This window comes from Parashewanella tropica (assembly GCF_004358445.1).
Lineage (GTDB): Bacteria > Pseudomonadota > Gammaproteobacteria > Enterobacterales > Shewanellaceae > Parashewanella > Parashewanella tropica.
The window spans coordinates 3,690,001-3,805,343 of the sequence record NZ_CP037951.1 but is presented as its reverse complement, the minus strand read 5'-3'; the positions used below and the strand labels follow the sequence as shown (position 1 = coordinate 3,805,343).

At 40.9% G+C, this 115,343-nt stretch carries 106 protein-coding genes and 1 rRNA gene (2 of these 107 only partly in view); 69 read left to right on the top strand and 38 right to left on the bottom strand.

Going from position 1 to position 115,343, the window contains the following annotated elements; all coding sequences use genetic code 11:
• Positions 1 to 726, top strand: partial view of a nucleotidyl transferase AbiEii/AbiGii toxin family protein gene (locus E2H97_RS16790; protein ID WP_133408201.1) — the 3' portion only. The gene continues 198 nt to the left of window position 1, outside the view; 726 of the gene's 924 nt are visible here — the last part of the coding sequence; the start codon falls outside the window, past its left edge; the stop codon is at positions 724 to 726.
• 28 nt (positions 727 to 754) lie between these two features.
• On the opposite strand, the gene E2H97_RS16785 is transcribed toward E2H97_RS16790, so the two are convergent.
• Both E2H97_RS16785 and E2H97_RS16780 read right to left on the bottom strand, forming a co-directional pair.
• A complete protein-coding gene (locus E2H97_RS16785; protein ID WP_133408200.1) occupies positions 755 to 991 on the bottom strand; it encodes a helix-turn-helix transcriptional regulator in 237 nt (78 codons plus the stop codon).
• 61 nt (positions 992 to 1,052) lie between these two features.
• Positions 1,053 to 1,256, bottom strand: a complete 204-nt coding sequence (locus tag E2H97_RS16780) for a helix-turn-helix domain-containing protein (protein ID WP_133408199.1) — start codon at positions 1,254 to 1,256, stop codon at positions 1,053 to 1,055.
• Between the two features lie 731 nt (positions 1,257 to 1,987).
• Between E2H97_RS16780 and E2H97_RS16775 the strand changes: the two genes are divergently transcribed.
• The 12 genes from E2H97_RS16775 to tnpA all read left to right on the top strand — a co-directional run bounded on the left by E2H97_RS16775 (position 1,988) and on the right by tnpA (position 14,502).
• Entirely contained in the window at positions 1,988 to 2,755 is a 768-nt protein-coding gene (locus E2H97_RS16775) for a helix-turn-helix domain-containing protein (RefSeq protein ID WP_133408198.1), read from the top strand.
• Between the two features lie 76 nt (positions 2,756 to 2,831).
• Positions 2,832 to 4,007: a LuxE/PaaK family acyltransferase gene (locus tag E2H97_RS16770; RefSeq protein WP_133408197.1), complete on the top strand. Its 1,176-nt coding sequence runs from the start codon at positions 2,832 to 2,834 to the stop codon at positions 4,005 to 4,007.
• A gap of 145 nt (positions 4,008 to 4,152) precedes the next feature.
• A complete protein-coding gene (locus E2H97_RS16765) occupies positions 4,153 to 4,521 on the top strand; it encodes an iron-sulfur cluster assembly scaffold protein (protein ID WP_133408196.1) in 369 nt (122 codons plus the stop codon).
• Position 4,522: 1 nt separating this feature from the next.
• Positions 4,523 to 5,698, top strand: a complete 1,176-nt coding sequence (locus E2H97_RS16760; protein WP_133408195.1) for a cysteine desulfurase family protein — start codon at positions 4,523 to 4,525, stop codon at positions 5,696 to 5,698.
• Between the two features lie 3 nt (positions 5,699 to 5,701).
• Positions 5,702 to 7,375 carry a fatty acyl-AMP ligase gene (locus E2H97_RS16755; protein WP_133408194.1) on the top strand — a complete coding sequence of 558 codons (1,674 nt, stop codon included), beginning with the start codon at positions 5,702 to 5,704 and terminating at the stop codon, positions 7,373 to 7,375.
• 124 nt (positions 7,376 to 7,499) lie between these two features.
• The gene (locus E2H97_RS16750) at positions 7,500 to 7,775 is read left to right on the top strand and encodes an acyl carrier protein (protein ID WP_133408193.1); all 276 of its coding nucleotides are present in this window, start codon (positions 7,500 to 7,502) and stop codon (positions 7,773 to 7,775) included.
• Positions 7,776 to 8,840, top strand: coding sequence for a flavin-containing monooxygenase (locus E2H97_RS16745; protein ID WP_133408192.1), 1,065 nt, complete (start codon positions 7,776 to 7,778; stop codon positions 8,838 to 8,840).
• The gene (locus tag E2H97_RS16740) at positions 8,837 to 11,173 is read left to right on the top strand and encodes an efflux RND transporter permease subunit (protein WP_170308342.1); all 2,337 of its coding nucleotides are present in this window, start codon (positions 8,837 to 8,839) and stop codon (positions 11,171 to 11,173) included. Before E2H97_RS16745 ends, E2H97_RS16740 begins: the two co-directional genes overlap by 4 nt.
• A gap of 12 nt (positions 11,174 to 11,185) precedes the next feature.
• A complete protein-coding gene (locus tag E2H97_RS16735) occupies positions 11,186 to 11,998 on the top strand; it encodes an outer membrane lipoprotein-sorting protein (protein WP_133408190.1) in 813 nt (270 codons plus the stop codon).
• Positions 11,999 to 12,000: 2 nt separating this feature from the next.
• Positions 12,001 to 13,239 (top strand): hypothetical protein, encoded by a 1,239-nt coding sequence (locus E2H97_RS16730; RefSeq protein ID WP_133408189.1) that lies wholly within the window; start codon positions 12,001 to 12,003, stop codon positions 13,237 to 13,239.
• Positions 13,240 to 13,275: 36 nt separating this feature from the next.
• Complete coding sequence (locus E2H97_RS16725; RefSeq protein ID WP_133408188.1) at positions 13,276 to 14,016, top strand: 4'-phosphopantetheinyl transferase family protein; 741 nt, start codon at positions 13,276 to 13,278, stop codon at positions 14,014 to 14,016.
• Between the two features lie 108 nt (positions 14,017 to 14,124).
• Positions 14,125 to 14,502 (top strand): IS200/IS605 family transposase, encoded by a 378-nt coding sequence (tnpA, locus tag E2H97_RS16720; protein ID WP_133408691.1) that lies wholly within the window; start codon positions 14,125 to 14,127, stop codon positions 14,500 to 14,502.
• Between the two features lie 381 nt (positions 14,503 to 14,883).
• Here the strand turns inward: tnpA and E2H97_RS19075 are convergent, their stop codons facing one another.
• A complete protein-coding gene (locus E2H97_RS19075) occupies positions 14,884 to 15,012 on the bottom strand; it encodes a hypothetical protein (protein ID WP_281279929.1) in 129 nt (42 codons plus the stop codon).
• On the opposite strand from E2H97_RS19075, the gene E2H97_RS16715 reads away from it, so the two are divergent.
• From E2H97_RS16715 to E2H97_RS16705, 3 genes are all read left to right on the top strand, one after another.
• Entirely contained in the window at positions 15,011 to 15,370 is a 360-nt protein-coding gene (locus E2H97_RS16715) for a hypothetical protein (RefSeq protein ID WP_133408187.1), read from the top strand. The two genes, E2H97_RS19075 and E2H97_RS16715, sit on opposite strands and share 2 nt — an antisense overlap.
• A 156-nt stretch (positions 15,371 to 15,526) precedes the next feature.
• Positions 15,527 to 16,735, top strand: coding sequence for an efflux RND transporter periplasmic adaptor subunit (locus tag E2H97_RS16710; protein ID WP_133408186.1), 1,209 nt, complete (start codon positions 15,527 to 15,529; stop codon positions 16,733 to 16,735).
• A 17-nt stretch (positions 16,736 to 16,752) separates the two neighbouring features.
• The gene (locus E2H97_RS16705; protein ID WP_133408185.1) at positions 16,753 to 19,875 is read left to right on the top strand and encodes an efflux RND transporter permease subunit; all 3,123 of its coding nucleotides are present in this window, start codon (positions 16,753 to 16,755) and stop codon (positions 19,873 to 19,875) included.
• 177 nt (positions 19,876 to 20,052) lie between these two features.
• Here E2H97_RS16705 and E2H97_RS16700 read toward each other — a convergent pair whose 3' ends face one another.
• Complete coding sequence (locus E2H97_RS16700; RefSeq protein WP_133408184.1) at positions 20,053 to 20,691, bottom strand: helix-turn-helix domain-containing protein; 639 nt, start codon at positions 20,689 to 20,691, stop codon at positions 20,053 to 20,055.
• A 279-nt stretch (positions 20,692 to 20,970) separates the two neighbouring features.
• On the opposite strand from E2H97_RS16700, the gene E2H97_RS16695 reads away from it, so the two are divergent.
• The 14 genes from E2H97_RS16695 (at position 20,971) to E2H97_RS16630 (ending at position 34,886) form a co-directional block, all read left to right on the top strand.
• Positions 20,971 to 21,330, top strand: coding sequence for a TrbC/VirB2 family protein (locus E2H97_RS16695; protein WP_246029020.1), 360 nt, complete (start codon positions 20,971 to 20,973; stop codon positions 21,328 to 21,330).
• 14 nt (positions 21,331 to 21,344) lie between these two features.
• Positions 21,345 to 21,665, top strand: a complete 321-nt coding sequence (locus tag E2H97_RS16690) for a VirB3 family type IV secretion system protein (protein ID WP_133408183.1) — start codon at positions 21,345 to 21,347, stop codon at positions 21,663 to 21,665.
• Positions 21,662 to 24,130 carry a VirB4 family type IV secretion/conjugal transfer ATPase gene (locus E2H97_RS16685; protein ID WP_133408182.1) on the top strand — a complete coding sequence of 823 codons (2,469 nt, stop codon included), beginning with the start codon at positions 21,662 to 21,664 and terminating at the stop codon, positions 24,128 to 24,130. The genes E2H97_RS16690 and E2H97_RS16685 overlap by 4 nt, the downstream gene beginning before the upstream one ends.
• A complete protein-coding gene (locus E2H97_RS16680) occupies positions 24,127 to 24,762 on the top strand; it encodes a type IV secretion system protein (protein WP_133408181.1) in 636 nt (211 codons plus the stop codon). Before E2H97_RS16685 ends, E2H97_RS16680 begins: the two co-directional genes overlap by 4 nt.
• Positions 24,763 to 24,809: 47 nt before the next feature.
• Positions 24,810 to 25,088: an EexN family lipoprotein gene (locus tag E2H97_RS16675; protein WP_133408180.1), complete on the top strand. Its 279-nt coding sequence runs from the start codon at positions 24,810 to 24,812 to the stop codon at positions 25,086 to 25,088.
• 5 nt (positions 25,089 to 25,093) lie between these two features.
• Complete coding sequence (locus E2H97_RS16670; protein ID WP_133408179.1) at positions 25,094 to 26,110, top strand: TrbL/VirB6 family protein; 1,017 nt, start codon at positions 25,094 to 25,096, stop codon at positions 26,108 to 26,110.
• 156 nt (positions 26,111 to 26,266) lie between these two features.
• A complete protein-coding gene (locus E2H97_RS16665) occupies positions 26,267 to 27,001 on the top strand; it encodes a VirB8 family type IV secretion system protein (RefSeq protein WP_133408178.1) in 735 nt (244 codons plus the stop codon).
• A 1-nt stretch (position 27,002) separates the two neighbouring features.
• On the top strand, positions 27,003 to 27,845 hold the full coding sequence (gene virB9 / locus E2H97_RS16660) for a P-type conjugative transfer protein VirB9 (protein WP_170308341.1): 843 nt from the start codon (positions 27,003 to 27,005) through the stop codon (positions 27,843 to 27,845).
• Complete coding sequence (virB10, locus tag E2H97_RS16655) at positions 27,838 to 28,977, top strand: type IV secretion system protein VirB10 (protein WP_170308340.1); 1,140 nt, start codon at positions 27,838 to 27,840, stop codon at positions 28,975 to 28,977. The genes virB9 and virB10 overlap by 8 nt, the downstream gene beginning before the upstream one ends.
• The gene (gene virB11 / locus E2H97_RS16650; protein WP_133408176.1) at positions 28,955 to 30,013 is read left to right on the top strand and encodes a P-type DNA transfer ATPase VirB11; all 1,059 of its coding nucleotides are present in this window, start codon (positions 28,955 to 28,957) and stop codon (positions 30,011 to 30,013) included. Before virB10 ends, virB11 begins: the two co-directional genes overlap by 23 nt.
• On the top strand, positions 30,010 to 31,866 hold the full coding sequence (locus E2H97_RS16645) for a type IV secretory system conjugative DNA transfer family protein (protein WP_133408175.1): 1,857 nt from the start codon (positions 30,010 to 30,012) through the stop codon (positions 31,864 to 31,866). Before virB11 ends, E2H97_RS16645 begins: the two co-directional genes overlap by 4 nt.
• Positions 31,859 to 33,736 (top strand): LPD7 domain-containing protein, encoded by a 1,878-nt coding sequence (locus E2H97_RS16640; protein ID WP_133408174.1) that lies wholly within the window; start codon positions 31,859 to 31,861, stop codon positions 33,734 to 33,736. Before E2H97_RS16645 ends, E2H97_RS16640 begins: the two co-directional genes overlap by 8 nt.
• Positions 33,714 to 33,887 carry a conjugal transfer protein TraD gene (locus E2H97_RS16635; RefSeq protein WP_133408173.1) on the top strand — a complete coding sequence of 58 codons (174 nt, stop codon included), beginning with the start codon at positions 33,714 to 33,716 and terminating at the stop codon, positions 33,885 to 33,887. The genes E2H97_RS16640 and E2H97_RS16635 overlap by 23 nt, the downstream gene beginning before the upstream one ends.
• Before the next feature lie 3 nt (positions 33,888 to 33,890).
• Positions 33,891 to 34,886: an ArdC family protein gene (locus E2H97_RS16630; protein ID WP_133408172.1), complete on the top strand. Its 996-nt coding sequence runs from the start codon at positions 33,891 to 33,893 to the stop codon at positions 34,884 to 34,886.
• A gap of 100 nt (positions 34,887 to 34,986) precedes the next feature.
• On the opposite strand, the gene E2H97_RS16625 is transcribed toward E2H97_RS16630, so the two are convergent.
• From E2H97_RS16625 to E2H97_RS16585, 9 genes are all read right to left on the bottom strand, one after another.
• Positions 34,987 to 35,598, bottom strand: coding sequence for a hypothetical protein (locus E2H97_RS16625; protein WP_133408171.1), 612 nt, complete (start codon positions 35,596 to 35,598; stop codon positions 34,987 to 34,989).
• 97 nt (positions 35,599 to 35,695) lie between these two features.
• Positions 35,696 to 36,199, bottom strand: a complete 504-nt coding sequence (gene def / locus E2H97_RS16620; protein ID WP_133408170.1) for a peptide deformylase — start codon at positions 36,197 to 36,199, stop codon at positions 35,696 to 35,698.
• An 80-nt stretch (positions 36,200 to 36,279) separates the two neighbouring features.
• Complete coding sequence (locus E2H97_RS16615; RefSeq protein ID WP_133408169.1) at positions 36,280 to 36,684, bottom strand: GNAT family N-acetyltransferase; 405 nt, start codon at positions 36,682 to 36,684, stop codon at positions 36,280 to 36,282.
• A 138-nt stretch (positions 36,685 to 36,822) separates the two neighbouring features.
• Entirely contained in the window at positions 36,823 to 37,164 is a 342-nt protein-coding gene (locus E2H97_RS16610) for a hypothetical protein (protein WP_133408168.1), read from the bottom strand.
• Between the two features lie 106 nt (positions 37,165 to 37,270).
• Positions 37,271 to 37,621: a hypothetical protein gene (locus tag E2H97_RS16605; protein ID WP_133408167.1), complete on the bottom strand. Its 351-nt coding sequence runs from the start codon at positions 37,619 to 37,621 to the stop codon at positions 37,271 to 37,273.
• Positions 37,622 to 37,756: 135 nt separating this feature from the next.
• Entirely contained in the window at positions 37,757 to 37,984 is a 228-nt protein-coding gene (locus tag E2H97_RS16600) for a hypothetical protein (RefSeq protein WP_133408166.1), read from the bottom strand.
• A 237-nt stretch (positions 37,985 to 38,221) separates the two neighbouring features.
• The gene (locus E2H97_RS16595) at positions 38,222 to 38,506 is read right to left on the bottom strand and encodes a hypothetical protein (RefSeq protein WP_133408165.1); all 285 of its coding nucleotides are present in this window, start codon (positions 38,504 to 38,506) and stop codon (positions 38,222 to 38,224) included.
• Positions 38,507 to 38,682: 176 nt separating this feature from the next.
• Positions 38,683 to 39,342, bottom strand: coding sequence for a relaxase/mobilization nuclease domain-containing protein (locus tag E2H97_RS16590; RefSeq protein ID WP_133408164.1), 660 nt, complete (start codon positions 39,340 to 39,342; stop codon positions 38,683 to 38,685).
• Positions 39,323 to 39,862 carry a plasmid mobilization protein gene (locus E2H97_RS16585; protein ID WP_218938223.1) on the bottom strand — a complete coding sequence of 180 codons (540 nt, stop codon included), beginning with the start codon at positions 39,860 to 39,862 and terminating at the stop codon, positions 39,323 to 39,325. Before E2H97_RS16585 ends, E2H97_RS16590 begins: the two co-directional genes overlap by 20 nt.
• Positions 39,863 to 40,238: 376 nt before the next feature.
• Between E2H97_RS16585 and E2H97_RS16580 the strand changes: the two genes are divergently transcribed.
• Genes E2H97_RS16580 through E2H97_RS16570 form a run of 3 tightly spaced genes read left to right on the top strand, consistent with a single transcriptional unit; the run spans position 40,239 to position 42,102 of the window.
• Entirely contained in the window at positions 40,239 to 40,955 is a 717-nt protein-coding gene (locus E2H97_RS16580; RefSeq protein ID WP_133408163.1) for a class I SAM-dependent methyltransferase, read from the top strand.
• Positions 40,952 to 41,416, top strand: a complete 465-nt coding sequence (locus E2H97_RS16575; RefSeq protein ID WP_133408162.1) for a hypothetical protein — start codon at positions 40,952 to 40,954, stop codon at positions 41,414 to 41,416. Before E2H97_RS16580 ends, E2H97_RS16575 begins: the two co-directional genes overlap by 4 nt.
• Entirely contained in the window at positions 41,395 to 42,102 is a 708-nt protein-coding gene (locus tag E2H97_RS16570; protein ID WP_218938222.1) for a queuosine precursor transporter, read from the top strand. The genes E2H97_RS16575 and E2H97_RS16570 overlap by 22 nt, the downstream gene beginning before the upstream one ends.
• 41 nt (positions 42,103 to 42,143) lie before the next feature.
• On the opposite strand, the gene E2H97_RS16565 is transcribed toward E2H97_RS16570, so the two are convergent.
• On the bottom strand, positions 42,144 to 43,319 hold the full coding sequence (locus E2H97_RS16565) for a hypothetical protein (RefSeq protein ID WP_133408161.1): 1,176 nt from the start codon (positions 43,317 to 43,319) through the stop codon (positions 42,144 to 42,146).
• Positions 43,320 to 43,543: 224 nt separating this feature from the next.
• Between E2H97_RS16565 and E2H97_RS16560 the strand changes: the two genes are divergently transcribed.
• Positions 43,544 to 44,041 carry a hypothetical protein gene (locus E2H97_RS16560; protein ID WP_133408160.1) on the top strand — a complete coding sequence of 166 codons (498 nt, stop codon included), beginning with the start codon at positions 43,544 to 43,546 and terminating at the stop codon, positions 44,039 to 44,041.
• An 11-nt stretch (positions 44,042 to 44,052) separates the two neighbouring features.
• Here E2H97_RS16560 and E2H97_RS16555 read toward each other — a convergent pair whose 3' ends face one another.
• The 3 genes from E2H97_RS16555 to E2H97_RS16545 are packed head-to-tail and all read right to left on the bottom strand — an operon-like array spanning position 44,053 to position 45,994.
• Complete coding sequence (locus E2H97_RS16555; RefSeq protein ID WP_133408159.1) at positions 44,053 to 44,556, bottom strand: FlhC family transcriptional regulator; 504 nt, start codon at positions 44,554 to 44,556, stop codon at positions 44,053 to 44,055.
• The gene (locus tag E2H97_RS16550; protein ID WP_133408158.1) at positions 44,553 to 45,149 is read right to left on the bottom strand and encodes a DUF6475 domain-containing protein; all 597 of its coding nucleotides are present in this window, start codon (positions 45,147 to 45,149) and stop codon (positions 44,553 to 44,555) included. Before E2H97_RS16550 ends, E2H97_RS16555 begins: the two co-directional genes overlap by 4 nt.
• 2 nt (positions 45,150 to 45,151) lie before the next feature.
• Positions 45,152 to 45,994, bottom strand: a complete 843-nt coding sequence (locus E2H97_RS16545; RefSeq protein WP_133408157.1) for a hypothetical protein — start codon at positions 45,992 to 45,994, stop codon at positions 45,152 to 45,154.
• A gap of 190 nt (positions 45,995 to 46,184) precedes the next feature.
• On the opposite strand from E2H97_RS16545, the gene E2H97_RS16540 reads away from it, so the two are divergent.
• Together E2H97_RS16540 and E2H97_RS16535 are read left to right on the top strand one after the other, a co-directional pair.
• On the top strand, positions 46,185 to 46,826 hold the full coding sequence (locus E2H97_RS16540) for a LexA family protein (protein ID WP_133408156.1): 642 nt from the start codon (positions 46,185 to 46,187) through the stop codon (positions 46,824 to 46,826).
• A gap of 11 nt (positions 46,827 to 46,837) precedes the next feature.
• The gene (locus tag E2H97_RS16535) at positions 46,838 to 47,389 is read left to right on the top strand and encodes a hypothetical protein (RefSeq protein ID WP_133408155.1); all 552 of its coding nucleotides are present in this window, start codon (positions 46,838 to 46,840) and stop codon (positions 47,387 to 47,389) included.
• Positions 47,390 to 47,443: 54 nt separating this feature from the next.
• Here E2H97_RS16535 and E2H97_RS16530 read toward each other — a convergent pair whose 3' ends face one another.
• The 4 genes from E2H97_RS16530 to E2H97_RS16515 all read right to left on the bottom strand — a co-directional run bounded on the left by E2H97_RS16530 (position 47,444) and on the right by E2H97_RS16515 (position 51,525).
• Positions 47,444 to 47,845: an NUDIX hydrolase gene (locus tag E2H97_RS16530; RefSeq protein WP_218938221.1), complete on the bottom strand. Its 402-nt coding sequence runs from the start codon at positions 47,843 to 47,845 to the stop codon at positions 47,444 to 47,446.
• 50 nt (positions 47,846 to 47,895) lie between these two features.
• Positions 47,896 to 49,113: a peptidase MA family metallohydrolase gene (locus tag E2H97_RS16525; protein ID WP_170308339.1), complete on the bottom strand. Its 1,218-nt coding sequence runs from the start codon at positions 49,111 to 49,113 to the stop codon at positions 47,896 to 47,898.
• 113 nt (positions 49,114 to 49,226) lie between these two features.
• On the bottom strand, positions 49,227 to 50,468 hold the full coding sequence (locus E2H97_RS16520; protein ID WP_133408685.1) for a tyrosine-type recombinase/integrase: 1,242 nt from the start codon (positions 50,466 to 50,468) through the stop codon (positions 49,227 to 49,229).
• 193 nt (positions 50,469 to 50,661) lie between these two features.
• Entirely contained in the window at positions 50,662 to 51,525 is an 864-nt protein-coding gene (locus E2H97_RS16515; RefSeq protein WP_133408153.1) for a YicC/YloC family endoribonuclease, read from the bottom strand.
• Positions 51,526 to 51,750: 225 nt separating this feature from the next.
• On the opposite strand from E2H97_RS16515, the gene rph reads away from it, so the two are divergent.
• Together rph and pyrE are read left to right on the top strand one after the other, a co-directional pair.
• Positions 51,751 to 52,464, top strand: a complete 714-nt coding sequence (gene rph, locus E2H97_RS16510) for a ribonuclease PH (RefSeq protein WP_133408152.1) — start codon at positions 51,751 to 51,753, stop codon at positions 52,462 to 52,464.
• Positions 52,465 to 52,526: 62 nt separating this feature from the next.
• A complete protein-coding gene (gene pyrE / locus E2H97_RS16505) occupies positions 52,527 to 53,168 on the top strand; it encodes an orotate phosphoribosyltransferase (RefSeq protein ID WP_133408151.1) in 642 nt (213 codons plus the stop codon).
• A gap of 2 nt (positions 53,169 to 53,170) precedes the next feature.
• Here the strand turns inward: pyrE and E2H97_RS16500 are convergent, their stop codons facing one another.
• The 4 genes from E2H97_RS16500 to E2H97_RS16485 all read right to left on the bottom strand — a co-directional run bounded on the left by E2H97_RS16500 (position 53,171) and on the right by E2H97_RS16485 (position 62,360).
• Entirely contained in the window at positions 53,171 to 57,298 is a 4,128-nt protein-coding gene (locus E2H97_RS16500) for a hypothetical protein (RefSeq protein WP_133408150.1), read from the bottom strand.
• A 203-nt stretch (positions 57,299 to 57,501) separates the two neighbouring features.
• Positions 57,502 to 58,173, bottom strand: coding sequence for a GTP cyclohydrolase I FolE (folE, locus tag E2H97_RS16495; protein WP_133408149.1), 672 nt, complete (start codon positions 58,171 to 58,173; stop codon positions 57,502 to 57,504).
• A 214-nt stretch (positions 58,174 to 58,387) separates the two neighbouring features.
• Complete coding sequence (locus E2H97_RS16490; protein ID WP_133408148.1) at positions 58,388 to 60,364, bottom strand: alpha/beta hydrolase family protein; 1,977 nt, start codon at positions 60,362 to 60,364, stop codon at positions 58,388 to 58,390.
• Between the two features lie 136 nt (positions 60,365 to 60,500).
• On the bottom strand, positions 60,501 to 62,360 hold the full coding sequence (locus E2H97_RS16485; protein WP_170308338.1) for a sulfatase-like hydrolase/transferase: 1,860 nt from the start codon (positions 62,358 to 62,360) through the stop codon (positions 60,501 to 60,503).
• A gap of 149 nt (positions 62,361 to 62,509) precedes the next feature.
• On the opposite strand from E2H97_RS16485, the gene E2H97_RS16480 reads away from it, so the two are divergent.
• The 5 genes from E2H97_RS16480 (at position 62,510) to E2H97_RS16460 (ending at position 69,762) form a co-directional block, all read left to right on the top strand.
• A complete protein-coding gene (locus E2H97_RS16480) occupies positions 62,510 to 63,904 on the top strand; it encodes a M20/M25/M40 family metallo-hydrolase (protein ID WP_133408146.1) in 1,395 nt (464 codons plus the stop codon).
• Between the two features lie 19 nt (positions 63,905 to 63,923).
• Positions 63,924 to 65,402, top strand: a complete 1,479-nt coding sequence (gene nhaC, locus E2H97_RS16475; RefSeq protein WP_133408145.1) for a Na+/H+ antiporter NhaC — start codon at positions 63,924 to 63,926, stop codon at positions 65,400 to 65,402.
• Between the two features lie 8 nt (positions 65,403 to 65,410).
• A complete protein-coding gene (locus tag E2H97_RS16470) occupies positions 65,411 to 66,586 on the top strand; it encodes a MalY/PatB family protein (protein ID WP_133408144.1) in 1,176 nt (391 codons plus the stop codon).
• Complete coding sequence (locus tag E2H97_RS16465) at positions 66,583 to 68,025, top strand: arylsulfatase (RefSeq protein WP_133408143.1); 1,443 nt, start codon at positions 66,583 to 66,585, stop codon at positions 68,023 to 68,025. Before E2H97_RS16470 ends, E2H97_RS16465 begins: the two co-directional genes overlap by 4 nt.
• 183 nt (positions 68,026 to 68,208) lie before the next feature.
• Positions 68,209 to 69,762, top strand: a complete 1,554-nt coding sequence (locus E2H97_RS16460; RefSeq protein ID WP_133408142.1) for a sulfatase family protein — start codon at positions 68,209 to 68,211, stop codon at positions 69,760 to 69,762.
• A 160-nt stretch (positions 69,763 to 69,922) separates the two neighbouring features.
• Here E2H97_RS16460 and lepB read toward each other — a convergent pair whose 3' ends face one another.
• Both lepB and E2H97_RS16450 read right to left on the bottom strand, forming a co-directional pair.
• Entirely contained in the window at positions 69,923 to 70,573 is a 651-nt protein-coding gene (lepB, locus tag E2H97_RS16455) for a signal peptidase I (protein ID WP_133408141.1), read from the bottom strand.
• A gap of 44 nt (positions 70,574 to 70,617) precedes the next feature.
• Positions 70,618 to 71,394 carry an SDR family NAD(P)-dependent oxidoreductase gene (locus E2H97_RS16450; RefSeq protein ID WP_133408140.1) on the bottom strand — a complete coding sequence of 259 codons (777 nt, stop codon included), beginning with the start codon at positions 71,392 to 71,394 and terminating at the stop codon, positions 70,618 to 70,620.
• 437 nt (positions 71,395 to 71,831) lie between these two features.
• Between E2H97_RS16450 and E2H97_RS16445 the strand changes: the two genes are divergently transcribed.
• Complete coding sequence (locus E2H97_RS16445) at positions 71,832 to 72,527, top strand: FadR/GntR family transcriptional regulator (protein ID WP_133408139.1); 696 nt, start codon at positions 71,832 to 71,834, stop codon at positions 72,525 to 72,527.
• A 101-nt stretch (positions 72,528 to 72,628) separates the two neighbouring features.
• On the opposite strand, the gene E2H97_RS16440 is transcribed toward E2H97_RS16445, so the two are convergent.
• The 5 genes from E2H97_RS16440 to E2H97_RS16420 form a co-directional block, all read right to left on the bottom strand.
• On the bottom strand, positions 72,629 to 73,777 hold the full coding sequence (locus tag E2H97_RS16440; RefSeq protein WP_133408138.1) for a zinc metalloprotease: 1,149 nt from the start codon (positions 73,775 to 73,777) through the stop codon (positions 72,629 to 72,631).
• A gap of 14 nt (positions 73,778 to 73,791) precedes the next feature.
• Positions 73,792 to 75,273 carry a sulfatase gene (locus tag E2H97_RS16435; RefSeq protein WP_133408137.1) on the bottom strand — a complete coding sequence of 494 codons (1,482 nt, stop codon included), beginning with the start codon at positions 75,271 to 75,273 and terminating at the stop codon, positions 73,792 to 73,794.
• A 2-nt stretch (positions 75,274 to 75,275) separates the two neighbouring features.
• Entirely contained in the window at positions 75,276 to 76,520 is a 1,245-nt protein-coding gene (locus E2H97_RS16430; protein ID WP_170308337.1) for an amidohydrolase family protein, read from the bottom strand.
• A gap of 16 nt (positions 76,521 to 76,536) precedes the next feature.
• Complete coding sequence (locus E2H97_RS16425; protein WP_133408135.1) at positions 76,537 to 77,922, bottom strand: amidohydrolase; 1,386 nt, start codon at positions 77,920 to 77,922, stop codon at positions 76,537 to 76,539.
• 65 nt (positions 77,923 to 77,987) lie between these two features.
• A complete protein-coding gene (locus E2H97_RS16420; protein ID WP_170308336.1) occupies positions 77,988 to 80,606 on the bottom strand; it encodes a TonB-dependent receptor in 2,619 nt (872 codons plus the stop codon).
• Between the two features lie 463 nt (positions 80,607 to 81,069).
• Between E2H97_RS16420 and E2H97_RS16415 the strand changes: the two genes are divergently transcribed.
• Positions 81,070 to 81,972 carry an MBL fold metallo-hydrolase gene (locus E2H97_RS16415; protein ID WP_133408133.1) on the top strand — a complete coding sequence of 301 codons (903 nt, stop codon included), beginning with the start codon at positions 81,070 to 81,072 and terminating at the stop codon, positions 81,970 to 81,972.
• A gap of 241 nt (positions 81,973 to 82,213) precedes the next feature.
• On the opposite strand, the gene slmA is transcribed toward E2H97_RS16415, so the two are convergent.
• The 3 genes from slmA to coaBC all read right to left on the bottom strand — a co-directional run bounded on the left by slmA (position 82,214) and on the right by coaBC (position 84,693).
• On the bottom strand, positions 82,214 to 82,807 hold the full coding sequence (gene slmA, locus E2H97_RS16410; RefSeq protein WP_133408132.1) for a nucleoid occlusion factor SlmA: 594 nt from the start codon (positions 82,805 to 82,807) through the stop codon (positions 82,214 to 82,216).
• A gap of 226 nt (positions 82,808 to 83,033) precedes the next feature.
• Entirely contained in the window at positions 83,034 to 83,492 is a 459-nt protein-coding gene (gene dut, locus E2H97_RS16405; RefSeq protein WP_133408131.1) for a dUTP diphosphatase, read from the bottom strand.
• A complete protein-coding gene (coaBC, locus tag E2H97_RS16400; protein WP_133408130.1) occupies positions 83,476 to 84,693 on the bottom strand; it encodes a bifunctional phosphopantothenoylcysteine decarboxylase/phosphopantothenate--cysteine ligase CoaBC in 1,218 nt (405 codons plus the stop codon). The genes dut and coaBC overlap by 17 nt, the downstream gene beginning before the upstream one ends.
• Before the next feature lie 201 nt (positions 84,694 to 84,894).
• Here coaBC and radC point away from each other — a divergent pair, with 201 nt between their 5' ends.
• The 4 genes from radC (at position 84,895) to E2H97_RS16380 (ending at position 86,794) form a co-directional block, all read left to right on the top strand.
• Positions 84,895 to 85,569: a RadC family protein gene (gene radC / locus E2H97_RS16395; protein WP_133408129.1), complete on the top strand. Its 675-nt coding sequence runs from the start codon at positions 84,895 to 84,897 to the stop codon at positions 85,567 to 85,569.
• A 159-nt stretch (positions 85,570 to 85,728) separates the two neighbouring features.
• Positions 85,729 to 85,965 carry a 50S ribosomal protein L28 gene (gene rpmB, locus E2H97_RS16390; protein WP_121839751.1) on the top strand — a complete coding sequence of 79 codons (237 nt, stop codon included), beginning with the start codon at positions 85,729 to 85,731 and terminating at the stop codon, positions 85,963 to 85,965.
• A 6-nt stretch (positions 85,966 to 85,971) separates the two neighbouring features.
• On the top strand, positions 85,972 to 86,145 hold the full coding sequence (rpmG, locus tag E2H97_RS16385; RefSeq protein WP_121839750.1) for a 50S ribosomal protein L33: 174 nt from the start codon (positions 85,972 to 85,974) through the stop codon (positions 86,143 to 86,145).
• A 106-nt stretch (positions 86,146 to 86,251) separates the two neighbouring features.
• Positions 86,252 to 86,794: a PH domain-containing protein gene (locus E2H97_RS16380; RefSeq protein WP_133408128.1), complete on the top strand. Its 543-nt coding sequence runs from the start codon at positions 86,252 to 86,254 to the stop codon at positions 86,792 to 86,794.
• Here the strand turns inward: E2H97_RS16380 and rarD are convergent.
• Positions 86,753 to 87,646: an EamA family transporter RarD gene (gene rarD / locus E2H97_RS16375; protein ID WP_133408127.1), complete on the bottom strand. Its 894-nt coding sequence runs from the start codon at positions 87,644 to 87,646 to the stop codon at positions 86,753 to 86,755. The two genes, E2H97_RS16380 and rarD, sit on opposite strands and share 42 nt — an antisense overlap.
• Positions 87,647 to 87,781: 135 nt before the next feature.
• On the opposite strand from rarD, the gene recQ reads away from it, so the two are divergent.
• Positions 87,782 to 89,614: a DNA helicase RecQ gene (gene recQ, locus E2H97_RS16370; protein WP_133408126.1), complete on the top strand. Its 1,833-nt coding sequence runs from the start codon at positions 87,782 to 87,784 to the stop codon at positions 89,612 to 89,614.
• Here the strand turns inward: recQ and E2H97_RS16365 are convergent.
• Positions 89,607 to 91,382, bottom strand: a complete 1,776-nt coding sequence (locus E2H97_RS16365; protein ID WP_133408125.1) for a tetratricopeptide repeat protein — start codon at positions 91,380 to 91,382, stop codon at positions 89,607 to 89,609. The two genes, recQ and E2H97_RS16365, sit on opposite strands and share 8 nt — an antisense overlap.
• 286 nt (positions 91,383 to 91,668) lie before the next feature.
• Here E2H97_RS16365 and E2H97_RS16360 point away from each other — a divergent pair, with 286 nt between their 5' ends.
• The 16 genes from E2H97_RS16360 to lpxC all read left to right on the top strand — a co-directional run bounded on the left by E2H97_RS16360 (position 91,669) and on the right by lpxC (position 110,228).
• A complete protein-coding gene (locus E2H97_RS16360) occupies positions 91,669 to 93,048 on the top strand; it encodes an outer membrane protein transport protein (RefSeq protein WP_133408124.1) in 1,380 nt (459 codons plus the stop codon).
• Between the two features lie 306 nt (positions 93,049 to 93,354).
• Positions 93,355 to 93,813: a division/cell wall cluster transcriptional repressor MraZ gene (gene mraZ / locus E2H97_RS16355; protein WP_133408684.1), complete on the top strand. Its 459-nt coding sequence runs from the start codon at positions 93,355 to 93,357 to the stop codon at positions 93,811 to 93,813.
• A gap of 14 nt (positions 93,814 to 93,827) precedes the next feature.
• Positions 93,828 to 94,769: a 16S rRNA (cytosine(1402)-N(4))-methyltransferase RsmH gene (rsmH, locus tag E2H97_RS16350; protein WP_133408123.1), complete on the top strand. Its 942-nt coding sequence runs from the start codon at positions 93,828 to 93,830 to the stop codon at positions 94,767 to 94,769.
• Between the two features lie 8 nt (positions 94,770 to 94,777).
• Positions 94,778 to 95,092, top strand: a complete 315-nt coding sequence (gene ftsL / locus E2H97_RS16345) for a cell division protein FtsL (RefSeq protein WP_133408122.1) — start codon at positions 94,778 to 94,780, stop codon at positions 95,090 to 95,092.
• Entirely contained in the window at positions 95,089 to 96,822 is a 1,734-nt protein-coding gene (locus tag E2H97_RS16340) for a penicillin-binding transpeptidase domain-containing protein (RefSeq protein WP_133408121.1), read from the top strand. The genes ftsL and E2H97_RS16340 overlap by 4 nt, the downstream gene beginning before the upstream one ends.
• The gene (murE, locus tag E2H97_RS16335) at positions 96,822 to 98,288 is read left to right on the top strand and encodes a UDP-N-acetylmuramoyl-L-alanyl-D-glutamate--2,6-diaminopimelate ligase (RefSeq protein ID WP_133408120.1); all 1,467 of its coding nucleotides are present in this window, start codon (positions 96,822 to 96,824) and stop codon (positions 98,286 to 98,288) included. The genes E2H97_RS16340 and murE overlap by 1 nt, the downstream gene beginning before the upstream one ends.
• Entirely contained in the window at positions 98,285 to 99,649 is a 1,365-nt protein-coding gene (locus E2H97_RS16330) for a UDP-N-acetylmuramoyl-tripeptide--D-alanyl-D-alanine ligase (RefSeq protein ID WP_133408119.1), read from the top strand. Before murE ends, E2H97_RS16330 begins: the two co-directional genes overlap by 4 nt.
• Positions 99,650 to 100,732: a phospho-N-acetylmuramoyl-pentapeptide-transferase gene (gene mraY, locus E2H97_RS16325; RefSeq protein ID WP_133408118.1), complete on the top strand. Its 1,083-nt coding sequence runs from the start codon at positions 99,650 to 99,652 to the stop codon at positions 100,730 to 100,732.
• 17 nt (positions 100,733 to 100,749) lie between these two features.
• The gene (gene murD, locus E2H97_RS16320; protein ID WP_133408117.1) at positions 100,750 to 102,072 is read left to right on the top strand and encodes a UDP-N-acetylmuramoyl-L-alanine--D-glutamate ligase; all 1,323 of its coding nucleotides are present in this window, start codon (positions 100,750 to 100,752) and stop codon (positions 102,070 to 102,072) included.
• Positions 102,059 to 103,276, top strand: coding sequence for a cell division protein FtsW (gene ftsW / locus E2H97_RS16315; RefSeq protein WP_133408116.1), 1,218 nt, complete (start codon positions 102,059 to 102,061; stop codon positions 103,274 to 103,276). The genes murD and ftsW overlap by 14 nt, the downstream gene beginning before the upstream one ends.
• A 5-nt stretch (positions 103,277 to 103,281) precedes the next feature.
• Positions 103,282 to 104,394: an undecaprenyldiphospho-muramoylpentapeptide beta-N-acetylglucosaminyltransferase gene (gene murG, locus E2H97_RS16310; protein WP_133408683.1), complete on the top strand. Its 1,113-nt coding sequence runs from the start codon at positions 103,282 to 103,284 to the stop codon at positions 104,392 to 104,394.
• Positions 104,391 to 105,845 (top strand): UDP-N-acetylmuramate--L-alanine ligase, encoded by a 1,455-nt coding sequence (gene murC, locus E2H97_RS16305; RefSeq protein WP_133408115.1) that lies wholly within the window; start codon positions 104,391 to 104,393, stop codon positions 105,843 to 105,845. Before murG ends, murC begins: the two co-directional genes overlap by 4 nt.
• A gap of 56 nt (positions 105,846 to 105,901) precedes the next feature.
• A complete protein-coding gene (locus tag E2H97_RS16300) occupies positions 105,902 to 106,672 on the top strand; it encodes a cell division protein FtsQ/DivIB (protein ID WP_246029019.1) in 771 nt (256 codons plus the stop codon).
• Between the two features lie 3 nt (positions 106,673 to 106,675).
• The gene (gene ftsA / locus E2H97_RS16295; protein ID WP_133408114.1) at positions 106,676 to 107,911 is read left to right on the top strand and encodes a cell division protein FtsA; all 1,236 of its coding nucleotides are present in this window, start codon (positions 106,676 to 106,678) and stop codon (positions 107,909 to 107,911) included.
• Positions 107,912 to 107,941: 30 nt separating this feature from the next.
• Entirely contained in the window at positions 107,942 to 109,132 is a 1,191-nt protein-coding gene (gene ftsZ, locus E2H97_RS16290) for a cell division protein FtsZ (protein WP_133408113.1), read from the top strand.
• A gap of 172 nt (positions 109,133 to 109,304) precedes the next feature.
• The gene (lpxC, locus tag E2H97_RS16285; protein WP_133408112.1) at positions 109,305 to 110,228 is read left to right on the top strand and encodes a UDP-3-O-acyl-N-acetylglucosamine deacetylase; all 924 of its coding nucleotides are present in this window, start codon (positions 109,305 to 109,307) and stop codon (positions 110,226 to 110,228) included.
• Between the two features lie 4 nt (positions 110,229 to 110,232).
• On the opposite strand, the gene E2H97_RS16280 is transcribed toward lpxC, so the two are convergent.
• Positions 110,233 to 110,685, bottom strand: a complete 453-nt coding sequence (locus E2H97_RS16280; protein ID WP_133408111.1) for a DUF721 domain-containing protein — start codon at positions 110,683 to 110,685, stop codon at positions 110,233 to 110,235.
• 23 nt (positions 110,686 to 110,708) lie between these two features.
• Between E2H97_RS16280 and E2H97_RS16275 the strand changes: the two genes are divergently transcribed.
• From E2H97_RS16275 to E2H97_RS16265, 3 genes are all read left to right on the top strand, one after another.
• Entirely contained in the window at positions 110,709 to 111,608 is a 900-nt protein-coding gene (locus tag E2H97_RS16275) for a M23 family metallopeptidase (protein WP_133408110.1), read from the top strand.
• A 58-nt stretch (positions 111,609 to 111,666) separates the two neighbouring features.
• Positions 111,667 to 114,393 (top strand): preprotein translocase subunit SecA, encoded by a 2,727-nt coding sequence (secA, locus tag E2H97_RS16270; protein ID WP_133408109.1) that lies wholly within the window; start codon positions 111,667 to 111,669, stop codon positions 114,391 to 114,393.
• 708 nt (positions 114,394 to 115,101) lie between these two features.
• Positions 115,102 to 115,343, top strand: a 16S ribosomal RNA gene (locus E2H97_RS16265) (it continues 1,298 nt past the right edge of the window).

Here is a 115,343-nt window from a genome sequence, read left to right as displayed (position 1 = left end):
AAAAATGCTCTTTCTAGGATCACAACAACCATTAATGAAGTACGAGATTTAACAGCAACTTTGCAAGATAACCGTGCTGATGAATTAAGGATTATTGTGAATGGTAATCAAGCACAGATCAAAATTGAGGTGTCACCCGTTGCAAGAGGGACATTACATCAACCAAAAGTAATGCCTGTTTCAGAGTTAGTTGAAGATGAATTTGGTTATGCTGAAATTGCAGTCGTTAGCCTTGCTGATTTATACGGTGGTAAACTTTGCGCTGCTATGGACAGGCAACACCCAAGGGATCTTTATGATGTGAATTTGCTGCTAAAAAATGAAGGTATATCAAGAGGTACTTTTGTTGGCTTTTTAACTTATGTGCTTGGACATCCAAGACCTATCAATGAAGTCATGGCACCGAACTGGAAAGACATCAAAGACGTTTATGATAAAGAATTCTCAGGTATGACGGTTGATGCAATAACCATCGAAGAGTTAAAAGTAACCAGAACTAAAATGCTTGCAGCGTTGAAAGTCAACTTCACAGAGACAGATCGAGATTTCTTGCTCTCATTCAAGCTGGGTGAGCCTAAGTGGGAATTATTTGATGAACCAGAAATACAACACTTACCTGCAGTTAAGTGGAAACTGCTAAACCTAATTGGACTGAAAAAAAGAAACTCTGAGAAACATCAAGAGCAATTAAATAAGCTCAATACAGCATTAGGGTCATGGTTATAAGTTAAACCATCAAATAGGCAACCAAATATCAAATTTGATGAAGCCAAATCAGCAAATCAGACAGCAACCAAGCCACAGCAGTGCCAAGATGCTTTTTTTCAGGTGTTTTATTTTGTTGCTCTAAGCGCCACCAAGTTGCACGAGAAACCGTTGTAATTTTTTGGCGTTCAGCCTCTCTTATAAGCCGTTCAGTAAGCCCGTAATTATCCAGTATTTCTGCACGTTGAGCTGCCGTAGGTGCTTCAAAATGTGGTACTTTAAACATATAGCCTCCTTAAATGAATGCTACTGAGTTTCGTTTATCTATCGGATTAGGATAATGACAATTATTTCCCTACTGAGTTGATAGGAGGCTTTGATATCGGCATTTGATTGATGAATTGTTGTAAATCAGCAGCCCGATACTTCACAAGCCGACCAATTTTCAAATACTTAATTTGGTGTCGACCAGTTGAACGCCAAGTGCATAACGTATTTTTACTGACGCCCAATAGCTGAGCAGCTTCACCTGAGGATAGCAATTTTTCCATTGTGAACACCCCGCATAATGATTCAGATGTAATAACCATATCCGCAAAAAAGTCCCATGAGAAGATCGGCAAGATGATAAAAAATTACATCTTTCTCGACATATCGGATTAGGACTACAGCCAAAAAAAGAAAAATAACAAAAAGACGGGGGTTACCTGAGCGCAAGCGTCCAACTCGAAGGTGTTGGACAAGAATACTGGTACTGCTACTGTTACTTTTACTGATACTTTTACAGCTACTATGTTTCGAAACCTGTTGTTACACCTAGTTATCCACAAGCAACAAGGGTTTCGAAACCCACAAAGCAACAACAAAGAATCTAGTAACAAATTGAAATAAAAGACAAAGCTAAAAATTACTTTAAATAAAAATTAATGAACTTTAGTTAATGTATGAAACTGCAACTGAAAATAATTTGAGAGGCATTAATTGCGAGAAATATGGACAAAAGTTAATTATCCTCACAAAAGCTCTATCACTCTTTTGCCCCATAGTCACTTAGTGCTTTAGCTCTATTTATTGTGTAGTACAACCTAAATTTTCAATCAAAACCTTTAAGCCACAATTTAAAGCCGAAGTCTTTAAGCTAAGAAGTTTGTGTCACCGTCGATAGGCTGTTCTAACTCATTGTTAATTTTGGAAGTGGTTGCATTTCAACCACTGTGCAAATAAATGTTATCATAAGTAAAAGATTATAATTAACATAATGATAGATTGATAAAGGACTTCAATGAACGAGATTGCATTTACAAAACTTGGACAAAATATTTGGATAAAGGGTCATATAATAATTTTTTATGGTACTTCTTTGGATGTGGAAATGCATAAGCATCATGCTATACAAATTGTTTGGTCAACTAAGGATTCACAATGTAAACTTTCGAATATAAAGCTGGCAGGAAGTTTCATTATTGATTCTCAAGTTGAACATCAATTGCAACTGAATAACGGATTGTTATTACTAGTTGAGCCACAAAGTATTTTAGGGGCGGCATTGAAACAAATACTAAACAACTCTGCAGCAATATCTATTAATGACAAAGTCGTAAGTTGTCCAGCCCCCCATGAGCATATTACGAATCTAATAACTACTCTAGCACCGCTTTTCGATATACTGAATTTACCTTTCAATTTATCAGTTGAAAACAGTAACATTAAAGACAAACGAATTCTAAGCCTTATACAAAGGTTGAACCTTTGTTTTTCGGGAAGATGCCAAAAGCCAGCTGACTTACGAGCAGCAGATATTGCATCTGAACTATCTCTATCTATGAGTCGGTTCTTACATTTATTTAAGAATGAGGTTGGTATTGCATGGCGACCTTATTTGAAGTGGCGGCGTTTAATTTGTGCTATTACTGCGATGGCAAAAGGGGCGAGAGCCACTGAAGCAGCTTATTATGCTGGTTTTTCTGATAGTGCACACTTAAGCAGAACATTCAGATCAATGTTTGGCCTTTCTATTAAGCAATTAAAAGCTACTATATCTGAAAGTTAGCAAGTTTGTTCAATTATTGATTTATTTATTATTTAAAATCACTGTTTCATTAGGATCGAGACAGTGATTATATAAAATGGAATTAAACTCATTATTGAAAAATTCAGGGTTAGACCCTGTTAAAGTAGCCCTTTCCTCTACCAAGCAACTATATGCAATGAGCGATAATAACTTATTAGAGTTTAAATCCTCATTAGTGATAGATTCATTTAAATTTCACTTTGAAAACAATGCTTTTTATCGCTCTGCGTGTGAAGAAAAAAATATTAGCCCTGAAGTAATTAAATCATCTTTAGATTTAATAAAAATTCCGTTAATCCCTATTCAATTGTTTAAGGCAAACGATAATCACAAGTTATTATCGAAAAATCTAAAAGATGTTGAATTAGAAATGCGTAGTACAGGAACATCTGGAATTCCTAGTGTTTCTCGCCGTTGTTCGGAAACAGTTGATAATGCGACTCTCGGTATTTATGCCATGTATCGTGAATTTTTTAGCGTTTCTAAAGGTGCAGGGCTTTATCTATGTCCCTCAAATGAAGAAATCCCTGAAATGGGAATGATCAAAGCACTCAATATGATGGCTGGACTATTAGATACCCACAGGTTTATGGTTAAAAGTGACAGTTTTGCGCCTGAAGATGCCTTAGAACAATTATCAATTTGGGAGAACAATTTTGATCGCCATATTATTGGTCCACCTTTCTTAATCAATCGTTTTATTCGCTTTTTAAAAGCGACAAATCAAAAACTTAAGCTAGATAAAAACACCTTAGTGATCACTCTAGGTGGTTGGAAGCGATTTAGTGGGGAGATGCTGTCTCGTAAAGAATTTAACAATGAATGTATAGAGTACTTCGGGATTGAGCAGCATCAAATCAGAGATATTTATGCTTTAGTTGAATCTAATGTGGTGGCCATCGATGATGAACACGGTATAAAACATGTTTCTCCATATATCCATTTTTCAGTTCGTGACCCTAAAAACTTAGACAAAGAAGTCGCTACAAATGAAGTCGGTCAACTTGCAATACTAGATCCACTTTCTCGTTCAACACCGGGTTTTATTCTGACGGAAGATTTAGTTCGCCTGCTACCTAAAGCGGATAATGATTTACGTAGTGGTCAACGAGTTGAGTATGTAATGCGTTTACCTGAATCTACAGAATTTGGCTGTTGTGCAGTAAACCTAGATAAGCAACTTGACGATATTGAAGAACAAAGGACTCACTCATGCCCTGTCATAGCATAGTTATTTCCTAATAAATAGACAAATAGATGCTCCCTAAAATTATGAGTGAATTACTGCCGATTACTAAACAATCGCTAGTTTGGAGCATCTATCTAAAGTATTAAGCGAGATACCACTTATATTTGCAAAGTACATAGGTAACAACATGTATAACGAAATTATTATTGATAATTTTTCCAATCCACAAAATGTCGGTGAACTATCAGCTGCTGACTTGGTGCTTGAAATTGGTAATCCAGTATGTGGTGATCGAATCAAGGTTTATCTAGATATTACTGACAATTTAATTAATAGAGCAGTATTTAAAGCCTGGGGATGTGCAACTTCTATAGCTACAGCAAATGTTTTTTGTTCTTCGATAGAAGGCCAAAACGGAGCCGAAATAGCACTCAGGCAGCCTGAAGACATTGAAGCCATGCTCGGTGAATTAGAACCATCGCAAAATCACTGTTTACAAATTTTAGAAGAGTTACATGAAAAATTAATGACTAAATTAAATTTAGGAGTTAGTTAAGATGAATTCGCAGGATCTCTCGGGCTATTTCGATTACAACGCAACTACACCAGTATCAAATGAAGTTGCAAATTCGATGATTGCAGCAATAACTCAATTTGCTAACCCTTCAAGTAATAATCGTCACTCTATAAAAAGCAAAGAAGCTATTTCAGAATCTCGAAAAAATGTTGCGAGTTTGCTCAGTACAGTTGCAAATAAAATCTTTTTCACGTCTGGTGGTTCAGAAGCAAACAATTGGGCGATTAAGGGAGTTTTGTTTAAACATATTTCTAAACCAGGGCATATTCTGACAACTGCAATTGAACATGCATCAGTGCTTGAAACTATAAAATATTTTGCTGAACATTTTGGTTTCGAAGTTACATATTTGAAACCAAACAAGGATGGTTCAGTTACCACGGAGGATTTTAGGAATGCTCTGAGAAAAGATACACAGCTTGTATCTGTAATGTACGCTAATAATGAAACAGGTGTTCTTCAACCTATTCCTGAAATAGCACAATTAGCTAAAGAACGTGGTATTCCAATTCACGTTGATGCTGTTCAACTTGTTGGCAAGCGTAAAATTAATGTTGAGAATTTAGAAATTGATTATTTATCACTTTCGGCACATAAATTTTATGGCCCAAAAGGCATTGGCTGCTTATGGATTCGTGATGTTAATTCAATTCCCCCCTTAATTCATGGTGGTGGGCAAGAATTATCAATGCGTTCAGGAACTGAAAACTTTGTTTCTATTATGGGGGCATCAAAAGCTGCTCAGGAAGCTTTATTAAATATTGAACAATGGGAACAGAATAATTGGTCATGTAAGCAATACATGGTGGAATTACTTAGAGCAGCGCCAATTGAAGTAAAGTTTAATGGAAAATTAGCCCAAGATGCAGCACTGTCGAATACATTAAGTATAACTATCAAAGGTGTTCGTGGTGAAGCTTTGGGAGCACGTATGGAGTTATTAAATAGTTATGTTATTTCTGTTGGTTCGGCCTGTAGTAATAATAGCAAGAAAAATATCTCTCATGTTTTAAAAGCTATGAATATCAAAGAGCATGATATTCAAAGTACTATTAGAGTGTCCTTTGGTCGTTTCACCTCTCTTCAAGATATAGAAAAATTCGTTACTGTCCTTGTTGCTGAAACTCAAAATCTTTTAGCTATAGGGGAGGGATAGATTATGTCTGGTAACTACCCATTATTAATGGATGCAATCAGGGAGCATGCTCGAAACCAACCAAATCACTTGGCGAGTATTTTTCAACCTCGTGATATAGACACAGCAGAATTTCTTAGTTACAAAGAGCTTTATTCTGCAGCTTATAAAAGAGCACAATTACTTCTGGCTTTAGGTTATCAAGGTAAACCTGTTGCACTACTTTACCCATCAGGCTTTGACTTCATAGTGAACTTTCTCGCTTGCTTGTTATCAGGCGTTATAGCTGTACCACTAAATGTAACCCGTAATTCACAGCAACTTGAACGAACCCTCGGTGTTATTGAAGATGCTATGATCAACGTGGTTTTGACAACAAATACTACAAAAACACTATTATCAGGACAGCTAGAACAAATCAGCTCCTCAAAACAAGATGTATTAACGTGGGTCACTGAACAAGATGAGACTAACAATATAAGCCATTTACCGCATATCAAACCAAATGATATTGCATTTATCCAGTATACATCAGGTTCAACAAGTGCTCCTAAAGGGGTTGTAATTAGCCATGAAAATATTGTTGATAACATGGAATCAATTCGACATGCATGTGGACACTCGAAAGGAGTCATAGCTGGAGGTTGGTTGCCTCAATTTCATGATATGGGGTTAGTTGGACATATGATGAATCCTTTATACATGGCTGGTACATATGTTTTTATGCCACCAATGAACTTCATTCAACGTCCGAGTCGTTGGTTACATTTGATTTCACACTATAAGATTTCGTGTTCAGCAGCCCCTAATTTCGGATATGAACATTGCGTCAAGTTCATTCGAGATAATGAGGATTTATCGAATATTGATCTAAGCTGTTGGAAAGTCGCACTGAATGGCTCAGAACCAGTTAATGAGCAAACAATGTTGGCTTTTTCTGATAAGTTTAAGAAATATGGTTTCGACCCAAATTCTTTTTTTCCTACTTACGGTATGGCTGAGACCACCCTATTAATATCTGGTGGGCCGCATCACTCTGGTGTAATGACAGTTACACTTGATAAAAATGAGTTATCACAAGGAAGGTGTATTACAGCAAAAAAAGGGACAAAAATTGTGAGTTGCGGTGCAATTGCACATAGCTTTGATGTGAAAATCGTTAATCCAGAAAGTATGGAACTGTGTAAAGATAATGAAGTCGGTGAAATTTGGGTCTCAGGTGCTTCAATTGCACATGGTTATCTTAATAACAAGGAAAAAACTAAATCTGATTTTCGAGCGAAGTTAAACCCCTTTAACGGTAAATACTATTTAAGAACAGGTGATTTAGGCTTCATCCTAACAGGTATGCTTTATGTTACTGGTCGCCTTAAAGAGATGATGATTATTAGAGGTCGAAACTTATACCCCTATGATATTGAGAGAACTTGTAACAATTATCTGCATGCCTCGGGAGGTAATGGTTCTTCAGTTTTTACCTATCAGCAAGATTCATGCACTAAGTTAGGGGCTATTGTTGAAATTAATAAACGAGCCTTAAGTACAACTTGTGAACAGGTGCTTATAAACGACTTGAGAGCTTTAATTAATGAACAACATGAAGTTTCAATAGATATATTGCGTGTAGTTAAGCCTGGAACGATTCCTAAAACGACTAGTGGTAAAGTAAAGCGCACCGCATGTATTGAACTCATTTAATTTCTTATAGTTTAACAGCCCTGCTGTTCTACCTCAAATAAGCAATATTACCCCTTCGATTTTGCTCAGTAAAGATAGCTTTCTGTGAAGATCGTTTATTTAAAAATAAATTAAGGAAAATTTTATGGAAAACACAATCTCAAAAGAAACACTTGTTGCTGAAATTTGCAAATATATGTCTTCTAGTGTTGACGGTTTTTCTCTAGATAAACACATCGATACATCATTTTCACGTTTAGGCTTAGACTCAGCAGGGCATGTACAGCTAACTGCCGTGATAGAAGACTGTATGCATATTGAAGTATCACCGACTTTGGCATTTGAATATCCAACTGTAAATGCCTTGGTTACATATTTAATGGGCATATACTTGCAGCAACCTGATAAGGTAGCTTCATAAATGAAAGTATTTGATACAATTATTATTGGCGCAGGTCAATGTGGGCTATACGCAGCAAAGCAACTGCATGACAAAAATCTTAATTACCTTGTATTAGAGCGGAATGTAGTAGGTCAAGTATGGTTAAATAGATTAGATGGTATGCGTCTGTTTACTTCCCGTCAATTTTGTAATTTACCAGGACTTCCTTTACCTGGTGATCCTGCAGAGTTTCCTAAAGTTTGCGAAATTGGTCGCTATTTAAAAATATATGCAAATCAATTTAACTTGAATATTCGTGAACTAGCGGATGTGATATCGCTAGTTAAAAAATCAAATATATTCATACTAGAATTAAGTTCTGGTGAACAGTTACATGCCAGAACAGTTGTCAATGCTACAGGATCAAATCAATCCGTAACAATTCCTAACATAAGCAAATTACTATCAGAAAAAGTATGTCAATTAACGTCTCAACTCTCTTCATTATCTATTGTTCCTAATGATTCTAACGTAGTAGTTGTCGGTGATGGAGCATCCGGGAGGCAAATTGCTGGCGGGCTTGCTCAACGTTGCCAAGTAACATTGTCTACAGGTACAAGCCGAGGGTTACTACCTAATAGAGTTTTAGGTAAAGACCTATTTTGGTGGTTGAAGAATTTAGGTATTCTTAATGCTAGTAATTCATCATTTATTGCGAAAATTCTAAAAAATCGCAACCCCATTCCTTGCGCTAACTTTAATAATAAAGAGTTAAAGACTCTTGGTGTTGACATCAAACCTAGATTGCTCTCATGTTCAAACGAAATAGTTACTTTTCTTGATGGAAGCACAAAAACCATTGATGTAGTGATTTGGGCTGTAGGTTATCAAGATAATACTCAGTGGTTAAAACTTCCACATTGTTCAGATGGCAACGGCTTTATTCATAACCAAGGAGAAACGCCTGAGCCTGGACTATTCATTATTGGACGTAAGTGGTTCAGTTGCCGAGGATCTGAGTTAATTTTGGGGGTTGAAAGAGATGTGAACCATGTAATTACGTTGTTAGAAAGTTATATGGAAAAGTGGAAAAAAATATTATGAAGCACAACATCAATATAGTTTGGATATTAACGTCCAGAACGAGTCGGCTATTATTGTCTGGAGTGATTATATTTACTATATTTTCAATTTTAGGTTTGAAAAACATTGAATTGTCCAGTGATTATAAAATATTTTTTGATAAAGGTAATACAGATCTACAAATATTAGAGACAATGGAAAGTACCTATAGTAAGACTGATAATATATTTATTATGATCAGGCCTAATCATGATGATATATATAATCTCAAAACAATAGGTTTAATTAGTGAACTTACAAATCGTTTGTGGAAAATACCACATGTATTACGAGTTGATTCCCTTACTAACTTTCCTTATAGCCAAGCTATCAATGATGAAATTTTCATTGAGGAGTTTATTTATGATCCGAAACAAATAACAACAGAGCATATTGAGTTCGTTAAAAAAACTGCAAACAAAGAAAAAGACTTAGTAGGTAACCTTATCACCCAAGATGGTCAATACTCAGCAGTAAATATTACCACATTACTACCAGGAAAAAACCACAAACAAGAAACTCTAGCGGTTAGCAGTGGTGTTGATGATGTGCTGAGCGATCTTAAAATTGACTATCCTGATCATAAATTTTATGTCACGGGTTTAGTAACAATGAACAGTGCTTTTTTTACCGCCGCTAAACGTGATTTTATTACACTCATACCATTAATGGTAGTCTTTGTATTAATAGCAGCAGGCATAATTCTCGGCTCATTTAAAGCCGCAAGCTGTATACTTATTGTGTTATTACTTTCACTGTTGGGAGCCTTAGGTCTAGCAGGTTGGCTTGGTATCAACCTTTCAGCACCATCAATTTCTGCACCAATAATAATGTTTACAGTCATTGTGGCATCGTGTATTCACATTATCAGCTATGTGAAGAAACGACTCCTATTGGGTGAAGCACAATCTAAGGCTGTATTGTTGTCATATCGACATAATGCCAAGCCCATTCTTGTCAGTCATCTAACAACGATTATTGGTTTTATTGCTATGAACACTAGCGATTCACCACCTTTTAGAGATCTGGGAAATATTGTTGCTTTTGGAGTTATGTTTTCGTTATTGCTTTCATTTACTCTACTGCCTGCATTACTCATGAAGCTGACTTTGTCCTCTAAAAAAAGCTATGTAATCAAAGTGTTTGATAATATGGGCTGGCTTTCTAATTTAGTTATTCGAAAACAAAAACAAATTCTCTATATTATTGTTCCCTGTACATTAGTACTAGCAAGCTTAAGCCTCTTAAACCAAGGCAATGATGACTTAATTAAGTACTTCGATAAAACAGTCGAATTTAGACTAGATTCAGAAGCCATTGATGAACAATTTTCAGGGCTATATAACATTGATTACTCGATTTCAAGTACTGAAAAAAACGGTGTATTTTCCTTTGAATACCTCAAATTTATTGAAGCTTTTGATGCTTGGCTTATGGATCAACCTGAAGTTGTTATCACTAGTAGTCTGCTCCATAGAATAAAACAGCTCAATCTCTTGATGAATGCAAATAACCCTGAATTTTATCGAATTCCAAATAATCCAACATTGGCAGCGCAACATTTTCTGCTATATGAAATGTCGTTGCCTTTTGGCAAAGGTGCAGATGATATGCTTAATTTTGATAAGTCAGCAATTAAACTAACAGCTCGATTACATAACAGCAGCTCGTTGGAAATGATCGCATTCGAAAATAAAGTCAAGGGTTGGCTTGAAGATAATAAACCTAAATATATCAATTATAGTTACTCAAGCCCATCACTTATATTTTCTCATATTGGTCAAAGCAATATTGTTAGCTTGCTTCAAGGAGCTTTTATCGCATTTCTTATTATATCAGTTGCTTTAACCTTAGTTTTTAGATCGTTTTACATTGGCTTGCTAACCCTTATACCGAACTTATTACCAGTAGGTATGGCTTTCGGTTTTTGGTATTGCATTCAAGGTCAAATATCAATGGGACTAGCTGGTGTATCGGCAATGGCTATTGGTATTATTGTTGATGATACAGTGCACTTTCTTTATCAATATATCAAAGGGTTGAAAAATGGGCTCTCACCTGAGCAAAGCGTTAAAAATACATTTGAGCACACCATGAGTGCTATTGTCATCAGCTCAGCTTTGTTAGTCGTTGGCTTTCTACTGTTATCTACTTCCTCATTTGAAAAGAACGCACAAATGGGATTACTGACCAGCGGCACCATTATTCTTGCACTGATTTTTGATCTGATCGTTCTACCAGTGCTAGCCATGCGATTTATTCGAAAGAGCTCTATTACACCGACTCAAAATAAATTTATAACCAACTTATATTAAAGAGAGAATTTGATGGAAACTAATAAATATAAATTAGCTTTACTATTTATTATAGCAGTGCTAGTTAGCGATTTGTCTCAGGCTGAGCAAAGCTCTAGGAAAAAAGGCTATGACATTGCGTTGGCAGTAGACAATCGAAATGCTGGATTTCAAGATAGCGTAGCGAAATTATCAATGATACTAGAAAATAGCCAGGGAAGAAAAACCGTTAGGGAACTGGAGATCAAAGTATTAGAAAATATTAGAAATGGAGATAAATCACTAATTAAATTTAATTTTCCTGCAGATATAAAAGGTACATCTCTGTTAACGCACCCATTCAAAAATCAAGCTGACGGGCAGTGGTTGTTTTTACCAGCGGTAAATCGAACAAAACGAATTTCTTCACGGAATAAGTCTGGCGCTTTTATGGGAAGTGAGTTTTCTTTTGAAGATATGACTAATAAAAATATCGAGGATTATACTTACAATTATATATCAACGGAAGCTTGTTTTGATTATGAAGCTAAAACAACAGCTGTCCAATGTGATATTATTGAGCGTTATCCTATCGACAAACATTCTGGTTATAGTAAACAAATCATGTGGGTAGATCAATTGGATAAAAAGATTTACAAAATTGAATACTACGATCGTAAGAACGTTTTACTAAAAGTTTTTAAGGCTCATAACTTTGTCTTATATAAGAATAGGTACTGGCGAGCAAATAAGGTAGTAATGCATAATGTACAAACAAATAAAGTAACTTCTCTTGAATATAAGTCTATTAAGTTCACCATAGGGTTGAATGATAGAGATTTTCACCGCAGTGCATTAAGGGATTGATAATGTTTACTAGCCTTTCGGGAAAGAATTTTAGAACAAGCATCAGATATTGGAAGATATTCATAATTTACATTACAACTTTAGGATTTTATACACCTTGTTTAGCTGAAGATATTTTAGATAATCTGGTTTTTGATCTAGCATCAACCACTCGTTATTATATAAACAAAAATGGTAAAAACCAAGTGGTTAACAATCAGTTTAGTTATGGCTATAAAGGTGAAATTAAATTAAATACTAAGTTCGATTTTTCACAATTCAAGGATATTAAATTCAGTAGTCAAGTATTCTATAATTGGAATAATAAAGATGAAGAACGGCGTTATATGGATATTCGAAAAGCAAATGTTTATTTTCACAAAGGGGAAAATAAGTTTGGTTTTGGTATCGATACTTTTTTCTGGGGGGCTTCTGAATCTATTAATTTGGTAAATGTACTAAATCAATCAGACATAAGCGAGAGTATTGATGGTAAAGTTAAATTAGGGCAGACTTTTATTTCTGTAAGCAATCAATTTTCTAATGGTGAGATCACTTTTATTTATTTGCCTAAATTTCGAGCCATTAACTTCCCACAAAGACCTTCTTATGGTTTGCCTATATCAAATAGTAACCTCTTCGAAAATAATAAAAAAGACGGAGGCTATGCAGCACGAGCATTATTTTATGTTGAAGACTATGAATTTGCTTTCTCTTATTTTAAAGGTACTAGGCGACAACCAATTTTGATTAGAAGCTCCATGTCTCCTGAACTTCTTACTCCATTCTACATACAAACAGAAAATTTACTTTTTGATGGTGTCTATTTAACCGAAAATTTCACTTTAAAAACTGAAGCTAAGATAGGAAAAGAATTAGGTGATGGTTTCACAGCTGCTAGTTTTGGAATTGAGTATCCTAGCTATCTTTTTTCTGATGTCATTGACGAAGTCATATTTATTGGGGAATATATCTTTGATGATAGAAAGATAACAGCAGAAACTCACGCACAAAATGACATTTTTGTTGGCACAAAGTTTGAGTTTGGAGATGCGAGCCAGAGTAGTCTTCGAATGTTATATAGCTATGACTTAGATTATAGAGGTCAGTATGCTGAGCTAAGTTACCAACATCGTTTTCTTGATTATTTTAGAGTTAAAGCAAAATTTGTGAAAGTACTTACCGCTTCATCAGAAGAGCGGCGTTTGCATGCATTAGTGGGGGAAGAGTTTGTAAAATTTAGCCTGCATTATGCATTTTAAATCGCTAAATATAATATATGGAAATTAATTTCGCCTATGAACTCATTTTTTACTTACTTTCACGATCAAGGTATTTTTTTTAGCAAAGTAGAAATGACCATCGAATATGAGCAAAACTTTTTAGACGAGCTATTAAGAAAACAGCTCTATATTCCTGCAAGTTTGGACACAGCTTTACTAAAACGAAAGTGTGAATTCGTTGCGGGTAGGTGGTGTGCTGTACAGGCCATGAAAAACCTTGGTATATCTGAAGTAATCCAGCCAGGTATAGGAATAAATAATGAGCCACTTTGGCCAGCTTCTATTTGTGGAAGTATTAGCCATACTAATAATGTCGCAACTGCAATAGTTACACTAAAAAATAATAATGTAATAGGCGTTGGTGTAGATAAAGAAGTTATATTCGATTCCAACCGTGCGAATTTTTTTTCAGAAAAGATTATGGCACCAAGTGAACTGATATTTAGTAAATGCTTTTCAAGTCACAACCTTTTTATCACTATGATATTTTCTGGTAAGGAAGCATTATATAAAGCAATATTCCCTCAAATAAAACGTGCTGTAAATTTTATGTTTGTCAAAGTCTGCAGGGTTGACGATAGAAATAAAATGCTAGAGCTTGAGTTTACCCAAAGATTAAATGATGAACTATATGCAGGTCGCAGAATAAAAGTATTGTATAGCTTTAATAATAATCAAGTTGAAACTTTTGTTTTTATTGAAAAATTAAAACCACGTCCAGTGGGCGTGGTAATCAGCGATAGGCTATGCCTGTAGCATCTAGCCATGTTAAGACTTTTCTTATTGTCCCCACAACAGAGAAAGGATCTACAACATGAGTAGATTTAAAAATTATCGCACGTTTTATGGCATTGCCAATATCATATTGTATGGGTTCCTAAGTATCGATATAGAATACTTAAGGGGCAGGTAGCACATGAAGTGTTCAATTGCATTCAGATATATTGTGGTAGGTTAGATTGCCAAGTAGTAGAGCTTAATGTTCAAGAGGAGCATGTACACCTTTTAGTAAAAGTACCACCTAAGTGCTCGGTATCAGACTTACTCGGAGCAGTGAAAGGTAGAACAGCGATAAGGATTTTTAAACAGTCCCCATACTTACGAAAGAAGCCTTATTGGGGTAATCACTTTTGGGCTCAGGGCTACTGTGTAGATACCGTAGGTATAGATGCAGAAATGATACGGAAGTATGTCAAATATCAGGAAAAGCTTGAAAAGCGACAAGAAGGTTTTGATTTTTAATTCGTAAACTATCGGGGACAACAGCTTGCCTTCTAGGGGGCGAAGGCAAAGCCATCCTCTAAGAAGGTGGATTCTTTAACTTGATCTAATGAAGTTTAATAGACCTAATTGTATAGATGGAATCGAAGCCCACCTTTTCGAGCAGGCTAATAAATAGGGCTCCTATTTAGCCGAAACATTTTTATGGGGGGAACAAGTGCGGGTTTGAAACATGAAACTCTGACTTAGAGTTTTTAAACTAAACAACTCTTGTCCAAAGTCGAGTTGCTAGTTATCAGTTCGAGTATGCCCCGAAACAATTTAGAGCTATTGCCTTTTAAATAACAAAGGTGCAGCCTTTTCACCAAAAAAAACTACAGTAAAAGTTAAGATGAAGATCCTTTAAATGAGTTCTGGCTCATAGAACAGCTCTTTTCTTATTCCTGTGTATTCTGTAATATCACGAGTGAATTCTATAGGGTGACTTGATTTGCTGCGGACATTAACCACGACATTGGTAACAACAATCATGCTACTGCAATTATTTGTGGTAAATGTTGGTGCGCATCAAATTCATGAGACTGAGCACCAAATCGAAGGTGACAGTCACGCCCATTTACAATTAGAAGTAACTAAAACGGTTGCAAATGATCAATGTAATATCGGTGATTGGGAACAGAGTTTGAACCAAGAGCAACATCAACACAGTAAAGTGATTGATTTGTGCTTAGATTGCCAGTGTCATGCAACTTATGTCACGTTGTTCCCGCCTTTTCAAGCAGATAAATCCATAACTCGTACAATTGATACCACTATGGTATCCATCAGTTATTTCCCACCAGATATTGCTCCTGCGTATCGCCCTCCCATATTGCCTCAACAGGTTTAAACAAATTCGCTGATAACGAATTGTCTTTGTTTTACAAAGAGACTTTTAGCTTCCCGGCATCCTGAATTCGTTATCGAATAAAACCTTTTGCAGATCACATATTACTTTGTGATCTGTCTATAAAGTTATGGTGAAGCCATAGCTTGAGGCAACACAATGAATAAAAATATTACTATAAAACACTCGATACTCAGCCTAGCTATTCTTGTGAATATTGGTATAGCTATTCCAACAAGTTATGCAGGGGATGGTCATAACCATGATGAGCCTGCTAAATCTGTTCTTAAGCAAAAACTTGATGACCATGCGGATGAAGACGGTCATTCAGAGGCATTACAATTAACTCCCGAGCAAATGGCGTTGGCGGGTATCAAGCTAGCCTCTATCAACAGTCCTGTATTAGGTCTAGATAATCTTGATGTTCAACACATGGCTACTGCGACCTTAGCCGTTAATCGTAATTTAACCGCAGTCATTGATCCTCAGTTGGATGTCTTAGTCCTACAAAGAAAAATCGTACCGGGTCAAGAAGTCAAAAAAGGGCAGATACTTTTGGTCTTGGGTGGTAAAGATGTTGCTCAAGCTCAGGCTGAATATATTAATGCTGCAAAAGAGTGGGATAGAGTAAAACGCTTAAGCAAAAATGCGGTCAGTGATAGCCAGCGTCAACAAACTTTGATTGATGCCCAGTTGAAAAAAGCCATTTTGCGTTCCATCAACATGACTGAAGCACAGATTGCGACTTTGAAACGTACTCCGGAATCTGTGGGAAGTTTTGAGTTATTGTCGCCATTAAATGGGCGAGTTCAGCAAGATATTAGTCGAGTCGGACAAATAAATCCTGCTGGTACACCACTGTTACAGCTTACTGATGAATCGAGTTTATGGGTGAAAGCAGAGCTAACGCCTGCTCAATCCAAAGATTTAACGGCTCAGCGCAAAGCGGTTGTCAAAATTGGTAATACCTTAGTGGAGGCCAAGTTGATTGGTCGTTCCCATGAGTTGGATAAAGCAACACGCACTGAAGAAGTGTTGTTTAGTATTGATAATTCATCACATAAATTACATGCAGGTGAGTTTGTTGAGTTGTACTTCTCAGCAGGTGATAAGTCGCAGCAAGGCATAGTCGTGCCTGATACCGCTCTCACTCGAGGCGGCGATGGAGACTGGCAGTTATTTCTCAAAGATAAAGATGGTTTTGAAGCCATTGAAGTTGACATTGCTGAGCGCCAAGGTGGTTTAAGCCGGATTGTGAGTCCTGAATTTACGCACTTGAAACAAAACAATGCACAAATCGTATTAGAAGGTGCGTTCTTTCTTGCTTCAGAAAAAGCGAAATCTGGCTTTGATATTCACAATCACTAAGTGCTGGGGTTATCACTATGCTACAAAAATTAATTGAGTTTGCTGTTGAGAAGCGGCTATTAGTGGCTTTGGCTTTGCTTTTTGCTATTGGCGGCAGTATTGCCATGCTACCCAAACTGAATCTTGACGCTTTTCCTGACGTTACTAATGTACAAGTAACGGTGAATACCGAAGCGGAAGGGTTAGCGGCAGAAGAAGTTGAAAAGCTGATCACTTATCCTGTTGAATCTGCTATGTATGCACTACCTGCGGTAACGGAAGTCAGATCCTTATCTCGTACAGGTTTATCTTTGGTGACAGTGGTTTTTAAAGAAGGCACAGACATCTACTTTGCAAGGCAGCAGGTTTTTGAACAATTACAGGCTGCGAAAGAAGCCATTCCTGACGGTGTGGGAACGCCTGAAATTGGTCCAAATACATCAGGGCTTGGGCAGATATATCAATACATATTACGTGCAGAACCTAGCTCTGGCATATCAGCCGCTGAATTAAGAAGTTTAAATGACTACTTAGTGAAGCTGATTTTAATGCCTGTTAGTGGTGTGACCGATGTTTTGTCATTTGGTGGTGAAGTTAGGCAATATCAAGTACAGGTGAACCCTAATAAATTACGTGCTTACGGTATTACCATGAGCCAAGTGACAGAGGCGCTAGAGAAAAACAATCGCAATGCTGGCGGTTGGTTTATGCCTCAAGGTCAAGAGCAACTTGTTGTCAGAGGCTACGGCTTTTTACCTGCAGGACAAGCAGGACTTGATGCGATAGCGCAAATACCGTTGATTGAACACAAGGGTACACCCGTTAAAGTCTCTGATATTGGAAAAGTAGCATACGGTAACGAAATCCGTGTTGGCGCAGTGACCATGACTAAGCGTGATCCGAAAGGTAACCCGAAAAACATGGGAGAAGTTGTTGCCGGTGTGGTATTAAAACGCCTAGGAGCCAATACCAAAGCTACGATTGATGATATCAAAGCTCGTGTTCCAATGATTGAGCAAGCATTACCAAAAGGTGTCACATTTCAGCCTTTTTATGATCAATCGGATCTAGTGGAAAAAGCGGTTACCACAGTAAAAGACGCTTTACTGTTAGCTTTTGTGTTTATTGTGGTGATTTTAGCGCTATTCCTCGTCAATATCAGGGCGACCATGTTGGTACTGCTGTCGATCCCAGTCTCAATTGGCTTAGCGTTAATGGTGATGTCTTACTATGGCTTATCAGCCAATTTGATGTCATTGGGTGGATTAGCCGTTGCGATTGGTATGCTAGTCGATGGCTCTGTGGTCATGGTTGAGAACATTTTCAAACACCTCACTCAACACAAACAAGAAAACAAAGCTTCTGTTTTGCAAATTTCTAAAGAAGTGCTCAATGCTGCAAAAGAAGTATGTAGTCCAATATTCTTTGCAACTGCCATTATTATTGTTGTGTTCGCACCATTGTTTGCACTGGAAGGCGTTGAAGGAAAGTTATTTCAGCCAATGGCGGTGAGTATTATCCTTGCGATGATTTCGGCTTTAGTGGTGGCTTTAGTTGTGGTGCCAGCGTTAGCCGTTTACCTGTTTAAATCTGGTGTAACGTTAAAACAATCGGTCGTTTTAATACCTCTAGAATCGCTTTACCGAAAAGTGCTGACAGTGGTAATGGCTAAGCCGAAGACGGTAATTTTACTGGCTGTAACAGTATTTACGGTTAGCATGACGCTATTGCCTAAGTTAGGCACTGAATTTGTACCTGAGCTGGAAGAAGGTACCATCAATTTAAGGGTGACGTTAGCGCCAACGGCAAGCTTACAATCATCCGTTGATGTAGCACCAAAAATTGAAAAGCTGTTATTAGCTTTTCCTGAGGTAAATTATGCGTTAAGCCGTGTCGGAGCTCCAGAGTTAGGTGGTGATCCTGAACCCGTGAGTAACATTGAAATCTACATCGGACTGAAACCTGTTGAGCAGTGGACGAGTGCGACAAATCGCTTTGAGCTGCAACGACTGATGGAGAAAAAACTCAGTGCCTTTCCTGGTTTATTGTTTACCTTCTCACAACCGATTGCTACCCGAGTGGATGAACTTTTATCGGGCGTAAAAGCACAGTTGGCAATCAAACTGTTTGGTCCTGATTTGAGTGTGTTGTCAAAAAAGGGTGAAGCGTTAAGTGAGTTGGTAGCAAAAATTCCCGGTGCCGTTGATGTGTCTTTAGAGCAAGTCAGTGGTGAAGCACAATTAGTGGTAAGACCGAATAGAGCCAAACTTGCACGCTACGGGATCAGTGTTGATGAAGTTATGTCGTTGATCAGTCAAGGTATCGGCGGCGTTAGCGCTGGGCAAGTCATTGATGGTAACGCCAGATATGACATTAACGTGCGCTTAGCCAAGCGATTTCGTTCAAGTCCTGATGCGATTCGCAACTTGATATTAACTGGAGTCAGCGGTGCAACAGTTCGTTTAGGCGAAGTCGCTGATGTCAATGTTGAAATGGCGCCTCCTAATATCCGACGTGATGATGTTCAGCGTAGAGTAGTGGTACAAGCCAATGTGTCAGGTCGAGATATGGGCTCAGTGGTCAAAGACATTTATGCAGCTGTGCCTGAAGCCAATTTACCTGCTGGGTATACTGTAGTTGTGGGTGGTCAGTATGAAAATCAGCAACGAGCACAACAAAAACTGATGTTGGTTGTGCCTGTGTCGATAGTCTTAATCGCTATGTTGTTGTTCTTCTCATTTGGCAGTGTTAAACAAGTTTTGCTTATCATGGCGAACGTACCATTGGCACTGATTGGCGGGGTCATGGCGTTGTACTTTACAGGCACTTATTTGTCGGTTCCAAGTTCCATTGGTTTTATTACCTTGTTTGGGGTTGCGGTGCTTAACGGTGTGGTATTAGTTGATTCGATTAATCAGCGTAGAGCCAGCGGCGAGCCATTATACGAATCAGTGTATGAAGGAACGGTTGGAAGATTACGCCCAGTGTTAATGACCGCATTAACCTCAGGGTTGGGTTTGATCCCAATATTGTTATCAAGTGGGATTGGCAGTGAAATTCAAAAGCCATTAGCGGTTGTAATTGTTGGCGGTTTATTCAGTTCAACAGCTTTGACTTTGTTGGTTTTACCAACGCTGTATCGTTGGGTATATAAAGACTAGCGTTGTAAAAATACTAAAAACAGGTTGGTTGCTCAGGCACTCAATCTGTTTTTAGCTAACTAAAGGCGTTATAAGTTTAGCTGCTTTATCAAGTTCTGTATGCATCTTAGTCTGCCCAAGTTAATTTTCTGAAATTACAAAAATTCTATCTCGCTTATGTCCACAAATGAGCTAGGACTACAAAAATCTAATCTCTGTAAGGGTAGCCACAATCTGGTTATCCTTTAACATCTGAATCTCATCCTGCATTTGTTCGTTTTGCAGCTTTACGGCAAAATTTCCTTTGTCATATTCCATGAGTAACTTAATCAGCAATTCTTCATTTATGTTGATCAAAGCAAAACATTTATCAAAAGGAGAATGTTCAGGATCAAATACCAACTTGGCGCTGTTCGAGATAAGGAAATCCAGTTCAAAATCGCCCTCTTTAGAATCAATAACAAAAGCTTTCGAACTCAATGATTCTTGAACAGGGAGGTATTGTTCAAAGTCAGTAAACTTACCTTCTAAGAAGTTGTTTATTTGTGACTTTCTGATCACAGGGATTTCTATAGAACCGCTCGATACCGATTCATTATGTTTATGACCGAAGATCAACCAGTCAACAGACACACCAAAATGTTCACCAATGCTTTTTAGCATCTTTCTTGATGGAATAGCCTTGCCATTTAACCAGTTACCAGCCCCTTTATGAGTTATCTCAAACAACTCTGATAACAAAGTTATTCTGCCCATATTTTTAGGGGGAAAATTATGTCTGTCTAATAGCTGGTTTAAGCGTTGGCTAAATTGGAGTTTACTGTCTGTAGTTGGCATCCGTCAGATCTTGTCTATCGTTGTTATGCTTCATTATTACACAATAAATACGAAATTCGACAAAAGCCCATTGTTGACGTAAGCCTAGTGACAGCTAACAACTTCCTAAATTAACAAAGATATATCAATTCACTTAGCTTAAATGCCATTTTGCTATGGTTTATTCCAAATAATAAATTTACAAAATTATTCCTATTTGACATATTTTGAAACCTATTAAGGAATTTTTTAATACTAAAGGATGCTCTGTTTCTTTCATTCTCTACAGGAGAAATAGCTATGAAAACAGGCTCAAAATTAAATTATATTCAACTTCTGCCTTGCCCTTTGAAATCTAATGCTGAATGCAATCAACCGTTATCATCTTCTATCTTAGCTAATTGTTTATTTATTACCGTCTTGATGCTCATTCCAGAACTCGCCTTTGCCGATCCCATTTCAGAAGGCGTGGATTGGGTGATGCAGTTGCTTACCAATGGTATTGCTCGCAGTGCTGCAATAATTGGGATTGCCATTTTGGGTTATCTGGCATGGTTTGGGCGTATCACTGGTGAGACTTGCGGTAAGTATATTGCCGGCATTGTTCTAGTTTTTGGTGGCTCAACAATCGTCGATTTAATCATTTCAGCTGTTAAGTAGAGGGGAGAGTTACTATGTCTTCTACTAACTTCTGTGATCCCTTATTTGTGGCTGTCACTCGTCCTGCGATGAAGTGGGGTGTGACTTTGGATGGCATTATCATTGCTGCGTCAGTAGTCACAGTGCTAATGATTGCCACTAAAAACCCCTTTGCTTTACTGCTGTATTTTCTTTTGCATGCACTTATGTATTCGTTGTGTTTGCGTGATCCCATGACGTTTCGTTTGCTCAAGTTATGGATGAACACCAAGGCTAAATCCGTATGCTGGCGATGCTTGGGTTATGCCACAGCCTGTCCTGTTGTGAACACCCGAAATAAAGAGAGAATACTATGAGTGCTTTCGCGATAGAAAAGCTCACTGAAAAATGGCAACAAGAAAACTCCGTTGATGAGTTTATCCCTTATCAAACGCATGTGGACGAACATACGATTAAAGCCCATAGCGGTGATTACTTGCAGATCATTAAGTTACAAGGTGTGGCGCATGAGTCGGCTGATCCTGAGCAAGTAAATCTGTTGAAAGAGCAATTCAATTTGATGCTACGTAACATCAGCAGCCCTCATGTGTGTTTATGGACACATCTTATTCGTCGTGAATCCAAGATTGTTCCAAAAGGCGAGTTTAAAGCCGATTTCGATAAACAGTTAAATCAGAAATATATCGACAAAATCTGCCAAAGCCAGTTGATGGTCAATGAGCTTTACCTAACTGTCATTTATCGTGATGCCAATGTGCCGCTTAAATCAAAGTTAAAAGTAAAGTCTCCAACTATTGAACAGTTACTTGCCGAGCAAAAACAAGCGATATCAGCGTTAAATGATGTCGTTAGTACGGTTTTATCATCACTTGAAAGCTATCAACCTCAGCGCTTAAGGATCTACACCAAGAACGTTATAGACAAAGGCAAAGTATTCTATAGCGAGTTACTCACACTCTTAGACTACCTGATCAATGGCGAGTGGCAACCCAGAGCTATTACCACTGCTGATATGTCAAAGTCATTACCTAGAGCTAGACCACTTTTTTCTGATAACACTTTTGCTCTAAAAGGCATTACGCAAACCCGTTTGGGCGCGTGTTTGAGTATTAAGGAATACCCTGAACACACCGAAGCGGGTTTGCTTAATGCACTTTTATCAGCACCGTTTGAACTGGTGTTAACCCAAAGCTTTCAGTTTTTATCAAAGCCTGTGGCCACCGAGATTTTACTGCGCCAACAAAAAAGGCTGATCGCCACAGGGGATTTTGCCCATTCTCAAGTGGATGCCATTGATATTGGGTTGGATGATTTAACCGCCGGGCGCATGGTTTATGGTGAACATCATTTGGTGCTTACTGTGTTAACAGACACAACAGAAGCCCTTGACAAACACCTTTCAGCACTAAAATCTGAGCTGGCCGACCAAGCCATTATTCTCACTAGAGATGATTTATCGATTCAGTCAGCGTTTTACTCGCAGCTGCCAGCCAACAGTCGCTATCGTCCTCGCCCAGCCCGAATATCTTCTCGTAATTTTGCTGGATTTTGCAGTTTTCATAACTATCCATCAGGACAAGTTTACGGTAATCAATGGGGCGATGCCGTCACAATATTACAAACGGCTTCTGGTAGTCCCTATTACTTTAATTTCCATGAGTCTAATACGCATAGCCCAGTCCTTCAGGCTCATGAAAATCGTGAAACGGGTAAGGATGACAAGCTTAAGGATGAGCATCACGCTCTAGGTAATACCTTAATAATTGGCGCTTCTGGCTCTGGTAAAACGGTACTGCAAGGCTTTTTGATTTCTCAAAGTAAAAAGTATCAGCCAACGCAAATCATCTTTGATAAAGATCGTGGTTTAGAGATCTACGTTCGTGCCACTCAAGGTTTGTATCTACCGCTGCAAATGGGTAAGTCCACAGGTTTTAATCCGTTTCAGCTTGAACCCACAGCCGACAATATTCTTTTCATCACGGCTTTGATTTCAAAGCTTTGCGGTGGCCAGTTACCGCACCAACATCAACAAGAACTAGCTGATGCGGTGAAAGGGGTAATGAGTTTACCTAAGCCACAACGCCGTTTAAGTCGCTGTTTGGAATTTTTTGATCCCGTTGACCCAAATGGCTGTAGCTCAAGATTACAAAAGTGGTGCCGTAGTGGTGAACTCGCCTGGGTTTTAGATAATGAAGTCGATGAGCTATCTATCACTAATCAAATCTTATTCGGCTTTGATGTCACTGATTTTTTGGACATTGAAGAAATCCGCACACCGATTGTCATGTATCTGTTTTATCGCATCGAAAAGCTCATTGATGGTCGCAAGCTGCAAATCTTTATGGATGAATTTTGGAAGCTATTGGCTGACGAATACTTTGAAGATTTGGCTCAAAACAAACAGAAAGTCATTCGTAAACAAAACGGCATTATGGTGTATGGCACTCAATCGGTTAAGGATGTACTTAACTTTCCAATTGCTCACACTTTGATTGAGCAATGTGCCACCTTGATATTAATGCCCAATCCTAAAGCTCGACGTGATGATTACATTGATGGGCTTCATCTCACCGAACGTGAATTTGAACTTATTAGCGCTGAACTGGAACCCAATTCTCGCCAATTCATCATTAAACAAGGTCATGAAAGTGTTGTCGCTAAATTAGACCTAAACGGCTTTGGTGATGAACTGGCGGTTATTTCAGGTACAACCGATAAAGTGAACTTGATGTATCGGATTGTGGAAACCGCTGGCAGTGATCCCAAAGACTGGCTCCCTGAATACTTCAATGCCTTGCATGAGCAACGAGGTGAAGCATGAAACGCCTTTCTTTAATGATAGCGCTACTGATGACACTATCACTGCCATTACCCAGCTTGGCTTTTCCAGTGATTGATATTGCTAATCTGCATCAAAAAATCATTGAAATACGTCACTTATTGGAAGAAATCGACACGCTCAAACAACAGCTTGATACCGCAAAGCGCCAGCTCAGTAGCATTAACGGTATTACAGGGATGAGCGATGCCATTGATTCTGTTTACGATGTGGCGGTCAAAGTCGACCCCAATCTGACCCTTAAACAACAAGGCTTACACAACAGCGAATGGCTCAAGCTTGGTGGTGACAGCGCAAGTTTGTTTGATGACATCAATCGCTATCGTGGTCGTTGGTTAGGACAAACCCAATTATCACTGCAAGAAACCCAAGTGAGATACGACCAACTTACTAGGCTTATCAACAAGATCACTCAAGCACCAAAACAAAAAGACATTCAAGATTTACAAGCCCGTATTCAAGCGGAAAACGCCATGCTTGCTAATGAACAAGCCAAATTGCAGCTAATGAAAGCTCAAGCACAAGCCAGTGATGCGTTAGCACAACAGCGTATTACTCAAATGGCCATTGAATCGGCTGGTGAATTACACCCGATTAATGTGAATTGGAACTAACCTACCAAGGACGGCAGAACCCATTAAATCTACAATGAGGACTCTGCATGAAAGCCATCAATCTTATTCTTGTTTCACTAACAATCAGCCTAGTGGCTGGATGTTCAAAAATGAGCAATCACCATAGTCAGCAAAACCAAGCTCATGATGTGGCTTGGTTTAAACAGCATCAGAAAATCTTGATGCAAACCTTAACCCAATGCAGTAACAATCCAGCTAAGTATCGCAATCATCCTGAATGCATTAACGCTCAACAAGCGGCAAATGACATTGTGGCTGGTGATCCTGTACCGCTACCAGCTGATATGGCTCACCCAAAAGAGTGATCAAAATGGCGGCTACCAGTAATCTGTATCGCAGTATTTTCAGCTTGGTGGATCAAGCCTTACACAACTATGTGCAGCAAGGTTCGGCAAGGCTTATTCAATATCTTATCCCTGTATTCACTAGCATGATGATCTTGTGGGTAGTGATTTGGGGCTACTCAATGATGTTTGGACGTAGTCAGGAGCCATTACAAGAGGGATTTTTTCGCATCATTCGGATTGGGTTTATTTTGACTTTGGGCTTAACCGTTGGTCATTACAATCAAACCGTAGTCCGGTTTTTAAGTGAAACGCCACAGTTTTTAGCCGCTGTTGTATCAGGCACTAAAACTCAAAATGCGGCGCAGCTGTTAGATCACCTGTTCGGCCAAATTCTCATCCTTGCCGATAATGCATGGCGACAAGGTGGCGTCATGAACGGCAACTTTGGCATGTATATTTTGGCAATGGGGATTTTAACCATCGGTGGTTGCCTGACTTTATTAGTGGCGTTCTTTATTTTACTGAGCAAAGTCATGGTCAGTGTGCTGCTAGCAATCGGTCCAGCTTTCTTTGTTCTGCTTCTGTTTCAAGCCACTCAACGCTTTTTTGAAAGCTGGCTGGGCATGGTACTCAACTTCGGCTTCATCTTGTTACTTGGAGTCTCGTCAGGGCAATTGATGACAACGGTGGCCTCCAAGTATCTGTCACAAATCTCTCTCAACCATGCTGCTCTAACCACCCTCAGCGACAGCTCCATGTTGTGCATTGTGATGGGGTTGTGCATTTTAGTGATGAAGCAAATTCCCGCAATGGCTTCAGCCCTAGGTGGCGGGGTAGCGATTGCTGCTCATGGGGCGATTTCGAATAGTTTTCATGCCATGCGACCTACCACCTTACGTCATCAATACCGCACTCTCAGAAGAGATTTGAACTACACAGGTCAAGCGTTATCTGCACCAATTAAGCCTGTTGGTTCGGGTTATCGTGCCTACCAACAACGCTTTGGTGGCAACAGTATTTCAGGAGATAGTGAACAATGAAAAAGCTAATTTCAGTATGCTTCATCCTATTACTCACACACTGCTCCAGTATGCCCAAACCACCGCATTGCAAAGACGATGGTAAAGGACTAATACCTGTGAACACTCAGCCTATTGTTATCAAGCCACTTTTTATTAAACCAAATGGGGTACGTCATGGCTGAACTTGAGCAGCATTTGACTGATAAGCAGCTTCTTCAGAAATACTTTGCTGATGCCAGAGGTTGGGATGCTGAGCTGAATGTCAAAATCAAACAATCCGAGCAACGAGCTTGGAAATGCTGTTTATTACTGGCTTTACTTGCCACGCTTTTGGCTATCAGCCTCATTACCTTAATGCCGCTGAAATCCATCGAACCTTTTGTGATTCGAGTCGATAACAACACAGGCTTTGTGGACGTGGTTTCAACCTTGACCAGTAATGGGCAAGTGAAACAAAAGGCGCAAGAAGTATTAGATAAATATTTCTTAGCTCAATATCTACGTCATCGAGAAGGCTACCAGTGGCAAACCCGCAGCTATGACAGAAAGCTTATCGGCCTAATGTCCGATGAAAATATTCAGCAAGATTACGGTTTACAAACTGATCCCAAATCTAACTCAAATGCGCCAATCAACCTTTATGGTCAATCAGCGCAAGTGCTTATTAAAGTGAATGCCATCAGTTTTATTGGACACGACAAGAATAATGGAGAGCAAACCACTACGGCGTTAGTGCGTTATACCAAGCAAGTTAAACAAGTCGGTGAAGATCATTCGCTAACCCATTGGGTCGCCACCATCACATTCACTTATCGCAATGCGCCAATGTCGGTATCTGACAGACAATTAAACCCTCTTGGTTTTCAAGTGCTGAGTTATCGCAATGATCAAGCCACGGGAGGGGATTAAGATGAATCGACTCTCTTGGATAAATTGGTTGTTTGCCTTACTGGTTATTAGTAAAACGGCATTGGCACTGGAAACGCCCCACATTGGCCATTTTGATAGACGAGTGCGCCATATCAATTTCAATCCTCAGCAAGTGGTGAAGTTAGTTGGTCACTATGGTTTTGCCACCGATATTGCCTTTGCCAGTGGTGAAGCCATTAAGCAAATTGCGATGGGCGACAGTGCTGCATGGAGTGTAACGCCAGTAGACAATCACATTTTTATCAAACCTAAAGCCCAACAAGCCATCACCAATATGACAGTGCTGACTAATCGCCATGTCTATCAATTTGAGTTAAATGCGTCACAGCTTAAAAACACTAACCAAGCGACAAGCCGCAATATGATGTTTACGGTGGATTTTATCTATCCTGATGATCTTAAAAATCAGCTACACCAACACAATCAACAGCAGTTACTTGACGATGAACTTAATCGTCACACCACGCCACAGGTGAATAACCAAAACTATTTCTATAAAGGTGATAAAGCCTTACTTCCTGTAACGGTCTTTGATGATGGTCGCTTTACTTATCTCAAATTCAATCAAAAACAAGACCTACCAGCGGTGTATACCGTGAATAGTGACAACAGCGAAAGTCTAGTTAACAGTCATATCAACCCTGATTTTCCGGACACTATAGTGATCAGGCGAGTGGTACGAAGACTGGTTCTAAGACAAGGCCAATTAGTTCTGTGTTTGTTTAACCAATCCTTTGATTCAGAACAGTCAGAAAGCTATCAAAAAACACAAATCCCAAAGGTGAAGAGAATTGCGAAAAGACGGGAGGTAAAGCATGACTGAACCGTCGTCAAATCCAGTTGAAGAACTGTCATCTAATCCAGTTCCAGAGCTAGGCAATCGAGTGCAAAACAATTCATGGCTCACCAAAGCTGTGATGGTTGTGATTGCAGGTTTAATGATTGTGTTGTTAGTCGCCATCAATGGCGGCTTCAGTCATGCTAAATCTGATAGCAACTCAGCCCAACATCATTACACCATTGCCGACCATTTGGGGGCGCCTCCTGAGCCAGATAAGCGCTTAATTCCCACTAAAGCAACAACATCAAACACAGATAAAGGCTCAATCATTCACACTGGGCAATTAGACGAACCAAACTCACCTCAATTCGGTCATTTAGCTCGTTTTAGCGGTCAAAAGAAAACTCTCACGCCACTACAACGTAAACAGTTAGACGGTTTATTGGTGCTCAATAACAGCTCACAAGAGGCAGTTTCAAAAAACACTCAACAGGAAGAATCATTACCTGACCTGAACCAAGCGCAGCCCAATAGTCACTCTCTCAACCAGCAGCTGCAGGCCACCAAGATTCAGGGCAGCATCGCAAGCCGTGTCATTGATCCTAACTTGTTTATCACCAAAGGCGCATTTCTTGATTGCATATTAGAAACCGCCATTAGTAGTGATGTCGCAGGAATGACTCGCTGCCAGTTAAGTCGTGATATTTACTCTACCAATGGCAAGGTGCTGTTATTGGAAAAAGGCAGTCATATTGTCGGTGAATATCAAGCCGGGTTAGAGCAAGGACAAGCTCGAATATTTGTGTTGTGGAATCGCATCGAAACACCAACAGGTGTGATTTTAGATTTAGCCTCACCGGGAACTGACAGTCTTGGTCGCAGCGGTCACAGTGGTTATATAGATGGTCATTTTGGCCAGCGTTTTGGCAGTGCCATGTTACTCAGTCTGATTGGTGATGTCGGTACTTATTACGCCAATAAATCCAAAGGCAATACCAATACAATCCAATTTGGTGACACCATTGGCGGCACTAAAAATTTCGCTTCTATTGCCCTTCAAGACTCGATTCATATCAAACCAACTTTGTATAAAAACCAAGGGGAACACATCAATGTGTTTGTGGCCAGAGACTTAGATTTTAGGGGCGTTTATGAGCTTACTCTTAGCCGCTAATCAAAGCCCGCGTTCTGATGTCAACATCGAAGATTGTCGTTCGTTGGCTTTGCTGGAACACTTGAAATTGCTGAATATTTACTTGATGCAGCCCAGTATTACCGAAATTGTCATTAATCAACCTAAGCAGGTCTTAACCGAATCCAACAAAGGCTGGGAAAAACATAAATCCAATACCATCACACTGGAATATTGCCAACGCTTAAGCAAACTCATTGCCACCTATTCAGGACAAAAGTTGGATGCTTCACATCCCATTTTATCGGCCACACTGCCTCATGGTGAGCGAGTCCAAATCGCCATACCACCTGTGACCTTAATCGGCAAAATCAGCCTGACTATTCGCAAACCATCAAGTGTGGTGTTTAGTTTGGATGATTACCACCAACAAGGCTATTTCAACCCTCAACATTCTGAAGTGGATAACCAACAACAAAGCGAACAACAGCTGATTGAGCTTAAGCAAAACGGCGATATTGCCGCTTTCCTAAAACTTGCTATCAAGCTTCGAAAAAACATCATCGTTTCTGGTGCGACAGGCTCAGGAAAAACTACATTTCTACGCTCATTGCTACAACAAGTCCCAGATTCAGAGCGATTGATATCTATAGAAAATGTCGATGAATTACAACTCTATAACACTCACTCCAATACCGTCAGTTTGTTCTATTCCGCTGGTAATCAAGGCATTGCCAATATCACTCAAAAGCACCTATTAGAAGCCAGCTTACGAATGAAACCCGACCGAGTGTTTGTCGCAGAGTTAATTCGTGGTGATGAAGCTTTTTACTTTCTTCGAAATATCAATTCAGGGCATCCGGGCAGTATCACCACCATGCACGCAGGAAGCCCTAAGTTAGCGATGGAACAACTGATGTTACTACTCAAAGAAAGCCAAGCTGGTTCGTCATTATCCAGAGAAGACATTAAACAACTTCTGCATTTATGTGTAGATGTAATTATGCAGCTGCAAGTGGTCAACGGCAGGCGTTTTGTAAGTGAAGTGTTCTTTAACCCAAAGGGCATGGAGGCATGATGAACAAGCGTGGCTGGATTATTTTATCAAGCATCATTGGCGTGTTAGTCGCCAGTCTATGGCTCTGTGGTGCTTTGTTCTTATGGTTCGCCAACCTCGATGCAAAGCAGTCCAGTCCGATAACTATTTTCAAATACGCTTACTACTTCGGCCATCAAAAAATCACTCAGTTTTATCTCACTTTATCCGTTACCATTGGCTTTGCGCCTGTAATTGCCTTTGTTGCTAAGAAGCTCAAAACAAAAAAGCAGCCAATTTACGGTGATGCAAAATTTGCCGACACTAAACAAATCAAGCAGGCTGGCCTACTAGTTAAATCTGGCATCGTCGTCGGCAAAAAACGCTTTGGGTTGTCCGAGCAATACCTACAGTTTGCAGGTCAACAACATGTATTAATGTCTGCGCCAACTCGCAGCGGTAAAGGTGTAGGCGTGGTTATTCCCAACTTGCTTAGCTGGCAAGATTCAGTGGTGGTGTTGGATATCAAGCAAGAAAACTGGCACATCAGCGCAGGTTTTCGAAAGGAGCACGGCCAACATTGTTTTCTGCTTAACCTTGCCCCAAGAAACTACCAAAGCCACCGCTGGAATCCACTGTATTACATTTCCAATGATCCAAGCTTTCGCATTAACGATATTCAGAAAATTGGGCAAATGCTGTTTCCCAATATCGATAATGAAGCTCCAGTTTGGCAAGCCTCAGCTCGTTCATTATGGTTAGGCTTGGTCTTGTACCTAATTGAATCGCCACCTTTACCTGTGACTATGGGAGAAATGTTAAGACTGCTTACTCAAGGCGATGAATATCTGGCTCAGCAATTAGAGTTGAGATTAGATTCCAATGTAAGTCTATCCAGCCAATGCCTATTAGCCCTGAAAGAATATCTTGATACACCAGAGCGTACTCGTGGCTCTGTGCGTAAAAGTTTCACTTCGGCTTTAGAGCTGTTTTATAACCCTGTGATTGATGCGGTAACTGCATGTAATGACTTTGATTTACGCCAAATACGCCAACAAAAAATGTCGATTTATGTCGGTGTGACACCCGATGATTTAAGTCGTTTATCACCACTCATCAACTTGTTCTTTCAACAACTCATTGACCTCAACACCAGAGAGCTGCCAGAGCAAAATCCACAGCTGAAATACCAAGTGCTATTGCTACTCGATGAGTTTGCTGCCATTGGCAAAGTTGGCATATTAAGCAAAGGGATAAGTTATGTCGCAGGTTATGGACTAAGACTGCTCACCATCATTCAATCGCCTGCTCAGCTTAGAGAAATTTACGGTCACGATAGCGCTGAAACCTTGATGGATAACCATGCGCTGCAAATCGTGTTTGCACCGAAAAATCCCAAAGTGGCCAGAGAAATCTCCGATAGCCTTGGCACATCCACCATCAACAATCGCAGTCGTAGCCGACAGTTATCAGGCAAAGGCGGAAAAAGTGAAAGTGTGAGTGATCACGGTAGAGCCTTAATGTTGCCACAAGAGCTAATGCAAATGGGCGCTGATAACGCCATCTTACTTCTCGAAAATTGCCCACCCGTAAAATGCCAAAAACTACGTTGGTATCAAGACAAACAGCTAACTGTTCGGGGTAATCATCCTGATAAAAATCATTATTCAATACCAGACATCCCAAAAGTTACACCCAAGCAACACTCAATCACTATCACTCAAATTCGCTGCGCTGAGGATGGCGATGCGGCAAGTATTGAGCGATCTGAACCTGTCAATAGTCTTGCAGAGCAACCGAGCCAAACAGAACTCAAACCTATATCTCAAAAAATACCAATGAGCGACTTGGTTACTGATTTCAAAAATGTAGTGGGAGATGAAAACTATGAGTAATGAGCAATTGAAGCACAAAACCTATCTGGCTGTGGGTTATGAAGATAGAGCGCAAGCCCAACAAGAAATTGGCAGACTCAACAATGGTGTTGCTGCCATTAGCTTTGATGGTGAACAAGGCTTGTGGTATGCCAAAGCTGGAACTGAAAAACGCAAAGTAGAACCTTGGCTGCCCGATCCCAACATGATGAAACAGCACAGCGATACCGATCCCCTGCTTGAATTTAATAATGTGCTGGAAACAGCAGGCTTCTTACTGAAAGAGCCACCAATAATGGATGGGCAAATTCATCGAGTGGCGACACAAGACGATAAACGTGGTCAGAAAAGTGGTGTCTATGCGGTGTTTAATGATAGCCACCCAGTTGGCTGGTATCAAGATCACCGCAATCACAGCGAACCGCAAAAATGGCATGCCAGCTTTGAACAAGCCGATCCAACCGCACGTCTCCATCAAAAAGCGCATATGACCAATATTCGTTATCAACGAGAACAAAGCTTAAATCAAAAGCAGCAACACCACGCTAAACGCTGCGCTCAGCTGTATCGACAGCTACCCACGGCAAACTCTGGTCAAGGCTATCTGAGTCGCAAAGGCGTACAAACTTATCCCGGTGTATGTCAGGACAAGAAAGGCCGCTTGGTGATCCCGCTTTATGATACTGAACAAAATATCCATAGCCTTCAGCGGATCAGCTCTAATGGCTTTAAGTGCCTTAAAAAAGGCGCACAAAAATCAGGACACTTCTTTGTGGTGGGCGATAGACCGCTAAACACTAATGAGCCAATTTTGTATGCCGAAGGTTATTCGACAGCAGCCAGTATTGCCGAAGCCACAGGTCGCAGCGTAGTGATGACGGTAGATGCGGGCAATATGCCCAAGGTCGCTGAAAATATCAGTGCTAAGTATCCCAATGCTAAACATCTGTTCCTTGCTGACAATGACCATAAAAATCAAATCAATAAAGGCATACAAAAAGCCAGAGAGTCAGCCAACTTAGTCGGTGGGCATTGGCTAACACCTAAGTTTTCTACAGAGCAGATCCAACATGGATTAACCGACTTTAATGACTTACATATGAGTAACAGCGTATTCAGAGTGAAAAAGCAAATCGAAGGCTATATTGAACGCTGTTGGCCAGAACTAAAGTACCAAAAGCCAGAACGATTACAGCCACCGCTTAATAGCATTATGCCTGTCAGCTCCACACTCAAAACCATAACTACAATGCAGCATAAACCTCAGCATGGACAAATAAAAACACCAGAAACTGAATTGGAGACAAAGCCAGACAATCCGACACGGCCTCCGAAACCAAACAAGGAACAACCTGAGCAAGGAGCATCAAAAATGCCGATGCCCAAGCATCTGTATATGCGCTATACCTCTGCTAACGGCAAAAGCTATTTCCCAAATCGAAACTCAGCAGCACTGGCCTTTATCGACAAAGGCACCAAGTTACAAACACGGCTTGAACATAGCAAAATTATTATGGATTTATTGGCCATTGCCGAACATCGAGGTTGGCAACAAATCAAGCTGAGAGGCAGTCAGAACTTCAAACGTGAAGCATGGCTACAAGCAAAAATCAGAGGCATGGAAGTCACAGGCTACAAACCAAAACCATTGGATTATCAACGCTTGGCACAGCAAGGGATCAATATAGACAAGCAATCTCAACAGACTCAATCGGTAAAGCTCCAAGCTCAGCCAACCACTTCACCACCAAAGCAACAAGCTACCACACAAGCCAAACCACAATCCGCATTAGAGCGATTTAAGCAGAGGTTTACCCCACAAAACTCAATTGCCAAATCCCGTTTTGCACCACATAAGGAAAACCACTATGAACACCAACTCGAACACTAAACTCGATGAAAAATTAACTCTGCTCAACACACCACAAAACATTGTAGAAGTCACGGCAGTGGAAGCCGAAGAACTGGGGGCATTTAAGGAAGATGCGCTATCTGAACAAGACGCATGGGAAGCCACCGAAGTTGATACTGATGAGGATTAAACCATGCCGACGAACCCAAAGACCAAAATCCCTTATCATGAACAAATCGCCAACAAGCTTATTGAGCAGCTAAAACAAGGCACTGCACCTTGGCAATTACCTTGGAAGCCGGGCGAACCAAGAATGCCTCACAATCCAGTTAGTGGCACTAAGTACAAAGGTTCCAATGCGATATGGTTAGCCATGCAAGGCAGAGAAGATCCAAGGTGGATGACCTTCAAACAAGCGAATAGCTTAGATGCCAAAGTAATAAAAGGGCAGCATGGAACCATAGTTCAATATTGGAAGCTATTCGACAAGGTAGACAAAACCGACTGTAACGGCAAAAAGATCTTAGGGGTAGATGGAAAGCCTTTGAAAGAAACTATCAAGCTAGAAAAACCCAAAGTCATCAGTGCAGTTGTCTTTAATGCCACACAAATTGAAGGCTTACCAGAGCTTGAAATCAAAACAGAACCCGACTGGCAACGGCATGAACGGGCAGAGAAAATCATGAATAATCTTGGTGCTATTCTTCATCATGATCAGCACGACAATGCCTACTACAGTCCATCAACCGACAGCATACATATGCCAAGAAGAGCACAGTTTGATACTGCTGATAAATATTATTCATGTCTGCTTCATGAGGGAGCGCACGCCAGCGGCGCCAGCCACAGACTCAATCGAGATATGACAGGTCGCTTCGGTGACGAATCCTACGCCAAAGAAGAACTCAGAGCCGAAATCGCCTCGTTGATGATCGGAGATGAACTTCAAATAGGCCATGACTTTGGGCAACATGCGGCCTATGTGGATGCATGGATTAAGGTTTTACAGGATGATCCTAAAGAAATTCTGAGGGCATCAAGGGATGCTGAAAAAATCCAGCAGTTTGTAATGGGATTGGAATTTGAGAAACAAGTGAACAATACTGCAAAAATATGCAATGAGAGATCTAAAAATCAACAAATATCATTTATAAATACCACAGAGACAGAATCCATAGAACTCTACTAGAGATTCTGCATGCCGAAATTTTGTTCAAAACACAAGGTCATTTCTTGGATATTCTCACATATATCTCGCTCGACAACCTAACAACGCATTGATTACTTTGTTAACAACGAGATAGATGAGGCCTAATCTCAGACTCTAATCCGTCAATAGCAGCATTTATCTTATTAGTTAATTCATTATCTTTGGATTTGCTATCTGATACGGAAGCTCTTACTTTGTTTGCAAAATCACGATCTTGAAAATGTTCTCCACCTGAATATTTATCATTAATAACAGCTTCAATGTCAACTTGAAGGTTTCGTACACATTTACGAAGCTTTAATGCTTTATCTTTTATTTCTGTTCCCCAAAGTGCTTCAGCTTCTAAAACTGCAGTATCAAATTTTTGAACAGCTTCACCAACAGGCTCCCATCTTTTAGAGTAAACATAGCTCCAAGCCTGTCCTTCTTCGTAGTCAGAATGCTTATCGAATGAACCTTTATAATTTTCTGGAAATTCAGAAGCTAAAATAAACGGAGAACGGCAGTAGCTAAGTTCATCTCGTAATTTATATATAGATTTTATAAGCTCTCTTGCAACTTCAAAATTAGCTTTACCACGCAATTCTTTTTGCCACTTTTCAAGCCCTGTATAAGCAACATACGCCGTAGTTACAGCTGCAACAGCCAGACAAATATCTTTAATAATTGAAAATGCTTCAATTGCACTCATAGTTTCTCCAAGCTGTTAATAGGAAAAGATAAATGCTTCACAATACCTACCAAGCTAACATCCATACAGTTCATACCATTGTCCATGTTTGTAACTCTTAACGCTGGGTTTTAAGATACTTTTTAACCTTTTTCATTGCGACTTGACGCTTAAGTGGTGAAAGATAATCAATGAATAAATTACCAGCCAAGTGATCGATTTCGTGTTGCATCACAATTGCAAGAAAGTCATTACTTTCAACGGTTATTTCCTCACCTTCACGATTTAACGCAGAGACTTTAACAGAGGTAAAGCGCTCGACATCAGCATAGTAATCAGGCACAGAAAGACAGCCTTCTTGTCCTAAAGCCTTATTTGTACCACTTATAACCTCTGGATTAACCAGAATTAAGGGCGCGTCTCGATTTTCTGAAATATCGATAATAACAACAGCTTCTTTACGGCCAACTTGTGTAGACGCTAAACCAATACCGTTATCCGTAGCATAAAGGGTATCTAACATATCATCGATCAATGTTTGAATACTTTCGATGTTTTGAACTTTTTCAGCTTTTATTTTGAGTCTTGGATCTGGGGCTGTGAGAATTTCTAAAACTGCCATGTTTTCCTTTTTATATATTTCACAACGGTTCATTGAACAGCTGTACTACGCCTATGCATACTTATTGAGTATGCGTTTGATTACGCCAATTTTTTATACATACCATGACCAGCAGGAGCAGTATGTTGGTAGCCAAGCTTTGTATAGAATTCAGGTTTATCGCCTATTAACGAGACATATGAACCTTCTAGGGCTACTGATTGCAAATAACTTTCTAGCTTACCCATTATCATGCGACCCAAACCATTTCCCTGAAACTTGGGATGTACAGCAATATCTACTATTTGAAAAAAGCATGCACCATCACCAATAACACGCCCCATTCCGATTAATTCCTGATTGACGCTTCGAATACATACTGAATATAACGAATTAGGTAACCCAATCGTAGCGGCTGTAATTGATTTCGGAGATAACCCAGCTGCAATTCTGAGGTTATTGTATTCTTCCGGAGCTGGATTTGTTTCACTAAGTTCATAATTCACTTATAGCTTCCTTGTAGTAAATTGTGCAGAACACCGCATTTAAGTAACAAATATTCACAGGGCTCTCGTCAGGGAGCTAGCAGAGAAACTGCAAATTTCCTCTAATAAAAGCCCTTTTGATAACCTTTGAATAACGGCTTAAGAATGACTGAGCATCGTTACGCTAACTAATGCAGGAACCAAAAATGGAACGGCATGACACAACATTGCGGGGTGTTTTTTTATTACATTTTTAGTTGGAATAAAAAAATACGGATCAAGCTTAGAAATTGAATGGTAAACAGGAGCTAAAACAGGCTTAACCCATACATGGAAATAATACCCTGCAATTGCAATAAACTGGACTTCCAAAAGCATTAGGAATAACTCTAAACCAATTGCGTCAATGTATAATACTAACGGTACAGCTTCAGGGTTTATTAGCAAAAAAGAAAAAACTACCAGTGTTACGATTTTCCAGTATACCTTTTTTAAATTCATGAACCTTCCTTGAGAGGTTTATGCCTGTCTTAACAGGCAAATAATTTTGGCTAAAATATGGGGCGCAGCGATATAAGCAATACACCATTAGCCCTTATTGAAGAGCTTATATGCGTTTTCTACGTTTCTTTTTGTAATGTTCAAGAGATTCGTTAGAAATACAATCGGTGACTTTACCTGATTGGATCTGTTTTAACTCAAAAGTTTGACCAGCCTGAACACCTAAACGCCTTTTCCACCATTTTACTTCAGAAAGCATTCGCTTTGCTTTGGCTCGTTGATTATCAGCATTTAGTGATTGAGCAGTCAGAGAACATTGTGGTGGATTAATCCCTTGTTTCTTGCAATATTCGAGTGCTTCTTTTAAGCCATTCGCTGAAATGATGTCAGAGCATTTTTGTGCATGAAGTTCAGCATATGATTCAGCTTGTTCAATTTGTAATTCTAAATTCACCATACTGTTCTCTATTTATAGAAGATATAGACCGCTTAACAGGCAATGGTTTATGGCTATGATTTGGAACACAGCGACAACAGCCAGCGAACACTTGACCAGTTAAAGCACTTTTTATACTTACACTTGTGACTTAATTTACCCATTTTCACTAAGTAAATGTTGCAAAATAATTGGCTTAAGATCACTTAATAATTGTGAATTTTCGTTGCTAGAAACATTTAATGAAATCCAGCCGTCTGTTCCCATGATTTGTAGCGACTTATAAGAAATAAATTCACTATTAACAAGGTGAGCAGACAAATGACCAGAGATACGGAAAATACCTAATTCAGTATTGATACGGCTAATATTAAATAATTCCACAGTTCCTCTTGTAAATATAACAACCCGAGTTAACAGGCAAATAGTTGAAGGCTAGAATTCGAGTCAATGCTAAGTCAATCACAATTGCCACAAAAGCATATTAAGAAAATATGACTCAAATAAAAGAAGACTAGATGTTATTTCCTACACAATGGTGCGACAGTGTCGCACCATTTGTTACTGTTAAAATGATGCAGTCTTTTTCTGCAGTAATCGATTGATGAAGCTACCGCTTTTCTATGTAGTTTGCATTAGCTCTGATGCTTTACGATCTATTATTTCACATATCTCGGCAGACTTAGAGAACTCACTAGCAAGCCATTTTGATGGAAAAAATCTGTGATTTTTGTAGATCGCTGTAGGAGTTGCATCGTAACAAGCACATAGATAAACCTCATCCTCTGAGATTCCTGAAAGCACACCTGGAACGAAAACCGTTCCATCGTCTTCAATAGCAAAAGCCCTAGCCCATTCAGGAAGTTTTCTACCTTCTTGTTCCATTACGAACCATTCAAGTTTCATATACCCACCTATAGTTGAATAATATTTCTGAAAGTCCCTAATATGGATATCGTTTCCTATCAAACTAATATTATTAAACGACAATCGATAAAAAATGGCAACTGATTGTCTTTAATGGAAATTATTAGTTATTACTGCAAGTGATTAACCATCCAAAATGATTTGTCATTTTATTATTAACCAACTTCATACTCTTCTTTATTATTTTGTGATTGGATTTGGTGATAACGGCTTGTTCTTTGTAGGCTCGACTTTACTATAGGTGCCGTAGCTTCAGCAGCTACGCCTTGCCTTTCCATCTCCTTCGCAAACCGTTCCCTCCATATCTGCGGCAACCCCTTTCGAACATGCAACCGTTTACCATCAAAACCGAGATTCTTAACTGTTAGGTGAACGTGTGGGCTATCTGTATCGGTGTGCAGTGCCATAACGTATTGGTGATTGTGGGAGAAAGTCTTTTTGGCAAATTCTCTTACGGCTTTTTTCACAGCTTTAGGTTCGGTGCCATCGGGCATGGATAGAACGATGTGAGTGCTGTGTCTTGTTCGTCTTTGATGGTTGGTTTGTGGTTCTTCCCAGTCTTGAGCAAGAAGGTGGAGTGACTGCTTATCTTGATAAATCTGACCACATTCATCTTCAATTTCTAGCTTTCCGTTACGGCTGATGTAATCAAAGTGGCTTTGGGTATGATCGGCTGTGTAGCAATGACCGCTGATTTTCACCATGACTTCAGGAGGCTTCTTACTGTAGCGAGAAAGTGATTTTATTCGGTTGGCTTTGTACCTGACATGATCAGATAACAGCCCTGATATTTGATCATGCAGTAAACGGCTCATCGGTGATACTCCATCGCTGGCAGTTTTTGTTGAGTAAATCATTCACCTTTTGCTTGTGCTGGTTTAATCGGTTTTCCAGCATTTTAATCATCTCTTTGGTGATCTTGTCACTTTCTCTGAACTCAATATTAAGCACTCTAGCAATTTGATTTAGATTGCGGCCAATAGCTGCAAGCTGGCGGTTGGACTCTCGTAATACATTGATTTCATCATTACTCAGCACTGGTTCTCTATAAAGGCTGGAAAGTACCGTGGCTCTCGCCCAATTACTTTGATTAGGGTAGCCTTCCATTTTGGCTTTGTAGGCAATTTTATTGAGGTTTTCACTGGTGAAGCGGATGGTAATACGGTTGGTTCTGACTTCTTGAAATCCACTGTTAATACTGTCGTTGGGAGCAACACGATTGATCATCATACGAAGCATATCAGATTGGCTTATCCCACAAGATTGACAAAAACCTTGCCAGTTAATTTTTTCATCGTCTGTGAGTCGAGTTTTGACAACATGTTCTTTCATCATTACCGCCTTGATGAATGATTAGGCATAGTTTTTTATTTCATGTTTGCGGTTATATTTCCAGCACTTTTTTAAGCTAAAAATGCAAAATAGCGATTTGGTACCAAACGCAGACACTTTTGGTACCAAATGACATCAGTTTGCGAATCCTGCACTAGTTAATAGAGAACACTCTTATATGTCGAAGTTTACCGTAAAATTAACTTTGGCTAGGCTCTCCAACAGTAAAAGTCAGGTGAAGACCTGAGTAAATGATAATAATTCTGAATGATAATTGAATAGCAATGAGATTATTTTGCACTCAAATTTAATGTTGATTAATTTCTGTTGTCATAAATAGATTTTAATTCTTTTATTATCAACAGAGTAAAGGAGTGGAATGATGTCTGAAGAAATGCCGCTTTTTGTACCAACACTCAACAAGCAAGGTTATGCTGCGCCCTACCTTGATCCATTCTCATTAAAGTTCACTGAATATGCAGAAGGCCAGTTTTTAGAAATTGGGGCTGCGTTCGGTTATGCCACTATGCAGGCATTATCCAACGGTGCCAAAGTAATTGCTAATGATATGGATGAACGGCATTTACAGTACATTGAAGAAGCCGCCGACAAGTATGGTTATAAAGAAGTCCAAACCATAGTGGCTGAATTTGCTAAAGATCTGAGCTTTCCCGAAAAGTCCTTTAGAAAGATTTTGATCAGTAGAGTGTTGCACTTTTTTACTGGCGAAAAAATCAAACAGTCATTGAAGCAAGTTTATGATTGGTTAGAGCCAAACGGTGAATTGTATGTCGTTTGTGAAACTACGTTTCTCACCAACTGGCAAACTTTCATCCCTGAATACCAGAAGCGTAAAGAAGAAGGCCGCCCTTTCCCCGGTGAAATAGATGATCCCCGCAATTGGGAGCAAAACTGGTCTGATAATTTGCCAGACTTCGTTCACTGGCTAGACATTGAACCGCTAGTAGCATTGTTTGAAGAGGCAGGATTCGAAGTTGTTGAGGTTGATTACATCAATCGTAATGGTCAATTCCCTGAGAGCTTATTACTGGATGGTAGAGAAAGTGTAGGGATAATAGGTAGGAGGCCAAAGTGATGCAACTCGTTAAACGCAAAAGCCTTATATCTAAAGCCAGAGATCTTTACCAAGAGTTCACTGCCGACAACAAAATCACTTACCGCCTCGTAGAGCTTACTGAAATCGAAGACGTGAAGTATGCCATTATCTGCATGAGGTACTCACATTACTTATTCAAGATAGAAGTCAAAGAAGTGCTGTCCGACTTTAAGTGGCTCAATTGTATTTCTCAGCTTGATGTCCGTAACCTCACCATTTATTTGTTCTACTCACCTCAACCTAATAGCCCTCGATTCAGCCTTCAAAGCATTCTTTTTTATCTTAGTGACATAGCCACCTTTATCATAAAGGACAAAAGACAAGCTGAGCTGAGGAGAGTCACTTTTGATGAACTAAGAAATGATAAAGAACTGCTAGAAAACTTTGAGGGTTCTCACTTACTGGAGATTGGATATATATGCGGTCTGAAGTCCAAATAACCACTGTAAAAAGCCAAGAGGTGATCCCTCATAAAAAGGTGTTGATGCTATTGGCACTGTACTTAGCCATCTTGTGTTTGACGGTATGCTTTGCCAATAACTTTATCCTCGTTTTTAACATGACATTACCGGGTGGAATTTTTGTTTTCCCTATCTCGTTTATCATTTGTGATGTTGTGAATGAAGTTTATGGCTATAGCACGGCAAGGCTATTTATTTGGATTGGGATCATCGTTGAGCTGATATTTGCTTATACCTCACAAGCTATCATCTCATTACCGAATCCAGAAACATTTTTACATGGTGCCGCTTACACCACAGTTTTTGAGCCAACGGTTCGATATGTGTTTTCAGGTATGGCAGGCTTCTTTTGTGGTGAGTTCCTTAACAACTATGTGTTATCCAAAACCAAGATCTGGCTCCGAGGTAAACACTTTATCGTTCGCAGCGTTTGCACTACTGCAATAGGTCAAGGTTTGTTGAGTATTGTGGTTGATAGCCTCGCATTTGGTGGCAAGCTGAGTAACGCTAATTTGGTCAAGATGATGATTGCAGGATGGAAAATAAAAATGGCTTACAGCCTAATTTTTGTTATTCCTGCATGGTTTGTCGTTAAGTACATCAAGAAGCACGATAAAGTTGATGTTTATGATACCAACACAAACTTTAATCCGTTTAGGTTTTAAGAAAAAATAAAGGCTGCTAATACCGCAGCCTTCTGGTTGTTTTAATACAAATCTTTACGAGAAAAACTGTGTTTTTTGAAAATTGTCTTTCGTATATTTGTATCTACATTGTAATAAGATATTGCTATCCCGAAAGGAAATTTACCTTGGATGTCTTCTAGCTTTTTATATCTTGGGTTATTGAGAATATTCCAATCATGAGGATTATTATACACCTCAAATTTACTGGACACTCTCAAGTCATCCGTTGCTTGAGGTGGAATTGAAAGCGCTGTTTCTTTCAAAGTACTAGCATGCTTTCCCCAATAAATAGTAAAGGATTCAATATTTATAAAGTTCCCAGTACGGTTAGATACCTCAAGAGTGCCATTCTTAAGAGTTACATGAACGTTCGAATCTTTAGCTATAAACTCATATGGCAACATATCATAAACAGCAGAGTTAATTATAACACTCACAGTTGAAGAATCTCCGACATCGAGTCTTTTTACTATTGGCTCGTATTCAATATAATTAATACGCTTGATATGCTTAGGTAACTTAGAATCAACTTTGATGTATGGTTTGACTAGCTTGAGCCCATCTTTACTAGAATACTCTAGCTTCCCTTCAATTAAACCAAAATGAACACTCTTCTTGATCTCTTTTTTAGCCGAGCTTGGAAAGGCTGAGTGCGAAGTGATATTTACTTTCTTTTGGCTAATCATGTTGGCTAGTAGAAGCTCAAGCGTTTTCTTTTGACTAATTAATCTGGGGTAAGAGGCAATCGCACGATCATAGACTGTTGCAGCTTTTGAAACGAGTGTATTCACATATTCATTAAATCCATTGTCCATACATAATAGACAGTCGCGTGAAACCCCACCATTACCATGCCATTCACGGTTAGATATCTCTTTAATTAACTTGTTGTTTTCGTCAATATAAAAGTTATATTTGTAGTCCATATTTGTACCACCACGATAGACAATACTTTTACCTTCCCAGTGAGAAGTACGTTCATGTCTTCGGCTGGGGTGTGGCCAAGCCCGAAAAGGCTTTTCTTTATATATATCCTTTAAAATTAAAGTGAATATTTCATTTTTTTTAGATAAAGGCAGCTCTGACTGTCTGAGAGGTATATTAACTTGATCTTTAAAAGGTTCTTGTCGTACAGGAGTACTAACACACCCAACTATAAAAACTGAAAGTAGCGGTAATAAAAGTATTTTTTTCATACTAAATCCTTTAGTTTGTTCTTTTATCTTAAAAAATGAAGTTAATACAACTACCTATGTAACTTACCCATTGAAACTAATTTTAAACAATAAATCCACAAAAATATAATTACCAAATTATTACTAAATTCTTTCCATTTTAATCCATCTAGAGTAACTTAGGGATAGCTAGATCAACCTCCAAGGATGCGAGACCTTTATTCATGTTTAATTAAGGTACCGTTATGAAGTCCAGTGTTACTTTAGATCCTACTTACCTTTGCCATGATGAGTTAATCAATCAATGGCTTGATCATCATCCACAACTCACAGAATGCTATTTGAACTTTACGGAAGAATGGCCTGATATGTTGGTAGTAGTTAATCGTCTTTCCGATCTATTAAGTTGCCACCTCAAGATATTTGATTACTCATTGTTTGAGTTATGTCTGACCAATGGCTTAATCTCAGGAACTCAAAATTTCAAATATGATGCTGTTGATCCTATTGCGTACTGTGATTCGCTTTGTACCACTGCTGCAAGTGCGTTGAAAGGCTTCTATATTCGTAATCAATTTGGTTTTGAATGGAGTATTTTGTCTGGTTTAGGTTTGTCGCAATGGCTGAGTCTTTGCGGAAACAACGTTAATGAACTTAACAAGTTAAAAGTGACTTTTGAGGATACGGCTATTAGCTTGGATGACGTTAAGAACAAAATAAAGAAGCAACTCCTTTGCTGTTGATCTTCCATTCTTTAATGCTGATGTGACTTGCAAAATGGACAGATAGGCAAGGTTCTTTGTTTTGGGGTGCTAATGTAAAAATGACCAGATGAACAAAGGTGAACCTGAACCAGCTTTGCAACTAACCCTCTAGCTAATACCCAACTATCATTTACAGACAAAAGTCGACTTTCTTCTACGTTATTATCATTCCACTTTTTCAACTCCCTGCGATAACGGTTATAGGCTTGGATCAGCAAGTTTATATCGACTCTGTCTTCCGAATTACTTTCTATATGCTTCGTGTAATGCGCCATAAAAATAGAAGCGTGAAGTAAAGCTTGTGTGGTAGATAAAATACTGGCTGGTGAAGGTAGCTGCCCCGCTTTGGGAGACTGACCTTGCACTTCTTTATATAAGGTTCGGATAGTGTTTGACGATAATCCTGTATCTTGCACCACGATGTTGGTTTTAAAGCCATGCCTGATTAACTCTGCTGCCCTTAATGTTTGAGAGCTTCGTTGAAGTAAGTTCATTGGCTTAGCTCCTTCATTCTGGTATTTGAGGTATCCGATAAGCGGTGCTGAGTAATTTGATGCTGATTATCTAACAGAGCATATTCAATAGCGTGGCCGCTTTTAGATTGCTGACAATCAACAATCCCTTTCAGAACTGTCGGACAACTTTGGGGAATAGGTTTATTCAAAAGAAACTGATAATGACCGATAAAATCTTTTTGCTTGAAGGACAACTCACACTCTTTCAACTTACAGACTGAAGCCCAACCACCAATTTTTTCAATAACAAGATGGATCAGAAGGTCATCAAACTTGATAGAAGACCAAGCGCCAACATGATGAATAGCATACAAGACTTTTGCCCATGCAGCAGAAGCTTTGTCGGCGCCACGTCCTTCTATTTGTTTAATAACGTCTGCTGGTTTAGGACAAAAAGCCCCGATCTCTGGTGATTGAATATGACTGGTTAAGCCGCTTCTTATTTGTTTAATGTCATAGTGGCTCAATGCTTCAAAAGCGATAGCCAGCGTTGGTAGCGTCATTTGTTTACTGTAAAGGTTATAGGTTGCAGACCATATCTCAGCAAACTCTTCTTTATCGTGATCGGTCATGATTATTTACTCTCTATAGTTTTCTCCATCCATTTCTGCACAATGGCTTGGTTATTGGTTTCTAAGGTGGTTTGTGAGTTGTTTTTTATCGAATGATTGGAGGCTTGTATTAAAGTGATAGGTTCATCATTGCGAATGAACTCATCAAGCCACTGTTCGTTAGCAAGCCAGTTACATGGCAAAGGTGTTTTTGATTTGTCTTGATACTGTTTCCGATGTTGCTTTTGATCTTTCCAGCAGCCAATTACATGCAACGCTCTATCGCTGTCAGTATGTAGGCCAAGTTTGTTCCAAGCTTCTTGCGCTTGATTTTTCTTCTCTTTACGAATTTGTAGTAGCCAAAACTGTAGAAAATGATCTCGCTCTTTTTGTTCTTCACTACTTTTATTTCGAGCTATTTTGATTGGGTTATCAGTGATTCTTTGATTGTAATAGTCGATAAAATCAAGGGGCAGTTTTGCCTGAAATACTCTGAGCTTGTTAAGTAGCTTAGGTTTGCAGCTACAACTATCTGGTACATCAAGTAGTAACCGGTATGCTGAAGTGCCTTGATTGAGGTTTTGTATTGGGTTGTAGTTGAGATAATTGTTGATCAAAATCCAGTTAGTGAGTTCACAACGAGTGATGAAACTTCGTTGCTCTTGTTCTTTAAACGCACCTAAAACTTTTTGTTCATCCCAGCCTAGATCAGCGGTGACATAACCAATTGGCAGATGGCTACAACCGATTAGATTTGTGTGTGATGAAGTAAGCAAATAAGTTCCAAGTAGCTTATCGGCATCAGATGTGTGTAGAATGTCTTCATTACGCCAATATCGAGAGTATATCTTTCCATATTCACGCATGGCACACCTCTTTACTTGGCATAATAGATAAGCTATCTACTGATTTAGTGAAGGTTTATAGCTTAATATGGCTTGTTTAAACTATACTGAGCTTAATACACATTAATGTGTAATTGTTTTTCTACTCCTATATTTGTGTTAAAACAAGTCTATCTTTGTTCAATATTGTGCTTATTTATAAGATTTGGTTATGAACAAACTTTCTGAACGAATCGAGTACGTACTTAAATCTGTAGGACTCACACAAACGGAACTTGCTCATCGACTTGGTGTTAAGCAGCAAGCGATCAGCCGTGTGTGCCGAGGACAAACACAAAACTCTACTTTCTTATTACCCATGTGTGATGAACTCGGTGTCGATCCCACTTGGCTAACCACTGGTGTCGGTGAACCTTTTTTAAAAAAGAAAGAGCTAAGAGATCAGGTAAGAAGAATCCCAGAAATTAGTTGGAAGCAGGCCATGGATTGGCATGAATATCATTCAACCATTAGTTCTGAACAACTGGGTGACTTGTGGCGCACTACTGCCGACTTAACAGATGACAGAGGCTACATTCTCAGAGTACGTGGTGATGGTATGGAAGGCACAGGAACTAAACACATTCCTGAAGGAGCTATCATCATTGTTCAGCCACAAGAAGATGATTTATTTAAGTCAGGTGATTTGGTGATTGCGGTCTTACCCGGTGCAGAGCAGGCAATTTTCAAACAGCTCATCATTGAAGGACAAAACCGTTATTTGAAGTCCTTTAATCCTCAATACCCAATGATCCCATTGGATGAAAGCTGTAAGTTAGTGGGGCTGGTGAAGCAGTCGATTGTTGAGTATTAGGAAGTGAGCTTATGAAATATCTGCTTGTTTTTATTTGTTTTTGCATACCTTTTTATTCTATTAACACATATTCAGAAGAAAAAATTTTGTATCGCCCAGAACTAGGTAAAAGTGTTTTGGATTATAAGGCCGAGTGTAATGAGCATGCCTATTTTAGTGACTGGAATGAATACATTAAAAAAGATGGACAACTCACATCATATTCTAAAAGTTCATTATATGAACCGAAGCCAGTATCAAAATTAAAAAATTTCGATACTAGATTTATAAGTAACGTAGATAAAGTCAGAAGCTTTTCTCTTCGAACAACCAGTAAGACCTTAATTTCAACATTAGGTAAACCCATTGAGTCATATACAGATAGCTCAAATTTAATAAAAGAATACAAATGGTCTTTTGAAAAAAGAAAAAAAGGTCTACTGGGAGTCTTAAATTTAAGCGATGAAATGGTTGTTATAATTCATATGATTAATGGATGTATTTCACTAAAATCTATCTCATTAAATGAAAATGTATATCATCAAATAGCACACTATCAATTCATCCCCATTGATAAAGAGTAATATTTTATCGAAAACGGGAGCGGAGACGTCCCGTCCATTAATGGAGCTGATACCTTAGTCTATCAACTTCATTTCTTTTAGCTTGGGAACGACACTATCTCTAAAAATACTACTGATACTCATTTCTTCTATATCGACTGTATCTACCCAAGCTAATTCTTCAATTTCTCTTGAAGCACATATTTTTCCTTCATAATGAGGTACAAAAAAAACATCCATGTCTAACGTTACAGTTTCATTATCAGCAGCTGGTGCGCTGTAAGAATTAAAGAAATACACGGAGTCTTTACAAACGTCTATATCAATTTCTTCTTTTAATTCTCTACACAGCGCTTCAATAGGTGATTCTCCCAAATCGGGCTTTCCTCCCGGAGCGTAAAATGTGGTTTTACCACTGGTACGTAACACCAGTAGTTTCTTATTCCTAATGATAATTCCAGCAGATTTTTTCATCATTACTCCCTTTTGAAAAGTTAAAAATAAAACAAATAAATTTGAAAGAGATACTACAACGACTGCACATTATACTTCTCGTTCTGCATCCAGTGGTGCCAGTCTCTCTCTAAGCCAGAGAGTCCGTTTGGATAGAATGACAACACGGCTTGCACATTGGTGTTACCACACCGATTGACAGCAAGGTGTGAAAGTAACTGTTCAGCAACAGGTTTGCCTTTGGCTGTACTCATCAAAAAATGAACTAACGAGTTTGACGCTGAGTACATGGTTGATTGAGCGTTCCCTTTCCAATCTTGGTCTGTACTGTTTAGTAGATAGTCTAAACTTATTCCCTTTACTCTATGCTGCTCAGCCCAGTTTTGAGGTTGAATTTTGGCCGCGAGTCCAAACACTGTCATGCGTTCAAAGTATTCTGCCAAACCTTCATTTAGCCACTTTGGAGTATTACCGAATAAGCCTGAGTTGATCACATGAGTAGCTTCATGAATAGCTGTTTGCTGAGCTTGTTTTGAATCTTTGAACCACACTGCGGCATAGTTACCATTAGAAGTATAAAAGCCCTGACTTTGTCCTAAGTTCGGTGCTTTAGCTCTTTGAATGGATTGATATTCACGCTTAGAGTGCGCAAAAGTTAAATTAACGGCAACTTCACGTAGATGCTGTTTATCAAGATAAAGACTGAGGATCTGGTAAATTTTCTTAATCCCTACCGTTACTTTATTTTCAAAATCACGGGGTAGGGATTTAGAACTACTCACTGATAATTCGAATGGCTCTAATTGTTCCTGATATTGCTCAAGTAATTGAGCGTCATCACTGGCACCAAACAGTGTATTGGAATAGTGAGTCATGCCATTATCGTCTGTCCAAGAGAACACAAGATCTTCTTTGAGAGCCTGTTTTCTTTGCTGCTTTTGCTGAGCCGTTAACTCTGCGCTTGAACATACACTCGAATGTTGCTCGAAATAATTGTTTTCATCTTGATAATGAGTAGCAACATTCTGATATTCAGGAACCACTTTGGGTTTAAACGGATCAAGAGTCGATGGTTCGGATTGATATGAGGCAATGCCTTCAATGGGCTTATGAGCTATTGGTAATACTGATTCTCTATCTGCTATTTGAGGGCTTTCAATCAGCTCAACGACTTCAACAACCCATTGAGTAAAGCGATTGTTAAACCATTTCCCTTGAAAATGATCGATAACAATAGCTATTGCTAACACAGATACGACAAATAGAATATAACGACTTGGCCTACTTTCCATGTAAGTGAGCATACTTTGGTTCGACTTGCCGCTATGTTAACCGAGCAATAAAAAATAATCAGTATTTAATACGGACAAATGGTTGTGCTGAGCTGTTTCTTTTCATTGGTAAGTTAGACAAGAAATCCTTTAAGCTTTTTAGCCACTTTATCATGTGCTATCCGTCTTTGTTCCATGTAGTCATAGCGGTCGTAAATGGCTGCTACTCCTTTGAGTTTATGGTTCAGGCATCGTTCGGCGACTTCACCTGAAGTACCAACTTCTGATAGTAATGAACGGCAGGTTCGTCTGAGGTCATGGATCACAAATGGTTCTAGTCCAGCTGCCCCAAGCTTGTTTACCGCTGGTCTTCCTGGGCGAATTTTTTGCCCGAATAGATTGGCAAGTGCATGGTTTAGTGTATCGTCACTGATATAGGCTCTGCGTCTGCTGGCTCGTCTTGATGGAAACACGTATTCTGAGCCGCAAGCTCTAAACTCCAGCTCTTTAAGCCAATCAATACATATGTTGGGTAGAGGGACACTAATGGGTGAGCCATTTTTACACCGCTCTATCGGAATGTGCCAAACTTGTTTATCAAAATCGAATTCATTCCACTTAGCCGCTATTAGCTCTCCTTTTCTTACTCCTAAAATGATCAGCAATGAAACAGCAAGGTAATTTTCTCGGGTGAATTGTAAAATGTTCTCTCGAAATACTCGAAATGCGATTTCAACTTCATCTACTGTAAGAGTTCTACTGCGGCTTTGCTCTACGCCTCCGGCATGGCGAACACTAAAGGCTTCTGCTGGGTTATGTTGTAATAAGTTTAATCGAATACCGTGACGAAAGATTTGTTTACAATACATTAAGGCATCATTTGCAATAGTTGGACGGTCACTATTGGCTATGGCTTCTATGGTCATTCTTATATCAAGTGGGGTGACTCGTTTAAGTCCGAGTTCACCAATAGTTGGAGCTAGATCTTTGGTATAAACTCGTCTTGGAATGTGCGGATGCTTCAAGCGTTTTTCTATGTCATTTTGTAGCCAGTCCTCGGCCAAATCATTAACGGTTGCTATTTTGACTTGTGATGGTCGTTTCTTTTCTGCTAATGGATCAATACCGTCTGCAACTTGCGCCTTAATTTTTATCGCTTCAGCTGCTGCTTTAGCGAGTGTAAGCTGACCTTCATGTGCGCCATATTTTCCAAGAGTAAGTTCACGACGCTTACCGTGAACCGTGTAACGTAAAACCCAAAAGCCAGAACCTTCATCGCTGATCCTAAAGTAGAGTCCATTGCCGACAGCGAATCGACCCGTTTCGCCTTTTTTAATTAAGGCTTTGATTTGCTTGTCATTGAGTTTAAGTGGCATGATACAAACCTCAATAAGTGGTGACAGATTTACTTTATCTGGCATTTTATGAGGCTTCAAATTAATTCTGTCACCATTTCTGTCACCACTATTTTGAAACAAGCAGCAAAATTGAGAAACAGCAAGAAACAAGAAAACCGCTAAAATAGCGGCTTTCAGAGGTTAATGGAACATTAAGAAAAGCTTAGAAACATTATTCGACGTTTTGGATCTGTTCTCTCATTTGCTCAATTAACACTTTAAGTTCAACCGCTGCTGCAGTCACTTCAGTGCTGATGGATTTTGAGGCTAGGGTATTCGATTCACGATTAAACTCTTGCATCATAAAGTCTAAACGTCGACCTTGAGCGCCACCTTTTTTGAGGATACGACGAGTTTCGGCTACATGAGCATCAAGTCTGTCCATCTCTTCGGCAACATCTTGTTTCTGTGCTAGCAGCACCATTTCTTGTTCGATACGAGCTGGATCGAGTTCTCCTTGAATTTCATCAAGGCGAGTTTGAAGTTTTTCGCGTTGCCATTGCATCACTTGTGGCATGTGTTCACGTACAATTGCGACTTGAGCTTCGATTCCTTGTAATCGGGTTTCAAGCATGGTTTTAATGGCATCGCCTTCACGGCTTCGAGCTTCAATGAATTGATCTATTGCAGAGTCAAAAGCTGTGAGTAATTCTTTGCTAATGGCTTCAATATCCAGCTCATCACTAGAAAGTAACCCTGGCCATTTCATTAGCTCAACTAGGTTCAATTCACCTTGACCTGCTTGCTGTTTTAGATCATTAGCCACATCTACGAGCTGACGAGCTAAGGTTTGGTTTAGGGTTAACTCATTGCTGCTGTCATCAGCAAATTGATAACGTAAGTTGATTTCAACTTTACCTCGATTCAGGCGCTTACGAAGTTTTTCTCTAAGAGCTGGCTCTAAACTGCGAAATTGCTCGGGTAAACGGAAATAGGTTTCTAAGTAGCGTTGGTTAACAGAACGCAGTTCCCATGAGGCGTTACCCCAGTCGGCTTTATGCTCGATGCGAGCATAGGCAGTCATGCTTTGGATCATAAGTAAACCTTTGAAATGTCATTAGCTGGCAGCGAGTATAACAAAAAAAGAGACAGTGTATGTTTGAGTTGCTTTTGGGGGGAAGGGTAAGCAATTGTTAATATATCCAGCCTATATTTCTAACAATTAGAAAATAAGACGTTTTTCTTTGTAAACATAGTAACTGGTTAGACAAATCATTATAATACGAAACAACTTTTCTAAGCCTTTTTCAAAGGAATTCTCATGCGTCCTAGCAACCGCACAGCTGCACAAACTCGCCCAATTACGATTACCCGCAATTTTACTGCCCATGCTGAAGGTTCAGTATTAGTGGAATTTGGTGAAACCAAAGTACTTTGTACGGCTAGCTTTACCGAAGGCGTACCGCGTTTTCTAAAAGGTCAAGGGCAAGGCTGGGTTACCGCTGAATATGGCATGTTACCTCGTTCTACTCACAGCCGAATGGACAGAGAAGCGGCACGTGGTAAGCAATCGGGTCGCACTCAAGAAATCCAACGTTTGATCGGTCGTAGCTTACGTGCTTGCGTGGATATGAAAGCCTTAGGTGAAAACACGATCGTTATCGACTGTGATGTTATTCAAGCAGACGGTGGCACTCGTACCGCTTCGATTACAGGCGCTTGTGTCGCTTTGGTTGATGCGCTTAATTTTGCTCGTAGTAAAGGCATTATCAAAACCAATCCGCTTAAGTTCTTAATTGCTGCAGTAAGTGTAGGCATTTATAAAGGTGAAGCCATTTCGGATCTGGAATACGTTGAAGACAGCGAAGCAGAAACCGATATGAACGTGATCATGACTGAAACTGGAAAAATGATTGAAGTACAAGGCACCGCAGAAGGTGAACCGTTCAGCCATGAAGAATTACTCGAAATGTTAGAGCTGGCGAAAAACAGCATTCGAGAAATTGTCGATGTGCAGAAAACCGCATTAAATTAATAGATTTTAAAACGCTCCAATCGGGGCGTTTTTTGTACCCGAAATAAAAAGAGAGAACCGTTGTGAAAGCCTATCAAAAAGAATTTATCGAATTTGCGTTAGAGCGCCAAGTCCTACGTTTTGGCGAATTTACCTTGAAGTCCGGTCGTACAAGCCCGTATTTTTTTAATGCTGGTTTATTTAATACAGGTAAAGACTTAGCCAAGTTAGGACGCTTTTATGCAGCGGCGCTTGTTGACTCGAATATCGATTATGATTTGGTCTTTGGCCCGGCTTACAAAGGCATTCCAATTGCAACGACGACAACCGTAGCACTTTCAGAGCATCACGATATTGATGCGCCTTATTGCTTTAACCGCAAAGAGAAGAAAGATCACGGTGAAGGCGGTTCACTTGTAGGGAGTGAGTTGAAGGGCAAAGTCATGTTGGTGGATGATGTGATCACCGCAGGTACCGCAATTCGTGAATCGATGGAAATCATTAAAGCGAATGACGCTGAATTAGCTGGCGTTTTGATTGCACTGGATCGCCAAGAGAAAGGTAAAGCAGAATTATCGGCTATTCAAGAAGTGGAACGTGATTTTGCTTGCCAAGTGGTGTCGATTGTCACTTTGGCTGATCTGCTTACCTACCTTGAAGACCAAGAAGGAATGGAAGCTGAGTTAGCTGCTGTTGAAGCTTATCGAGAACAATACGGGATCTAAATTTATAGATCATATACGCCCCCTACGTGTTCCAAATACGTTTTATGCTGCTGATAGACTATTTTCAGCAGCATTTTGACGTAAAGCAGTGTATGGCATGGCACAAATTTAAATTGAGATATATGTGCCGATGCATGGGCCTCAATTTCACGAATAAGTTGTTCGAACTCTTCATTGTTGAGCGATAAAAATCGTTGTGATAATTCCAACATTAAAGAGCCTGAATTTTGGGTATCGGAGGCAATGTAATTCGATAATAGGGAGGGAATTTTACTCATTTCGGCTTGAAGCTGAACCTCAACTAACTCTTGCTGTTGTTGGACATCTTGAATAACGGTGTCAATGCCAAGTTGTACTGCCGCCCTAGTGATCCCTTCAGGCGCCTCGTCTAATAGATACCGATAATCAATTAGAAATGAAATATTAAATATCGCTAAGGCCATTTCTGTTTGATATTGGTTCAATAGCATTAACTCAGGGATGTTTTCATGTGCAATGCTGTAAAATGTGGGTTCTTGTTCTAGGAGCTGTGGTGCTCGCCAATATAGCTTAGGTAATTCTTCTAAAAACTGTGGTATCTCTTGGTATATTTGTGGAAGTAGCATGATGTACGTTGGTTGAGTATGATCTGGTACTACAAGGAAGGGAGAGGATGTTAAAACAGCAGGTGCATCTATTGATGGAGTCGAGTTGCTGGATTGAATTTCAAGATTCGGCTCAGCCGTTTTTTGCTGTTCCGAAGCACTGACATTTTGAGGCTCTTCATTAACTCCTTCTTGGATACTTTCTACTTGTTCAGTAATGTTATCGATTTCTTGAGATACTTCATCGTCAGATTCAGATACAACTTCAATTTGCTGAACCGTTGTTTCACCGTTTGGATCTGATAGAACAGGTTCATCTTCTTGTGTTTCCGAGGGGATAACTTCAATCGCATCGTTGGTATATGTTGAGTCTACTTCAGCTATATCTTTATGTACCTCATTGGCTAGTTCTGGTGTATTTCCAGTAGGCTGAATCGGCTGCTCTTCGTCTATCGTCGTATCTGTAGAAGGGCGTTGCTGTGCTTTCTCCGTTGTAGTCCCAAGAGCCATTTCGACTACAGGTTGGTCGACTTCAACAGATACAGTGGGTTCTTCGTCGACAGTGCAGCGATAGCTTACTGGTACCTTCTTGAGTAACTCGTTCACGTTTGGCAGCCCAACGTCCATTGTCAGTGCAATGGTTTTTGTTACTGTCTTTTGGGGATGGTGACTTGATGCCATCATCGTCTTTACTTCAAGCGTTTTAGGCGGTAAATAATGGCGACGTCTTATAAGGAGGTCGCTTACTGAAAAGGGGGAGCATTTCAGTACTACGTAGTTTTCGAGTTGCTGGATTGCAAGGCAAAGTTTGTTTTTTAGTGTTTCTGATAACGAAGCATATTCTGGATGGCTAGCTAATGAGATAGCCCATTGGTAGATTGCTGTTAACTGTACTTTTCCATTAAAGGTATTTGCGAGTTCTGATTGGTTGGCCACGCTACAAATCGCAAGGACTAGATACGGTTTTACCTTATCGTCATGAACATCAAAGCTGATGAATTTTAATGCCAGTAAGTCATCCACATGCTCTTTGGTTAGCACGGTACTATCTAGAACCATAAGATACACTGATTGAGACCAAAGCTTACTGGCAAGGTGTTGCCATTGATGTTGAATTTCAGCGCTCTGACTGCAAGCTAATACGTTTAGCTTAGCCATTTCTTGTTTCTTTTTGCTGGGATCGTTCGTCATAAAATAATGCGGGGTAACCGTTAACTCAGCTCCGAGCATCGTGATAAAGGGAAGTAATAACCGAGTGGTAAAGATTTCCTGAGCGCCGGCATACAGACAAGCAAGAGTTTTGTGTTCAGGATCTAATACGTCTTCAATTTCTCTTTTATAGAAAACCAATTTATTAAATGCAATTAACGCTGCTTCCAAGTCCTTTTCTTTCATACTGCTCGACATCGCATTAATGACTCTTCGGCAGATTTCAGGTGTTATTTCTGTTAGTGGCGAAGACATAGCGAAAACTAACTGAGGGTTACATAACATTGGCAGTACGTGGCTAATGGGGAATAGCGCTGCATGCTCATCAAGTTCAGTGGCTACACTTTGATAGTTTTCAAGTGATGTTTGCAATTGTGTAATGGTTTTGGCTTTTACAACGGGGGTTGGTGTTGTGGTTAATTTATTAAGTAATACAGTTGAGAAGTTAACAAGGTGCCTCATGTCTTCTGGAGCGAGTTTATCGGAAGTCTGACAGGTTGCTTGTTCATCTAAAAGATGGCTTAACATGACACACAATAATGTCTCGGTATAAGGCAATAAGCTACTACAATCAGGATTGAGTGCGTACAATTGCAGTAATTGAGTCATGTTCGATGGCTCGTACACCTGATCTTTAATCCTCTTGAGTAAGTTATCCCAAGCAAGGCATGATATTTTACCCATTCGCGCATGTTCTCTCTCACTATGGTATAAAAAATGCAGTGGGGAAAAGGCGAGAATTTGAGTTTGATGAGCGGCGAACGCGACTCTTAATGAAGCTTTACCACTATCCGTTTGATTCGGCATCTCACTGTAATATCGAGCCAGCTTTAGACAAGAACGTGATTTGATCGATTGCGCGACCTTTTGCTTGAGTTTTCTGAAATGAGCCGGGAATAACGTAGGCTCTTCACTGACAGGTGGAGTAAAAATAAGCGCTAGAGTCACCAACATGCAATCAAATTTTCTTTGATTCATTGAATGGAAAAAATGGCAGAAATAGCGTTGTAATATTACCCCTGATTTCAATCTTGATTGAACAGCAGGCTCCAATTGAGTGATTGGCGATTGGTATATTTCTATAACCCGTTGAGACTCTGCAGAAAGCAGTTTACTCGCATTAGGTACGGAGCCAATTAAGTTGAGTATCTCTGAGATTTGGTCAGCGTCTTGTTCGTGATCTAACAATAATAGACAACTCATGACAGTATCTGATAACAGCTCAGAAAATTTTAATCTTACAAAACTGACACTCTTAACTGTGTGTGGGGTGTTGTTATATATCAATAGCAGTGTTTGCAGCGTACTCATGTAGCAAGTACTTGAAATGCCCATAAAGCTCGTCACTTCGTTTTGGTAGCTAAGTAAGTTTTTAAATGTTTTTTGGGCCAGCATTCTTTGAAGATGGCAAAGGACATCCCCATGAGTGCGCCAAAGCAGAGTATCAAGTTGAGTCAGTTGGTTTTTGTCTATGAGCTCTAAGGCTGTGGATTCAATGGGAGATAATCGAGTTTTGATTGGCGGTGTTACTCTTGCTAGATGCCTTAATTGTCTTATGCGCTCTCTGTATTCCTTTAGTTGTGATTCTGGAATTAATTTAAATTTAGATAGATTGGTATCTGGTCTAATTAAATCATCCATGCTTGCCAGTTCGAAAGTAAGCAGATCGGTTTGGTTGGCTCTTAAAACGAACTGTGCGTAATCAAAGTCTGCATCGAGCTTTGTTACCATAAACGTCCGTAGTGGCTCTATGACGTGCTGTCGTTGTGGTTCGGTTAAATAGGGAACTAAAGAAACCAACTGATTATAGATTGCCGCCGCATAGGGGTTGAGCTTGATCCCATGCTTTTGCTGTTGATGGATAAAGGCTGTGAGAAACTCTACATAGGGTGGCAAAAAATGGGTTTGTATGCACTCTTTTCTGAGGGGCGTCAGTTGATTCGGCCTTGTATTTTTTGCATTTGAAATGTTCAGTTGTGAGGCTAAAGCGTTCAGTTTCCTGATAGCATACAGGCATGATTTGATATCTCCTGTTTCTTGATATAGCTGAATGCCTTGTTCTAATTCTTCAGTGTAACTGTTAACACTTTGGACGAACTTCGGGTCAAGCTCACTGAGAGAGGGGGAGGCTTTGTTTTGTTTAGGTGATCGAGATGTTTTGGTCGATGGGTTCTGGTTTGATGTACCCTTATGCCACTGTTGAATTGAGGCGTCGGCTTCTTTAGTTTGTTTCCATTTTAATGTGTCGTCTGAACTATCCAGTGTTTTTTTCTTGAGGTGTGCAGGATCAGAAAAACCGATATGGTTTGGTGTTCGAACATCCACTTGTACACTCATAGAGAACTTTTTCTGATTGGGTTTTTCCTTTTTTTATAATGAAAAAAATAAAAACGGAAATTTAATCAAGTGGGTATCAGCTTTGGTTAAGAAATCCTTACACCATGAACGAATAGGAGAATTTGAACGGTAGAAATGATAGGTGATCACCTGAAAACAGGTGATCTACAGAAAGCTTGGCTTATTAAAGGTTTCGGTGTTGATTATTTAAGGAATTCTGCTCGAGTCGCTGGATCTGACTTAAAAATACCGCCTAAAGCAGAAGTGCTGGTTTCTGAAGTGGCATCCATAACACCACGGGCTTTGACACAATAATGAACAGCATCCATTTTTACTGCGACATTGTCAGTATCAAGAAGTGTTTGCAGTGCCACTAATACTTGCTGAGTCAAGCGTTCTTGCACCTGAGGACGCTGTGCAAAAAAGCGCACGATACGATTAATTTTTGAAAGACCGATGATCTTCTTACGTGGTAAGTAAGCGACCGTTGCAACGCCATCAATAGTGACAAAATGATGCTCACAAGTACTGGTCAAGCTGATGTCCTTTACCTTGATCATTTCATCAACGTTCATTTTGTTTTCGATGACGGTGATTTTAGGGAAGTTACTGTAATCCAGACCAGAGAATACTTCGTTAACGTACATTTTGGCGATACGTTTTGGAGTATCGGCAAGACTGTCATCCGTTAAATCGAGGGCAAGAGTATTGAGAATTTCACGCATGTGCTGCTCAATTTTGTCTTTTTGCTGCTCTGGAGACAGGGGATTATCGCGCATTGGCGTTTCTAAACCACGCTCTATTAACACCTGTTGTACTTTACTGGCAGCGTCACTCAAATTTGGGGTATTAATGGTCACTGCTTGTATGGTCATATCGTTCTCGCACTTAGCCTTTGGGATCTCAATAAGTATGCAGTCAGTTTAACAGACTGCAAATATAATATCCGAGTTAGTTACTCAGAAAAGGCGCAAAGGATACCTGAAGTTGAATAAAAATCCAGCGAAATATACGAAATCGTGGCGGGAATCGATCAGTGCCCATTTGTCATTTAAATGGACACTGAATTGATCTGATTTAGCGTAATAGTTAGAGTTTGAGGCTTTCTTTTATAAATCCAAGCATCTCTTTGTAGTACAAGGCTCTATTCTCTGGATTATATAAGCCATGACCTTCCTTTTTAAAGATCATTTTTTTAAATGGGTAATTGGCTTTATTCAAGGCTTCTTCCATGGCTTCGTATTGCTCAATAGGCGTACGCTCATCTTTTTTACCATGAACCAACATGATTTTGGTTTTGAGCTTATCCACATTATAAGTCGGAGACATAGCTTTCATGCGGTTGATGTCATTACCGATAACCTCTTCGAGGAAACTATCGCCGAAATTAACCGAAGGAATATCGCCTTCTTCTTTCATCAGAGGTAGATCATAAACCCCAGCAATGCCAATGGCACACTTAAACATATCAGGCTCGATCACAGCACTTTGCAGGGCACTGTATGCACCAAAACTGCCGCCCTCGATACAAATTTTGTCTTTGTTAATCCAGCCTTGCTTGATGGCATAATTAACGCCATCAATAATGTCATGCTGTACTTTGGTTCCCCAGTTCAGGTTGCCTGCTTGCTGGTGGTCTTGACCATAACCAGAAGAGCCGCGGAAGTTTATTTGTAATGTGGCAATACCATTTTGTGCAAGGAATTGATTTTGAGAGTTGTACTCCCAGTAATCACGCGCAGCAGGTCCACCATGCGGGTTTACAACAAGAGGTAGGTTTTTATGCTCAATACCATAAGGCAGTGTGATGTAGCCATGAATGGTTAATCCATCACGGCTCTTGAAGCTGACGGGTTTGACATCGGCTAAGTCATTCGGGTCAATCCAAGGTTTCTGCGCAGCGATATTTTGGAGCTTATTTTCTTTTTGATTGTAGAGATAATAAGTACCGGGGTTGCGATCGTTGAATGCTTTTAAGATGGATATGTTACCGTCAAGGGTTTCGCTGACTATATGAACTTGATGTCCAGGTAACGATTGCAACAGAACTTTTAGTCTTTTTGTTCTTGGGTGATCCTTGTCAAGGAAAGCATAATTTGGGTAACCATCTTCAAACTCAACAGCGTAAACTTCGTTAGTATGCTTATCTTTCCAAATCTTTTGTGGTTCGACGTTTTTATTTGAAACAATTCGTTCGGCTTTGCCGCTGCTAAGGTTGAGCTTGTATATTGATTGCAGATCATGATCTTTTTGTCCTTCAACTAACACATGCTGATTATCATTAGTGGTTGATAATATTGAAAACTGCTTGAATTGCTTAGTAATCGAATCAATATCTATCCATTTTTGCTCAATATGCTGGAAATATCTTACTTCATTGTTGGAGTTGATACCACTTACAAAGATTGGTTGCTGTTGGCTATTTAATACAAAGCTAGCATTTTCTATTGGAGCTGTAGTTATCTTCTTTCGACTACCAGTATAAACATTGACTTTATACAGTTGTGCTTTTGCTCTTGACATAAAGCCTTCATTCCCACTGCCAATAGGGTAGGCTTTGATCAACATATGCCTATCATCATTAGCCAAGGGATGTTGAATGTAACCAATCGCATGAACAGCTGTATTATGGTTACCACTTTGTCTACCCTTGTATTTTTGTCCAAATAAGTAAGTCGCTCTGTGTCCATCAGCATTGATAGCAAAAATTTCACCCAAATATTCTGGCACTTCAGACCAACCGCGATTGTATACCTTTTGCATAGCAACACGTTTATCGCTCACCCAAACATAAGCGCCTACTTCTTCATCCCCTGAAAAGCGAGCTGAATAGATAGGTTTGAATGTTTTAGCGTCTAAAATCGCTAACTGTCTAATGTTCTTTCTGTTGGAGATAATGCTGATGTAGCTGCCTTTCGGGGAGATTTTTACATCCGAATATTCATACGGTTTGCTAAAAAATTCTGCTTGTTTATTAATGTCTTTTGGAATTTGGGCTTGAGTACTTAATGTGAAAAGCGTTAGCGACGTTAAAAGTGAACAAAAAAAGATGAAAGACCTTTTCATTTTACTTCCATGCAAGTGATTAAAAGGACTTGTATTGTAAATAAATTGTTATTTCTTTTAAAGAGACAATATGTATAAATTGAAAACCTCAACCGCGTCCATGTGGCTGAGGAATAATTTAAACTATATTTTTACTTTACAGTGACTTCAAATACATCATACGCCAGTTGATACCACGACCTTTGATTTTTGGTTTTAGGTTCTCAACATCAGCAGGGTATTTCCCATCAGAAAAATCATGCAAATATACGATGGCATTAAAGGCTTCAGCGGCAACTGTGGGGTAAAGAGTTGAATTCACTATATTGCTGAGGATCTTTTGTGGTTTGCCATAGCCAATCACGCCAAAGTACTCAGCAACTCGAATTCTTACTGTGACTTCTGGATCATTCACAAGTGGTTTGATATTCGCTAACAAAGTTTTTGCCTGCTCACCAAAGTTAATGGCAGCCGTCACCGCCCAATAACGTTGCATTGGGTCACTGGATTGCAGTGCTTTTTCTAATTGTGGTTTAGCTTGATTAAATGGAAGTAGGCTTAGATCAGCAATCGCAAATAGCTTGTTGATATGAGCTTTATTTTTTTGCGCAAATTCCTGAATGTTTGGCATACCATAACGGATCAAATAGCTTTCAGGATAAACACCAAGATCGGGTAAGTCTAATAAACGCGTTTGTAGACGTGCACGTAAATTGGTTAGCAATGGTTTGTATTTGGGATCAGCCGCTAAATTATTCACTTCGTGCGGATCTTTGCTGGTATCAAACAGTTGCTCTACAGGCTTTGGATTGAAAAACTGTGATTGAACAGCATTCAACTTACCTTGTTTATGCAATTGACGCCATTCTTGATAAGCTAACATTCGATAGCGATAGTTGTTCTGTAGGCCATTAGGTAAGTAACTTTGATAGTTACGAACGTAGCGGAAGTTGCCTTTTTTAAGTGAACGCACTAAGTCATATTTTTCATCAAAGCGGTCGGCGTAGGCAATAGACTCATCTCTGCTATTCACCTCATCTAACGACACGTTCTCACCGAGAAAGGCTTTACCATCTAGATGCGTTGGTAGCTCAATACCAGCAAGTGTTAACAGCGTCGGGGCAAAGTCCACAAATTCAACCGTGCCTTGTACTCGTGTTGCTGCACCGGCATTCACTAGGTGTTCAAAATTCTTTGGTACGTGCACTACAAGTGGGACACGAAGTCCTGCGTCAAATAGATAACCTTTACTGCGTGGTAGTACGCCACCATGATCGCCAAAATAGAAAATAAAGGTATCGTCTAGTAATCCATCTTTACGAAGTTTTTCAACGGTAGCACCGACTTTGCCATCAATTTGTACCATTTTTTGTAAGTACTTTTGATAAGTAAATCGCGACAGTTGGGTATCAGGTAAGTAATCCGGTACGTTAATGTCGGCTAACGTTTCAGGTTTGACTTCTTGTTGATATTGTTTGTCTTTGAAATGCAATCGTCCTTCATGACTGTCATGGTGAGTTTCGACATGAAAGAAAGGTTGATTTGCATTATTACGATCGCGCCATGAAGCTTGCTTAGAAGATTGATGCCAACCTTGTTGCTTATCCGCTACAACGTTGTAATCAGTTTTGGCATTATTGGTAGTGTAATAGCCATTTTGGCTTAGGTAGCTTTGAAACAGTTTTATATTTTTCGTTTGCGGTAGTTTAGCATCTGCACGATGAAACTGAGTGCCAATGCTGGGAGCATAAACGCCAGTCGCTAACGTTGTGCGGGCAACAGAACACACAGGGCTGTTTGAATAAGCATTATCAAAGGTCAATCCTGATTCAGCCAAGGCTGAAATATTCGGGGTATTTATCCCATTGTCAGAAAAGTGTTTTAGATAATGTGAAGAATTATCTTCAGAAATGATCCAAACAAAATTAGGGCGTTTAACTTCTTGCGCAAAAGTGAGTGCAGAAGTAATGGCTAAGGAGGTGACGATAGCGCATTGATACAAAAGGCGGAATTTCATTTTGGCGGTATTTATAAGTGATTTTTTATTGACAACAATTAACCTCAAAGTAAATAAAATGTCAATTAAATATGATAAATACCATTTATGTGTGTTATCTTGTCGAGAAAAATACCCACGATGGATAACAAAAAATAATAGGTAGGGAAATGAGCTACAAAAAATTTCTTCCATTAGTTGTTGCATTACTCAGTGGGCACGTCGCTGCTCATAATCATGATTCTATAACGGACAAGGCTGTTCAGTTACGTGAACAAGCTCTCAATCATTCTGATCCATACGGCATCGTCGAGTCACTGACTGTTGAAGTTGGGCACCGTTTACCGGGTACTAAAAATGACGAACGAGCGGTTGAGTGGGCGGTTAAAAAACTTAAGTCTTTCGGTTTTGACAAGGTATACACTGAAGACGTTGATATCCCTGTTTGGCATCGTGGTGTTGAGAAAGCTGAAATTACTTTCCCATATCCTCAAAAGCTCGTTATTACCGCACTTGGTGGCAGTGTACCAACCCCTAAAGATGGCATTACCGCGTCAGTAGTTCGCTTTGATTCTTTTGATGCACTTAAAAAAGCCAAAAAAGGCAGCTTGAAAGGCAAAATTGCGTTCGTTGATGAACTAACGCCAAAGCATCGTGAAGGTAACGGTTACGGTAAAAACTCGGTCATTCGTCGTACCAGTGCTAGCATTGCGGCGGATAAAGGTGCAATTGGTGTGGTGATCCGCTCTATCGGTACCTCAAAAAATCGTTTTGCTCATACTGGGCAAATGAGTTACGCCAAAGGCAGCAAGAAAATTCCAATCGGTGCATTGTCTTCACCTGATGCCAATCTTCTCGCTACCATGCTTAAGAAAGCGGGTCACGTTAAGCTGAGTATGACCCTAGCCACTGAGATTTTGCCTGCGGGTAAATCGGCAAATGTGATTGCTGAAATTAAAGGCCGTGAAAAGCCGGAAGAAGTGATCATTCTTGGTGCTCACCTGGATTCTTGGGATTTAGGTACCGGCGCATTAGATGATGGCGCAGGTGTGGGTATTGTCAGTGAAGCGGCAAGACTGATTGCGGCAATGCCACAAAAACCACGTCGTACTATTCGTCTTGTGCTGTGGGCGGCTGAAGAAATTGGTTTGGTTGGCTCTAAGCAATATGTACGTGAGCATATGGCTGAACTGAAAAACATTAAGCTGGTATCAGAGTCTGATTTTGGTGGCAGTAATATTTTCCGTTTCGACAGTAATTTTGCATCAAGCGATCTACATTTTGTCGATAACGTCATGAAAGTGCTTGCGCCATTAGGGATTGAAAAGGGCAACAACACTGCAGGTGGTGGGCCGGACAGCTGGCCATTTAGAATGAAAGGCGTGCCTGTATTCTCGCTACGTCAAAATGGCATCGATTATTTTGATTATCACCATACTCCAAATGATACGTTAGATAAGCTAGATCCTAAGCAGATGCAGCAAAATGTCGCAGCTTGGGCGGCGGTTATTTATATGGCTGCAGAATCTGACGTTGAATTTTCACATTTGCCAGTAAAACAATAACAACAAGGCCGTAAACACCATGGAACAAAATAAGAGTGTAGATGTGCCTGATTTGGCCTCGCAACCTTCTAAAAAACATCGTCCCGTGAGTTTGATGATGGCATCGCTGCCCATTCTGGTCACTTTTTTGTTATTAGTGATTGGCTATGGTCAGTACGATCTTGCGATTGAGCCGTTATTAATTATCTCTGCTGTATTTGCAGCAGGGATAGCGGTTTATCATGGGCACAGTTGGCTGAGTATCCAAAGAGCAATTGTTCATAAACTTTCGGATGCCATGCCATCATTACTGATTTTGTTGTTAGTGGGTGGCTTAATTGGTGCTTGGGTGATTGGTGGCACCATTCCGTTATTGGTGTATTACGGCCTAGCCATTATTACTCCTGAATATCTCGCCATCACCGCATTTTTGGTGACGGCGTTTGTATCCTTATGTACTGGCACATCATGGGGTTCAGCTGGAACCATAGGCGTGGCGTTAATGGGAGTCGCTGTCAGTCTTAATGCGCCTGTTGCGATAGTAGCTGGTGCAGTGGTATCGGGCGCTTATTTTGGTGATAAATTATCACCGCTTTCCGATACCACTAACCTTGCTCCTACGGTTGCGGGTACGGATTTGTATAGCCACATCAGGCACATGCTGTGGACTACTATACCTGGTTTCATTTTAAGCTGTATCGTCTTTACCTTTGCTCTTCAGGTTGATGATTCTAAGCCAATGGTTTCCTCTCAAGAAGTAGCGGCGATTTTAGCTAATATACAGCAGCTTTATGATTTAAACCTGCTGCTACTATTGCCACCTGTATTAGTTTTGTTTGGTGCTATTAAAAAATATCCAACCATTCCTGTGATGTTGGCGGCCTGTGGTTTAGGTTGTTTCAATGCCTTCTATTTCCAAGGTTTCAGCTTAGACGTGATCTTTCAAGCCTTCTTAAATGGCTTTAATGGCAGTATGTTCCCTGCTGATACCGTGATTAACCCTGATGTTGCAAAAATCATAAATCGTGGCGGTGTGGCATCAATGCTGGATGTACTGCTGCTTGTAATTTGTGCTTTTTCATTTGCGGGAGCCTTATCGGTATCAGGCGGCTTAAAAGTGATTGTTCAGCATTTTGCTAAAGGGATCACTAATGTCTTTAGTTTGATTGGTGCGACCATTGCCACGACCTTGCTGGTTGTGGGGACGACTGCTGATGGTAAGTTGGCTCTGATTGTGCCTGCTGAGCTATTTAAAGACATGTATCGTGACTTTAAACTTAACTACACTAACCTGTCCCGGACTATCGAAGATGCGGGTACCGTTATCGAGCCATTAATGCCTTGGACGGCTGCTGGGGTATTTATGGCATCAACTCTAAATGTACCAACCTTGGATTATTTACCTTGGGCGATCCAATGTCACAGTGGTGTCATCTTTGCCTTAATTTTAGCGGCAACAGGTATTGGGATTTCAACTGTTCGTGCTAAATCAAATGAACCCAAAGTGGTCAACGGGTAGGGATAACGATGACGATAAGTTTTGACCATATATGGCAACGACAAGGCACTGATTGCTTAAAGTGGGATTTTCTTGATGAAAGCCTGCAAGCTGATGCAGATCAAGTGCTCGCCAGTGGTGTTTCAGATTCTGATTTTGCGATTTATGCACCTATTGTTGAAGCGGTTACCAAGCGTCTAGAACATCCAATTTTGGGTTATTCAGAGCGCAGCGAACGTTATTATCAATCGGCCATAGACTGGTATCAAAAACGCCATAATTTAACGCTTGAGAAAGAATGGTTTCATACTACAGAGGGGATTTTACCAGCGGTGGCTATGTTGATTGAGTTAACCACTCAAGAGCAAGATGCGGTCGTGGTACAAACGCCTATATATCACGGCATTTCAAGAGTGGTGAATAATCTTGACCGCACTTTAGTAAACAATCAACTAATCAACGATAACGGTTATTATCGAATTGATTTTGACTTACTTGAGAAGCAATTAAACTCTGGCGTAAAAGCCATGATTTTCTGTAACCCTCACAACCCTGTTGGGCGTTTATGGACACGCGATGAAGTATCAAGAGTCGTGGAGCTTTGTCACCAATACCAAGTGATGCTTATCAGTGATGAAGTGTGGGCGGATTACAACTTATATGGCAAAAGCTTCAACAGTTGTTTGGCAACTAACTCTGATTGGCATCAACAACTTGCAGTGTGCACCTCGCCAACCAAGACCTTTGGTTTAACGGCATTAAGGCTTGCCAATACCATTATTAAAAACACCCAGTTATCAGAGCAGCTTAAACGTAAATTATCGGCTTATGGCATGGACGTCTTTAGTTGCTTGAGTGTACAAGCGAGTATTGCTGCTTTTGAACAAGGTGAAGCATGGCTGGATGAGATGCTGAGCTACCTAGAAGCCAATATGGATTTCGCGGCTGATTATTTAAGTACTCACATACCGAAAATCAAATTCCAAAAACCAGAGGCCAGCTATTTAGTCTGGTTAGACTTCCGTAAATTAGGACTCTCTCAGCAACAAATGATGGAAAAGTTGGTTCAAGAGCAAAAGCTATTGGCGAATTCTGGTGAAAATTTTGGTGAAGCGGGACAAGGCTTTATTCGCTTAAACCTGAGTTGTCCACGCTCAATACTCGAACAAAAACTTCAACGTATCGTAAAGGCATTTGCATCATGAATCTAAAAGTATGCTCATCAATTAGCCTTATGGCGGCTCTACTGCTCAGTGGCACTTCGTGTGCGACTGTTTCTGAACAACAGACGGAAAAAACCGCAGAAACCCAAAAGCCCAACATTATTTATATTTTGGCCGATGATATGGGGTATGGGGATTTAGGCTCTTACGGTCAAACTAAGATCAAAACCCCAAATCTTGATCAAATGGCATCGGAAGGTATCCGTTTTACGCAGCATTATGCTGGTTCTACCGTGTGTGGTCCGTCTCGTGCCAGTTTATTAACTGGCTTGCATTCAGGTAATAGCCCCGTTCGCGGAAACCCAACATGGACCGATAACCGTAAGCCCTATGATTTACAAGATTCAGACATCACCTTAGGTGAAATGCTAAAAACCGCGGGTTATCAAACCGCGGTAATTGGCAAATGGGGCATGACCGAAGACAGAACTTTCCCTGAAGATAAAATCAACCCAAGTATGCCCAATCAGCAAGGTTTTGATTACTTCTTCGGTTTCAAATACCACCGTGATGCCCATTATTATTATTGGGACAAACTTTGGGAAAATAACTCGCCTTATTGGTTAAAAGAAAATGATTATATGAACAATAAAGGGGTTTATACCCATGACTTGTTCACCAATAAAGCCATTGATTACATCAAACAAAGCGACAAAACCAAGCCATTCTTTTTGTATCTGGCATACACCATTCCGCATCTGCCAATGACGGTACCTGATGATTCTAAAGCCCAATATAAAGACTTAGGCTGGCCAAAGCGTAAGATGAATACCGAAGGGCATTATCGCAATGATAAAGAAGGTAATGTGACTTATGCAGGTATGGTTTCTCGAATGGATAGAGATATTGGCTCTTTGCTGAAACTGTTAAAACAGCAAGGGCTTGATGACAATACCTTAGTGATTTTTGCATCAGACAATGGCCACCACTACGACAACGGTTTCTTTGATTCTAACGGCCCTTTCCGAGGCAAGAAACGCGACTTATATGAAGGCGGCATTCGAGTGCCATTCATTGCCAAATGGGCTAATAAAATCAAGCCTAACACAGAGTCTGACCATATCTCGGCAATGTGGGACATGATGCCAACCTTCTGTGAGTTGTCTGGTGCGGATTGCCCTAAGACAGACGGTGTGTCGCTTGTTCCAACACTAATAAAAAACCGCAAACAAGCGCAGCACGATTTCCTATATTGGGAATTTAATGAACGCCAAGGACCGATTCAGGCGGTGCGTCATCAAAATTGGAAGCTGGTTCGATTCTATGAAAAGCCTGCTGAGCTTTACGATTTATCTAAAGACGCAGGTGAACTTAATAATGTCGCCACAACATACCCGAACGTAGTGAAAAAAATAACAAAAATGATGGATGGCGCGCGCAGCCCACATCCACAATTTTCTTTAAAACCATTAAAAAAATAATACCATTCACATCAATTAAAAGTGTTTATTAGGGAGCCCTTGCAATGGCAATACAAGGCACAAAGACGAGTCATAGTTTTGACTATGGCGAGGAGTTGTAACGCAGTAGTGTCGAAGCAACGGCTTCATTTATAACACAGTTAATTGGTACGAATGGTATCTAAATAATTGGAAGCAAGAACAATGGCAAAAAAGTTAACCACAGCCGTAGCAACAGCGTTAGTACTGTTATCAGCCGGTTGTAGCAAACAAAGTACCCCTGAGTCGTCAGTTGAAAAAGCGGCGACTGAAAAACAACAAAAGCCAAACTTGATCGTGCTTTATGTCGATGATCTTGGTTATGGCGATGTTGGTGCATATGGCGCTAAAGGCGTAGAAACCCCAAACATTGATAAGTTAGCGGCAGGCGGTGTGATGTTCACCGATGCACACTCTTCATCAGCGACTTGTACGCCATCGCGTTACTCATTACTTACCGGTGAGCATGGCTTTAGAAATGATGCCGCTATTTTACCCGGTGATGCACCACTGCTTATTCGTCCGGGTAAGAAAACCTTACCGTCTTTATTAAAACAACAGGGCTATGCGACCGCTGTTGTGGGTAAATGGCACTTAGGACTCGGTAACGGCAGCGTCGATTGGAACACTGACGTTAAACCTGGGCCACTTGAAATCGGTTTTGATTACAGTTTCTTACTGCCTGCAACCGGTGACCGAGTGCCTACCGTTTATCTTGAAAATCATAATGTGGTTAATTTAGATAAAAATGACCCTATTACCGTAAGTTACCATGAAAAAGTCGGTAATAAACCAACAGGATTGACCCACCCTGAATTACTTAAATACCCAGCGGATCTTGAGCACAGCGAAACCATCGTTAATGGTATTAGCCGCATGGGCAGTATGACTGGCGGTGAAAAAGCCCTTTGGAAAGACGAAGAGTTTGCTGATATCTTTACCGAAAAAGCGGTTAAGTTTATTCGTGCTAACAAAAATCAGCCGTTTTTCTTATTCCATTCTTACCATGATATCCATGTACCAAGAATGCCACATGAGCGCTTTAAAGGTAAAAGTTCAATGGGGCCAAGAGGAGACGCTATTGTTCAAATGGATTGGATTTCTGGTGAAATCGTAAAAGAGCTGGAGCGCTTAGGTATTGACGATAACACTATGATTGTCTTCACCAGTGATAATGGCCCTGTATTACATGATGGCTATTTTGACCAAGCTAAAGAGCTGGTTGGCGATCACAAACCGGGTGGTGTTTATCGCGGTGGTAAGTACGGTGCTTATGAAGGCGCAACTCGTGTCCCAACGATTGTTTATTGGAAAGGCAAAATCCAACCAACTGAATCAGACGCTTTGATCTCACAAATGGATCTATATGCTTCTTTTGCAAAGCTGATCAATGCACCACTTGCAGAAGGTGAGGCTCAAGATAGCCATGATTTCTTAGACGTGTTTATGGGTAAGTCCCACACCGCGCGTGAGTATCTGATTGAAGAGTCAGTAGGTACTACATCACTGCGTTACAAAAACTGGAAGTTGATTGATAAAGCCAGCAAGATCCCAGATTGGATTGCCGATAAAAAGATGGATGTAGGTTTCAGTAATGAACCACAGTTATTTGATCTATCAAAAGATCCAAGTGAGAAGAATGATATCGCTGCTGAGCACCCAGAATTGGTGAAGCAATTGCAGCAGAAGATCCAAGATATTAAGCAGAACGGGTATTAAATCTTCTGAATGTGCATTGAGTAGCGAAAAAGTAAGAGTGTGAACGACAACAGAAACGCACATTCTTGTGCTGACGACCGTGACATCCTGTCACGGACGGTTGTCTTACCACACTATTACTCATTCATTAGGCAGCCATCACTTTTTGCATCATTTTTATTTATAGATCTTGAAGAAACCGATTAGATCGTGGCAGATAATAGTTATCGTAATTCAGCGACATCACCACTTGCTTGCTCCTGCCGATAATTTCATTTCTTGGCACAAAGCCAATCATTCGTGAATCGGCACTGTGATCTCGATTGTCTCCAAGGACGAGATAGTGCCCATGTGGAACAGTAACACTGTGAAAACTAGAATATTGTGAATTTGCTTTATCGGTTCTAATTTTATGCTTTATCCCCAATAAATTTTCTTGTCTGTCATTTACTGAGCCGTTACTCAAAATGGTTTGATAAGGCAATGGTTGACCATTGATAATCAATTGATTTTCTTTTAATTCAATCACATCACCAGGTATGCCAATTACCCGTTTTATCAGCCTTTCATCAGCCACTTTTGATTCAAAGATAATAATGTCACCACGCTGTGGATCAGACATTTTATAAAGCGAAGTGTGAGTGAAGGGTATACGGATATCATAAGCCATTTTATTGGCTAAAATTCTGTCACCTTCCAATATGGTGGGTTTCATTGAGCCTGTTGGTACGGTATACCAATCGGCCACCGCACTACGAAATACACTCATTAGAACAAGAAAAATGAACAAGCCTCTATTATCTTTGAAGCTTTTAAGTAGCCAGCTTTTCATACAAATCCTTTTTGTGGTTGAGCAAGTGGCTTGTGGAAGGGAGTTTAAGTCCTCCCCGCATCAACTGAAATACACTGCCCAGTAATTAACGTACTTTGGTTTGACGCTAAAAAAAGCGCTAAGTTCGCAACATCTTCGGGTTGAATGCGTTTTTTTATGGCTAAATGCTCCATCCATTTTTGTTCTTGCTCATCCGTCAGCCAAGAATCGAGTTGTTTTTGAGTCGCCACCCAGCCCGGAAGAATGGCATTAACTCGAATATTATCTTTGCCAAAATCTTTAGCGAGTGCTTTGGTCATCCCCATTAATCCTGCTTTAGCGGTAATATAAGGTGCCATATTTTCCATGCCAATTAAGGCATTGATGGAACCAAAATTAATGATGCTGCCGCTTTGCTGAGACTGCATTATTTTGTATGCGGATTGAGCCGCAGTAAAAGCAGGAGTTAAGTTTATATTTAAACTATCGTTCCATTGTGCGAGTGTGATATCAGAAGTATCGAATCGAGTATCATCAGCGGCACAATTGATCAATACATCAAAACCACCAAAATGTTGTTGGGCATCAGTAATGGCTTGTCGTAATTCATGGGTATGGCTAATGTCTAATTGACGAAACCAAATATCCTGCTTTTTTTCAGAGAAGGCTTCTACTAAATCAACAGCGGCTTCAAGGTTTATATCGACAAAAGCGACCTTCGCGCCTTGCTGTAAAAAAGCACGGATCACAGCTGCACCTATTCCTGATGCACCGCCCGTAATAAAAACGGTCTTGTTGGTTAAACAATGATATTGAGTTGTTGCTACCACTAACTTACCCATTCGCTAAATTTAACTTATTAAGATTACATTTTTTACTCTATGGCTTAATGACTTTGCAAGTGGATAACAAAAAATAACCGCAGTTTTGCTGAAAAAACACTCATAAAATAAACGGCATGGTGTTCACATAGACAATCTTGTAGATTGAGGTATAGTGAGCAAACTCAAATTCTGTTGATTTTTTGTTAAGTTAAGTCTTAGTGTTAGTGTACAATAGCCGACCTTTATTTTGAGTATCAAAGAGATATTGGTACTAAAGTAGGGGATTTAACTGTAGCTTTGTGGTTGTACCAGAGATTAACACTACAGTTGACTCAAAAATTAACGTAAGATATTTTCTCGATTGAGTTACGGCAAATCAGATTTCATTTAAGTCCTGTGCAATCATTGACAGGTAATTGAATAATAAATAACAAAGCATCAAATAAGAGCTGGATATGGCTACAAATATAAAGCATAACTTAACCTATCAATTGACGCATGATTTAGGTAAAGCAATTGTAACAGGGACTTATAAGGTTAATGAAAGTTTGCCCACAGAGGCAGAATTGTCTGTGGAATATGATGTTAGTCGCAGCGCAACACGAGAAGCAGTTAAAATGCTCTCGGCAAAAGGTTTGATCACATCAAGACCGAAAAAAGGGATCACGGTATTACCAGAAGAAAGCTGGAATATGTTTGATACCGATGTTTTGGGGTGGATCTTGAGCAGTAACCCATCACTGAAAGTATTGAAATCATTTACCGAAGTTCGCGCTGCCATTGAACCGAGTGCAGCAGCACTAGCAGCAGTCAATGCGACTGATGAAGAAATTGCTGAAATCGCCTATGCACTCGAACGCATGAAAGCCGCAGAAACAGGCTTAGATGATCCTTTAGATTCCGATATCGCCTTCCATACTGGTTTGTTAAAAGCCAGTGGTAATCCGTTTATTATTCAATTAACGGATTTTATTAGTACTGCGCTTAAAGTCAGTATTCGTTATACCAATGCAACGAAAGGTGCGACTGGCGATATTGAAGCGCATACACAGATTTTGAATGCGATTAAATCGGGTGAGCCTGATACAGCACGACAATGTGTGAAAGAGATTTTGGACGAAGCAATAGAGCTGATTAATTCTAATCTGTAGCTTTTAATCTTTTTTATCAGTTAGAAAAAAAGAGGCTCATATTTCTGTGGGAGAATATAGAAATAAGAGCCTCAAACAGGGTAAACGTTGCTTAAAACGAGTTATTGTTCAAACTGATACTCACCTTTCTTAAAGGTATATTTCTTACGTAAAGCTTTATTCCAAACGAGTTTTTCTTTACTTCTAGAGCGCTTAGATTTTGGGATCCCCATTACGGCACCATTATCAAAGCAGAACACCATTTGTAATTTACCGCTAGATTGCTCTGGTTCGTTGATGACGCATGTAAATTTTCCGCCTTCCTTAATGTCACAAACGTACATTTTTTGCCAGTAAGCACTTTTTATCGAGTTTGGCGTATCAGCAATCACAACACTGTGTGCAGGGTAGTCGGTTTTTAACTGGCCTTTGACAATGATTTGGTTTTTGCTTTTGTCAAAATGCGCTTGATAGTCATTAAGTGAAAAATTGATTTTTTTATCTATGTCTTTGTCTGTGCCTGTAAATACAGGATTTTTCCATAACATGGCCGAAGATGCTTTGGATAAATAGACACGTTCATCACCATTATTTAATTGCTTATAGCGCTTATTTACGGGTCCCATTAAAGAGTTACCTAAGCCATCTTTGATATGTGGGCCATTGTGAGGTAAGCCTAATGCGTGTCCCATTTCATGGACTACCGCTTTCAGTAAGAAAGCATCGGCGGTGCCTTTAGCGGCTAATGAGCCATTGACATCAATATTGCCGTTAACATCTTTAAACCCTGCACGAGAGAACCCTCCCTGAAAATCACCACCGCCAACATAAGCGCCTTTTTTTATTTTTTTAGGGTAATAAAATGCCCACCAAAATTGATGATCTTTTGGCAAATCGTATTGCTTTGAAGTCTGAGCAATTACCGACTTTTTATAAAAGCCATAGTTTTCGTATTTTTTACTGGCATGCGTATAACGGCCTTCTACATAATTGATCTTAACGTCACCGTTTGCATTACGATTTAGTTTAAAAGGCTGTGCAACGGGATAGCCCCAATAGTGCATCCAGTGGTTAAAAAACTTTTCGCTAATATCGGCAACTTCGTTTAGACGCTGCTCGGTTTTTTGTGGCGCTGTTTGTCCTTTGGGGGTAAACATGACCATGTGGATCAAGCTATCATTTTTAGCCTGACTTTGTTCGGCAGCTAAGCCAATGTGACTCATTAATAATGAACAGCAACCGATAGCAATTGAGCTTAATTTGGTTTTCATTTTAAGTACCTTCATTATCTTTTTCTGTAATCAGGGCGGCCTTTTTCTGGCACTACGGCTTGAGTGTCTTTACGCCATTGGATAAGTTCATCCTGTAGTTTTTTGGCAACCTTCGGATATTGGCTGGCGAGATTTTGGCTTTCGCTGAGGTCTTGTTTAACGTTATACAGTTCAAGGTGTCCATCATCGAAATATTCAATGAGCTTCCAATCGCCTGAGCGAATGGCACTGGCTGGCTTGCCTCTCCACCCCGTATTGGCATTTTTGCTTAAAGGCTCAGGCGTATAGTTTTGTAAGCCTTTTCCTGAAAGGTAAAGTGGGTAATGCCAAAATAATGAACGTGATTCTACGTCTTGCCCTTTCAGAGCAGGCAGAATGCTGATGCCATCTAATGGCTGCTTAACTTTTGATAATGATGTTTTGGCAATATCAGCAAACGTTGGCAGCATATCAACGGTATTGATTGGGGTTGATGATTTGCTGTTGGGTTTGATGGTTCCTGTCCAGCGAGCGGCAAATGGGACACGAATACCGCCTTCATACAGTGAGCCTTTACCACCACGTAATGGCGCATTGATGGAGATATTATTCAGACCGCCATTGTCAGAGGTATATATCACAAGGGTGTTTTCATCAAGTTGATAGTGATCCAATGTTTTCAACACTCGACCTACACCTGTATCAACTGCTTCAACCATCGCCGCATACGTTGGGTTGTATTTGCGACCACTGCTGTGAAGAGGGTGATCTTTAAGCTTGTTTTTGTACTTTTTGACGACTTTAGGATCGGCCACTAACGGAATATGAACATCCCAATACGACATAAACAAGAAGAAAGGCTTATCTTTATTCTGTTTAATGAAATTGACACTGGCATCGGTGATACGAACGGATGCATCGGCATCGTTATAATATTTGCCCTCTGGGCCTGCGATACCATCACTACTACTGATATCAAAGCCTTGGGTATCTTTTCCAACGTGCCATTTCCCAAAACGAGCACTGGTGTATCCCGCCTGCTTTAGCACTTCAGCGACACTGGTGGTACTTGGGGTTAAATCATTTAATACTTCAAATGGGCGAGGGCCTGATTTAAAGCCAAAAGATTTAAGGCGCTTGTCATCCAATACCACTTTGAGTTTCATTAAGCGTGGATCGCCTTTCGATGCCGCACCTGGCGTATAGATCTTATGTCTTGGGGTGTAGCTACCCGAAATAAATGATGCACGAGTTGGTGCGCAGTTTGGGCCAGCGCTATAGGCATCGGTAAAGGTCATGCCTTCACTAGCAAGTCGGTCAATATTAGGCGTTTCATAGAATTCTGCGCCATTAAAGCCAACATCTTTCCAACCTTGATCATCCGCCAGAATAAAGATGATATTGGGTTGTTTTTCAAATGTACTAGGCGCTTTGGTTGCCGCAACACTGGGGAAGAGGCTACAAGACAGAATGAAACTGCCTAATGAAAGCGCGAGAGTTTTTGTATTTAGCTTCATGCTTATTTGCTCTTATTCAAATATTTATCGCGTAACTTTGTTCTGCGAGATTCAAGCTTGTATGACTGCCCTTCAATAAAGACCGCATCAGCATTAGTGGTTATTTCTAAAGGATCGCCATCCCAAATCACAAAATCAGCCACCTTGTTCTTGCTTAACTCTCCAACCTTATTGAGGTTAAAGATTTTGGCAGGGTTGGTGGTGATGGCTTTGAGCGCACTGGCATGGGATAAGCCATGTGCAACAGCGATCCCCGCTGACTGTCTGACTAAGAACGCGCGTTGATTGCTGTTCTCATAAGTAAAGGCAAACAAGACGCCAGCTTTATCCAATAGTGCGGCATTGTCGTATCGAGCGCCAAGCTTATCAAAATCCACAGGACGATTTTCTTGAGGGTTGATAAGCACTGGAATGTCAGCATTAGCAAGTTCGCTTGCGACTTTCCAGGCTTCGGCTGCACCTGTGATCACCAGCTTAATGTCGTATTGCTGTTTAAACTTGATGGCTTGCAGTAGCTCAATAGCATTATTGACTTCTAACAGCAGTGGTTTATCGCCTTGGATCACAGGAAACAACGCCTGCATATTACGTGGGCTTAGAGTAAATGAACGAGTATCTTTACCTTTCTTTACAGCGGATTGATGTTTTTTAAAATAATGGACTTCATCCATGATGCGATAAAGGCGTTCCCAAGCGATATTACGATTTCCAATGCCTTTTAAGCTGGCTTTCATCGGCCCTTGAGAAAGCAGGGTGTTGTGATCGCCACTAAGTTTAATCACGACACCTGTTCCATGGAAAAGCTTACCTGAGCTTGTGGGTACAGTGACGGCTCGAGTGATACCATGGCGACGGTTTTCAGCAATGGCTATTGCATTATGGTTAAATGCATAATCAATGCGATAAGCCGCGTTTAGATCGCTGCCTTTGGCACTTTGAACATCGGCGGTTGGATTACCGGGTAAGTCAAATAAACCGATTTGGCTGGCTGGATAAATAATTCCAGCGGTAATGTGTTTACCTGTAGCATCAATGCGCTTTGCTTGACTTGGAATGCTAATGTTCTTGCCTACCGCTTTGATGTTGCCATCTTCAATCAATAGGATGCCATTGGTGATGACACCTTTATTTGATGACGTGTGGATGGTAGCGCCTGTCACAGCGAGTGTTTCGGATAGGCTTTGCTGGCTATAAATACTAGTGAATAACACAGAAAGACTAAGCAGTAATGGTTTGTTAAGTTTCATCTTATCGGGTCCCATGTTATTCGTTAATCCCTAATTCAAAATCACTTTGGATCTTGTTGAAGTTGGCTTTTCTATCGAACATGAGATTACCGTCTATGTAGACCTGCTCGGCTAAGGTATAGCTACTGAAGGGATCACCGCTCCACAGTACAACGTCAGCGTTTTTGCCTTTTTCTAATGAGCCAGTTACCTCATCAATGCCTAAGATTTTAGCGGCATTTAAGGTCAACCAACTAAAGGCTTGTGCTTTAGAAATATCAAGCCCGACTTTGTTACCATCTGCCCATGCTTTAGCGGCTTCTTGATTGAGCTTTTGAACTTGTGTCGCAGAATCGGAATGCACTACGGCACAGGCACCTTGGCTGGCTACCATAGGCACATTTTCATCAATGGCATCAAAAGATTCCATTTTAAAGCCCCACCAATCAGCCCACATGGCTGAGCAAATGTTTTCTTTTGCAAGCGTGTTAGCAATTTTGAAGCTTTCTACGGCATGATGAAAGGCTGTGATTTTGTAATCGAATTCTTTACTGAGGTTGATCATCGAGTTCATTTCATCAGCTCGATAGCAATGAATATGCACTAGAATCTCATCGTCCAGTACGCCGACAAGCGTATCGAGTGCGACATTGCGGGCTGGTGGTGTCGCCTGTTTTCCAGCCTTTAATGCACGTTCATAATTTTGCCATCTCTGTTTATAGGCTTTGGCGTCTTGCCATGCTTTGCGATAACCTGCCATATTGCCCATGCTGGTTTTAGGGCCACCTTTATTTCCATAGGTGCGTTTTGGGTTTTCACCGCAAGCCATTTTTATGCTGTAGGGAGCGTTCGGAAACTTCATGCCTTCACGACTAATGCTAGGCACATTTTTAATGGTTACGCCGCGACCACCAAATAGGTTGGCTGAGCCGGGAAGCACTAGCATTGTAGTGATGCCACCTTCTAAAGCGCGTGAAAATTCAGGAGCTTGTGGCCAAATAGAATGCTCTGCCCACACTTCAGGAGTGACAGGTTTCGTCCACTCGTTACCCTCTTTTTGTGATTTATGATTTGGTGATGAAAACAGTCCTAAATGAGAGTGGGCATCAATAATGCCAGGCGTTAGCCATTTTCCTGTGCCATCTATTTTTTTTGCATTATTCGGGATCTGAATATTTTTTCCTAACTCTACAATTTTGCCTGCTTTCATTACGATGCTGGCATTATTAATTTGCTCACCAGCACCCGTTAGCACGGTCGCATTGGTTATGGCGATTAATTGCGAAGGCTCAGGAGAATAAGTACTTGGATAAGGATTTTTGTTGATTGTGTGAGCGTAAGCTTGTGGGGCTAATAAGCTGGCGGCTACAGCAATCGTTTGCCACCGTACATTTAATTGTTTTAGTTTTTTTAGTAATGGCATTGTAAATATAACGTTAAAAGGTGGAAAGAAAAGAGCCTAATGCTAGGCATTAGGCTCTGTGTTGGTTAGAACTTATAAGTAACACCAAGTACGGCACGTCTATCGTTGATGGCGAAATCACGAGGACGGTATTCATCTTGGTAATAAGTGTGTACTTCTTTGTTGTTGATGTTCTTAAGACTCAACTTCACTTTAAATTTCTTAGTTAACTTGTAGTTGAATGAAGCATCTAACACGCCGCCACCAGAGTTAAACAGTGGCTTGCCTGCAACGATTGAGTCAAAGTACTTTTCACGCCAGTTCCAAGTTAAGCGAGCTGAGAACTTATCATCTTCGTAGATACCAGCAAGATTGTAACTGCTCTTAGACAAGTCTTGCAGAGGTAAGTCTAGACCTTCGATTGGCGATGGTGCTTCAGAGTCGATGAAAGTAGCGTTGGCTTTTAGACCAAAGTTTTGCCAAATACCAGGTAGGAAATCAAAGAATTGCTGATAAGAAGCCGCGAAGCCTTTAAGCTTACCTTTTTCACCGTTAACACGACGAGTCGTTAGGAACTCTTCACCGAAGAAGGTTTCGTTCTCAGAAACTTTGACTAAGAAACCATCCACTTCTTTGTAGAAGAAAGTACCTGTCAATGCTGTTGAGTCATTTACATACCATTCAACACCAATATCAAAGTTATCGGCCGTGAAGGCTTTTAGATCAGGGTTACCCGCATTTGCCGTATTGTTACCATAGTTCAGACGAACGCCAGGTGCTAAATCTGCAAAGTTAGGTTGAGACATTACGCGAGAAGCAGCAAAACGGATTAATACATCATCGCTGACTTCAAATTTAACGTTAACTGATGGTAAGAACGTAGTTTCGTCGTTCTCAGAATTGCTAGGTACGTACTCATTATCTTTGTTAAGGATCAGACCTTCACCATCACGTTTGGTGTCAACCATACGTAAGCCGAAGTTACCGCTGTATGGAACGCTACCGATTTCGCTTTCAAAATTAGCTTGAACATATGCCGCAAGGGTTTTTTCGGTAATATCAAAACGAAGGTTATTCGCTGGTGCTTCAGATGTGGCTTTTAACCCTAATGTACTACGTACTAATGCATCTTCACCGCGGATACCATCCATATCGCCAATAACGAAACCTGAAGGCAAGCCCGCTTCACCGTCATAAAAGTCAGAATCAGACAGCATGAATAAGTGATCTAGCTCTGAGCCCTCGATACCAAATTTAAACGGCTTTTTCTTGCTGCCTCTTTTTAGAAGGTCAAAACCAGAACGCTCTGCATCACGTACAGTGTAGCGGAAGCCTGTTTCAACTGATTGGAAAAAATCACCATTGATATCGTAAGTTAAGTCAGCTCTGAATGCGGTTTCATCACTTTTGGTTTTAGTGATTTGATCACGGAACTGATCGATGGCGAAATAACTTTTCTGATTGATGTTTGTTGGTACGGAAACATTTGGTGCTGAGCTGTTCGCGCCAGAGTAATCAACCGTAATTTCATCCGCTTTATTCGTGTCAGTTAGACGAAGGTTAGTGAAGGTATTATCACTTTCACTGCTTACATAACTGGCTTGAAGCTCTAAGGTGAAATCCCCGATAAAGTATTCGGCACCCAATGCGATATCATAGGTTTTTGTCTCACGTTCTTCGATTTGAGACAAAGACTGCATGGTTGGGTTAGTAAAGGTGATTTTGGTAACGTCTAAATTTGGGTTATCAAAGCTTGCTTCTTTGACTTTGGTACCAAACTTATAGTTAAGGGCATTACGACGAGTATCTTCGCTAAAATCAATATAGCCAAAATCTAAGAAGTAATGAGAATCTTCGTTCGGATCCCAGTCTAAACGTGCAACAATGTTATTACGCTTAGTTTCTTCTGTACCGTATACAAAGCCACCACCAGCAGAACGTTTAGCACCATCTTTACCACCAGCAATATCAACAGTAAACGGCAGAGTACGTTGGCGATCGAAACGGGTATTACGAGTTTGGTGGTTGAAAGCGAGTAGAGCACCAAATTCGCCGTATTCTGTGTCAAACGAATCGCCAACCATGCCAGAAATTTTTGGTGCCCACTTTTCAGAAAGATCCGCATACTGAGCTTGAACGTTGATAGAGCCTTTTTGATTATTGAAGTTAGTCGTTTTTACACGTTGCAGATCTAGTGTACCTGCAATACCACCTTCAATTTGGTTGGCTTGTGGTGACTTATACACCTTAATGCCTGACAAGCTTTCAGATGGAATGTCTTTAACATTGATGTTACGACCAATACCAGTAAACATGGTACGACCATTCATGGTCGTAATGCTTCGACCTAAACCACGGATCGAGATTTCACTACCTTCACCCGTTTGGCTGCGACCAATTTGAATACCAGGGAGACGCTGTAGCGTTTCAGCAATATTTGAGTCAGAAAACTTACCAATATCTTCAGCGACAATAACATCAACCACCTGATTTGACTCACGCTTGTCACGTAGGCCAGATTCTAATGCGGACTTAATGCCTGAAACTTGGATGCGTTCTACATCGTCATTTTTCTTGTTGGCTTTTTTTTGGCTTTCTTCTCTTTGTTCTGCGATTGTGTTACTCACTTCCTGCGCGATCAAAGACGGTGTAAACCCTAAGCTTATGAGTGTTGCCCCTATGAGCAGCTTGCGGTTCGATGTCAAAATTTTTCTCCTTTTATTGTTTTTATCAGATCAAGGGTTAACGTTTTACTTCTCAAAGCCGCGAGGCAACCATTTGAGTACAAAGCTTACGATGTCTATAAGTGCATAGGATACTGCCGCAAATATAGGCTACACGACCTATAGTGACCTGAATATACAAATATATAACATATCGGTTAATTATAATAAATATGCTAAATAGGCTTTATTTTTAGGTAAAAAGTCATTTTTTTTCAGGTTAAACGATTAACCTTATATGTATCAATGTGTTAGTGTGTGTTTTGTAACTTGTAAGTAAATTTATTTTTTTAACAATAAAAATTGAAATGTTAATAAATTCACCTCTAGGTTAAATTTTTAAGGGGGTATTTATTAATCAACGAATTTCGAAAAATTAGCTGAATGAATATTCAAATTTCCTATTTATATGATTTAATAGGGGTTCAAACAAAGGAGAATAATAATGAAAAAACTGGCACGATGCCTTGCGCTATGCACACTTATTGCTGCAGGTGCTCAAGCTTCACAAATGAAAGTGGTGATCTTGGGAACAGGAACGCCTAATCCTGATCCTGAACGCTCTGGCCCTGCACTGGCTGTGATCAAAGATAATCAATCTTATCTGATTGATGCGGGTCCTGGTGTGGTGCGTCGAGCAGAGTCTGCTAGACAAAAGCACAACATACCAGCCCTAGCCGCCAGTCAACTTCAAACGGCATTTTTGACTCACTTACATACCGATCATACCGTTGGTCTACCTGATTTACTTTTTACCTCTTGGACATTAGAGCGACCAGTTCCTTTAGCCGTTTATGGTCCTGAAGGCACCAAGAAGATGATGACCCATCTACAAAAAGCCTATCAACAAGATATTCATATACGGTTAAATGGGTTGGAGCCCGCAAACGAGCAAGGTTATAAAGTCGATGTCACAGAGTTTGAAGGTGCAAAACCTTTATTGAAGAAAGGTGATTTTAAAGTCACTGCAATCCCTGTGCTTCACGGTTCTTGGCAGCATTCGTTTGGTTATAAATTTGAAGACGGTAAGCGTAGCATTGTGATTTCTGGCGATGCTCGCCCAAGTCCTGAATTGATTAAAGCCGCAAAAGGAGTGGATGTGCTGGTACATGAAGTGTACTCGACGGAAGGGTTTAAAACTCGTCCACCAGTATGGCAGAAATATCACTCGTCTTTCCATACTTCGACTAAAGAATTGGCTGAGATTGCGAAGAAAACCCAACCGAAATTATTAGTGCTTTACCATCAGCTATATTGGGGGACAACTGATGCGGATTTGATCAAAGAAATTCGTAAGTATGGTTACAAAGGTAAAGTGGTATCGGCAGCTGATTTGGATATGTATTGATTTATAAGATTGAATCAATTTATAGACTTGTATATTGAATAATACCATTCACATTAATTAACTGTGTTTATAGAGAAGCGTTAGCAAAGGAAATACAAGGCGCAATGATGAGTCATAGCCGTTGCTATGGTGAGGAATTGCAACGACGTAGTTGCAAAGCTAAGGCTTAATTCTAAAGGCATAGTTAATTAGTACGAATGGTATAATAGGTAGCTCGTGAAATAGAGCTACCTTTTGTTTATTAGCTCTGCAATAACTGCTTTTCTACAAACTGCCATTGCTCAGGAAATTGAGCTGTTGGTTTTTGCTTAAAATCGCTACGAACAAATTGAGCGATTCTACCTTCTGCAATTGCCAACAATAGATTGGCTAATACTGCTTCATCAATTTGAAAACCTTGGCCTTCACGCAAGGTTTTTTCGCGTAAGATTTGCTTTAGATGGGTTTCAATCTTAGAGAAAAGGGCGTTGATACGATCGCGTAGGCGCTCATTTTCACCTAATAGAGCATCACCATTCAACAGGCGTGAAATGCCTGGGTTTCGCTCTGCAAACATTAATACCAATTGTAGTAATAATTGGCAGCGTTTCATGGTGTCTTTCTCTTCATCCATAATCAGATTTATGCGAGTGAGTAAAGACTCTTCCATAAACTCAATTAAGCCTTCGTACATTCTGGCTTTACTTGGAAAGTGACGATAGAGCGCTGCCTCGGATACACCCACCTCTGCGGCTAATTTAGCGGTGGTGATCCTCTGCCCTGGATTGGTTTCTAGCATATGAGCTAAACATTCAAGAATATGTTGCTTGCGGCTTTTTTTCTTTGGTTCTGCCATTTTGTATTCCTACTGCACCTGTTTTGTTACCTAACCTCAGTTCTGTATAAAGAAGCCAGTAACATTATGATTTACATTGTAAAACTTAAATTCTATCTACAGTGCTGCTAATTTTGTGTAGTTCAAGGCAGAACAGTTCGTAATAGCCTGCCTATTTCGTGCTGTTCTAACACAGAAATACTCATAAGTAGCTGTGCTGTAGAGGTTGAGTTATGCAGAACTGAGGTTACTTAGTCCCAGAGTGACCAAAGCCACCTTCGCCACGTTGTGAACTGTCAAATTCATCCACTAATTTAAATTCAGCTTGAACCACAGGCACAAACACCAGTTGCGCTAGACGCTCACCAATTTCTAAGGTGAAAGATTCATTTGAGCGATTCCAGCATGACACCATCAATTGACCTTGATAGTCAGAATCGATGAGACCAACCAGATTACCCAGAACAATCCCTTTTTTATGTCCTAAACCAGAGCGAGGAAGGATCACGGCAGCCAATCCTGGATCGGCCAAATGAATAGCAATACCTGTTGGGATCAATTGAGTTTCGCTAGGTTCAATCACTATTTCAGTGTCAATCATGGCTCGTAAATCCATGCCTGCACTACCAACGGTAGCGTAATCAGGTAGGGGATATTCAGAACCGATACGAGGGTCGAGAATTTTCAGTTCAATGGGAGTTTTCATTGTGATCCATTCTTTCAATGATAAGTTGCAATAGTTGCTGAGCTAATTCGGTTTTGCTGGTCGTGGGTAAACTTTGTTGACCATCCGTCCATATAACATGTAGAGCATTGTTATCGGCATTAAAGCCTTGTCCTTGGATTGCCACGTCATTCGCCGCAATCATATCAAGATTTTTGCGTTCGAGTTTACCTTTAGCATATTCAATGACATTACTGGTTTCAGCTGCAAAGCCAACCGTGAAGGGCTTATCTTTTAAATTTGCCACTGTTGCCAAAATATCGGGATTTCGGGTTAACTCTAGTTGCATTGTTTCAGCTGATTTTTTTATTTTATCAGTGGCTACTTGTTCAACTTTATAATCAGCAACGGCAGCGCAGCCAATAAAAATGTCTTGCTCTTTAATGTCAGATAAAACAGATTCAAGCATATTTTCAGCGCTATCAACATCAACTCGATTAACATGAGTGGGAGTATTAAGTGCAACTGGACCTGAAACTAAGGTGACATTAGCACCAAGTGCTTGGGCGGCCTGAGCAATGGCATAGCCCATTTTTCCTGAGCTATGGTTCGATAAGAAGCGCACAGGGTCAATAGCCTCACGAGTTGGCCCAGCTGTGATCATCACATTTTTTCCCTGTAGAGGTAAATATTCAGAAGCTTTAAAAAAGTCACAAGCTAATGCTGTGATGTCTAAAGGCTCTAACATTCTGCCTGGACCGACTTCACCACAAGCTTGGCTACCTGACGCAGGCCCCCAAATATGAACATCTCTTTGTTTCAATGTGTTTAGATTATCTTGAGTCGCTGCATGAACATACATTTGTTGATTCATTGCTGGGCAAATCGCCACAGGTGACTCTGTAGCAATGCATAGGGTTGTGATCAGTTCATCGGCCATTCCTGCCGTTAATCTTGCGATGAAATTGGCAGTAGCAGGTGCGATAATGACTAAATCTGCCCAGCGAGCTAACTCAATGTGTCCCATTGCGGCTTCAGCAGAAGGATCGAGAAGGCTATCGGAAACAGGATAGCCTGAAAGCGCTTGCAGCGTTAATGGCGTGATAAATTCCTTGGCACTTTGGCTCATTACCACTCGAACATCGGCACCTTGCTCTTTCAGCTTTCTTACTAAGTCTGCACTTTTATAGGTGGCAATGCCACCACAGATCCCAACGAGAATTTTTTTATGGCTCAGCTTCATGTAAGTGATCACTAACTAAAAAATATGGAGTAACCATATCATAGACTCAAAAGCCCTAAAAGTGATGGATTTGTCTTGAAAAACCTAATGGAATCCAAAGCGCTTCGTGGTTGCTATAGCCATTGGGTGTTTGTATTTTATTGTTTATAAAATAAATTTTGTCATAATGGCTTTTCTCAAAACCTGTGATCAAGGACGAATATGGGAATTAATCATTGGCCATCAGGAGAAGGCCCAAGAGAGAAATTATTAGCCTTTGGTGCTTCTAGGCTGTCGGATGCTGAGTTATTAGCCATTATCTTGCGAAACGGCAATAAAAACATGGATGCTGTGGAATTGTCACGACAACTTTTACAAGAATTTGGCGGGCTTAGGCAATTATTCTCTGCTTCTTTCAAACAGATCTGTCGACTTCCGGGAGTGGGACCTGTAAAATACGCCCAGTTGCAAACCGCGGCAGAATTGTCGAAGCGCATTGCGCAGCAAAGTTTGCATCGAGGTCCCGTATTATCCAGTCCCGATGTGACTCGAGATTATTTAATACGCCAATTATCGGATCGGAATTATGAAGTTTTTGCCGTGCTGTTGTTGGATAGCCAGCACAGAGTGATTCAATTTGTTGAATTATTCCGCGGCACTATAAATGCGGCATCAGTATATCCACGGGATATAGTGGGACTGGTGCTAGAAAAAAACGCAGCAGCTGTGATTGTTTGTCATAATCACCCTTCTGGGGTGGCGGAGCCGAGTCAGGCCGATAAGCGCATCACTGAGCGCATTCATTCTGCCTTATCTACCATAGACGTAGCTTTGCTGGATCATTTGGTAGTGGGCGACAGAGACATCGTATCGTTTGCTGAACGTGGATGGCTCTAAAAATAAGACGAATGCGGTGAAATTAACCAAGAAGATGAAAAATTCTTGATCTCACCCTATGAATCGTGTATAAAATGCGCCCTCTTTGTGCCTCGGGCGACGGCCATACGAGGCACATAAATGCTCGAGCGTTAAAATTGTTTTTTGGAGAAGATTGACATGTCAAGAGTATGCCAAGTAACTGGCAAGCGTCCGATGGTTGGTAACAATCGCTCGCACGCAAAAAACGCGACTCGTCGCCGCTTTTTGCCGAACCTACAAAGCCACCGTTTCTGGTTAGAATCAGAAAAGCGCTTTGTTAAATTACGTGTATCTACTAAAGGTATGCGCATCATCGATAAGAAAGGTATCGAAGTTGTTGTTGCTGAACTTCGTAACCGTGGCGAGAAGGTGTAATAGAAAATGGCTAAAGCTAAAGGTAATCGCGAGAAGATCAAATTAGTTTCAAGCGCTAAAACTGGTCATTTCTACACGACTGAAAAGAACAAGCGTAACATGCCTGAGAAAATGGAAATCAAAAAATTTGATCCAGTAGTTCGCAAGCACGTTATCTACAAAGAAGCAAAAATTAAGTAATTTGTTTTTTTGAACTGTTCTAAAGCCTCGACATTGTTCGAGGCTTTTTTTTGTTCAAAATTTTGTTAAGGTTAATATATCTGTTAGGCATAAAAGGATTTTTGCCATGGCTCCCCTCACTTTTTCACTCGCCCCATTAAGCACTATCGGCATTATCTGGTTTGTTGGCTTATTTCTGCTGCTTTGGTATGTATTAATAAAAACCGCTTCAGCGGATGGCTTTTTTAAGTACTTGTGGGTGTTGCCTATAGCGGTGTTAGTTAGCGCCTTAGGTTATACCTTTGTAAAGACATGGGACTCAACGTTGAGTATTGAAAATAAGCAATTAACCTTGTCTATCCCTTTTTATGGCAAATCTTGGCCTTTAGATGACGTTGATTGGTCCAAGGTTAAATTGGTTGATTTAGAGCAAGAGTCCCTGTTAGAAATCAGCCATCGAGAAAATGGCGTTGGCTTACCAGAGTTTAGTTTGGGCTACTTTCGCTTAAAGCACGCCTTTGACGGTAAAACCAAAGCACTGTTAGCGGTAACGGATGCACGCCATGTATTGGTATTACCGACAAAGAATGTCGTAGTGATGGTCAGTATCAAAAATCCTCAGCAAGCATTACTGCTGTTGACGCCGTTTACGAGTGAGGAGCAGATCTGATACAAAAATAATTAGAGCAAGCCAAATAAAACCAAACGTTGTGGCTTTTTCAGCTGTGAAGGGCTCATGATATAAAAAGGTCGCCAGAATGAACATTAAGCTAGGGCCAATGTACTGGAAAAAGCCCAGCATAGATAATGGGATTCGAATTGCCGCTCCGGCAAAGCACAACAAAGGTACAGAGGTGACAATGCCTGCCATCAATAAAATAAAGTTGGTATCAAGAGGGTGATCCATAAAGGCCACATCATGAACCGCAAATTGGTAAAACACATATCCAATGACCACTGGAAGTAATAAAGCCGTTTCTACCAGTAACCCTGTTTTTGCATCGACATTGGCTTTTTTACGCACCAGACCATAAATGGCAAAAGAGCTCGCTAATGCAATAGAAACAATGGGAATAGAACCAAAAGAAATGAGCTGGATAACCACCCCTATTACAGCAAGTGTAACCGCAACCCATTGTAATTTTCTTAATCGCTCGCCAAGAAATAACATTCCGAGTACAACGTTAAACAGTGGGTTAATAAAGTAACCTAAGCTGGCATCCAGCATATGCTCATTATTAACGGCCCAAATAAACAACAACCAGTTAAAAGCAATCAATACAGAGGTACAAGCCAGAACCAGTAGCTTTTTAGGTTTTCGAAAAAGTTGCCTAAATTGGCTAAAGCCTCCAATAAATGACATCAAAACGATCATAAACACAAAAGACCATATTACTCGGTGCAATAGAATTTCAGTGGCGGGGACTGATTCTAGTAATTTGAAGTAAATAGGCGCAATGCCCCAAAGCACATAAGCACATACGGCCAGTGCTATTCCTTTTTGGTGTTCGTTTTGAGTCATAAATGAAGGTGTTAGATGGAAAGAAATAGAATTGTAAGGGGGAGTGTCTTATCCGACAAGGAAATTAATTTTCCAAGACAAGATTGATGCAGTTGATTAGAATAATGGTTCTGATGCGCTTATTACAAATACTCAATGGAACCAGCACAACAATTGGATAGCTCCTGCTCTCTTCACTCTTGTCTCAACGAAGTCTTTGGCTATCGTTCATTTCGTGATGGTCAACAACAGGTGATAGAGCATGTGTTGTCTGGTCAGGATGTCATGGCAATTATGCCAACTGGTGGCGGCAAAAGTTTATGTTACCAAGTTCCAGCGTTGTTATTGCCGGGTTTAACCATTGTAGTTTCTCCATTGATTTCTTTAATGAAAGATCAAGTAGACAGTTTGCTGCAAACGGGCGTAGCGGCGGCTTATTTGAACTCGTCTTTAGGTCGTGAACAGATTAACGATATTTTTAGACGCTTACATCAAGGAGAAATCAAGCTTCTTTATGTTTCACCTGAGAGATTACTCAATGGTGATTTGGTCGAACGTCTTTCTCATCTTAACATTAGCCTATTTGCTATCGATGAAGCTCATTGTATTAGTCAGTGGGGACATGATTTTCGCCCTGAATATGCACAGCTCGGTCTGCTAAAGCAACGTTTTCCGCAAGTACCTTTAATGGCGCTAACCGCAACAGCAGATAAAGCGACGCGAGAGAGTATTAAAGAGCGTTTGAACATACATCCGTTTGAGTGGCTGTCGAGTTTTGATCGTCCAAATATACGCTATACCGTTGTCGAAAAGCTTAATGCCTCACAACAACTGCGTCAGTTTATCAGTACACAGCAAGGTAACAGCGGTATTGTTTATTGTTCATCACGTAGACGCGTGGATGAAGTTGCAGACCGATTAACGCTGCAAGGGATTAATGCTAAAGCGTATCATGCTGGCATGACCAATGAAGAAAGGGCCGAAGTTCAAGAAGCCTTTTTAAAAGATCACATTGACGTTGTGGTTGCGACTGTTGCCTTTGGAATGGGGATCAACAAATCTAATGTCCGTTTTGTCGTGCATTACGATATTCCTAAGAGCATTGAATCTTATTATCAAGAAACAGGAAGAGCAGGGCGAGATGGATTAGAGGCTGAGGCTTTTATGCTGTTTGATCCTGCTGATATCGGCCGCGTTCAGCATTTAATTGAACAGTCACCATCGCAAAGTCAGCAACAGGTAGACAGGCACAAATTACATTCAATGGCGGCTTTTGCTGAAGCACAAACGTGCAGGCGACAAGTATTGCTTCACTATTTTGGTGAGCAAGCCAATGAACCTTGTGGTAACTGTGATGTGTGTTTAGATCCTCCCAAGCAATACGATGGCACTGAAGATGCGCAAAAAGTTCTGTCATGTATTTATCGTATTAAGCAACGCTATGGACTGAATTATTTAATTGATGTGCTTAGAGGCTCACAATCTCAGTTAGTGATAGAACGTGGTCATAACGTGTTGAGTACTTGGGGCATAGGTAAAGATAAAAGCCATGAACATTGGCTGAGCATTATTCGTCAACTTATCCATTTAGGCTTGGTAACCCAAGATATCACTCGTGGCTCTGCGGTAATACTTAATCCCAGCGCCAGAGCCGTTCTAAAAGGTGAACAGTCATTGCAATTAGCTGTGCCTAGAATGCAAGTTAAGCCAGTGACACGTAAATCAAAAACAGCCAGCCGTGCCCCTCAGCATTATGATAGGCAGTTGTTTGCCAAATTAAAATCGTTGAGACGCCGATTAGCTGATGAATTAGAGATACCACCATACTTGGTGTTTAGTGACGCAAGTTTGGCCGAAATGGCGGCGAATATGCCGACAACAGAGCAGCAATTTTTAGCCATTAACGGTGTTGGAGCCAGAAAGTTAGAACGATTTGGTACCGACTTTATTGATGAAATCCAATCATTCTTAACGCAAAGCGTTACATAGCAATGGGGGGCACACTGTCATCCTTCACTTCTCGACGTTTAATTTGAGAAAGGCGTTCTAAATAAGCACGTTTGACCAACGAATCTAAGTTATCAAACGATTTAAAGGTACTCAGGCCAAAAGTCTGCTTTTTCAGAGTTGAAGGTAGGCTATGTGTGATTTGGCGAATAATTTTATAACCAGCGACATTATTGACTTTCGGTAACAAAACAACCCACTCGTCAGAGTTGTGTTGAAGCAATAGATCGCCTTCACGTAGTACATCATGAATGGCTTCTAAAACTTGAGTTTTTTCATTATCAGACAATGAATTTAACTTGGTGACTAAAGCGGTTACAGAGTAGTTATACTGCTTTGCCTTCAATAACATATTTGTTGCTCTTAACTCAACTGAGTCAACCGAGCTTACATTTTGATTTTTTATCGATCTGAGTTGCTTTCTCTGGAAGTAAAATACCAGTCCAATAAGCAAGCCTACCACGCCTAAAACAAAAAGAATGACGGTGATGGTTTGGTTAGTTGTTAACAACCCCTGAGTCTTATCGATTATGGGCGCAGAAGGTTGATTGTGTATTGATGCTTGTCGATCTAATCTGGCTTTGTATTGAATAAATCGAGCATTGCTCGTTTGCTCATTGTATTTGGCTGTAGCAGCATAACTTTTAACCTTATAATTATAAGCAGATTCAAAATCGCCTGTACTGGCGTAGTGCTTGGCTAATATTTCATAAAATTCAAGTAAATCGTGGTGTAATTTAAGGTCTTTAGCCTGCTCTATAATTTCCTTCATGAGCGGGATGGCTTTTTGGGCTTCATTTAACCCAAAGTGGACTTGAGCTAAAAGCCTTTTAACGCGAAGCGTATAGCCGAGTTGGTAACCTCTTTCGAAGTAAATTAATGCTAAATTAAGCAATTTTTGGGCTTCATGCAGATTCCCTAAATTAAACTCCATACCTCCTAGGGTTGCGTAGCTCCAAGCTATATCCAGTTCACCCTCTAATTCAGGCACTATTTTTTTTGCTTCTTCAACGTAACTTTGGCTTAATTTCAGCTGATTATTATCAAAATACTTTCTGGCTGCTCCAATTAGAGCTAAATAATGAACCTTGCCTTTTAATTCATTTGTCGCAAGGGCTTTATGTATATAGGAAATACTTTTATCAAGATCTCCTGTCATATTGAATAAGTGTGACAAAGAGATATAGAAGAATGTTTCAGGTTCCCAAACCCAATTATTGCTTTGTGTAAAATTCAAAGAAAGGACATCAATTGCAAATCTTAGATCTTCCAGAGCTGAAGCATAATTTCCGGCAGAAATTTCAAAATCACCTCTCATTCTTAATGCAGATGATAAAGCTTGAAATTGTTCTTTTTCCTTAGCCATATTGATTACGGTGTCAAATAGAGGAAGTGCTTCTTTTATGTTGCCTAGCTGTAAATATGATTCAGCCATACAGAGTAAAAAATAAGGGCGTGCATCGTTGAAGTTTAACTGTTTTGATTTAGCTTCGTATAATTTGGCTAGATTTATCGCCGCTTGATTTTCCCCTAATGCAGCTAAGGATTTACATTTTAGTAGTTGAAGTCTTAATTGTTCGTATATAGGAGTTGTAGTCGTTTGGGTCGACTCTAGCTTGTTAATTTGATCTTGGGCTTGTTTGGGATATTGATTTATTAATAACACCAACTCATCCATTTGCTTCATTGGGTTGCCAAAAGCGGTTGGGAGCCAAAAAAGTAGCCCGAAAACCATCACTCGAAAATCCATTTACTACCCCAATATGGCGTTTTTTATTTAGCGCAATTTTATGTTTTATTTTAAGGACAGCGATTGTAGCAATCTGAAGAAGATAATTGAATTGTTTTTGCTCAATTGTGCATGGATATATTGAATAGAATTGGCGATAAATTGGACATAAAGAAAAGCGGAATGGCAATGCTCATGAATAAACGTTGCTAACTGAAACATCAGTAGTATGATTGCGCGCCGTTGAGTGTTTACTCTAAGGGGCAGCCCTTAATTGAATTAAGTAAGCACATAATTGATTAGAGATATGATTTTGAAAATAGTTAAAAAGAGCGCTCTTTCTACTGCAATTTGTTCAGCTGTTGCTTTATCGAGTATTCAAGCAAAAGCCGCGGGTTTTCAGCTTGCAGAATACTCTGCAACTGGATTAGGTCGTGCCTTTGCCGGGGAGGCGATAATTGCAGATAACGCATCGTCTCAAGGAAGAAACCCTGCATTGTTGGCCGCGCTTAAGGGGCGCAATATATCTACGGGTGCGATTTACGTTAAAACGAATATTGATGTGCCTAGTGATGTCTCGTTGACGGTGGCGACTGCAGATGGAAAGACAGTGCCTCTAGGGCGTTTTAATGCCAGCGCCAAAGATGTTGCTGACAATGCCATAGTGCCAAACTTCTATTATAGTGAACAGCTTAATTCGCAGTGGAGCTGGGGCATTGGAGTGAATTCCAAGTATGGGTTAGCGACTGAAGTGGATTCGGATCACGCCTCAGCTTTATTTGGTCAAAAAACTTCAATTAAATCTGTGGAATTTAACCCTAACGTTGCATATCAAGTTAATGACACTTTCGCTCTTGGGGCTGGTGTACGAGTTGTATATGCAGAAGGGGAGCTCAATTCAAGTGTTCCAAAGTGGGTGTCAAGTTTGACTTTGCCCAAGCCTCTACCATTACCGCCTGCAGGTACAAGCCTTAAAGCACTAGAGGGTGATGACATCGCCTTTGGTTGGAATTTAGGCCTTACTTGGGCCGCATCTTCCGAGCACCAATTTGGCTTGGCGTATCACAGTCAAGTCGATTTGACTTTGAAAGGTAAAGCGGATGGTTACTTATATAATCGAGGAACAGGAAAACGCTTTGATGGGCAATTACCGATAGATTTGCCTGCGTTTGCTGAGTTTTCAAGTATTCATCAATTATCTGAGCATCTAAAAGTTCATACTAGTATCAATTGGACACAATGGAGCGTGTTTAAAGAACTGCGGGCTTCATTCTATGGCGCAGAAAAACCGCTCGATCGCACAGGAAAGCCTATTAGCAGTGAGCTCTTAAAAGAAGAAAACTTTAAAGATAATTGGCGTTTTGCTATAGGAACAAGTTATGAACTTAGCCCAATGTGGCAATTAAAAGCAGGAGTTGCACTAGATAAAACCGCTGTACACGATGAATATCGCACAACCACAATTCCTGATTCAGATCGCCTATGGTATTCAATAGGTGCTGGTTATAAAGCGAATGAACAACTCTGCTTGGATATCGGCGTTACCTACATCAAAGCTCATGGTAGAGCACCGATTAACGAAAGTATCCCTTTAACAACTTCATTAGGACAAGTTTCTATTAATCTTGACGGAGAAGCTACTGGTGATGTTTGGCTCGCGGGGATTCAGTTAAGCTACAAATTATAACCCTCCAACCATAGCCTCACTTTCGTGGGGCTCTATCACAGTAAGTTGATATTGCTATTATTCAGGTTCAAATAGGTAAACTATGCTTCAACATGGTTGAAGCTTCTCATTTAGCCCCAAATCATGTTTCCTTTTCTTGCCGTATTATCCATATCAAAGTGCGTTGTATTGCTTGCTATAGCTTGATTTAAAGCTTATTGATATTGGATTGGGAGGTGTGAAGACTTCTTGACAATTCTTGTCATCTATCCCTAAACTTAGCTTTGGTGGGAAATTGTGGATATTTGTGGACAAGGATGGGAAAGAGTGTTTTCAGGAGCCAGCAGTGTCAACTTAGATAGCAAAGGACGGATCGCAATGCCAACGCGATACCGAGAGCTATTGCGTGTTGAATCTGAAGGTAAATTTGTTATCACCGTAGACATTCAATCGACCTGTTTATTGTTATATCCCATCCATGAATGGCACAAGATCGAAGCTAAATTATTGCTGTTGTCAGACACTCAGCAAACAGAAAGAGCACTAAAACGCCTGTTACTGGGCCATGCGCATGAATGCGAAATGGACGGCAACGGGCGTTTATTATTGCCCCAAACATTAAGAAAATACGCAGGCTTGGAAAAACACGCCATGTTAGTGGGGCAGTTGAATAAATTTGAGCTATGGGATGAGTTAGCTTGGCAGCAACTTATCGATGAAAGCAAACAAGCGATAACCAATGAAAATTTAGCCAGTAGCGAAAGGCTGTCGGACTTTTCATTGTAGATAAAGAGAATAATATGACAGAAGTATTTGCCCATGTATCGGTGTTGTTACAAGAGACCGTTGATGGCTTGAGCATTAAGCCTGACGGGATTTATATCGATGGTACTTTTGGTCGAGGCGGGCACTCAGGATTAGTACTTTCAGCATTAGGACAACATGGACGGTTGATTGCGATTGACCGTGATCCACAAGCAATTAAAGCCGCTGAAAAATACCAAGATGATCCAAGATTCGAGATCGTTCATGGTGGTTTTGGGCAGTTAGCTGACTATATCGAAGCTAAAGGGTTAGTTGGGAAAATAGACGGTGTGTTATTAGATCTTGGCGTGTCGTCTCCACAGCTTGATGATGCTGAAAGAGGCTTTAGTTTTTTACGTGATGGTCCATTGGATATGCGCATGGACAATAGCCAAGGTGAAACGGCAGCACAGTGGTTAGCAAGAGCTGAACTCGAAGATATGGCTTGGGTGTTTAAGACTTATGGCGAGGAAAAAAATGCGCGACATATTGCTCGATGCATTGCGGCCGATCGCGAAAAAACGCCCTTTACACGTACAAAAGAACTCGCGGATTTGATTTATCGGATCACTAAGAAAAAAGAGAAGAACAAGCATCCGGCAACACGAGTGTTTCAGGCGATACGCATATACATAAACAGTGAGTTAGAGCAAATAGATCAAGCCTTAGAAGGCGCATTAACAGTGCTTGCACCTGAGGGGCGATTGTCCGTGATTAGTTTTCACTCTTTAGAAGATCGGATGGTAAAACGCTTTATACGCAGACACAGCCAAGCAGCTGAAGTGCCGTATGGGTTACCTGTATCAGAGGCTGAGTTAAATAAAAATCGCAAATTAAAGGCGATTGGTAAGGCATTGAAGCCCTCAGCAGAGGAGTTAGAACTTAACCCTCGAGCTCGAAGTTCAGTATTACGTGTGGCTGAACGCTTACCTTACTAGGAGCAACGATGGCTAAGGGACCGCTAAGTTTACCCAAAATCATTCTCCAAGATTTATGGAATCATAAATGGGTTTTACTCCTGATGCTGTTTGTGATTTTAAATGCCGTAGCTGTGGTTTATTACAGTTATGCCAGCCGCAAGCTGACCAGTGAATGGGACGGGCTTTTGCAGCAACGAGATCAACTGGACGTGGAGTGGCGGAACCTGCTACTAGAAGAGCAGTCGCAAACTGAGCATAGTCGCATAATCCGAATAGCGACCAAAAAATTACACATGAAAAGACCATTACCTAATGAAGAGGTGGTAGTAAAATTACCATGAGTAGAGCAACAAAGCAGAAACAACCTGAAGTGATCCACTGGCGTTTGCATGTGGTCATTGGGTTTGTATGTCTGTTTTTTGTGAGTTTGGTGGCGCGTGCGGCCTACATTCAAGTCGTTGAACCTGAAAAGTTACGCCGTGAAAGTGATATGAGAACGCTTCGGACGACGAGTACTGAAGTGCAGCGAGGATTGATCACCGATCGCAACGGTGAAATGTTGGCGGTTAGTGTGCCTGTTAGAGCGGTTTGGGCCGATCCAAAAGTTATCTACGATAATAAAAGCGTTGATGATAGACGCCGTTGGCAAGCTTTAGCTGATGTATTGCAGCTTCAAGAAGAAAAACTACTGAAGCGAGTTACGATTAATCCCAAACGTCGATTTGTGTATTTAAAGCGTCAAGTGACGCCAGCTGTCGCCGAATATATTAAAAAATTACGCTTGAAAGGGGTTTACCTAAAAGCGGAGTCGCGTCGTTATTATCCCGCAGGGGAGACCATTGCTCAATTGGTGGGGATCACCAATATTGATGATGTTGGCATTGAAGGTATCGAGCACGCTTATAACTCATGGTTGACAGGTAAGCCATCTAAAGAACAAGTGCGTAAGTCTCGTGATGGTCATGTGGTTGAACGTTTAGGTGTGATTGAAGAGGGTGAACAGCCCAATGATTTAGTATTAAGCGTCGATCAACGTATTCAGGCCTTGGCTTATCGAGAATTAAAAAAAGCTACTGAATATAATCAAGCCACTTCAGGTTCCATTGTCGTGTTGGATGTCCATACTGGGGAAGTCCTCGCTATGGTTAATACACCTTCCTATAACCCTAACTCAAGAGATAACCTACAAAGCTTTCGAATGCGCAATCGCGCGGTTACTGACACCTATGAGCCAGGCTCTACGATTAAACCTTTTGTGGTCGCAGCGGCATTAGAAGCTGGGGTGGTGAAATTAGATGAGATCATTCCTACTTCTCCGGGCTGGATGCGAATTGGGGGAAGGCAAGTACGTGATGCCAGAAATTTTGGGGATATGAGCTTGGCTCGTATCTTACAAAAGTCCAGTAATATGGGGGTGAGTAAACTATCGTTACGCATGCCTGTAGAACAGTTGATCGGTACTTATCACTCCTTGGGGCTGGGTAACTACACAGGAATCGATTTAGTTGGTGAAAGTGCTGGTATTATTCGAGAGCAGCATCGTTGGTCAGACTTCGAGCGCGCAACCCTTTCTTTTGGTTATGGTTTGACGGCTACACCACTTCAATTAGCCAGAATGTACGCCACTTTAGGCAGTGGTGGCATAGCGTATCCTGCTTCAATATTAAAACTGAGAAAGCCACCGAAGGGTGAGCGAGTGTTAGATGAAAACGTCGCCCATGAATTGATTAAAATGCTGGTCGGCGTGACAGAAAAAGGCGGCACGGCTTTACAGGCTCACATAGATGGTTATCCCGTAGCTGGAAAAACGGGCACCAGCCGTAAAGCGGTTGCTGGTGGCTATGGCGATGACTATGTTGCTCTGTTTGCTGGTGTCGCACCTGCAAACAATCCAAGGTTAGCCATATCCGTGGTGATCAATGATCCAAAAAGCGACCAATACTATGGTGGTGATGTAGCCGCTCCTGTATTCGCAAAAGTGATGTCGGCTTCTCTGCAAATGCTTAATGTTGAGCCGATAAGTCCGCAAGAGCAATCTCGACTCGCGGCTTATACAAGAGGAGTGCGCTAATGCAAATTAAAGATCTGCTTGCTCCTTGGTTCCATTATTCAGGAGAGGAAGCCTTTAATAACTTGACGATAGATAGTCGTCAGATCAGTGCCGGTGATGTTTTTGTTGCCATTCCTGGTCATCAGGTGGATGGAAGAGATTTCATACAGCCTGCTTTTGCTCAAGGTGCTGTTGCAGCGATAGTCCATACTGATGAGTCTGAGCAGCATGGTGTTCACATCACCACTGAATCAGGACCAATCATTTATTTTTCTCATTTATCAGGGCAATTGTCAGCCTTAGCGTTTCAGCGCTACCCTGTTGAGAAAAGTAAAATGAAGATTGTTGGTGTCACGGGTACCAATGGTAAAACAACCGTGACTCAGTTGATTGCTCAATTGGTGGTGAGTTTAGGTGGTAAAGCCGGAGTAATGGGCACGGTTGGAAATGGCGTTTGGGGACAATTAACAGAGAGTGAAAATACCACTTCCGATGCGATTACGACTCTCAAACAACTGCATGAATTTCAACTGAAAGGTGTAGAGCTTTGTGCCATGGAAGTTTCAAGCCATGGCTTAGCACAGCACCGCATCGATGCCGTCCCTTTCAGTAGTGCGTTAATGAATAATTTAACTCGTGATCACTTAGATTATCATGGTGATATGAGTAATTACGCGGCCGCGAAGCGCCGTTTGTTTCAGTTTCCTGAGTTAGAGCATCGTTTACTGAATCTGGATGATGAGGTGGCGTTGAATTGGCATACCGAAGCTGAATTTGCTGACAGTGTCGGTTTTAGTATTCAACCCCAAGTGAATGCTAGCTATCAAGTGAAAGATGTTGAGTACCATAATGCTGGATTGACCGCTAAGTTAGTATGTCCACATGGTCAAGGTACGATTAGCTCTCCTTTGCTCGCTGAATTTAATTTATCTAATTTGCTGGCGGCTCTCGCAGTATTATTAGAGGAAGGTTATCCGTTCGAGGCATTATTAGCGCAAGTGTCCAAACTTGAACCCGCTAAGGGAAGAATGGAGTGTTTTGATCACCAAGGTGTTACCGTGGTCGTTGATTATGCTCATACCCCAGATGCCTTGGAGCAAGCGTTACATGCTCTCACTCGACATTGCCAAGGGAAACTTTGGTGCGTATTTGGTTGCGGTGGTGATAGAGACAGAGGTAAGCGTCCACAAATGGCTCAGACCGCTGAGTGTTATGCGCAACAAATTGTGATCACCAATGATAATCCACGTAGCGAAGAGCCGATGTCCATTATCGAAGATATCGTAACAGGGCTAACACAACCCCAAATTGCCCATATTGAACCTGACAGACAAACTGCCATAAAGTTTGCTTTGTCCCATGCACAAGTCGGCGATATTGTGATGCTTGCGGGTAAAGGGCATGAAACCTATCAAGAAATCCAAGGAATAAAGCATAGTTATGATGAACGTGCGTTGGTTCGAGCATTAGTCGGAGTTCCAGCATGATCACTCTCACTTTAAAAGAAATGGCAACGGCGTTAAATGGGCAACTCATAGGAGAGGATCTCAAGATTTCTTCTGTAAGTACCGATACCCGTAAGATTGAACAAGACTGTTTGTTTATTGCCCTTAAAGGTGAGCGCTTCGACGCTCATGACTTCTTGGAGTCTGCGGTTACCAATGGTGCTAAAGCCGTTTTGGTATCGCAAGTGTTAGACATTCCCGTTCCACAATTAGTGGTTAAAGATACTCGCTCGGCGCTGGGGCAGCTTGGAGCTTACGTCCGTTCAAAGCTCAATATCAAAGCGGTAGCGATTACAGGTTCAAATGGGAAGACCAGCGTAAAAGAAATGTTGGCCACCATCCTTAAGCAGTCCCATAAGGTATTGTATACCGCAGGTAATTTTAATAATGATATTGGTGCACCATTGACCTTGCTGCGACTCGAAGAAGATGATGAGTTCGGTGTCTTTGAACTTGGTGCCAATCATAGAGGGGAAATTGATTATACCTCTGCGTTAGTTAAACCTCAGGTGGCTGTTGTGAATAATGTAGGGCAGGCTCATATTGAAGGCTTTGGCTCAATAGAAGATGTGGCGATGGCTAAATCGGAAATCTACAACCACTTATCCAGCGATGGTGTGGCTGTGATCAATGCTGATGATGCCTTTGCTGAGCAATTTAAAGCAGCCTCAAAACATCATAAACAGCTTTGCTTTGGAATTGATAATAAAGCGGACGTAATGGGGATCAATTTACATCCCAACGCCTTAGGTCAGTATCAATTTACTCTTTGCTATCAAGAGCAGAAGGAAGTTGTTCAGTTACCGCTTAACGGTAAACATCATGTAAATAATGCCTTAGCGGCCGCTTCGATGGCGCTTGCCTTGGATATCCCTTTAAAAGAGGTGGTGTCTGGACTACAGCAAGCTCAGGCTGTGTCAGGTCGAATGCAATCCACTCAGATTGAACATTTACACCTTATTGATGATAGCTATAATGCCAATCCTTCGTCGGTTAGGGCTGCCATTGATTGGCTAGCTCAACAATCAAATTATCGCATACTTGTGCTTGGTGATTTTTCTGAGTTAGGTGCCGATACCGACCGTTTACACAGGGAAATTGGTGAGTATGCAAAATCGCTTCACCTTGATGATGTATTAACGTTAGGGGATAAAAGTCAAGCAACTTCAACGCAGTTTGGTGGTCAACACTATACAGAGTTAGAAGCTATCACAGATGCTTTGGTTGCCAAGGTAAAACAGCAAAAAACGATTACGATTTTAGTCAAAGGTTCACGCAGCGCGGCTATGGAGCGAGTGGTGAATTCGGTAAAGAGCGCTTATGAGCGTGGGGAGTGGAAGTAAATGCTGGTTTATCTAGCGGAGTATTTAGCCCAGTTTTACTCAGGGTTTCATGTTTTTTCTTATTTGACATTGAGAGCAATTTTGGGGCTGTTAACAGCATTGTTATTTAGCTTATGGCTAGGCCCAAAACTAATTGAACGTTTGCAATTGATGCAAATTGGCCAAGTCGTTCGTAACGATGGTCCAGAGTCGCATTTTAGCAAGCGCGGTACGCCAACTATGGGTGGTTTGCTGATTTTATTTGGTATCTTTGCCAGTACGCTTCTTTGGGGAGATTTAGATAATCATTATGTGCTGGTGACCTTGTTTGTACTAGGTAGCTTTGGTGCGATCGGTTTTTTGGATGATTACCGCAAAGTGGTTCGTAAAGATCCAAAGGGTTTGATTGCAAGGTGGAAATATATATTTCAGTCAGTCGCGGCTTTATTGGTAGCAGGCTATTTATATTTTAATGCTTCCACCCCCGGTGAAACGCAATTAGTGGTGCCGTTTTTTAAAGATATCATGCCGCAGCTAGGGGCCTTTTTTATCGTTTTAGCTTATTTCACTATTGTTGGCTCAAGTAATGCGGTAAACCTCACGGATGGTTTAGATGGCTTAGCCATTATGCCAACGGTAATGGTGGCAGGTGCTTTTGCATTGATCGCTTATTTATCAGGGCACTCAGGTTTTGCGCATTACTTACATATTCCATACTTGCCAGGCTCGGGCGAGTTAGTGATTGTCTGTACTGCTATTGTCGGGGCAGGGTTAGGCTTTTTATGGTTTAACACTTATCCAGCACAAGTCTTTATGGGAGATGTAGGTTCATTATCTCTAGGTGCGGCACTAGGCGTTATTGCTGTGTTGGTTAGGCAAGAAATTTTGTTAGTGATCATGGGAGGGGTATTCGTGATGGAAACGCTCTCAGTGATCTTACAGGTTGGTTCGTATAAGTTGCGAGGACAACGGATTTTTAGAATGGCTCCCATCCATCATCACTATGAATTAAAAGGCTGGCCAGAGCCAAGAGTGATCGTACGTTTTTGGATTATCTCACTATTTTTGGTCATGTTAGGTTTAGCGACATTAAAACTAAGATAAACAATTAGGGTAATTGAATGAAACAGCCACATACGCACATAGTACTTGGAATGGGAGCTACAGGGCTCTCTATTGTGCGTTATTTGCTTAAGCAGGGCATTACCCCTTGCGTTATGGACAATCGCGCAATTCCACCAGGTTTAGAGGCCTTAATGGAAGAGTTTCCTACGGTGGGAGTTGTAGTGGGTAAATTCGACCAAAATATGTTGTTAGAAGCCAATCAAATCATTATTAGTCCTGGAGTGGCGGCTTCAACACCTGAAGTGAAAACCGCCAGAGAACTTGGTGTTGAGGTGATTGGTGATATTGAGTTATTTGCCCAAGCCATTGCTTCAACACAAGCAGAAGTCATAGGGATAACGGGTTCTAATGGGAAGTCTACCGTAACCACATTAGTAGGCGATATGGCCAAGCGTAGCGGTATTAATGTGGCTGTAGGAGGAAATCTAGGAACCCCAGCACTCGATTTACTTGAGCAAGAAGCGGATCTGTACGTATTAGAGCTAAGTAGTTTTCAATTAGAAACGACAAAAAGCCTAAACTGCCTTGCAGCAACGTGCTTGAATATTTCGCACGATCATATGGATAGATATCTGACCTTTGATAGTTACCGTCAGACCAAACTGAAATTATTCGAGCAAACCCAGCATCAAGTTATTAATCGTAAAGATTTTCAGGCTCATCCTCTTGAACCTAACAATGTAATCAGTTTTGGATTAGATAAGCCCAAACAAGGTCAATGGGGCGTGGTGGATGGAGTGTTATGTCAAGGTGATGAAAGTATTATGCGAGCCAATGAAGCATCAGCTTTAGGTCGTCATAATCAAGAAAATATCCTTGCAGCAATGGCGTTAGCGCAAATTGCAGGTGTTAAAAAACCAGCAATGATTGAAGCGGCCTGCCAATTTGTTGGACTCTCACATCGTTGTGAAAAAATTGCTCAGTATGAAGGCATAACCTTTATTGATGACTCAAAGGCGACAAATGTGGGAGCCGTAGTTGCGGCTGTTGACGGGCTGCATAATGATGAAGGTAACATCATACTGATTGCTGGCGGTGACTCCAAAAAAGCCGACTTGTATCCACTAAAGGCTCCGCTTGAGCGCGTTAAGGTAATGATTGTATTTGGTCAAGATGCTGAAGCTATGGCTAAGCTGACTGAGAAGCATAAGATCGTTGAAAATATGGGGCAGGCGGTAAGCTATGCCATTGAGCAAGCTGAGAATAAGGATATTGTGTTGTTATCTCCAGCTTGTGCCAGTACCGATATGTACACAAATTTTGTTGAGCGTGGAAACGACTTCCAACAAAAGGTTCGTGAGTATTATGGCGAGCACTGAGAAACAGCTTAATTTATTTGGTACTGAGGTCTCTTGGTCTTGGCCAAAGCTAAGGTTTGGAGACCGACGCCCCGGTCATCAGCTTTATGATAGAGCGTTATTGTTTGCCATTATTTGTTTATTTGGCTTTGGGTTTGTGATGGTGATGTCTGCTTCAATGCCAGAAGCAGAAAGCTTAACGGGAAATCCTTTTCAGTTTGTAAATCGTCATCTGATATATCTTGGAGGTTGTTTAGCCATTTCGTTAGTGGTGCTGAGTCTAGATATGAGCTTTTGGCAAAAACTGAGCCCATGGATGTTGATTGCCGTATTTCTAGGGTTAGTTGCGGTATTGCTAATAGGACATAACGTTAACGGGGCAACTCGATGGCTTAAATTTGGCCCGATCCGGATCCAAGTAGCCGAAGTGGCTAAGTTGGCGTTCAGTGTATATCTGGCAGGGTATTTGGTCAGACGCCATGATGAAGTGCGCCAGCGAATGTTTGGTTTTATTAAACCAATACTGGTATTGGTTGCCTATGCAGGACTCATTCTTTTGCAACCAGATTTAGGTTCTGTGGTTGTTTTATTTGTCATAACTGTAAGTTTGTTGTGGTTAGCTGGTGCGAGATTACAAGATTTCTTTCTATTAATGATGCTGGGCGTCGCACTATTTGTCGTGTTAGTGGTATCAGCGCCTTATCGAATGCGGCGTGTGACGTCGTTTATGAATCCATGGGACGATCCTTTTGGAGCAGGGTATCAGTTAACACAGTCTTTGATGGCCTATGGTCGTGGAGGCTGGTTAGGACAGGGGCTTGGCAACAGTATTCAAAAATTAGAATATCTTCCTGAAGCGCACACTGACTTTATTTTTGCAGTGGTTGGTGAAGAGCTTGGTTTTATAGGGATCCTTTTAGCACTGGCGGTATTGTTATTTATTACTTTGAGAGCGATAAAGCTAGGAAGTAAATGTGTAGAATCGAATAAACCATTTGAGGGTTATTTAGCTTACGCCATTGGTATATGGATTTGTTTTCAAACCATAGTCAATGTTGGTGCTAGCATCGGGATGTTACCCACGAAAGGACTAACATTACCGTTTATCAGTTTTGGTGGCAGTAGTTTATGGATCATGACAGCGGCAGCCATGATGTTATTACGAATTGATTATGAAGTAAGGTTGGATCAAACACAGGCAATCCAGCGGCGAGGAAGTACATGACGGCGATGAGCAAGAAAAATAACAGCACAGTGCAAAAGCGTATTTTAGTCATGGCCGGTGGAACAGGAGGTCATGTTTTTCCGGCTTTAGCCGTAGCCAAAAGATTGGCCAACGAAGGTTGGGAAGTGCTGTGGTTAGGTACCGCAGAGCGGATGGAAGCTAAATTAGTCCCACAGCACGGTTTTAACATCAAGTTTATTGATATTAAAGGTGTTCGTGGCAATGGCATTATTCGAAAAGTAATGGCGCCAGTTAAAATACTTAAAGCGATCGCGCAGGCTCGCAAAATTATCCAAGAATTTCAGCCCGATGTTGTGATGGGAATGGGAGGCTTTGCGAGTGGCCCGGGTGGTGTAGCCGCAAAACTAATGGGGATACCACTGGTATTGCATGAGCAAAATGCGATTCCAGGGATGACGAATAAGTTGCTATCGAAAATTGCTTCTAAGGTGCTGTGTGCTTTCGAGGGTACTTTTGATTCATCGTTAAACGCAAAGGTCGTGGGTAATCCTGTTCGATCTGAGCTAGAAAGCTTAAGAGAGTTATCTTTAACTCAAGATGATAAAGCGCTAAAAGTATTGGTTGTTGGCGGTAGCTTGGGGGCAAAAGTATTTAATGAACGGATGCCGCTCGTTGCTGCTGAATTAAGTCGAACTCATTCAGTCACATTATGGCATCAAGTGGGTAAAGGAAACTTGCAGACGGTTACTAAGGCTTATCAGAAGCAATTGCAACAAAATTCTGTTCAAGTGGCTGAATTTATAGATGATATGCAAGCGGCTTATCAGTGGGCAGATGTGGTCATTTGCAGAGCTGGGGCATTAACGGTGTCAGAGTTGGCAATGGTTGGAAAACCGAGCATTTTAGTGCCTTACCCACATGCCGTTGACGATCACCAAACCTTAAATGCCAAGGTATTGGTTAATGCTGGTGGCGCATTCTTATTGCCACAGCCGATAGCATCTGTTGAGCAGTTTGTTGAAAAGCTGAGCCTACTTGCTGAAAACAGAGCTGAACTTGCAAAAATGGGGCAACAAGCAAAACAGGTTGCCATGATCAATGCGACTGAACAGGTTGCAGAGGTGTGTAAGGCCCTAACGGAGAAAGAAGTCGCATGACAAATGCAGAAAAACACGCGCAATTACGTAGTCAAATTCCAGAAATGCGCCGCATTAAGCGTATTCATTTTGTCGGCATCGGTGGTGCTGGTATGGGCGGGATTGCTGAAGTGCTGCTTAATGAAGGTTATGTGATCAGTGGCTCAGATATTGCCACAAATAGAGTAACAGACAGACTCGCAAATCTAGGTGCTGAAATAACGATTGGCCACCATGCCGATAATGTTAAACAAACGGATGTGGTGGTGGTGTCTACGGCTATCCAAAGCGATAACCCAGAGCTCATCGCCGCTCAAGAGTTACGGATACCTCAAGTTCAGCGAGCTGAAATGTTAGCTGAATTGATGCGCTTTAGACATGGTATCGCCATTGCGGGCACCCATGGAAAAACCACGACGACGAGTTTGATTGCCAGTGTTTATGCTGAGGCAGAAAAAGACCCAACATTTGTCATCGGTGGATTGCTTAATAGTGCTGGAACCAATGCCAGATTAGGGAGCAGTCGATACCTGATTGCTGAAGCGGATGAAAGTGATGCCAGCTTTTTGCATTTACAGCCAATGATCGCAGTGATCACTAATATTGAAGCGGATCATATGAGCACCTACGACGGTGACTTTGAAAAGCTTAAAACGGCTTTCGTGGAGTTTTTGCATAATCTACCATTTTACGGTTTAGCTGTGGTATGTATTGATGATCCTGTGATCCGAGAATTATTGCCCCGAATTGGTCGTAAAGTCGTCACCTATGGATTCAGTGAAGATGCTGACTACAGAGCGGTAGACTTTGAACAACACGGTGCTATCAGTGCGTTTACCGTTCGTCGCTCAGGAAAGGCAGATTTAAAAATTAAACTCAATATGCCAGGAAAGCATAATGTGCTTAATGCACTAGCTTCGATTGCAGTGGCGGAAGAGGATGACATTGCAGAGTCACCCATTGAAAAAGCGCTAGTTGAATTTCAAGGTATTGGTCGCCGTTTTCAAAAGCTGGGTGATTTTACAACCCCGAAAGGACAAGTGCTATTAGTGGATGACTATGGTCATCACCCTAGCGAAGTCGCTGCGACGATTCAAGCGGCTAGACAAGCTTACCCAAATAAGCGCTTAGTGATGGCTTATCAGCCACATCGTTATACTCGTACGCGAGACTTATTTGAAGACTTTGCCGATGTGTTATCTCAAGTTGATAGCTTACTGTTACTAGAAGTGTATGCGGCGGGTGAAGAAGTGATCCCCGGAGCTGACGGACGGACGTTATGCAGAGCGATACGTCAGCGAGGAAAAGTGGATCCAATATTTGTGAATAATACTGAGCAATTAGCCATACTATTGCCTGATGTTTTACAAGATAATGATCTGGTGCTCACACAAGGGGCTGGGAACATAGGTGCATTGTCAAAAGCATTAGTTAAATCAGAGTTAGGTTTTTCGTTGTTAAACGATGAATAGCCTTAAGAATAAAGCGCTTAATCGAATAATAGCATGCAGCTTGGAGTGACTCAGGCTTGAAATGGAGAGAAAGTTACCAGCGTTATAAAGAAAAAATGTTAGACGTTAATTGGTATTTAGTTGGCGGTCTTTTTTTTCTATTACTTGTGATCCTTGGGTTTACGTATACAGGATGGAAGTTAACGAAGCTGGTAAATGATGCAGAGCAATTACCGATTGATGCGGTTGTTGTCAAAGGAGATCGCCATTATCTAACCGATGGTGAAATTCAAAGTGCACTAAAAAATTTACTGAGTCGGAGTTTTTTTAGTGCAAACGTGACTCAAGTACAAAAGGCGCTAGAAGGGTTGCCTTGGGTATATCGAGCATCAGTAAAGCGCGAATGGCCTTCAAAATTGAAGGTTTATATACAAGAGCAACAGGTAGTCGCTCATTGGAATGGTGAGCAGTGGATTAATCAACAAGGTGATGTGTTTCAAGCAATAGTACCTAAACACATCAAAATGGCGCCCTTACCTTATTTATACGGGCCGAATGAAGAGGCAAAGGATATGCTCAAAACTTACCAACAGTTAAGGCAACTATTGGCAATAAATGGATTTGATTTAGAGCGATTAACTCTGACTCCAAGACGCGCTTGGCAAGTGATGTTAGCTAATGGTATAGAACTTCACCTTGGGCGAGAGGACAAAATTCGCCGAGTGCAAAGATTTATTGATGTATACCCAACCTTAAAAAGGGAAAACAAACCGATAGCCAACGTAGATTTACGGTATGATACAGGATTGGCCGTCGGCTGGGATAAAAGACAAAGTGAGAATCGATAACTCATGACCAAAAACCAAGAAAGAAATTTAATCGTTGGGTTGGACATAGGAACCTCAAAAGTGGCAGTGATCATTGGGGAAGTATTGCCCGATGGTGAAATTACTGTAGTGGGTGTCGGTAATCATCCATCTAGAGGGATGGATAAAGGCGGGGTTAACGACCTAGATTCGATCATTCGTAGTGTTCAGCGCTCGTTAGATCAAGCTGAACTGATGGCGGATTGTCAGGTGACCTCGGTGTATCTCAGCATTTCTGGTAAACATATCTCTTGCCAGAATGAGAACGGTATGGTGTCCATTAATGACGAAGAAGTGACCCAAGAAGACGTAGAAAATGTGATTCATACGGCTCGTTCAGTTAAAATACCCACCGAGCGTAGAATTTTACATGTACTGCCTCAAGAGTACGCCATTGATGTTCAAGATGGGATAAAAAGTCCTATAGGAATGTCAGGCATGCGAATGGAAGCAAAAGTACATATTGTGACCTGTGCCAATGACATGGCGAAAAATATCACAAAAAGTGTTGAGCGTTGTGGCTTAAAAGTGGATGATCTAGTGTTTTCTGGTATCGCTTCAGCAGACGCTACCCTGACTAATGATGAAAAAGATCTTGGGGTTTGTCTTGTTGATATTGGTGGCGGGACCACTGACATCGCGGTATACACTAATGGCGCGCTTCGTCACTGTGCGGTAGTTCCAGTTGCTGGAAACCAAGTGAGCAGTGATATTGCAAAGATATTCCGAACGCCATTGACGCATGCTGAACAAATTAAAGTTCAGTTTGCTAATGCTAGAAGCGCAGCGGTTAGCCGCGAAGAAAATATTGAAGTCCCATCAGTGGGTGGGCGACCATCACGTTCGATGTCACGTCATACACTGGCAGAAGTGGTGGAACCAAGGTATCAAGAAATGTTTGAGTTGATACTACAAGAATTACGAGACAGTGGCTTTGAAGATCAAATAGCAGCTGGCATCGTGTTAACAGGTGGTACTGCTTCGATAGACGGAGCGGTAGATGTAGCTGAAGCAACGTTCGGTATGCCGGTTAGGGTTGCAACCCCATTGGCAGTAAAAGGACTTTACGAATACGTTGAACAGCCAATTTATTCTACTGGCTTAGGCCTTTTGCACTATGGTGCTCGTCAATTGATGGATCGTGAAAATGATCGTTCAGAGCGCCAAGGGGTAACGAGTGTGATAGGTACAGTGAAAAGTTGGTTTAAAGGGCAGTTTTAATTTTAATGCAGGCAATATGGAGTTCTGATTATGTTTGAGATCATGGACACTCATTCAGATGAAGCGGTGATCAAGGTCATCGGTGTTGGTGGCGGCGGCGGTAACGCTGTCGAACACATGGTAAAACACAATATTGAAGGGGTTGAGTTTGTTGCGACCAATACCGATGCGCAAGCATTGCGTAAGTCGTCGGCAGGGGCAACGATTCAACTAGGTAGAGACATCACCAAAGGTTTAGGCGCTGGTGCAAACCCAGAAGTTGGGCGTTTAGCGGCTGAAGAAGATAAAGATAACATTCGTGCCGCCATCAAAGGGTGTGACATGATCTTTATCGCAGCTGGCATGGGCGGTGGTACCGGAACGGGTGCTGCTCCTGTTGTCGCTCAAATTGCCAAAGAGGAAGGTATTCTAACCGTAGCGGTTGTGACAAAGCCATTTCCTTTCGAAGGTAAAAAGCGTATGACCTTTGCTGATGAAGGCATCGTTGAGCTTGGTAAGCACGTTGACTCTCTCATTACCATTCCTAATGAGAAACTATTAAAAGTGTTAGGCCGAGGCACTTCGTTATTAGATGCATTTGCGGCAGCTAACAACGTACTGCTTGGCGCGGTTCAAGGCATTGCTGAACTGATTACTCGTCCTGGTTTGATTAACGTCGACTTTGCAGACGTAAAAACAGTAATGTCTGAAATGGGTAACGCCATGATGGGTACAGGAATTGCGAGTGGTGAAGACCGTGCTGAAGAAGCGGCTGAATCTGCTGTAGCAAGTCCATTACTTGAGGATATTGACCTTGCTGGTGCTCGTGGTGTGTTAGTGAACATCACTGCTGGTATGGACATGAGCATTGAAGAGTTTGAGACTGTGGGTAATCACGTCAAGGCTTACGCTTCAGATAATGCAACCGTAGTCGTTGGTGCTGTTATCGACCCTGAAATGAGTGATGAATTACGAGTAACTGTAGTTGCAACGGGGATTGGTGCAGAGAAAAAACCAGATATTACACTGGTAAATAAAACCAATACGCCAGCGCCAGCTCCTCGTGTTGAAGTCGAGCCTGTGACTGTAAGTGTTGCTGAAAATCTAGCGATTGACGATACAAAAGTAGGAGTAGCAACGCCAACTGGCAATGTGGTTCCTGCAACCCAAACATCACCAACGCCAGATAATAAGCTAGACTATCTAGATATTCCTGCGTTTTTACGCAAGCAAGCTGACTAAATTTAGGTCAGCCAATGTCCTTTAGGGCATGTACGACATAAAGCATCATTTAAATGGTGGATTTTTGTGTCGTATACAAAATGTGTTAGTATATTCGACCCACTTAAGTCAGCCTGCGACGTTAAGTGGGTTCCTTTACTGACCTATAGAAAAAACAAATACAGGTAACTGCATGATTTTTCAAAGAACAGTTCAAAAAATGGTGAAAACGACGGGTGTGGGTTTGCACTCTGGTCGTAAAGTTACACTTGCCATTCGCCCTGCACCCGTAAATACAGGTATTGTATTTATGCGTACCGATCTGGAGCCTGCAGTGGCTATTCCAGCTAAAGCGGATCAAGTTCGTGAAACCATGCTTTGTACCGTATTAGTGAATGACGATGGTGTAAAAATTCAGACCATCGAACATTTATTTGCTGCCTTGGCGGGTTTAGGTATCGATAATGCCTATATCGATGTCGATGCCGAGGAAATCCCAATTATGGATGGCAGTGCTAGCCCGTTTGTATTCCTATTACAGTCGGCAGGTATTGCTCAGCAATCTGCAGCGAAAAAATACATTAGAATAAAAGAAACCATCCGTGTTGAAGATGGAGATAAATGGGCTGAAATTAAGCCTTACTCTGGCTTTAAAGTCGATTTCAAAATTGACTTTGATCACCCAGAAATCTCTCGTAGCCAACAACACATGGTGATGGACTTCTCTACATCAGGGTTTGTTAAAGATATTAGTCGCGCACGTACTTTTGGTTTTATGCGCGATATTGAGTATTTAAGAGCCAACAACCTTGCGTTAGGTGGCAGCATGGAAAATGCAGTTGTACTTGATGAATATCGTGTATTGAATCCAGACGGTCTGAGATATGACGATGAATTTTTAAAACACAAAATTCTTGATGCATTTGGTGACTTATATGTCGCTGGTCATGCGTTGATTGGCGAATTTTGTGCGTACAAAACGGGTCATGCCCTAAATAACAAATTAGTTCGTGCGTTACTGGCCCACCAAGAAGCGTGGGAGCTAGTAAGTTACGAACAAGAAGCGGATGTTCCTGTGCAATTTGTCAGCCCAAGTAATGCGGCTGCCATGGCCTAAGCACCTAAGATTGCCTATTACGGCTGGCTAATGCAGCCAGCCGTTTTAGTTTCTGGCCTAATTCTCCCTCAACATGCTCTGCCAGTGCTTCAATATGAGAAGCCGAAGTTTTACTGAGTTTTGCGTGTTCTATAGGTGCTTTTGAGTGATGAGTTGATAGCCTTGGGTTGACTTTAACGTCAATTCCAGTGAGCATGGGCAACGCTTCGTTTTGAATAGTAAGTAATATTTGAGATTTTTGAGCATTTAATCGAGTCGCCCAAACGGCGGAAGGTGTTTCAAGAATTAAGGTGTTTTGGCGCAAATTTGCCACATGCACTTGCTCGACAATTGGACCTTGTAAAAGCTGTTTTAGCAATTGGTTCAAACGCAAAATTAGTTCGGCTTTCTCTTTTAGTTCAGGTAATGCACCTGAGCCATTGAGCAATTGATTGAGTTCTTGAGGAAGCTTTTTCATATTAACGATACTGGTTGATGGTTATGAGTGTCACTTTATTTATACAAGGTAAACAAGGTGCAAAACGCATTGAATTAGGTAAGCGATGGCTATTACTGCCTGTGACGCTTATCGCAATCATTGTGAGCGCATACCACTATAATAATCAGCGATTTGTCGATCAGCAAGCCAGTATTAATTCTGCAAAGCATCAAAGACAGATGCAAAAGGAAGAAGTCACAAACCTTAAGCAGAAAACTCAAGCTCAAATTGCACAGTTAGCGACTCAAGTTGCTCGCATGCAAGCTAACCTTACTCGAGTAGAAGCCTTAGGTCAGCAAGTCGCTAAGAAGAACCACTTAGCTGATCAATTTGATTTTTCCAGTGAAGTTGGTGTTGGTGGTGTCAGTGACATTGGCGAAAGTATTCAGCTTGATCAACTACTTCAGGACATGGATGATCTTGCGTACCGTATCGAAAATCGACAACAAAAACTCGAAGTACTTGAAACCGTTGTAACTCATCACCATATAGATGGTGAGCGATACATTTCTGGCCGTCCAATTAATAAAGGTTGGCTATCTTCTCCATACGGATTACGTAACGATCCTTTTTCAGGTCGAAGAGCAATGCATAAGGGCATTGATTTTGCTGGTACTGAAGGTGAAGATGTCCTTGCTACTGGTTCAGGCGTAGTAACTTGGGCGGGTAGCATGTTTGGATATGGAAATTTAGTTGAAATTGATCATGGTAACGGGTTACGGACTCGTTATGGACACAACGCAAGTATTAGCGTGCACCTTGGTGATGTCGTTACCAAGGGACAAAAGATAGCCTCTATGGGAAGCACAGGACGTTCAACTGGACCTCATGTGCATTACGAAGTATTGCGGGCTGGGCAACAAGTCAACCCGCAAAAGTACGTCTACCGTAAACCAAGATGATCACCCTTGGTCGTTAACTTTAGACAGATTTTAGACTCTAGCAGAAAAAGTGATTCAGATGTTTGGAAAATTACTAACAAAAATATTTGGTAGCCGTAACGAACGCACCCTAAAAAGTTTAGGAAAAGTTGTCACCCAAATTAACGCAATGGAAGCGGATTTTGAGAAGCTTTCAGACAACGAACTTGCAGAGAAAACCAATGAGTTTCGCAAGCGTATTGAAGATGGCGAAACGTTAGATAGCATCACGCCAGAAGCATTTGCCGTTGTACGTGAAGCCTCTAAACGTGTTTTCGAAATGCGTCACTTTGATGTTCAGTTACTTGGCGGCATGGTATTAGACAGTAACCGCATCGCAGAAATGCGTACAGGTGAGGGTAAAACGCTAACCGCAACTTTGCCGGCATACCTAAACGCGTTAACAGGTAAAGGTGTACACATCATTACCGTGAACGATTACCTTGCAGGTCGTGACGCCGAGTTAAACCGTCCATTGTTTGAATTTCTTGGTTTAAGTGTTGGTATCAACGTAGCTGGTCTTGCACCAGAAGAGAAAAAGCAAGCTTACGCAGCTGACATTACTTACGGCACCAACAACGAATTTGGTTTTGACTACCTTCGTGACAACATGGCGTTTTCACCTCAAGAGCGTGTTCAACGTCCACTTCACTATGCACTGATTGACGAAGTAGACTCGATTCTTATCGATGAAGCTCGTACGCCACTGATTATTTCTGGTGCGGCAGAAGACAGTTCTGAGTTATACATCAAAGTTAATAAACTTATTCCGAATCTTGTTTCACAAGAAAAAGAAGACAGTGATGAGTTCACTGGCGACGGTGACTACAGCGTAGATGAAAAATCTAAGCAAGTTCATATGACTGAACGTGGTCAAGAAAAGATTGAAAACTTGCTTATTGAAACGGGATTACTGCAAGAAGGTGATTCACTCTATTCTGCTGCGAACATTTCATTACTGCACCATGTAAATGCTGGCTTGCGTGCACATACCTTATTTGAAAAAGACGTTGACTATATCGTCGCTGACGGTGAAGTTGTCATTGTTGATGAACACACGGGTCGTACTATGCCGGGGCGTCGTTGGTCTGAAGGTCTACACCAAGCGGTAGAAGCCAAAGAAGGCGTCGACATTCAAAACGAAAACCAAACGTTGGCATCGATTACCTTCCAAAATTACTTCCGCTTATACGAAAAGTTAGCGGGTATGACAGGTACAGCCGATACTGAAGCCTTCGAATTCCAACACATCTATGGTTTAGACACGGTTGTTGTGCCAACCAACAAACCAATGATTCGCGATGATCGTGCTGACTTGGTTTATTTAACTGCTCGTGAAAAGTACAACGCTATTCTTGATGACATCAGAGACTGTCGTGAACGTGGTCAGCCAGTCTTGGTTGGTACCGTTTCGATTGAGCAATCTGAATTATTGTCACGCTTAATGAAGCAAGAAAAAATTCCGCACCATGTATTGAACGCTAAATTTCACGAAAAAGAAGCAGAAATTGTTGCGCAAGCCGGTCGCTCGGGTTCAGTAACCGTTGCAACTAACATGGCTGGTCGTGGTACCGATATCGTATTGGGTGGTAACTGGAACGTTGAAGTTGCCGCACTAGACAATCCAACTGACGACCAAGTAGCAAAAATCAAATCTGATTGGCAAATCCGTCATGACGAAGTCGTTGCAGCAGGTGGTTTACATATTCTAGGTACTGAGCGTCACGAATCCCGCCGTATTGATAACCAGCTTCGTGGTCGTTCTGGTCGTCAAGGTGATGCCGGTTCTTCTCGATTCTACTTATCTATGGAAGACAGCTTGATGCGTATCTTCGCCTCTGATCGTGTATCTGGCATGATGAAGAAGTTGGGCATGGAAGAAGGTGAAGCGATTGAGCACCCATGGGTATCACGTGCCATTGAAAATGCACAACGTAAAGTAGAAGCACGTAACTTCGATATCCGTAAGCAATTACTTGAGTTTGATGATGTTGCCAATGACCAACGTCAAGTGGTGTATTCTCAACGTAATGATCTGATGGATGCTGAGCATATTGAAGAAACCATCGCCAGCATTAAAGATGATGTACTTAATGGCATGATCGATCAGTACATTCCGCCTCAGTCTATTGAAGAGCTTTGGGATGTTCCTGGTTTAGAAACACGTCTTCAGCAAGAATTTGGTCTGAAATTACCTGTTCAAGAGTGGCTAGATAAAGAAGATGATCTTCATGAAGAAACACTTCGCGAACGTATAGTAGATACTTGGGCTAAAGAATACGCGCAAAAGCAAGAAATGGTCGGTCCTGATGTATTACGTCAATTTGAAAAATCAGTAATGCTACAAACGCTCGATACATTATGGAAAGAACACTTAGCGGCAATGGATCATCTTCGTCAAGGTATTCACTTACGTGGTTATGCGCAAAAGAATCCAAAGCAAGAATACAAGCGTGAGTCGTTTGAGCTTTTCCAAGAAATGTTGGAGTCACTTAAATATGATGTGATCAGCATTCTTTCTAAAGTTCAGGTACAAGCACAATCTGAAGTTGAAGAAATGGAACAACGTCGCCGTGAAGAAGAAGCTCGTCTGCATCGTGAGTATCAACATGCACAAGCTGAGTCGATGGCAAGCGGTGATGAAATGACAGCGGAAATGGCTAACCACACCCCGATCGTAAGAGAAGGTGAGAAGATTGGGCGCAATGATCCATGTCCATGTGGTTCTGGTAAGAAATACAAGCAATGTCATGGCCGTTTGAACTAAAAGCCAACTTATATAAGTAAACATAGAAAAGCGCTTCTAATATGAAGCGCTTTTTTTATGTTTAAGTACAGCATCATCGGTAATAGGTGAAGATAATTTAAGGCGGCTTCAAATATATAGATTGGCTAGACAGTGAAAATAAGCACTAAAAAGTCGAGAATGTGGATAACTCTGTGAGTTAAAGGTGTGTTTAATGTGCTTAATTTGGTAGTAAAAAATAAATGCAAAAAACCTTAAAAAAAGGGTTGCGCAAAATTCTAAGCTCCCTATAATGCGCCACCACTGACACGGCACAGCAGGCACTACAGCGATGTAGCAGCAAGCAAGACGAGTCAGGGTTTGAAGAGGATTTAATCACTTTTCAAACGGCCAGAAAAAACTTTAAAAAAAGTGTTGACGGCCACAGGGAAATGCGTAGAATACGCAGCCCTGACCCGCTGAGAACAACGACTCGACGGGGTGCTGATAAAAGCACAATGTTCTTTAAAAATAAGTATCAAGCAAATCTGTGTGGACACTCACAGAGATAGAAACATCCAGTTATCATCTTCGGGTGCTAACAAAAATTCTATCAATGAAGAGTCCGCACTGATTGAAATGAGTTATTAATTTAACTGATTTCAGACATGCAAATTGATTTGTCTTAAATGACGAGTCAACGACAGAATTCATTGAGTAGTTCATCTTAGGGTGAACAAATTAAACTTTTAATTGAAGAGTTTGATCATGGCTCAGATTGAACGCTGGCGGCAGGCCTAACACATGCAAGTCGAGCGGAAACGAGAGGTGCTTGCACCTCGGCGTCGAGCGGCGGACGGGTGAGTAATGCCTGGGAATTTGCCCAGTTGTGGGGGATAACCATTGGAAACGATGGCTAATACCGCATAAACCCTACGGGGAAAAGGGGAGGCTCTTCGGACTTCTCGCAATTGGATAAGCCCAGGTGGGAT

Bases quoted from the DNA above. Each gene is read 5' to 3' on its own strand.
- E2H97_RS16785 (WP_133408200.1), bottom strand. From the start codon at position 991: ATGTTTAAAGTACCACATTTTGAAGCACCTACGGCAGCTCAACGTGCA.
- E2H97_RS16780 (WP_133408199.1), bottom strand. From the start codon at position 1,256: ATGGAAAAATTGCTATCCTCAGGTGAAGCTGCTCAGCTATTGGGCGTC.
- E2H97_RS16775 (WP_133408198.1), top strand. From the start codon at position 1,988: ATGAACGAGATTGCATTTACAAAACTTGGACAAAATATTTGGATAAAG.
- E2H97_RS16770 (WP_133408197.1), top strand. From the start codon at position 2,832: ATGGAATTAAACTCATTATTGAAAAATTCAGGGTTAGACCCTGTTAAA.
- E2H97_RS16765 (WP_133408196.1), top strand. From the start codon at position 4,153: ATGTATAACGAAATTATTATTGATAATTTTTCCAATCCACAAAATGTC.
- E2H97_RS16760 (WP_133408195.1), top strand. From the start codon at position 4,523: ATGAATTCGCAGGATCTCTCGGGCTATTTCGATTACAACGCAACTACA.
- E2H97_RS16755 (WP_133408194.1), top strand. From the start codon at position 5,702: ATGTCTGGTAACTACCCATTATTAATGGATGCAATCAGGGAGCATGCT.
- E2H97_RS16750 (WP_133408193.1), top strand. From the start codon at position 7,500: ATGGAAAACACAATCTCAAAAGAAACACTTGTTGCTGAAATTTGCAAA.
- E2H97_RS16745 (WP_133408192.1), top strand. From the start codon at position 7,776: ATGAAAGTATTTGATACAATTATTATTGGCGCAGGTCAATGTGGGCTA.
- E2H97_RS16740 (WP_170308342.1), top strand. From the start codon at position 8,837: ATGAAGCACAACATCAATATAGTTTGGATATTAACGTCCAGAACGAGT.
- E2H97_RS16735 (WP_133408190.1), top strand. From the start codon at position 11,186: ATGGAAACTAATAAATATAAATTAGCTTTACTATTTATTATAGCAGTG.
- E2H97_RS16730 (WP_133408189.1), top strand. From the start codon at position 12,001: ATGTTTACTAGCCTTTCGGGAAAGAATTTTAGAACAAGCATCAGATAT.
- E2H97_RS16725 (WP_133408188.1), top strand. From the start codon at position 13,276: ATGAACTCATTTTTTACTTACTTTCACGATCAAGGTATTTTTTTTAGC.
- E2H97_RS16715 (WP_133408187.1), top strand. From the start codon at position 15,011: ATGCTACTGCAATTATTTGTGGTAAATGTTGGTGCGCATCAAATTCAT.
- E2H97_RS19075 (WP_281279929.1), bottom strand. From the start codon at position 15,012: ATGATTGTTGTTACCAATGTCGTGGTTAATGTCCGCAGCAAATCAAGT.
- E2H97_RS16710 (WP_133408186.1), top strand. From the start codon at position 15,527: ATGAATAAAAATATTACTATAAAACACTCGATACTCAGCCTAGCTATT.
- E2H97_RS16705 (WP_133408185.1), top strand. From the start codon at position 16,753: ATGCTACAAAAATTAATTGAGTTTGCTGTTGAGAAGCGGCTATTAGTG.
- E2H97_RS16700 (WP_133408184.1), bottom strand. From the start codon at position 20,691: ATGCCAACTACAGACAGTAAACTCCAATTTAGCCAACGCTTAAACCAG.
- E2H97_RS16695 (WP_246029020.1), top strand. From the start codon at position 20,971: ATGAAAACAGGCTCAAAATTAAATTATATTCAACTTCTGCCTTGCCCT.
- E2H97_RS16690 (WP_133408183.1), top strand. From the start codon at position 21,345: ATGTCTTCTACTAACTTCTGTGATCCCTTATTTGTGGCTGTCACTCGT.
- E2H97_RS16685 (WP_133408182.1), top strand. From the start codon at position 21,662: ATGAGTGCTTTCGCGATAGAAAAGCTCACTGAAAAATGGCAACAAGAA.
- E2H97_RS16680 (WP_133408181.1), top strand. From the start codon at position 24,127: ATGAAACGCCTTTCTTTAATGATAGCGCTACTGATGACACTATCACTG.
- E2H97_RS16675 (WP_133408180.1), top strand. From the start codon at position 24,810: ATGAAAGCCATCAATCTTATTCTTGTTTCACTAACAATCAGCCTAGTG.
- E2H97_RS16670 (WP_133408179.1), top strand. From the start codon at position 25,094: ATGGCGGCTACCAGTAATCTGTATCGCAGTATTTTCAGCTTGGTGGAT.
- E2H97_RS16665 (WP_133408178.1), top strand. From the start codon at position 26,267: ATGGCTGAACTTGAGCAGCATTTGACTGATAAGCAGCTTCTTCAGAAA.
- virB9 (WP_170308341.1), top strand. From the start codon at position 27,003: ATGAATCGACTCTCTTGGATAAATTGGTTGTTTGCCTTACTGGTTATT.
- virB10 (WP_170308340.1), top strand. From the start codon at position 27,838: ATGACTGAACCGTCGTCAAATCCAGTTGAAGAACTGTCATCTAATCCA.
- virB11 (WP_133408176.1), top strand. From the start codon at position 28,955: ATGAGCTTACTCTTAGCCGCTAATCAAAGCCCGCGTTCTGATGTCAAC.
- E2H97_RS16645 (WP_133408175.1), top strand. From the start codon at position 30,010: ATGATGAACAAGCGTGGCTGGATTATTTTATCAAGCATCATTGGCGTG.
- E2H97_RS16640 (WP_133408174.1), top strand. From the start codon at position 31,859: ATGAGTAATGAGCAATTGAAGCACAAAACCTATCTGGCTGTGGGTTAT.
- E2H97_RS16635 (WP_133408173.1), top strand. From the start codon at position 33,714: ATGAACACCAACTCGAACACTAAACTCGATGAAAAATTAACTCTGCTC.
- E2H97_RS16630 (WP_133408172.1), top strand. From the start codon at position 33,891: ATGCCGACGAACCCAAAGACCAAAATCCCTTATCATGAACAAATCGCC.
- E2H97_RS16625 (WP_133408171.1), bottom strand. From the start codon at position 35,598: ATGAGTGCAATTGAAGCATTTTCAATTATTAAAGATATTTGTCTGGCT.
- def (WP_133408170.1), bottom strand. From the start codon at position 36,199: ATGGCAGTTTTAGAAATTCTCACAGCCCCAGATCCAAGACTCAAAATA.
- E2H97_RS16610 (WP_133408168.1), bottom strand. From the start codon at position 37,164: ATGAATTTAAAAAAGGTATACTGGAAAATCGTAACACTGGTAGTTTTT.
- E2H97_RS16605 (WP_133408167.1), bottom strand. From the start codon at position 37,621: ATGGTGAATTTAGAATTACAAATTGAACAAGCTGAATCATATGCTGAA.
- E2H97_RS16595 (WP_133408165.1), bottom strand. From the start codon at position 38,506: ATGAAACTTGAATGGTTCGTAATGGAACAAGAAGGTAGAAAACTTCCT.
- E2H97_RS16590 (WP_133408164.1), bottom strand. From the start codon at position 39,342: ATGAGCCGTTTACTGCATGATCAAATATCAGGGCTGTTATCTGATCAT.
- E2H97_RS16585 (WP_218938223.1), bottom strand. From the start codon at position 39,862: ATGATGAAAGAACATGTTGTCAAAACTCGACTCACAGACGATGAAAAA.
- E2H97_RS16580 (WP_133408163.1), top strand. From the start codon at position 40,239: ATGATGTCTGAAGAAATGCCGCTTTTTGTACCAACACTCAACAAGCAA.
- E2H97_RS16570 (WP_218938222.1), top strand. From the start codon at position 41,395: ATGCGGTCTGAAGTCCAAATAACCACTGTAAAAAGCCAAGAGGTGATC.
- E2H97_RS16565 (WP_133408161.1), bottom strand. From the start codon at position 43,319: ATGAAAAAAATACTTTTATTACCGCTACTTTCAGTTTTTATAGTTGGG.
- E2H97_RS16560 (WP_133408160.1), top strand. From the start codon at position 43,544: ATGAAGTCCAGTGTTACTTTAGATCCTACTTACCTTTGCCATGATGAG.
- E2H97_RS16555 (WP_133408159.1), bottom strand. From the start codon at position 44,556: ATGAACTTACTTCAACGAAGCTCTCAAACATTAAGGGCAGCAGAGTTA.
- E2H97_RS16550 (WP_133408158.1), bottom strand. From the start codon at position 45,149: ATGACCGATCACGATAAAGAAGAGTTTGCTGAGATATGGTCTGCAACC.
- E2H97_RS16545 (WP_133408157.1), bottom strand. From the start codon at position 45,994: ATGCGTGAATATGGAAAGATATACTCTCGATATTGGCGTAATGAAGAC.
- E2H97_RS16540 (WP_133408156.1), top strand. From the start codon at position 46,185: ATGAACAAACTTTCTGAACGAATCGAGTACGTACTTAAATCTGTAGGA.
- E2H97_RS16535 (WP_133408155.1), top strand. From the start codon at position 46,838: ATGAAATATCTGCTTGTTTTTATTTGTTTTTGCATACCTTTTTATTCT.
- E2H97_RS16530 (WP_218938221.1), bottom strand. From the start codon at position 47,845: ATGATGAAAAAATCTGCTGGAATTATCATTAGGAATAAGAAACTACTG.
- E2H97_RS16525 (WP_170308339.1), bottom strand. From the start codon at position 49,113: ATGGAAAGTAGGCCAAGTCGTTATATTCTATTTGTCGTATCTGTGTTA.
- E2H97_RS16520 (WP_133408685.1), bottom strand. From the start codon at position 50,468: ATGCCACTTAAACTCAATGACAAGCAAATCAAAGCCTTAATTAAAAAA.
- E2H97_RS16515 (WP_133408153.1), bottom strand. From the start codon at position 51,525: ATGATCCAAAGCATGACTGCCTATGCTCGCATCGAGCATAAAGCCGAC.
- rph (WP_133408152.1), top strand. From the start codon at position 51,751: ATGCGTCCTAGCAACCGCACAGCTGCACAAACTCGCCCAATTACGATT.
- E2H97_RS16500 (WP_133408150.1), bottom strand. From the start codon at position 57,298: ATGAGTGTACAAGTGGATGTTCGAACACCAAACCATATCGGTTTTTCT.
- folE (WP_133408149.1), bottom strand. From the start codon at position 58,173: ATGACCATACAAGCAGTGACCATTAATACCCCAAATTTGAGTGACGCT.
- E2H97_RS16490 (WP_133408148.1), bottom strand. From the start codon at position 60,364: ATGAAAAGGTCTTTCATCTTTTTTTGTTCACTTTTAACGTCGCTAACG.
- E2H97_RS16485 (WP_170308338.1), bottom strand. From the start codon at position 62,360: ATGAAATTCCGCCTTTTGTATCAATGCGCTATCGTCACCTCCTTAGCC.
- E2H97_RS16480 (WP_133408146.1), top strand. From the start codon at position 62,510: ATGAGCTACAAAAAATTTCTTCCATTAGTTGTTGCATTACTCAGTGGG.
- nhaC (WP_133408145.1), top strand. From the start codon at position 63,924: ATGGAACAAAATAAGAGTGTAGATGTGCCTGATTTGGCCTCGCAACCT.
- E2H97_RS16470 (WP_133408144.1), top strand. From the start codon at position 65,411: ATGACGATAAGTTTTGACCATATATGGCAACGACAAGGCACTGATTGC.
- E2H97_RS16465 (WP_133408143.1), top strand. From the start codon at position 66,583: ATGAATCTAAAAGTATGCTCATCAATTAGCCTTATGGCGGCTCTACTG.
- E2H97_RS16460 (WP_133408142.1), top strand. From the start codon at position 68,209: ATGGCAAAAAAGTTAACCACAGCCGTAGCAACAGCGTTAGTACTGTTA.
- lepB (WP_133408141.1), bottom strand. From the start codon at position 70,573: ATGAAAAGCTGGCTACTTAAAAGCTTCAAAGATAATAGAGGCTTGTTC.
- E2H97_RS16450 (WP_133408140.1), bottom strand. From the start codon at position 71,394: ATGGGTAAGTTAGTGGTAGCAACAACTCAATATCATTGTTTAACCAAC.
- E2H97_RS16445 (WP_133408139.1), top strand. From the start codon at position 71,832: ATGGCTACAAATATAAAGCATAACTTAACCTATCAATTGACGCATGAT.
- E2H97_RS16440 (WP_133408138.1), bottom strand. From the start codon at position 73,777: ATGAAAACCAAATTAAGCTCAATTGCTATCGGTTGCTGTTCATTATTA.
- E2H97_RS16435 (WP_133408137.1), bottom strand. From the start codon at position 75,273: ATGAAGCTAAATACAAAAACTCTCGCGCTTTCATTAGGCAGTTTCATT.
- E2H97_RS16430 (WP_170308337.1), bottom strand. From the start codon at position 76,520: ATGAAACTTAACAAACCATTACTGCTTAGTCTTTCTGTGTTATTCACT.
- E2H97_RS16425 (WP_133408135.1), bottom strand. From the start codon at position 77,922: ATGCCATTACTAAAAAAACTAAAACAATTAAATGTACGGTGGCAAACG.
- E2H97_RS16415 (WP_133408133.1), top strand. From the start codon at position 81,070: ATGAAAAAACTGGCACGATGCCTTGCGCTATGCACACTTATTGCTGCA.
- slmA (WP_133408132.1), bottom strand. From the start codon at position 82,807: ATGGCAGAACCAAAGAAAAAAAGCCGCAAGCAACATATTCTTGAATGT.
- dut (WP_133408131.1), bottom strand. From the start codon at position 83,492: ATGAAAACTCCCATTGAACTGAAAATTCTCGACCCTCGTATCGGTTCT.
- coaBC (WP_133408130.1), bottom strand. From the start codon at position 84,693: ATGAAGCTGAGCCATAAAAAAATTCTCGTTGGGATCTGTGGTGGCATT.
- radC (WP_133408129.1), top strand. From the start codon at position 84,895: ATGGGAATTAATCATTGGCCATCAGGAGAAGGCCCAAGAGAGAAATTA.
- rpmB (WP_121839751.1), top strand. From the start codon at position 85,729: ATGTCAAGAGTATGCCAAGTAACTGGCAAGCGTCCGATGGTTGGTAAC.
- rpmG (WP_121839750.1), top strand. From the start codon at position 85,972: ATGGCTAAAGCTAAAGGTAATCGCGAGAAGATCAAATTAGTTTCAAGC.
- E2H97_RS16380 (WP_133408128.1), top strand. From the start codon at position 86,252: ATGGCTCCCCTCACTTTTTCACTCGCCCCATTAAGCACTATCGGCATT.
- rarD (WP_133408127.1), bottom strand. From the start codon at position 87,646: ATGACTCAAAACGAACACCAAAAAGGAATAGCACTGGCCGTATGTGCT.
- recQ (WP_133408126.1), top strand. From the start codon at position 87,782: ATGGAACCAGCACAACAATTGGATAGCTCCTGCTCTCTTCACTCTTGT.
- E2H97_RS16365 (WP_133408125.1), bottom strand. From the start codon at position 91,382: ATGGATTTTCGAGTGATGGTTTTCGGGCTACTTTTTTGGCTCCCAACC.
- E2H97_RS16360 (WP_133408124.1), top strand. From the start codon at position 91,669: ATGATTTTGAAAATAGTTAAAAAGAGCGCTCTTTCTACTGCAATTTGT.
- rsmH (WP_133408123.1), top strand. From the start codon at position 93,828: ATGACAGAAGTATTTGCCCATGTATCGGTGTTGTTACAAGAGACCGTT.
- ftsL (WP_133408122.1), top strand. From the start codon at position 94,778: ATGGCTAAGGGACCGCTAAGTTTACCCAAAATCATTCTCCAAGATTTA.
- E2H97_RS16340 (WP_133408121.1), top strand. From the start codon at position 95,089: ATGAGTAGAGCAACAAAGCAGAAACAACCTGAAGTGATCCACTGGCGT.
- murE (WP_133408120.1), top strand. From the start codon at position 96,822: ATGCAAATTAAAGATCTGCTTGCTCCTTGGTTCCATTATTCAGGAGAG.
- E2H97_RS16330 (WP_133408119.1), top strand. From the start codon at position 98,285: ATGATCACTCTCACTTTAAAAGAAATGGCAACGGCGTTAAATGGGCAA.
- mraY (WP_133408118.1), top strand. From the start codon at position 99,650: ATGCTGGTTTATCTAGCGGAGTATTTAGCCCAGTTTTACTCAGGGTTT.
- murD (WP_133408117.1), top strand. From the start codon at position 100,750: ATGAAACAGCCACATACGCACATAGTACTTGGAATGGGAGCTACAGGG.
- ftsW (WP_133408116.1), top strand. From the start codon at position 102,059: ATGGCGAGCACTGAGAAACAGCTTAATTTATTTGGTACTGAGGTCTCT.
- murG (WP_133408683.1), top strand. From the start codon at position 103,282: ATGAGCAAGAAAAATAACAGCACAGTGCAAAAGCGTATTTTAGTCATG.
- murC (WP_133408115.1), top strand. From the start codon at position 104,391: ATGACAAATGCAGAAAAACACGCGCAATTACGTAGTCAAATTCCAGAA.
- ftsA (WP_133408114.1), top strand. From the start codon at position 106,676: ATGACCAAAAACCAAGAAAGAAATTTAATCGTTGGGTTGGACATAGGA.
- ftsZ (WP_133408113.1), top strand. From the start codon at position 107,942: ATGTTTGAGATCATGGACACTCATTCAGATGAAGCGGTGATCAAGGTC.
- lpxC (WP_133408112.1), top strand. From the start codon at position 109,305: ATGATTTTTCAAAGAACAGTTCAAAAAATGGTGAAAACGACGGGTGTG.
- E2H97_RS16280 (WP_133408111.1), bottom strand. From the start codon at position 110,685: ATGAAAAAGCTTCCTCAAGAACTCAATCAATTGCTCAATGGCTCAGGT.
- E2H97_RS16275 (WP_133408110.1), top strand. From the start codon at position 110,709: ATGAGTGTCACTTTATTTATACAAGGTAAACAAGGTGCAAAACGCATT.
- secA (WP_133408109.1), top strand. From the start codon at position 111,667: ATGTTTGGAAAATTACTAACAAAAATATTTGGTAGCCGTAACGAACGC.